This is a genomic window from Gemmiger sp. An50 (assembly GCF_002161595.1).
Lineage (GTDB): Bacteria > Bacillota > Clostridia > Oscillospirales > Ruminococcaceae > Allofournierella.
In genome coordinates this window covers 57,672-158,418 of record NZ_NFID01000007.1, presented here as the reverse complement: position 1 = coordinate 158,418, position 100,747 = coordinate 57,672, and the positions used below count along the sequence as shown (strand labels likewise).

Below are 100,747 nucleotides of genomic sequence, written 5' to 3'. Positions count from 1 at the left end.
ACCTCCTTTTGCTACAATAGAAGCGGGTAACGCCAACCGCACTAAAGCAAAAGGAGGTTCATCCATATGGACGAAAAAAGTTTATCACATACGAGTTGGAATTGCAAATATCACATAGTGCTGGTGCCAAAGTATCGCAGAAAGGTGATTTACGGGAAATTAAGAAAAGATATTGGAAAAATCCTGAGGATGCTTTGTGATTACAAGCATGTGGAAATCATTGAGGGACATGCAATGCCAGACCACATTCATATGCTCGTATCGATTCCGCCGAAATTGGCGGTGGCAGATTTTATGGGGTACTTGAAGGGCAAGAGTACGCTGATGATTTTTGAAAGGCATGCGAATCTAAAGTACAAATATGGAAGGAGAGTGTTTTGGGCAAAAGGGTACTATGTAAATACGGTTGGAGGAAATGAGGCAAAGATCCGCAAGTACATCCAAGAACAGGAAATGCAAGATCAGATGAGCGATCAGCTGAGTTTCAGAGAATACGAAGACCCGTTCAAAAATATAGCGGACCTTGATGATGATTCACCGGAGATCCCGACCGACAGCAGAAGGAAAAAGTAAAAAAGCAACGCCAAGTGCGGTTGGCGTTGCTCATTACGCACCTTTAGGTGCTGCTGGAATAATGGCCCTTATAGGGCCGTTCTGCAAACCCCACGTTTAACGTGGGGTTATGATTACAGGTGCAGCAGTGTGGAGGACTGACGAGCGCTTGTTGTTTGATTCAATTGGTTGGCTCCTCCACTTGAATGCGGAACACATTGATCACATCCACATCCGGGCAGCAGAACAGAATGGAGCCATCCGGCTGGGCGGGCAGAGTGCCGCCGTAACGAAGAATGTCAATGTAAGGAAAGGCCACATGCATGGCCATGGGGCACAGCTTGCCCCGTTCGGTGTCAAAATCAAAAGAGTCGCCGATCCGGTGGCCATGATGGCAGCCCCTGGTTCCTTTCTGATCCACCAGCGTCAGTGTGATTTTAGGCTTTTTCATGGTAATCCTCCTTGGAGTTTGAAACAGGATTCGGGTGCAGGCACAGCCCCAGCAGCTGTTTGCCGCAGGCTGTTTCAAAAAGGCTGCAGATCATTTTCTCCTGCTCCGCGTCCGGCCGGTTTTCATAGCAATTCACGATCAAATCTGCCTCGATTAGCAGCTGCAGCAGCTTGCTGCGTGGGCTGGTGTAATCGTGATGCCGCAGCACCAGCTCCAGCACAGGGGCGACACTTTCCGAACAATAGCCTGCCTGGTGCAAAAAGCTGCGTACCAGATGAGGTGCCTCCCGCTGCTGATTCTGCTGGCAGGCATCGCCGCTGAAATGCTCCTTGCAGTAGCGAATGGGGATGTCGTGCAAAATGGCAGCGGCCTGCAAAAGCTGGCGTTGTTCCTCATCAAGGCCTTCCGCTTCGCCCAGCAGCTTTGCCAGAGCGTATACCTTTAATATGTGTTGCGTTCGGCGCTCATGACCCTGCTCATAACACAGGGCGTGAAACAAAAGGGTGGATTCGTTGCCTTGCATAAAAGAAACACCTGCTTTCCCGAGAATTGATTGTATTCAGTATAGCAGAATCCAGCGGGAAAATTTGTTGCGATTCCCACAGATTCCTCGAAAAGAGTTGTATTTTGTAAAACTTTCCCCAAAAACACCAAGCCAAACCCACAAAAGAACCGCCATATTTTTGTGACTTCTCTCAAAAATATGCTCTGTCATGTGCAAACGCTTGCAAATACAGCGGTGATTTGCTATAAAGTGAATGGGCAATTCTGCGACGAGATACACCAAAAGACACAAAATATCGGAGGGGTCTTGCAAGTGTTTCAAATCACGGAATTTATGAAAAAATTGGATGAACTGTATCAGAAAAAGCAGTTCTCTGACATAGAATCCTATTTACGCAATGGGATTAATGACGCGTTGGGTCGGCACGATGAGGGCACGGCCCTGATTTTATTGAATGAATTAATGGGCTACTACCGTTCCGTCAGCCGTCATGCGGACTGTGCCAAAGCCGCCGAACAGGCGCTGGCACTGATCGCATCCATGGGGCTGGAGGGAACGGTAAACCATGGCACCACCCTGCTGAATGCGGCCACCGGTCTTCGGGCGGCAGGGGAAAACGAGCAGGCGGAGAAGGCATACCGGCAGGCACAGACCATTCTGGAAGCCCAGCTTCCGGCGGAGGATTACCGCCTGGCTACTCTTTATAATAATATGAGTTTGCTCTATGCGGCCACAGGCCGGCTGGAACAGGCGGCGGAGTACGCCCGGAAAGCCGTGGAGCGGATGGAACAAAATCCGGATGCACAGGTAGAGCTGGCAATTTCGCTTTCCAATCTGGGCGGAATGTACACCCGGCTGGGTCAGGCGGATCAGGCGCGGCGGTGTCTGGAACGGGCGGTACGCCTGTTTGAGCAGCTGCCCGGCGGGGACGATCCCCACTATCCGGCGGCACTTTGCGCGCTGGCGGAGCTGCACTTCCATCAGGGAGAGCCGGAAAAGGCGGCGGAGCTGTTTCGCCGTGCACTGAGCCTGATTGAGCGAACCTATGGCCGGAACGATGACTGGCAGACCACCCGGCGGAACCTGGCTGCGGCAGAGGACCTGATCGCCCGGCGAAAAGCGGTGAAAAACAAAACCGGAATGGAGCTGGCCCGGGAGTTTTACGAACAGGCGGGCAGGCCCATGCTGCGGCAGAAATACCCGGAATATGCCGACCGCATTGCGGCAGGGCTGGTGGGTGAAGGCTCGGAATGTATGGGCTTTGACGATGCCTTTTCGGTGGATCACGATTTTGGCCCGGGCTTCTGCCTGTGGCTGACCAGAGAGGATTATCAGGCCATCGGCAGCCGGTTGCAGGCGGATTATCAGGCGCTGGCGGCCCGGTGGCCGGGCGCTCCCGCCCGAAACGTCACCCCGGAGGGCACAAACCGGGTGGGCGTGATGGAGATCGACGAATTCTTCCGCCGGTTCACCGGGCATACCCATGCACCGAAATCGGATTCGTGGCAGGATATCATGACCTGGAACGCTATTCCCACCGAGCGGCTTGCATCAGTAATGAATGGCCAGGTGTTTGAAGACCCGCTGGGGGAGTTTACCCGGCGGCGGGCGGAATTTTTAAAATATCCTGAGCCGGTGCGGCTCTGTCGTCTGGGGCAGGCTCTGGGCCGAATGGCCCAGGCCGGGCAGTACAATTACTCCCGGGCGAAAAAACGGCAGGATACGGATATGATGTATGCCTGCCTGGCGGAGTTTGTGTGCGCCGCGCAGGAAACAGCCTATCTGCTGGACGAAGCATACATGCCGTTTTACAAGTGGCGCGCCCGCGGAATGGAGCGGCTGGAGCATGCGGACGGCCTGATTCCGCTGCTGCATTGGCTGATGGAGCGCCCCGCATCCGATGGGCAGGCAGAGGAGACCATCGAGGCGGTGTGTGCCTGTGTTGCCGCCGAGCTGAAGCGGCAGGGTCTTTTCGGTTCGGAAGATACATTTTTAGAACACCACAAACGAGAGGTATTACAGCGGATGCAGCAGCTGCTGCAAAGCGATAAAACAGCGAATGCCGAACCCCAGCAACCGGACAAAAAGGCTGCCCGAATCAAAGCCATTGTGGAGGAAGAATGGCGGCAGTTCCAGCAGGTGCAGAACGAAGGCGGACGGGCTTCCTGTCAGGATGACCGCAGCACCTTTGTGCTCATGCGCACCAGCCAGTTCACGCCCTGGAACGAGGAGGTGCTGGCCAGCTACCAGCAGGATCTGAACCAGGCAAGGGACCAGGGCTGGAACCTGCTCACCGAAAAATACGCCCGGATGATGGAGCACACCGTGCCGGAGCAGTATGCCCGGCTGGCGGACCGGCTGCCCAAACGCGGGGCAGAGCGCCTGCAGCTGCAGGCGCTGCTGGTGGCTATTATAATGCGCTGGACCCGTGAAGTAGAGCAGCGCTTTCCCCATCTGATGGGCCGGGGCCGGAATCTCTCCTCTGCGCAGGACGGCCCCTGGAACGTTTCCAGCGAGACTTATTTAAGGGGAGAACTGGGTACCTATTCCGATGAGACGCTGGGACTTTACGCCCAAATGGTGCTGGAACTTCTGGCGCAGGGGAAAAATCTGGTGGAACAGAATATGACCTGCATGGCCCGGGGCTACGGCTACCGGAGCCTGGAGGATGCCGAAAATGCCTGCGCCGCGCAGCGGCCCGCGGGTAAATCCTGAGCAGAACGCTCCCGTCCGAATGAGAAAGGAGACGGACATATGGCGAAAGAACAGTTGTACACCATCGGTGAAGTGAGCAAGCTTTGCAACGTTTCCGCAAAGGCCCTGCGTTTTTACGATAAAATCGGCATGATCGCGCCGGATAAAATCAGCGAAAGCGGCTACCGGTATTATAGTCTGGACACGATTCTGTCCATCCCCATTGTAAAATACTACAAACAGATGGGCTTCCGGCTGGAAGAGATGCAAGGGCTTGTGAACGGCGATAACTACTATGTTGTGGAAGGCAGCTTCCACAACAAGATCAACGAGCTGTGGGAACAGGAGCATGCCATCCACAACAGCTACATCGCGGTGAAGGAATGGTATGAGCTGATTCAGGAGGCCAAGGCGGTTCGCCTGAACAAGGCCCAGGAGGTGGGCATGCGCTATGTGGCGGCCGAGGACATGTGCTGCCTGGAGCAGGACTTTGGGTACCATTACATGGATTCCATCATCAACATTCCCTGGGTGAATTATCTGGACTCGGTGAAAAACGAGATTTCCGGCCCGGTGATTCTGGAGTTTGACTCCTGGAAGGACAAGATGGAGGGCCATGCCACCCAGGCACGAATCATGCAAAAACCCATCCACCGCTGCGCTTGCGGCACCAACGAGACGCGGTTCGGCGGCTTTATGGCGGCTACACTGTATCATGTAGGGCCGCTGGAGCGCATTGAGGAAAGCTATGCAAAGCTGGTGGAATGGGCCAAAGCCAAAGGCGTCAGACTGGGGCAGCGGGTTTTTGAGCGGTATGTGGTGGACTACTGGACCACCCGCAACCGGGAGGAATTCGTTACCGAGCTGATCATTCCTCTGGATGAGGGCTGATCCCAGGAGCATGTAACGGGCGAAAGAAAAGTATAACCTTTCCCTAAGGGGGAAAACCGAGCGGACCGAAAAACGGTCCGCTTTTTTTGTTGAAAAAAGCCAATTCCGCAGGATGCACGAAAGAGCCATGCGGCTTTGTGATAAATTGCACAAAGCTCTCTGACAAAGTGCCCAAAAATGAGTGGTTAAATATTTACTTAATTCCCCCTTGACCTTCCACCAATGGGCAAGCGGTATACTGAGTCCACAGAAAGGCAGCGGTCGGTTCCAAAAAACTATGCAGATTGCCCCGCGAACGGCCGCCGCTAAATTCCACGAAAGCAAAAGGAGATCCAAACATGAAGTACGACGCATTGGGCATGATCGAGACCAAAGGTCTCATCGCATCGATTGAAGCAGCCGACGCCATGGTAAAGGCGGCTAATGTTACCCTGATCGGCAAGGAGCGCGTAGGCGGCGGCCTGATCACCGTTCTGGTACGCGGCGATGTGGGCGCGGTAAAAGCCGCCACCGACGCGGGCGCCGCAGCTGCCCAGCGGGTAGGCGAGCTGGTATCCGTGCATGTGATTCCCCGCCCCCACGGTGAGGTCGAGACCATTCTGCCCACCTCGGGAAAGGCCAGCGAATGATCAAAGGAGAGAACCACTATGAACCATAGCGCCAACACGGCAAGAGCATCTCTGGCAGATGCGAAAATGAAACAGGTGAACAAAAAATTCCGGATCACCGGCCTGACCACCGGCGCCCTGTCCGGCCTGACCTACGGCATCTACACCACTCTGGTGCTGGTTGCCGGCTACTACGAGCCTCTGGTCAGCGCGGTGGGCATCCTGGCAGCACCTTATGTCTGCTCCGGTCTGAACGACCTCTTCGCCGGAATCTGGCTCACCATCTACAACGCCAAGAAGGGTCGTCTGGCTGAGATCGGCCGCACCATCAACACCTTCCCCGGCAAGATGATGGTTCTGGGCGCGCTGCTGGGCGGTCCCATTGCCAACGGTGCCTATCTGGTGGGTCTGGCGCTGGCCGGTGCCTACGCCATTCCCATCTCCGCCACCTGCGGCCTGTTCGGTGCCCTGTTCGCCTGGATCTTCCTCAAGCAGCGGCCCACCAAGCGGGTGGTCGCCGGTATGATCATCTGCGTGAGCGGCGCGATCATCATCAACTGGGTCAAGCCGGAAGGCAGCCCCAACTTCACTCTGGGCATCATCTGCGCGCTGATCGCGGCCATCTGCTGGGGCCTGGAAGGCATGCTCTCCAGCTACGGCGGCGCCATGATCGACACCGACGTTGCCACCAACATCCGCGAGCTGTTCTCCGGTCTGGTTGATCTGATCATCATTGTGCCTCTGGTTGGCGGCCTGGGTCTGCTGGGCGGCACCCTGAGCGCCGGCATGCCGGTTCTGTGGCTGGCCATCGCTGGCCTGAGCGCGGGCGCTTCCTTCCTGCTGTGGTACAAATCCAACGCCACCGTGGGCTGCGCCATCGGCATGAGCCTGAATGTGACTTATGCGTTCTGGGGCGTTCTGTTCTGCATCCTGTTCCTGAACCAGCCCGTCACTCTGACCATTGTTGTGGGTTCCATTGTGATCATCTTCGGTGCGATCCTGGTGACCATGAACCCGCTGGACTTTTTCAAGAAAGGGGAGGCGTAACATGCTGTTGCCTGCACGAATGGCGGTGCTCAACTACCTGAGCAGCGTGGAAAACGCGGACGTGAACGAGATCATGGAGGCCATGCGCCCCCTTTACGGCAAGGAGCGCCAGTTCACCAAGGATGCTTATCTGGACCATGTGATGTCGCTGGAAGCGAACGGGCTGTGCAGCCTGATCCGCTATGAGCTGGACGACAAGGACGAGCTTTCGCTCCGGTTCGCCATCAATGATGATGGCCGTTCCGCGGTGGAAAAATATGTTCCCGCAAAATACCGCAACAAGTAAAACAGGAGGAACCCTGCATGAGATATTACGGTGAAGAAGCATTGGGCCTGGTGGAGACCCTGGGCCTGGTTCCCGCACTGGAAGCTGCCGACAAGATGCTGAAGGCGGCGGATGTGGAGCTGATTTCTTACGAGAACGTGGGCTCCACCCTGGTGACCATCATGGTCAAGGGCGATGTGGCCGCGGTTCGTTCCGCGGTGGAGGCCGGTGCCGAGGCGGCTGCCGCCATCGGCAAGCTGACTGCCAAGAACGTAATGCCTCGGCCCATCAAAGCAGTGGGCGCGATCGTGTCGGTTCACGACATCGACGCCTGACCGACCATCAACGATTGCACGAGAGGAACAACTATGGAAAGATACGAAGCCATTGGATTGATCGAGACCTTCGGCCTGGTCTTTGCTCTGGAAGCAGCGGACGCCATGTGCAAGGCTGCGGATGTGGACCTGATCGGCTATGAGAATGTGGCCTCCGGCTACATCTCCGTGGTGGTACAGGGTGATGTGGGCGCCTGCCGCACGGCGGTGGATACCGGCGTAAAGGCGGTAAAGGCCATGGACGCCGACGTTTACAGCTCGGTGGTTATTCCCCGGCCCCACCCGGATCTGGGTAAGATCGTGGCCCGCTACAGTTTGCCCGATGACCTGCTGCCGCAGGAATAAGCCGAAAAAGTATAGAGGAGCAGTGAAATGAGATCCATCGACAAAGATCTGAAAGCGGTCCAGGAAGCCCGCGTCCTGATGGAGGAGGCGGCACAGGCGAAAAAAACACTGGCTCTTTTTGAACAACACCAGCTGGACCGGATCACAGAACAGATGCTGCGGGGCATCCGGCCCCGCCTGGAAGCCCTTGTAAGGCAGTCGGTGCAGGAGACGGGCCGCGGCTGTGAAGCCGACGAGCTGCGTTTGTGCCGGATGCTGGCAGAGGGAATGGAGAACAACCTTGCCGGTATGAAGTGCGTGGGCGTTCTGGAGCAGGACGAGGAAAACGGCCTGTTGGAGATCGGCGTGCCCATGGGTGTGATCGCGGCGGCGGTGCCGTCCATCAGCCCGGTGGCCGCGGTGCTTTGCGCGGCGGTGGCGGCGGTCAAGGCAGGGAATGCGGTGGTATTCGCCCCGCATCCCGCAGCGGCCGGTGTCACGGCCCAGACCGCAGCCGTTCTGGCCCAGAGCGCGGAGGAGGCTGGCCTGCCCAAAGGGGCGCTGGCCTATGCGGAAACTGCCGCCCGGGAGGGCGCGCTGGCCATGTTCCGCCATCCCCATGCGGCACTGATCCTGAACATGGGGCGGTGCAGCCTGCTGGAGGAGGCCGCAGCCACCGGCAAACCGGTGCTGTACGGCGGCATTGTCCCCGGCCCCGCCTTCATCGAGAAGACCGCCGATCTGGAAAAGGCGGCGGCGGACATCGTGGCCAGCCGAAGCTTCAACAACGGCATGGGCCCGGGCGGAGAACAGTATGTGGTGGCGGACCGGCAGATCGCCGAAGCGGCCACAGCCCAGCTGAAACGCCAGGGCGCCTACTTCATGACCGCGGAGGAGCAGAAGCAGCTCACGAATCTGCTGGGGCTGCATCCTCATTGCGCTGCCGGAGCCGACAAAGCCTACATCGGCAAATCGGCCTGCTGGCTGGCTGCAAAGGCGGGCTTTACGGTGCCGGAGGGCACCCGGGTGCTGGTTTCACAGCAGGCCTACATCACCGATTACAACCCCTACGCCAGCGGGCTGCTCTGCCCGGTGATGGCCTTCTACATTGAAGAGGACTGGACCCACGCCTGCGAAAAGTGCATCGAGCTTCTGGTGAATGGCAGCAAGGGCAACACCCTCACCATTCACTCCCGCGACCCGGAGGTGATCCGGCAGTTCGCACTGAAAAAGCCGGTGGGCCGGGTGCTCATCAACACCCCGGCCGTGATGGGCGCAGCGGGCGTTACCACCCGGCTGTTCCCCACGGTGATCCTGGGCAGCGTGAGCGCGGGCCAGGGCATTACGGCGGATAACATTTCCCCCATGAATCTGATTTATCGCAGAAAGGCAGCGTTCGGAATGCGCGGCTTTTCCTCGAACCAGTAACTCCACAAGAAAGAGAGGACACTGATTTTGGATATTCGAGAATTTTCCACGAAGCTTGCAGAAGCTGCAAAGAATATGACGCCGGAGGAAAAGGCGTCGCTGATGAAGATGTTTGAGTCCGTTTCCCAGGAAATCACCCGGGAAGAGGCTCCCGCCGAGAGCTGTGGCTGCGCGGCGGAATACCCCGCTGAGGGCACCGGCATTCCCGACGGCATGACCCGCCGCCTGAAGCTGCTGAAAGAGAACTACCTGAAGCAGAAGCCCTCCATCACCACCTACCGGGCCCGCGCCATCACCAAGATCACGGCCGAGAACCCCGGCATGCCCAAGATCGAGCTGCGCGCCAAGTGCTTCCGCTACTGCTGCGAGACCGCTCCTCTGGTCATTCAGGACAACGAGCTGATCGTTGGCGCTCCCTGCGGCGCACCCCGCGCCGGTGCCTTCTCCCCGGATATTGCCTGGCGCTGGATGGTGGATGAGATCGATACCATCGGCACCCGCCCCCAGGACCCCTTCTACATTTCCGAAGAGGACAAGCGCATCATGCGCGAAGAGCTGTTCCCCTTCTGGAAGGGCAAATCCGTGGACGAGTACTGTGAAGACCAGTACCGTGAGGCTGGTGTGTGGGAGATGTCTGGCGAGTCCTTCGTGTCCGACTGCTCCTACCACGCCCTGAACGGCGGCGGCGACTCCAACCCCGGCTACGACGTGATCCTGATGAAAAAGGGTATGCTGGACATCCAGAACGAGGCCAAGGAGCACCTGAGCCAGCTGCACTACGAGAATCCCGAGGACATCGAGAAGATCTACTTCTATAAGTCCATCATCGACACCACCGAGGGCGTCATGATCTACGCCCGCAGAATGTCTGAGTACGCCCGCGAGCTGGCCGAGAAGGAGACCGATCCCAAGCGCAAGGCAGAGCTGTACAAGATTTCTGAGGTGAACGCCCGCGTTCCCGCCCACAAGCCGGAGACCTTCTGGGAAGCCATCCAGGCCGTGTGGACCATCGAGTCCCTGCTGGTGGTGGAGGAGAACCAGACCGGTATGTCCATCGGCCGCGTGGACCAGTACATGTACCCCTTCTACAAGGCGGACATCGAGTCCGGCCGTATGAACGAGTTCGAGGCCTTCGAGCTGGCCGGCTGCATGCTCATCAAGATGTCCGAGATGATGTGGATCACCAGCGAGGGCGGCTCCAAGTTCTTCGCCGGTTACCAGCCCTTTGTGAACATGTGCGTGGGCGGTGTGACCCGTGAGGGCCGCGACGCCACCAACGACCTGACCTACCTGCTGATGGACGCCGTTCGCCATGTGAAGATCTATCAGCCTTCTCTGGCCTGCCGCATCCACAACAAGTCCCCCCGCAAGTACCTGAAAAAGATCGTGGACGTGGTCCGCTCCGGCATGGGCTTCCCCGCCTGCCACTTCGACGACACCCACATCAAGATGATGCTGGCCAAGGGCGTTTCCATCGAGGATGCCCGTGACTACTGCCTGATGGGCTGTGTGGAGCCCCAGAAGGCCGGCCGCCTGTACCAGTGGACCTCCACTGCCTACACCCAGTGGCCCATCTGCATCGAGCTGGTGCTCAACCACGGCGTGCCCCTGTGGTACGGCAAGCAGGTCTGCCCCGATATGGGCGATCTGAGCCGCTTCAAGACCTACGAGGAGTTCGAGGCCGCCGTCAAGGAAGAGATCAAGTACATCACCAAGTGGACCAGCGTGGCCACCGTCATTTCTCAGCGCGTACACCGCGAGCTGGCTCCCAAGCCCCTCATGTCCATCATGTACGAGGGCTGCATGGAGAAGGGCAAGGACGTATCCTCCGGCGGCGCCATGTACAATTTCGGCCCCGGTGTGGTATGGTCCGGTCTGGCCACCTACGCCGACTCCATGGCCGCCATCAAGAAGCTGGTCTTTGACGAGAAGAAGTACACGCTGGAGCAACTGAACGAGGCTCTGAAGGCGGACTTCCAGGGCTACGAGCAGATCCGCACCGACTGCCTGAACGCTCCCAAGTACGGCAACGACGACGACTACGCCGACGACATTGCCGCCGATCTGGTGAACTTCACCGAGCACGAGCACAGAAAGTACAAGACCCTGTACTCCATCCTGAGCCACGGCACCCTGTCCATCTCCAACAACACTCCCTTCGGTCAGATGACCGGCGCGTCCGCCAACGGCCGTCACGCCTGGATGCCTCTGTCCGACGGCATCAGCCCCAGCCAGGGCGCGGACTTCAAGGGCCCCACCGCCATCATCAAGTCGGTGTCCAAGATGTCCAACGACAGTATGAACATCGGTATGGTTCACAACTTCAAGATCATGGCCGGTCTGCTGGATACCCCGGAAGGCGAGGAGAGCCTGATCACCCTGCTGCGTACCGCCTGCATGTTCGGCAACGGCGAGATGCAGTTCAACTACCTGGACAACGAGACTCTGATCGAGGCCCAGAAGCATCCCGAACAGTACCGCGACCTGATCGTTCGCGTGGCCGGCTACAGCGCCTTCTTCGTGGAGCTGTGCAAGGACGTGCAGGACGAGATCATCAGCCGCACCATGCTGAACCATTTCTAATTCATTTAAAACAGGGCCGGGGCCCGGCGGGCCCCGGCTACTACAACGGATCAAACCGGACCGTGGTTAGGAGAACGAAGCCAAATGGAACGAAAAGCTCTGATCTTCAATGTGCAGAAATACAATATGTACGATGGCCCCGGCATCCGGACGATCGTCTTTTTCAAGGGCTGCCCGCTGCGCTGCAAGTGGTGTGCGAACCCCGAGGGCCTGGAGCGCAAGGTGCAGGTCATGTTCAAGAAAAAATCCTGCGTGGACTGCGGTCTCTGCGTACAGGCCTGCCCGGTGGGCATCCACACCATCTCGAAAGAGACGGGCAAGCACGAGGTCCGGCGGGACATCGACTGCACCGGCTGCCGCAAGTGCATCCAGGTCTGCCCCCAGGCGGCGCTGGAGATCACCGGCCAGGTGAAGACGGTTTCCGAGCTGCTGGAGATCGTGCAGGAGGACGCAGCGTTTTACAGCATGTCCGGCGGCGGCGTGACGCTGGGCGGCGGCGAATGCACCGCCCAGACCGAGGCCGCCCGGGATCTGCTGATGGAATGCAAGACCGAGGGCATCAACACCGCCATCGAGACCTGCGGTCACATCAAAACCGACAAGCTTCTGCAGATTGCCGAATATGTAGACCTGTTCCTGTTTGACATCAAGCACATGGATCCCAAACGGCACAACGAGCTCACCGGTATCGGCAACGAGCAGATTCTGCAGAACCTGAAGGAGCTGCTCAAGCGCCGCTACAACGTGAAGGTTCGCATGCCCATGCTGAAGGGCATCAACGACAGCAAGGAAGAGATCGATCAGGTGATCCAGTTCCTGCTGCTCTTCCGGGACGACCCCAACTTCAAGGGTGTGGACCTGCTGCCCTACCACAAAATGGGCGTGGGTAAATACGCCCAGCTGGACAAGCCCTATCCCATCGAGGGCGACCCCAGCCTGAGCAAGGAGGATCTGGACCGAATCGAGGGCTGGATGAAGGAATGGAACTTCCCGGTCACTGTGGTCCGGCACTGAGGAGGCGAAACCATGAACGAAACGCCCATCCCGGCCAGCCGGGTGATTGAAGAATCGGTTCCCGGCAAGCAGGTGACCATCGCCCATGTGATCGCATCCCCTGTGCCGGAAATCTACGAATGCCTGGGCATTGAGGGCAAGGGAGCCATCGGCATCCTGACCCTGTCGCCCTTCGAGACCGCCATGATCGCCGCCGACATCGCCGCGAAAGCGTCGGATGTGGAGATCGGTTTTCTGGACCGGTTCACCGGTTCGGTGGTGATCACCGGCGACGTGGAAAGCGTGGACACGGCGCTGGCCGCTGTGACCGACACGCTGGAGCGTGTGCTGGGCTTTGCCGCAGCGAAGGTGACCCGGACGTGAGAAGAAAACGGATCATGCTCATCGGGCCGCAGAAAAGCGGCAAGACCACACTGGCTGCCCTGCTGGAAGGCAGGGAGATGGCAATACGCCGGGTGCCCAACATGGTGTATCGGGAGAAAACGCTGGATACACCGGGCGCTTATCTGGAAAGCCCCTGGATGCACAAGCACCTCATCGCCGCCGCGCAGGATGCCTGCTGTGTGGTGATGGCGGCGGATGCAGCCGGAAAAAAGCGGGCCTACCCGCCCGCCTTTGCAAAGGCCTTCCGGGTGCCGGTGATCGGCGTGGTGACCCGCTGTGATCTGCCCGATGCAAACCCGGAAAGCGCACGGCGGCAGCTGCTGGAAGCGGGCGTTCCGGAGCCGGTGCTGCTCCTGAGCATCCGCGAGGCGGAAAGCGTGCAGGCGTTTTTAAGAACCCTCGCGCCGCACATGCCGCCAAGCTATGAAACCCAACGCCCCGAAGAATGAACCGGGGCAAACACAACAAGGAAAGGAGGGGAAAGAGGATGGCACATTTTCTCATGAGTACCCGCATCCACATGGGCCAGTCCTCGCTGGAGGAGATCAAGGGCCTTGGCATGAAGCGGGCCTACATCATCTGCGACCCCTTTATGAAAAAATGCGGCCGGGCAGAGGAGCTTGCCTCGATTCTGCACGAAGCGGGCGCCGAGACCGAGATCTTCTCGGATGTGGTGCCGGACCCGTCCATTGAGGTGGTCACCGCCGCCATTCAGGGCATGAAGAAGTTCGGGCCCGACGGCATCGTGGCACTGGGCGGCGGTTCGGCCATCGACACCGCCAAGGCTGCCGGTCAGCTGTACGGAGCCATGAACGGAGGCGCGCGGCCTATGCTAGCCGCAGTGCCCACCACCAGCGGCACCGGCAGCGAGGTGACCTCCTTCGCGGTCATCTCGGACACCCAGGCCCAGGTGAAATACGCGCTGCGGGATCAGGCCATGGTGCCGGACGCAGCCTTCCTGGACCCGGCGCTCACCGCATCGGTGCCCCCGGCCATCACCGCCGATACCGGCATGGACGTGCTTACCCACGCGCTGGAAGCCTATGTGTCCACCAAAGCGGATGACTTCACCGACGCCTGCGCCGAAAAGGCGATCCGGCTGGTGTGGCAGTATCTGGAACGGGCCGTGGCCGACGGATCGGACACGGAAGCCCGGGAACACATGCACAACGCCTCCTGCCTGGCAGGCATCGCCTTCAGCAACGCATCGCTGGGCATCTGCCACAGCATGGCCCACGCGCTGGGCGCGGCGTTCCACATTCCCCACGGCAGAAGCAACGCATTGCTGCTGCCCCATGTGGTCGCCTACAACGCAGCACTGGATTACAAAGACGAAAGCCGGGCGCTGCTGCGGTACGCCCAGATCGCCCAGATGCTGGGCATCGGCGGAGCAACCCCCAAAGCGGCGGTGCACAACCTGATCCGGCAGATCCGGAACCTGATGAAGCGCATCAATGAGCCCTTCTACGTGACCGATTGCCGGGTGGAAAAGGAAGCGTTTCTGGAGCAGGTGCCGGTCATGGCCCAGAAGGCCATGCAGGACGGCTGCACCGAGACCAATCCCCGGGTATCGGAACCCTGTGAACTGGAAGGCCTTTACAGGGAACTCTGTAAAGGGGGCCCGGTATGAAATTCATCACCGAGCAAGACCTGCGCAGCCGCTACCGTGCGGACCCCTTTACCAGCTACACACCGGAACCGGGCACCCGCCTTACCCCCGGAGCCCGGCAGTTTCTGACCGACCGGGGCATCCGGCTGGAGGTGGACGGCCCCAAAAAGCCGGCCGCTCCCACCATGGAACAGCCCACCGCCCAAAGCGCGGAAAACAGCGATGCGCCCAAAGCGGACTGGCAGCTGGACCTGAAAGAATTACAGGCGGAATTTTTGCAGGCCGGCCTGGACCTGATGGACCGGGACGTGCTTGCAGCGGGTCAGGTCTTTGATCTGGAACGCAGGCTGGCCCGGCTGGCCGGGGAAGAACCGGTCGAGCAGGCCGAGTGGCTGGCCCTCTGTCCCCGGTGCACCGGCATCGGCCCGGAAAACTGCGGCCAGTGGATGGAGGACTGCTTTGAGGTCACCGGCTTCCACGCCCAGACCCCCGGCGGCAAAACGCTGGTCAGGCTGCATCTGCTTCGCTGCGGCCTGCGCCGCCTGGAAGCCCACTTGCCGGAGGAAAAGAAGCTACCGGCCCATTGTATTATCAACCGATTGTCTCAGATGATCTGCCGTTCATTTGGAGGAACCGTATGCCAGAAGAAGTAACATTTGCAGAATGCGACCGCCTGGTCAAAGAATTTGAACAGGTGATCAAAAAGCCGGTGAAAACGCCCTCTTCCGTTTACTATACCGGCGTGGATCTGGGAACCGCCTGCGTGGTGCTGGCGGTTCTGGATGAAAACCGCCGGCCGGTGGCAGGCGCATACCGGTATGCAGATGTTGTTCGGGACGGCATGGTGGTGGACTACATCGGAGCCATCCGGCTGGTGCGGGAGATGAAGGAAGAGCTGGAGGAAAAGCTGGGCACCGAGCTCATCTACGCCGCAGCCGCCATCCCTCCCGGTACCGACAGTCTGGACGGAGGCGCCATTAAGAACGTGGTGCAGGGCGCAGGCTTTGAAATCACCGCCCTGCTGGACGAGCCCACCGCCGCAAACCAGGTGCTGAAGATCAAAAACGGCGCCGTGGTGGACATCGGCGGCGGTACCACCGGCATCTCCATCCTGAAGGATGGCAAGGTCATCCGGGTGGACGACGAGGCCACCGGCGGCACCCACTTTTCGCTGGTGCTGGCGGGTGCTTACAAGATGGAATTCGGCGATGCGGAAAAATACAAGCGCCAGCCGGAGCACCACAGCGAGATCCTGCCGGTACTGAAGCCGGTGATCGAGAAGGTGGCAGCCATCATCAGCCGTCAGGCGGAAGGCTACGACGTTCAGGGCCTGTATCTGGTGGGCGGCACCTGCTGCCTCACCGGCATCGAGTCCATCATCGAAAAGAAAACCGGCATTCCCACCTACAAGCCCCGCAACCCCATGTTCGTCACCCCGCTGGGAATCGCCATGAGCTGCACCGATCAGGAAATGGAGTGAGCACCATGGAGTGTCGAATCATCAAATCCCCCAGCCCGGGCACGCTGGAGATTCTCTCCCGCCGCAAGGGCTCGGGGCAGGGGAGCAAGCTGGAGCAGGTGGATGCCATCGGCCTGGTACAGGGGCGGCTGATCGAGATGGTCTGCGCCGCCGACGTGGCCGAAAAGGCGGTGGGCGTGACCGTGGAGGACATCCGCGGCAGCTGCCCGCAGAATATGATCTTACTTGCAATCTTCGGCGACACCGCTTCGGTGGAAGCGGCGCTGGAGGAAATCAAACGAAGAGAAAAGGAGGGGCAGATGGAATGGTAACCGCAAGACTCACCGGAAACATCTGGGCCACCCGCAAGGCGGACGGCCTGAACGGCTACAAGCTCCTCCTTGCTCAGGTAATCGGCGGTACACGGGCCGGGGAGCGGATGGTGGTCATTGACACCATTGGTGCCGGAATTGGCGACCGGGTGATCGTGGCCACCGGTTCCTCCGCCCGGCGGATGCTGGGCGACGACGAGATCCCCGCCGACGCGGCGGTGGTCGGAATTATCGACGAGGACTGCGACTTTGAGGAATGACCGAAAGCGCGGTCAAGAGAGGACGTGAAACTATGAAGCAGCTGATTTGCGCGGCGGATGTGGAAGCGCTGAAGCAGGCGGGCAAGACCGTTTGCGTGGTAACGCCGGGGGCCATCGTGACCCCCTCGGCCCGGGATGCCGCCGAGGCACTGGGCGTCACATTCGCAGACAAGGAACCGGAATGCGCCCCGGCTCCGGCCTGCTGCGGCCCCGAGCTTGACAGCGAGAAAATCTATCAGGTGCTGAAGGTGCTCATGGAAAAGGGCATGCTGGAAGGCCTTTTGAACACAAAGCCCTTCCAGGAGCAGCGCCATTCCAACGGCCTGAAGGTCGTTCGCGGCAACACCGTGAAGATGGATGTGTTTGACACCGGCAACCCCAATGCCACTGCTTATTTCCAGGAGCTGGTGAATAAGGACGAGTCCCACATCAGCGCGGGCTTTCTGGTGATCGAGAACTCCAGCTTTGACTGGGAGCTCACCTACGAGGAGATCGACTATGTGATCGAGGGCACCCTCACGGTGACCATCGACGGCACCACCTACACCGCCCATGCAGGCGACGTGCTGTTCGTTCCCTCCGGCTCCAAGGTAACCTGGGGCTCGCCGGACAAGGCCCGGGTGTTCTACGCCACCTACCCGGCAAACTGGGCCGACCTTCTGTAAGGAGGGGTGCGCATGCAGGCACTGGGAATGATCGAAACCAGAGGGCTGCTGGCCTCCATTGAAGCGGCGGACGCCATGCTCAAGGCGGCGGATGTGACCTTTCTGGATCGTACCAAGGTGGGCGGCGGACTGGTGACCATCTCGGTCACCGGCGACGTGGCGGCGGTCAAGGCCGCCGTGGACGCGGGCGCTGCCGCCGCCGAACGGCTGGGCGATGGGCTTCTGGTCACACAACATGTGATCGCCCGCCCCCAGCAGGACGTGGAGCTGCTCTTCCGTCCGCCGGAGGAAAAAGCGGCGAAACCAAAAGAGATTCCGGAAGAGCCGTCTGATGAGGGTTACGAAGAACCCCAGCCGCAGGAGCCTGAGCCGGCGCAGGAGCCGGAACAGGAACCGGAGCAGCCCGAACAGCCCGAGCAAAAACAGGCGGTGGGTCAGATCAGCCGGGAATGGTGCGACGCACTGTTCCGGGAGGAGGGAGCCGCCCGCCTGATGGAGCTGCTGGGCAGTTGCTCGGTGGTAAAGCTCCGCTATCTGGCGAGGAGCTATCCGGAATTTGAAATTGCGGGCAGAGCGATCTCCAAGGCAAACCGCTCCCGCCTGCTCAAGGAATTTGAACGCTGGTATGACCGGCAGGCCGCGGAACAAACGGCGCAATAAAACGACTGGGCAAAGAACCAGGGAAAGGATAAAACAATGGAACAGTTTGATCTGGATCTGCGCTCCATCCAGGAGGCCAGAGATCTGGCCCGCAAGGGTGCCGCCGCCGCAAAGCAGATGGCCGGCTACACCAGCGAGCAGATCGACCGGATTCTGAAGAGCATGGTGGAGGCCGCGCGTGAGCACGCCGCCTGCCTGGGTAAGATGGCAGTGGAGGAGACCGGCTTCGGCAAAGCGCTGGACAAGGCCTATAAAAACCACGCCGCCTCGGTGCTGCTGTACGAGGACATCAAGGACATGAAGACCGTGGGCATCATCTCCGAGGACCCGGAAAAGAAGATTCTGGAGGTAGCGGCTCCGGCCGGCCTGATCATGGGCATCGTGCCTTCCACCAACCCCACCTCCACCGTGATCTACAAGTCCATGATCGCCATCAAGGCGGGCAACGCCATCGTGTTCTCGCCCCATCCCTCGGCCGCAAAATGCACCTTAAAGGCTGCTGAGGTCATGCGGGAAGCCGCCATCAAGGCAGGCGCTCCGGAAGGCGTCATCGGCTGTGTGTCCATGCCCACCATGGCAGCCACCAATGAGCTGATGCACTGCAAGGAGGTGGCGCTCATCATCGCCACCGGCGGCCCCGGCATGGTAAAGGCCGCTTACAGCGCAGGCAAGCCCGCCATCGGCGTGGGCGCGGGCAACTCTCCCGCCTACATCGAACGCTCGGCGGATGTGAAGGCCGCTGTGGATGCCATCATGGCCAGCAAGACCTTCGACAACGGCACCATTTGTGCCTCCGAGCAGTCCATCATCTGCGAGACCTGCAACCGTCAGCAGGTGGTGGATGAGCTGAAGCGCCAGGGTGCATACTTCATGACCCGTGAGGAGACCGAAAAGGTTTGCCGTCTGCTGTTCAAGAACGGCCACGCCATGAACGCCAAGTTCGTGGGCCGCAGCCCGGACGTGATCGCACAGGCCGCGGGCATCTCCATTCCCATGGGCACCCGGGTGCTGATCGGTGAGCAGGACGGCGTGGGCGAGGGCTGCCCCCTCTCTTACGAGAAGCTGACCACCGTTCTGGCCTTCTACACCGTGGAGGATTGGAAGCAGGCCTGCGAGCTGAGCATGCAGCTGCTGCAGAACGGCATCGGCCATACCATGAGCCTGCACACCCAGAACGAGGACATCGTCCGCAAATTCGCGGTGAAGCCCGCTTCCCGCATCCTGGTGAACACCGGCGGCAGCATGGGCGGCACCGGCATCAGCACCGGCCTGAACGTGGCCTTCACTCTGGGCTGCGGCACCTGCGGCGGCAGCTCGGTATCCGAGAACGTGAGCCCCCTGAACCTGATCAACGTGAAGAAGGTGGCCTACGGTCTGAAGAACTGCGCCACCCTGCTGCAGGACGACAAGTCCTTCTGCCACCCCGATCTGGGCCGCACCGCAGCTCCCGCTGCGGAATGCTGCAGCCAGCGCCCGCTGGACTTCAGCCCCGCGGACATCGTGGCATCCTTCGAGCGGCGGCAGGGCTGCCCCAGCTGCGGCGCAGCGGTGCAGGAATCCAGCATCGACACCCCGGAGCAGCTGAAAAATGCTTCTCAGGGCTTCACCGATGACGCTCATCTGGCGGAGCTGGTCCGGAACCTGATCGCTTCCATGAACCACTGATCCGAGAAAGGAGCGGCGAACCAATGAGTCAATGCGATGAACTGCTGGCGCTGCTGATGGAAGCAGTGAAGCAGCAGGCGGCTCCCGGCGGAGAGGAGAAGCAGATTCCGGTGGGTGTTTCCAACCGGCACGTGCACCTTTCCCAAAGCGACCTGGACCGGCTGTTCGGCCCCGGTCACACGCTGGAGAAGATGAAGGATCTTTCCCAGCCCGGCCAGTATGCCTGCAAGGAGACGGTCACCGTCTGCGGTCCCAAGGGCGTGATCGAAAAGGTACGCATCCTTGGCCCGGTACGCAGTCAGACCCAGGTGGAAATCCTGGCGGCCGACTGCTTCAAGCTGGGCGTGAAGGCACCCATCCGCCTGTCCGGTGATCTGGACGGCACCCCGGGCGTCACGCTGGTGGGCCCGAAGGGCTCGGTGCAGACCGAAAAGGGCGTGATGATCGCCCAGCGCCACATCCACATGCACCCGAAGGACGCCGAGAAGTTCGGCGTGCACGACTGCCAGTGGGTGGATCTGCAGGTGGACGGCCTGCGGGGCGGCGTGCTGAAAAACACTGTGATTCGTGTGACCGGCGAATCCGCGCTGGAATGTCATGTGGATACCGAAGAGGCGAATGCCTTGGGCCTTGGCTCCGCGTCGTCTGTTCGGATCGTATAAACAACATTTGCTGAATCAAACATTATAAAATTTTCAGGAGGAAATTATTATGAAGTACGATGCTCTGGGTATGATCGAGACTAAGGGTCTGGTAGGTTCCATCGAAGCGGCTGACGCCATGGTAAAGGCTGCCAACGTCACCCTGATCGGCAAGGAATTCATCGGCGGCGGTCTGGTCACCGTGATGGTTCGCGGCGACGTGGGCGCTGTGAAGGCTGCCACCGACGCCGGTGCTGCCGCTGCTCAGCGCGTGGGCGAGCTGGTCTCCGTCCATGTAATCCCCCGTCCCCACGCCGAGGTGGAGACCATCCTGCCTTCCGTGAAGGAAAACTAAATTTATCTTCCCCCATTTCTCTTCTCACAGCACTGAATCCATAGAGCAGAACGGCCCCCGAAGGATTTTCCTTCGGGGGCTGTTCTGTATGAAATTGAGGAAAGCTTTAGAACTGTAGGTGTATCATTTTTACCATGGAGAATCGGTCAGAAAGCTTCATGTTGAGCCGTGTGGATAATTTCAGCCCGGTTCTGGGGATATGGCAATAGAAGGGTTCTTCTGTAAGGACCTGAAGTCGATAACCGGTTTTGATGGCCAACTCCTGGGCGGTATCCACCGCAAAAAACATCTGCACATTGGAGTGGCTGACCTGTTTCATGTATTTTTTCTGCATCATCAAAAGCCCGGTGCTGCTTACGGCATCGAAAACAAGATCAATATTTCCGTAAGCAGCCAGCATACGAAACAGACGCAGAATTTGAGTTTCTTCAAAGTAATGGAATAATCCGCCTGCGGTTACAAGCAAAGGTGTGTGCGGCAGCTCTGTGCGGATCCGATGAATCCATGTTTCAGAAAAAGCATCTCCGGCGATAAGGTGCTCCCGTTCCGGCTCTCCAAGCAGTTCTTTTCGGAAGTCAATCACATGGGGCAGATCCAACGCATACCAGAGGGTCCGCCCGTTGTCGCAGCGGAAATAGGCTGTTTCCAGTCCGCAGCCCAGTTGAACGATTGCACCGTCCGGTTTGCGTGTTAAAAAGTTTCGGACAAAACGGTCCATGTTGGCTGCTCGGCAGGCGGAGGCAAGCAGTGCATATTGGCTCTGATGGGGTTGTTCTGTGAGGGGAAGCTGCAGCTTCAGGCTCAGCGCACTCTTATCGTACAGGATATGCGGGTATCGTTCACTGGCGTATATTCTGCCCAACAGAGGAATAAATAGCGTGTCTTCTATGATTCCGAATTTTGACATGGCGGCTCCTCTTATCTGTTCAAATGACGGATTCTAAGCAGCTTGCGCCGCACGGATATCCGTGCGGCGCAAGCTGCTTTCAGGAGTTCAGCAGTTCCAGAAGCTGCGGAAGGTTCTTTTTACCAAAGAGAATTTGTTCGCCGTCGTTGACTACCAGGCAGGGAACGCTCATTACCTGGTATTTCTCTCGCAGATCGGGGAAATGGTTCAGGTCATATACCTGTGCCGTCACCTGAGGATGAGCTGCGGCCAGACGCTGAGAAGCGGTCACCAGCTCCGGGCACATGGTGCAGGATAGGGAGACCAGCACCTGAAGCTTCACAGGCTTTTGCAGCGCCTGAATGGCCGATTCGGTCTGTGGGTCCAGGCTCTGGCCGGGCCCGGCAGCATTGTACAGGCCCAGAACGAAGGAGGTGAACTCATGCCCGCCGGGTACGCCGTGGAAAGCAAGCCCGGTCCAGCTGCCGTCCTCGCGGCAGATCTGCACACAGGGCAGGTGTTCCGCTCCGGACGGAGCGACAATCTCCACTGTCAGCTTGTCGGTGTGGGCGGCCAACTCTTCCATATACCCGCGCAGCTCCCGGGATACGGCGGTCTGATCCAGGTAGAGGCGAAGAATCAGGGAAGAGGACATCCGCTCAAAAAGGGTGCGAAGCTGAGCAGCCATCTCCTCGCTGATAAGCTCACCGCCGCCGGAAACGGGTTCCGGGTCTGCGCCGCGTGCTGCCGGCTGCGTGGGATGAATCCCGGTTTTGGCCTGCATGGCGGCGCAGAGCAGCTCCAGCTGAGTGGCAGCCAGAGCGCCGTCTCCCACGGCAGTGACCACCTGGCGCAGCGGCTTGACGCACACATCTCCGGCGGCATACAGCCCGTCCGCCGAGGTTTTCTGGCTGCGATCCGTGAGGATGTAGCCCTGCTCGTCCAGTTTTGCCACACCCCGGGCGAGATCGGTGGAGGGGGAGTAACCAGCAAAGACGAATACGCCGAAGGTTTCTCCCTCCGCCGCCCGGTGCTCGGTTTCCTGTCCGGTTTTCGTGTTACGGATCCGGATGCGGCGGGGAGCGGTATCGCCGGAAAGCTCCACCACCACGGTGTTGGTCAGGATGCTGATTTTTTCGTGATTCCGGGCAGCATCCGCCACAGCCTGCGCACAGGTGAAGTCCTCCTCCCGGATCAGGATGGTCACATGGCGGGCATATTTGGTGAGAAATACGCTTTCCTCCGCAGCAGCAAAACCACCGCCCACCACAAAAACATCCTTGCCGGTAAAGAATTCACCGTCGCAGGTGGCGCAGTATGCCACACCCCGGCCCCGGAACTGTTCCTCTCCGGGAAAGCCGATCATGCGGGGATGCGCGCCGGTGGCCAGCAGTACGCCGAAGCACTGCAAGGGGCCCCGGCTGGTCTGCACGGTTTTGATCTCACCGGTCATGTCCAGCGCCGTAACCTCTGCCAGCAGAAATTCTGCGCCGAAATGCTCCGCCTGTTTGCGCATGGTTTCGGTAAGCTGGGTGCCGCTGGTGCGCTCCACGCCGGGATAGTTGACCACCTCGGAGGTGATGGTGATCTGCCCGCCGAAATGGTCCTTTTCCACCACAACCACCCGGTAACGGGCCCGTGCCAGATAAAGAGCGGCAGTAAGCCCGGCCGGGCCACCGCCGATAACGATTACATCGTAGAAATTGTTCATACTGAAACCCATTTGCCCATGGCCCGAAAAGGACCATGGGTCTTTGTCAGGAGTGTGATTGGCAACCGTTTTCTCGTTACAGCTGGCCCACCAGATCCAGGCTGGGCTTCAGAGTCTCTGCGCCGGGCTTCCACTTGGCGGGACATACCTCGTCACCGTGCTTTGCCACGAACTGACAGGCCTGAACCTTGCGCAGCAGCTCGTCAGCGTTGCGGCCCACGTTGCCGGCATTTACCTCATAGGCCACGATCTTGCCTTCCGGGTTTACGATGAAGCTGCCCCGTTCAGCCAGACCGTCAGCTTCGATGTACACCTCAAAATCCTTGGCCAGACAGTGAGTGGGGTCTGCCAGCATGGGGTACCGGATCTTCTGGATGCGCTCGGATGCATCGTGCCAGGCCTTGTGGACAAAGTGGGTGTCGCAGGAAACCGCATAGATCTCGCAATCCACCGCCTGGAACTTCTCGTAAAGATTCGCCAGATCCTCCAGTTCGGTGGGGCAGACGAAGGTAAAGTCAGCGGGATAGAAGAAGAAAACGCTCCACTTGCCCAGAACGTCCGCCTTGCTCACAGCGCGGAAGGCGTTGTCCTGGTAACACTGGACGGTAAAATCGGCAATTTCTTTCTGAATCAGGGACATAGAAGTGTACCTCCATTTCGATGTGATTTTGATGTTGGTCTGCAAATGCGAACCTTTACTGAAATTATACGCAAATGCAGTAGAACCGTCCAGTTGTGATTGGAAACAGTTTCTTTCTTTTCTTGCACACCCGAAAAAAACGGGTGCGGCGAATTTTACGATAAATTAACGAAAGCATGGCGGAAGCTCGGTACAAAACCCGTTAGCATAGGAAAAGGGTGTGGATGAATCCAAAATCCTAATTCTAGCTTGAATGAAAAAGGAGAGCGCTTTATGAGAGACACATGGAAGCGTAGACTGGCGGCGGGAATCATGGCTGCCACAATGGCTGCGGCAATGTTTCCCGGCGGGCTGACGGTTGCGGCTGAGGAAGGAACAACCGCCGGAGTCCCTTATAACCAGGATGGGGTGTATGATGTAACGGTCCCCCATGTGCTGGTCAATCAGGTGTTTGGCGGAAGCGATGACGGTTATGCCAGCCACAGCTTTATTGAACTGTACAATCCCTGTGATGCGGCGGTGGATCTGACTGGCTGGGAGCTGCAGTACCGCTCCAGTACGGATGGCGGAGACACTGCCTGGCACGAGCTTTCCCTGACTGGAACGATCCCGGCAAAGGGCTATTATCTGGTGCGCTGTGCGGCGGTTGCCAATCCTTCCGGCGACTATCAGGTTCCGGCCGGAGACCAGGAATGGGAGGTTGCTCTTCACAACAAGGGTGTGGCAGTGGCGTTGTTCAGCCAGGATGTGACCCTGGACGAGAACTTCTCCGGAGCCGTTACAGATACGAACCGGCCGCAGGGATATGTGGATCTTCTGGCTGTTCAGGGGAATGATACGGAAGAGGCGCAGGTACCCCCGGCGTATGAAGGTGCGTATTCCGATATACAGTCCAAGAAAAAGGCGATTCGCAGAAATGCGTTCACGGATACAGATAACAATCAGACTGACGGCGTCGAGCTCAGCTATGCGGATGCAGTGGAGGCCGAGCAGGGCCCGCATAACTCCAGCGGGGAAACCGGCAGCGTAACACCTTCCGAGCCGGAAGGCGAGACCCTGCGCACCAGCAGCTTTGAGGAAAACGCAGCCCTCACGCTGGAGCGTCTGAACAGCGTGGGCATCGGAACGGCAAATGCCGATGGCGGCGTTGCGGAGATCGTTTCCTATAATGCAGATACCGGCGAAGCCTACGTGGTCAATGGTCAGGATGGACTTTTGTATCGTCTGGCTGTTTCGGAAACCGGCCTGACCATCAAGGACAGCAAGGATATGCGGGGCCTGGTGGAAGACTTTTCCTATGGCGATATGACCAGTGTGGCCGTGGATACGGTCAACGACCACATTGCGGTGGCGCTTCAGGCGGCAGGCTATGCGGACAATGGCCGCATCGTTCTGCTGGACTATGATTTCAACATGATCGCGGCCTATGAAACCGGTGTTCAGCCGGATATGGTTACCTTCACCCACAATGGCCGCATGATCCTTTCCGCCAACGAAGGCGAACCCCGGGAGGGCTACGGGGAAGGTACAGTCGATCCTGCCGGTTCGATTTCCATTGTAGACCTGGTGGAGGATACGGTGACCACCGCCGGGTTCGATGCCTTCGATGCGGCGGAGCTGGCCGCAAACGGCGTGCTCATAGGCGTTGTAAACGGCCAGATGAACACCGCCGCAGCGGATCTGGAACCGGAATATATCGCGGTCTCTGCCGATGATGCCAAGGCATATGTTTCCCTGCAGGAGGCAAATGCCATTGCTATGGTGGATCTGAAAAGCAAAACCATCACCTCGGTCAAGAGCATGGGCTTCAAGGACCTGAGCCTGGAGCAAAATGCTATCGATCTGGTGGAGGACGGCAAGTACGAAGCCAAAACATATCCGGGCGCGGTGGGTGTTTACATGCCGGATGCCATCAGCGTTTTTGCGGCAAACGGCACCAGCTATCTGGTAACGGCCAACGAGGGCGACGCAGGGGAATGGGGCGGCTATGTCAACGAGGCAAAGGCTACCCTGACCGCCTCCGATGGCTCCCAGGCGGAAAAGGTGCGTGTGCTGGACAAAGGCTGCACCACCGTACCGGATACCGCCAAGGAATACCTTTACGGCGGCCGCTCCTTCGCCATTTATAATGCGGATACCATGGAGCTGGTCTACGAGAGCGGGAATGATTTTGAGGCAAAGACTGCCGTCTATCTTCCCAGCTGGTTCAACTGCTCCAACGACAATACGGATATTGACGATCGCAGCGCGAAGAAGGGCCCGGAATCGGAATCCGTTACCGTGGGTCAGATCGGCAGCTGCACCTATGCGTTTATTGCACTGGAGCGCATCGGCGGTGTTATGGTCTACGATGTGACCGACCCGGCCAATGCCAGCTATGTGAACTATATCAATACCCGTGATTTCAGCGAGGCAATCAAGGAGGATGTGTCCCCGGAGGGACTGTGCTTCCTCTCCCTGAACGGCAAGCCGATGCTGCTGGCAGCATGTGAGGTTTCCGGCACCGTTGCGGCCTACTCCTTTGGAGGCAGCGCGGCTGGTAATGTGCCGGAGGGCCCGGACTACGAGCCCATTCCGAACAATGCTGTGATTCTGTACACAAACGACGTCCACTGTGCCATGGAGGATTATTCCGCCCTGGCAGCCTACCGGCAGCAGATGCTGGACGAGGGCTATTCCACCATTACCATCGACGCGGGCGACGCGGTGCAGGGCGAGGTGATCGGAACTCTGACCGAAGGCTCGGCCATTGTGGAGCTGATGAATTCCGTGGGCTACGATTATGCGGTGCCCGGTAACCACGAGTTCGACTACGGCATGGATGTATTCAAGCAGCTTTCCGGGCAGACGGAAGCGGATGTGATGCCGGAATATGAATATCTGAGCGCCAATTTCGTGGATCTGAAGACCGACGATACGGTGTTTGATGCATATGATATGGTGTCTGTTGCGGGTCAGAAGGTGGCCTTCCTGGGAATTGCCACCCCGGAGACCTATACAAAATCCACGCCGGCCTATTTCCAGGATGAAAACGGCAATTACATTTACAGCTTCTGTGAGAATGCGTTCTATGAGACCATCCAGAATGCGGTGGATGCGGCCCGGGCGGAAGGCGCGGATCTGGTCATCGCGATTGGTCATCTGGGAACCGATGCCGGTTCGGAACCCTGGCGTTCTACCGATGTGATCGCCAATACCATAGGCATCAATGCATTCATCGATGCGCATTCGCACAGCACCATTGCGGACGAAGCGGTCAAGAACAAAAACGGGGAAGACGTTCTTCTGACTTCCACCGGTACCAAGTTTGAAAACTTCGGAAAAATGACCATCTACACGGATGGCAGCATGACCAGCCAGCTTCTCAAGCCGGAGGAGGTGGATGTGGATGCCACCGCTTCTTCTCTGGCAGCCTACGAGGAAACCCGGGCGGTCATTGACAAGTATGAGGAAATGCAGGAGTTTACCTACGAGGAGCTGGGCTCCACGGAAGCGGCTCTGACCACCGTGGACCCGACCACCAGCGAACGGATCATCCGCAACCGGGAAACCAACCTGGGCAACTTTGTGGCGGATGCCTATCAGGTGACCACCGGCGCGGACATTGCCTTTGCCAATGGTGGCGGAATTCGCGCAAATGTGGACAAGGGTGTTGTGACCCGGAAAAATCTGATGGATGTGAACGCATTCGGCAACACCATGTGCGTGTTGAAGGTTACCGGTCAGCAGATTCTGGATGCGCTGGAGTGGAGCGCCCATGCCCCGCTGAATGAGGAGGGCACCGGTCTGACGGAAAATGGCGGCTTTATGCACACCGCAGGTCTGACCTACGAGATCAATCTCCATGTGAAGGAAAGCCCGGTTCTGACCGACAGTCAGGGCGTATATACCGGCATCGATGCCTCCAAGCCCCGCCGGGTGCAGAATGTGAAGGTGAACGGCAAAGCCATTGATCCGGCGGCCTTCTATACGCTGGCAGGCAGCGCGTATACCCTGCAGAGCGGTGGTGATGGCTACACCATGTTCAAGGGTGCGGAAGTGGTACAGGAGGATTGCGGAAAGGATCAGGATCTGCTGATCCGCTACCTGCAGAATGATCTGAAGGGTGTGATTTCTGCGGCGCAGTACGGCAATCCCTACGGTCAGGGCCGCATCAAGCTGATCGACGCAGCCTCCGAGGAGGCACATCGCTTCGTGGAAACCGAGCGTGTGGAAGCGACCGGCGATCAGGACGGCTACATCAAGTATGTGTGCAGCATCTGCGGAGAAACAAAAACCGAGGTGCTGCCGAAGCTGGGCCCGACGGCAACTCCTTCCACCGACGACAGCAGTTCGTCTCAGGAATCCGTTTCCCAGAATGCTTCCGGCGCGAACAGCACCACTGCCGCACCCAAACCGGCAAATGGGCCTCAGACCGGCGACTCGGCCAATCTGGTGGTCTGGGTTGGCGTGCTGCTGCTGGCGTCTGCCGGAATGATCGGTACCGTGGTTTACAGCAAAAAGCAAAAGGAAAAGTACTGAGCATTCGCTGAGTAAAAGACAAAAGGAGCGATACCCGTTCTGAAAGCGGGTATCGCTCCTTTGCTTTTCTTCAGTGGATTACAGAAAAAACGGCTCGTCTTAGGTTGTTTTGAAGCAGACTTCTCTGTGCGAAATTATCAATATAGGCCAAAATCGCTGCGTCCGAGGGTATTGATTCCATAGAGCTGAAAGCTGTTGAGCAATGCCAGCGCAGTGCGGGGCTCTTCAAATGGGATTTGGAATAATTCAGTGATTTTTCCCAAGCGATACAGGAGAGTGTTTCGGTGAATGCAAAGAATCTGGGCGGTGGATTCTTTGTTATGTAATGTCAGGCTGTACACTTGCAAGGTGCGGAAGTATTCGGTTTGATTGGTAGCATCATAGGCCAGCAGCTGATCCAGAGCAGAATGAAGAAACATGTTCACGTTCACATGAGCGCACACGGCTTCGAAAATAGGGGCGGGGAAGACATCCTGAAAAAAGACACAGGGCTCATTGGTTGCAAGAGAGGCCATATGCGCTTGCTGAAAACGCCCGCTAAGCTCTGTTAGATCTGAAAACAGATGCGAAATGCCGCTGGAGACATGAGTCTGAGACAGAAATGTTGCGACCTGCTGGAAAACTTCTCGTTCCTGAGGTGAGAAGCCCTCTTTTCCCAACCGACCAAACAGAGTCACAATGCAGCCCTGATAAATTGTACTTACAGCGCAACGGTGCCGCATGGGGATTTTGGAAATTGCAAGAAATGCAAAAGATTGCTGAGATGCGGTGCTGCCAATGGGAGTGGCCATCACCGCATAGGAACCCGGAAGGCAGGAAGTAAGTGAACGAAGCGCCAGTGCTTTCGCTTCCGGAGAAGTACTTTCTTCCAGCAGATCCTTCAGATAAGAGGATCGGGATGCGCCTTCTCTGCCGTGGCGGGGAAGCATCAGCATCGTTAATGCGTCCAGAAAAATTTGTGTACATTCCAGATCCTGAGGAAGAAGCGGCGAGTCAAAGAAGAAAATCCCGATATATCCATAAATTCGGCTTTGGGAATGAATTTCTCCAAAAATACGGGGACAGTCTTCGGAAGGGCCTTCGTTTGAGTAGAACGGTTTATAGTATGGCTCGCTGTCCTTTAAATAAGCGTCATTGTAGATTTGGATCACATCGAGCGGTAAGGCAGTGTTTTCCAAAAGTGCATCCCAAATTGGTTGTCCCAGCTTTCTTGGGGGGTACTGACATATGGATTTGTAGTTTTCGTCAGTCAGAAGAATAGGCAGACCAAAAAATTCCCAAGCGGCCTTTACCATCGCATCAATATTATCCTCTTTTAATACTTCGAAGAAGATGTGATAGGCTTCTGGAACAGTTCCTTCGTTCTGTCGTTGAAAACGAACTGTCATTTTGCACAAATCCTCCTTTACGGTTTGTGGAGCGCCACATGGGCAAGGGAAAGCCACAGTGGTATAATTGCTGCAGAAAGTTTGTTACAGCTTTAACCATTTTATTATAACAGATTTTAGAACGGAGCGGCAATCCGTTGAAAGGGATGCGGAGTGTAATCTTTTGCAACGTAAGGTTACCCGTTTGCTGCTTTTTCAAAGCAAAAATAGCGTTCTGCTGCAGTTGGGAGGAATCGCATAAAAAGTGTAAAAAATTGGAAGGGCACAAACATCAGTTGACAAGGAGGATACATCAATGAACAGTTTATTTGACAAAACGCAATTGGGCTCCATGAAGCTGAAAAATCGAATTTTCATGTCTCCAATGGGAACCACTGGTGAGGCAGATGGCTCTTATTGCAATGAAGGCATCGACTATTTTATGGAACGAGCCAAGGGCGGCGCTGGTCTGATTATTACCGGTGCCAATGTGGTCTCTACAAAATATGAGGCGCGGCCCTGCACGGAGCTTTCCAATTTCCATCACGTAGAGCGTTTGAATATGCTTGTTGAGCGCTGCCACAATTACGGCGCCAAGGTATGTGTCCAGCTTTCTCCCGGTCTGGGTCGGCAGCAGTTCACTGATCCGTTTACTCCGCCGTATTCCGCGGGCTCTGTGGGTGCCTTCTGGTACAAGGATCTGATCTGTAAGCCGTTCTCCAAGGAGGACATTCATTATCTGGTGGAAAAGGTGGGCTATTCCGCAAGCCTGGCCATCAACGCAGGCGCGGATGCGGTGGAGCTTCATGCTTATGGCGGATATCTGCTGGATCAGTTCCAGTCCAAGCAGTGGAACAACCGTACCGACGAGTACGGCGGCAGTCTGGAGAACCGTATGCGCTTTACGCTGGAGTGCATCGAAGCGATCAAACAGAATGTGCCGAAGAATTTCCCCATTCTGGTAAAATTCACTCCTGATCAGCGCGTAGAAGGCTTCCGCACTCTGGACGAAGGCATCGAAATGGCAAAAATCTTTGAAAAAGCCGGTGTAACTGCTCTACATGTGGATACCGGATGCTATGAGGAGTGGTATCAGGCAATCACCACCATTTACTCCAAGCATGGCCACAAGCTGGATGTACAGAAGGCAATCAAGGAAGTTGTGAATATTCCGGTACTGGGCGATGGCAAGCTGTTTGATCCCAAGCTGGCCAACAAGGTGATTGAGGACGGAACGCTCGATTACCTGGGCCTGGGTCATGAAATGCTGGCCGATCCCTACTGGCCGACCAAGGTCAAGGAAGGACGCTACGAGGATATTCGCCCCTGTGTTGGCTGCAACGAATGCTTGCTGGCTGGATTCTCCGGCAAACATTACTATTGCGCTGTGAACCCCACCTGCTATGCGGAACGGGATTATGCTCTGCCCAAGCCGGATGGCTCCAAGAAATCGATTCTGGTCATCGGCGGCGGCCCCGGCGGTATGTCCGCTGCCATTACTGCCCGTCAGCGTAGCTGGGATGTGGAGCTGTGGGAGAAGACCGACCGTCTGGGTGGCACGCTTTGGGCAGCGGGTGGTCCGGATTTCAAGGCCGATATCATTAAGCTAATCAACTATATGAAGGTGCAGTGCGATAAGCTGGGCGTAAAGGTTCGCTATAACAAGGCAGCCACCGCAGAAAATGTACTGGGCGGCAATTGGGATAAGGTGATTTTGGCTGCTGGTGCCGATCCTGCAATTCCTCCGATTCCGGGCATTGAAAATGCAACACCTGTCTCCGAGTATCTGACCCATAACGCTGCTGCGGGCAAAAAGGTTGTTGTAATTGGCGGCGGTCTGGCCGGTACCGAAGCGGCCTGCGATATCGCGCCCAATGCAGACGAGGTCACCATTGTGGAGATGATGCCGGATATTCTGTTCAGTGCGGCACATTGCCTGAATAACGATCAGCATCTGCGCAATATGGTGAAGGATCGGGGAGTAAAGGTGGCCGCAGGAGCCAAGGTAACAAAGATCACTCCGGATTCTGTTACTTACGAGAAGGATGGCGAAACCATCGTTTTGACCTGCGATACCGTGTTCAATGCTGCCGGTTTCAAAGCGAATAATCAGTTGGAGGATCTGCTGGAGGCAAACTACGACAATATTACCGTGATCGGTGATGCCATTGCTCCCCGCAAGATTCTTACCGCGGTACATGAAGGTTACCATGCAATCCGTGTAATGGAATAAACGGATCATTGCTGTAAAACCGGAATTATATTTATAGGAGGAAGGGCCTTTTGCAAAAGCAAAAGGCCCTTCCTTTGTCTGGTACCAAAAGGGAACGGAAAAACAGAGCCGCGCAGCATTGCTTTCGCCCCTCGCGGTCAATATACTATAATTAAAAAACGCCATTCGGGGAGAGGTTATCATGAGTAAGGCCAGACTGATCCATGTGCTTTCGATCCTGCAGCAGGAAACCAATGGGCAACGGGCGCTGACGTTGCATGAAATTCATGACAGATTAATCCAGCAATATCCGGACGAACGCTGCTCGGAGCAGGGAATCCGCCGGGATCTTTCCGTGTTGATGGAATTAAGCGATCTGCGGGCGCTTTCGGTTCGGGTTGATTCACAGGTTCTGGCACATAACCAGTGCAGCTATAAAGCATACCATCCAAAGTTTGGCTTGAACGAAGCGCGGATGATTTTTGACTCTATTTCCATCAGTCGTTTTTTGAGTCCTGATCAGAAAAAAGCTCTTATCTCTCAATTGGAGGGATTCCTTTCGCAGCAGGAGGTCAGACAGCTTCGCCAGAGAGTACAGGTGCGTGACTGCCTGATGCAGAACAAAAAGTTACCGCAGACGCTGCAGCTTCTCTATCAGGCTTTGGATATGCGCAGATGCCTTGATTTCACCTACTGTAAATTTGATTTGGATGGGCAGCAGCGGCCCGTCAGACGGTATGAACGGATTTTGCCGCTGAAAGTGGTTTGGGAAAAAGAGCACTATTATCTGATTGCGCTGAACCCTGCGCACCCGGAAGAAAACCAGCAACGGAATTACCGGGTTGATCGAATGACCGAGCTGTCAATCTCGGTGCCTTATTGGAAAAAGGTATCTTCCAAACCCTTGAACTATGGGCAGTTTGGCATGTTCCCTGCACAAGAGTCCTGTTGGGCCACATTCCGGCTGCATCGGGATCTTTTGGATATGGCCTTTGAAATCTTGGGTACAGACATCCGTCCGGTGCCGGATGAGGAAAAGGAAAACTGGGTGCGCTTCAATGCAAAGGTGGAGCTTTCCACCGGCTTTGAGCGATGGGTTCTGGGACAGGCAGATAAAATGGAAGTGCTTGGCCCGCCTGCCGTGCGCGACAGAATCCGGAATCGATTAATGACAATATGCGACTATTACCGCCAATGAGCGGTAATTTTTTTGCTTTTTGAAGTCCAGTTTATCAATTATTGAAAAACTGAAACGATATACTCAGGTTATACTGCTTCGGATTTCATTTTGATAAACAAGGAGGCTTTATGCAACAGGAACTGGCTGAATATTTCCGTAACCCGCTGATCGAGCCGGGATTGCTTTTGGCAGAGGCGCTCACCGGCTACGGAAAAACATACCAAGCGGTACAGGCAATTTACTCCTATCTGAAACAGGAGGAGGACAGCGCGTCCTTTTTGCCACCACGCTTTTGAAGAATCTGCCGGTGGATGATCTGCGTCGTGCCTATGAGCAGGACGGACGCGGTGATGTGTTTGCAAAGGAAGTTCTGGTGCTGCGTTCCGCCACGGACACGGTGCTTGATGCGCTGGAACGGCAGGAGGCTCCGCAGGAGTTCCGGACTGATACTTTTCGTGCACTGGAAAACGCTTTTCAAAAATACAAGCGATACCGGGATCAGCCCGGCGATGCTGCCTCTGAACTGGCCCAGAAGCTGCTGGACTCCATTCGCACCGATCTGGAACCGGCATTTCGCCGTGAAGTGGAAGCAACCCTGCGCAAAACATTTCCCGGAGGCCCGGCGGCACGACGGGAGGCCATTCGCAGACAAAAGCGTTACAGCTGGGTCGCTGCATTTTATCCGGCGGTTTTCTGGTCGGAGTATAAGGTGCTGCTGCTTTCGGTGAAAAAGCTGATGGCGCGCAATGTGCCAATTGTGGAGCCCAGCTTTGAGTGCCTGTCCGACCGGATGCTGCAGGGGGCGATTCTTTGCATTGACGAATTTGACGCTTCCCGGCAGGTGATCCTTGATTGCTTGATTGAGAAATCTCTGAGTTTGCGGGCCGACTATCTGCAGCTGTTCAATCAGGTGTATCAGGGAATCCGGATGCACCAGGCCAGTCGGGAACTGACGGTGCTGAGGGCCCGATATGAGAACGGGCGAAATCGAACCTGGCAGGCGCTTCTGGATCAGGCAGAAGCAATTTATCAGGACGGCGCCCTGCAATACAGCATGAAAACGGTGGGGCCGACGCAAACGCAGGGCAGAAATTTTCTGTTCCACGACAGCTCCTATCTGACCGTGCTGGATGGCAATCGAACGCATATCCGGGCCGTGCGCAACGATGAGCAGGCACAGGTGCAGATTCATCTGGATACGCAGGAAAATTACAACGCCCACAGGGATGATCCCGCACGTCTTGTTCTGCAGAATCTTCTGCGGCGCATTCATGTGTTCCTGCTGCGATTCCAGCGATATGTTTACGGTTGGGCCGAGGAGTATGCCCGGCAGGTGAATACAGGCAGAGGTGCGGCGGAAGATCGCTATCCGGTAACGGCTGCAGCCGAGAGTATTTTCCGGGAATACGGCCTGAGTCCGGAACAGGTGCGGTTGATGACAGCCGGACTGGAAACAGGCGCCGGTACGGTGCACAGCGCAATTGCCCCGGATCTGTCGTTTTATGAAACCGGGTTCCGGCTGTTTGAATTCATTGATGACGACCGCCACCGTACACAGACCAGATTGCAGTATTTCCAGCTGCAGAATACCCCGGAAAAGGTGCTGTTGTACATCTGCCGTCGTGCAAAGGTGGTGGGGTTGTCCGCAACTGCCAGTCTGCCCACGGTTCTGGGAAACTATGATCTGCGGTACCTGAAAGAACGGTTGGGGAAGAATTTCCGCACGCTTTCGCCCGCCGCGCAGGATGCCATCCGTCAGGAGATGGAAAAGCTCTGGGAGCCTTATCGGAACGGAGCCGTGCAGGTACACCTGCAGGTGGTAGATCAGCAGGAGCTTCCCATAAGAGAACGGCTGAAAGAAGTGTTTGGCTCCGATTCCGTGGCGACCCGATATGAGAATCGCTTTTCTGCACGGGGCGTGCGGGACTACGACAAAAAGCGGTATTGCGCTCTGTTCACAGCCATGAAAGCCTTTTGGCAGCATGGAGAAATACAGGCATTTCTCTGTTTGAATCAGGCTTTGCCTGCTTCGGGCAAAGCCTCGCTGGATGAGGATATCCTGCGGGATGCACTGGAGGATCTGAAGCAGAAATTTGCCGATCCCGATGCAAGTGGGAATTTGATGGTGCTCCGCAGTGGGGATCGCTTTGAAAGCGACAAGGAAGAATTGCTGAAACGCTTGGGAAATGGCGAACGGTGGATGATCTTTTCCAGCTATCAGACGCTTGGCGCAGGGCAAAATCTGCAATACCCTATCCAAAACCACGAGGGACTGGTCGTTCTGGGAGACTCGGAAAATCCCGCGGACGGCCGGCTGACCCACAAGGATGTGGACGCAGTGTACCTTGGGGATGTGACCCATGTGAGCGTCAATCTTTGGGACGCGGATAACTGGAAAAGCGCCGACCTGATGGAATATTGCTTCCAGATGGAGTGCTTGTATCAAAATGACGAGATCTCCTGCAACACCATGCAAAATCTGATGAGAAATGGCATTGGCTGCTTTTCGGGGAAACGCAATGTGGACGCGCAGGCGCAGGCCCGCTTGCGTCAGTGCAGCAGTTTTTACGGCAAGGTCACGCGGGATGTTGTGCAGGCAGTGGGGCGAATGGGACGCACCTTCCTCAAACGGCCCAATGTCTATCTGTTCACCACAACAAAAGTGCTGCAGTGTCTGGACGCGGATTGTCTGGAAGGGAAATTACTGGCCCCCGAAATGCAGGCCATTGTCCGGGCAAAGCGGGCCATGCAGGCAGGATACACCCGAGCAGATCGGGTGCATCTGGAGGCGGAACGGGTGGCCACACGGGGCAATGCTTATCTGATGCGGATGCTCAATGTTCCATGGAACGCCGAGAGTATGGCCCTCTGGAAAGATCTGCGACAAATGGTACTGCGCAGTCCGCGGGCCAGCGAAACGCTGTATCGGGAGAGTGCGGCGATCCGAACCTTTTATCTGCCGCTTTCCCCGGAACAGCCCCGATATTTCTTTGCGCAGAAGGGCGATTTTTCCGAGGTGCAGCTTGCGCTTGAAAGCAACCGGTCGGCCTTTGCGGCCACATTGCCGCAAGGGGGGTTTCCCTCCGAGGTAAGTGCCGAGGAAGCCCGGCTGCCCATCCTGCTTCGCTATCCCGGACTGCGGGATTATTTTGAAGAACAGGGTTGGGCTACTGATTTTGAAAAGGAACCCTATATTCTCAGTCCTGTGCTGTTCCAGAACATCTATAAAGGCGCTCTGGGCGAAGTTGCCGGTTCGTTCATTTTGCAGAAAGAGCTGGGGCTTGCCCTGCAGGAAATCGACGACCCCGCATGCTTCGAGTTTTTTGACTTTGTCGGGCCGAACGGTATATGGGTCGATTTCAAACATTGGAAGAGCAGTACCCGTCAGCCGGAAGAAATCGTACGGCAGAAAACGCTGGCAAAACTGGATGCCGTGGGCGGGCAGTGTGCGTTTTTGTTAAATCTGATTGCTGAATCTGACTTTGCGCCGTCTGTTACAACGGATGGCAGACTGGTGGAAATCCCCGGCTTGCTGCTGCCGGACGGCACGATCAATCGGGAAACAATCGACTATATGGGGAGGTGGCTGCCTTGATTCCGACCAATCAATTTCAAATCCTGTTTGATCACGATGCCATTGCACAGCGATTCCTCATTCTGGAGGCCAAACGGGACAACGGCAATTACTACCAAAGTCTGGTGCCGGATCTGGCATTGCAGGTGGGACGTGCCCTCTCGGTGGCCTACGCCCGGGGAGCTTGCTGCTACATCCTCTATGAGCGGGAAAACGCCAATCTGAACCTTTTGAAAACAGAACTGGAACAGCAAGTGAGCGATGTGTGCCTGCGGGAGATTTCATCCGTCGAGATGGCGCAGAAGCAGTCGTATCTGTTGGCACAGCTGCTTTGCAATGCAATGCCGGCGCTGAGCGTTGGCGGGCAGATGTATCATAACCTGACCGGAAAGCTCTATCATCTGGATGCAACGTGGCGGAAAGGGCGGGGAGAAGTGCCCCGCAGCTTCTGGACAATTCGGATCGAATTTACCTGGGAGGGATGTATCAAACTTTCTGTGGTCACATTCAGCAAAGCAGAAAAAAGAAAGAAGAGCAGGGCGAAGCGCAGTATCTGTTTGATGGGCAAAGCTACACGCTCCGCCGGCTTGTGCAGCAGGATCCCGATCAGAATACTCCCCGCTTTGTTATGAAAAACCTGGATAAGAGCCAGAAAAATACCGTTTCATTTCTGGCATTTGGCTCTTTGGACGAGTTCCGCCGAAGCAAGGTGGGAGTGCTGCAAAACTTTCTGGGCAACGTTGCCCGGCTGCTTGCTCCTTACCTGACCTTGAACATGCAATATCTGCAGGAGGAGGCTCATCTGGGGTGCAGACCTGCACGTTCACAGATGGAAAAGATTCGCCGCAGGCTTCGGGAAGCACCGGCCTTTGTGGAGGATACGGTTCAGGATGAACGTTCGGCAGAACTGGTTCATCTGCTACGGTTGAAACTGAATGAATACAGCGGGATTTCTTTGTGTGAAGGGGTGCCCGCCGCAGGGGATACCCTGTTCCGCATCGTACACGATAAGGAGTTTTATGAGGATTGCCCGGAGCAGGATCCCTACCGAAAGGCTCCCGTCCACTGCACGGTGCAGCATCTGACGGTGGAGGATTTTAAGCTGCCTGGAGACGAGTGCGAAAAAAAGAAAAAAGAAGGTGCCGCTCTGCGCAAAGTGCTGCAGGAGCTTGCGGTCAAGCGGGATGTTCTGCAGAAAAAAATTACCTGCTATGACTGGGCGGCCGCAGGGTACACATCGCCGGTGAATTTTGTGATTATTCCCGAGGAAAGCAAAGGAAAGGATAAGCAGCCGCACTACCGCCGCTTGCGGGTATATTCCGATGGCATTCTGGAATACAGCCAGTGGGAGGAAGAGCTCTTCTGGCAGGATGATGAGCAGGAAAAAATTGCCCGGGCGTTTCAGGATGACCGCGGAAAAGTAGATCCTCATGTGGAGGGACTGGTCTATCAGGATCCCGATAATATCCATGTGATCCGAAAAACAGATCGGTACACATTGCCGGAAATCACTCTGCTGCAGGAACTGTTGGCTCGAACCCCCAATGGCGAACAGTTGAGCGTGGAGCCTCTGGCAGCGGTTGTGCAGAATATGTTTTCTGATGCCCCGGAAAAAGAGCGGCAGGCACTGGAGATCATTTACAGCGATCTGTTGGCGCTTGCTCCGCAAGCCACACGCAAACAACTGTCCAGTTGCCTGGGACTTCGCACGGTATTGGGGCGGCGGGTGAATGAGGAAATCTTCGCACGCACCGGTGTGCTGCTCGGCAGCGGAATGAAGCAGAACAAAACAAAGGAACAGCTTTTTGCGGGGACGTTGGATATCCGCCTGTTTACACAGGGCAATGCCCAATACTATTACAGCGGTCCTTGCGGTCAGTCATTGCAACAATCGCTGGCGCGTGCGTGCTGCATCCGCAAGGTCACAGCCACTGGCGGACAACCTCATTTTGCAGAATATCTGCCCCTGATGGAGGTGGATTTTGTGCGCGCCAGTGCGTGGACGGTGCTTCCGTTTCCCTTCAAATATCTGCGCGAATGGAAGCCGCAATAAGCGTGCAAATCAACACTTGTTGCCTTTCACCGAACATCAGTAAGCCCCCTGACGCAGGTTCCCTGTATCAGGGGGCTGTTGCTTTTCCTTGGGACGAAACCGTGAAATGTAAAACTCCCGGGAACATTGAATTGTTCCCGGGAGTTTTACAGGTGTGATGTGGAGAAATTATATAGAAAGAAGGATAGCAAAGTTCAAAATCTGAAATAAATTGTGCCTTGCACAATAGAGAGGGCTCATTCTTTGTGGATCGGTTATTTCTGCAGAATTTTCTGGAAGGTACGATAGTTGGAATCATCCCGGGGTGTGCAGTAGACTGCAAATTCCACTGTTTGGAAAGCGTGGGCGAAGTCGGGCAAAACATCACGAAAGGCACCTGCGACCACTTCGGGGGGATTGCAGAATGCACCGCAGCCAAAAGCGCCCAGAATCAAAACCTCGGCACCATGGATGGCGGCTACCGACAGGATTTTGCGGGCGCGCTGCAAGTGCAGTGTGCGAATCTGTTCACGGGTCAGATGAACCGGAGTGCCGCACCCTGGATTCATGTAGTTGCTGGGCTGTGGGCGCAGATTGGGCGCCGCACAGGTGATTACATCCACCGGGTAGATCTTGCCTTTGGGCAGTCGTTCGGGAGAATTTGTGTCGGTCTTAATTACCAGAACATCCGGCGTGTAGATGCATGCATCTGTATAAGTGACGTCGTCCCGATCGCGATGCATCTGGTAGTAGCTTTGCCAGAGCTCATTACTCAGCAGGCAAGGGTACAGAGTACTGCACCGGCACAGTGCTTCTTCCTGGGCGGAGCTGCCGTGAAGGACACCGCCGCCCGGGTTTGTGGCCGACGCAAAGTTCAGAACGGCAACCTTCTGGCCGGTATATTTCCCGGCCGCCTGAAGCGTCCGTTCCGACGATACAAGAATATGCATGTCTTCAGGGAAACGAGTAAGCATTTCCGGAGCAGGAGAAACCGCACCGTGAGCGTAAAATTTGGTGTGCTGTTTTGAATGGCAGATGGCATCCTTCAGCATCGCATCCTGCGAGTACCAGTTGCGTGTATCTTCAAAAACGGACACGTTCAGCTGGCGTTTGTCTGCATAAGGCATATTCTTTCCTCCTTTTGTCCGATTGCTCTGGCTTAAATTTCAGTATGGCGCATGAGACCGAAACGTCGTTCTGCTTGCGTTCTGTTTCTGAGTGGGTTATCTTGAAGGCTTGCTTTACCAGTAACTTACTACTATTATAGCGGCAGGTGTGTCCGATAAAAGGGATAATTGCAAACTTTTTCAAAAATGTTTCCGACAGCGCTGATGATGGCACGGTTTTGGGAGATACTAAGAATAAAACAATTCAAATTCATCTCGGCGTTTCCGCAAGGAATCCGATGATTATCGGTGAAAGAAAAGGAGCATGAGGATGGAGCCGTCATTTTGCGGGTGGTATTTTAAAGTGCAGTCAAATGAGTGCAGCCTTGCGCTGATTCCGGCAGTGCACGGGTCAGCAGAAGAAAGTGCCGCATCGCTACAGATTATGTGGGGAGAACAGAGCGGAGTTGTCCCAATACCGGCAGTCCGGGCTGCTGTGAACTGGGACGGCCCCAGAGCGATTCTGGGAGAAAATCTGTTCTGTCCGCATGGTGTTGTGCTTTCGGTCAGAAATGCCCGTTGGAACATTCAGGGGGTACTCCGGTTTGGACCGTTGAAGCCATTGCACATACCGATTATGGGGCCTTTTGAGCTGATGCCATTCATGGAGTGCAGTCACCGGATTGCCAGTATGAAGCATCGGGTGGATGGGACACTGCTTGTAAACGGAAAGTGCGTCCGGTTTGAGAATGCAGAAGGCTATATCGAAGGGGATAAGGGTTGTTCTTTTCCCAGGGAATATGCCTGGAGCCAGTGCCTTTTTCCGGAAGGCTCGTTGATGCTGGCTACTGCCCGGGTGCCAGTAGGACCGATTGCATTTTCCGGGGTAATTGCATTGCTGCAAGTTCGGGGCAGGGAATACCGTTTTGCAAGCTATCTGGGGGCAAGGTTGGTCAGTGTCCGGGCTGGCCGGGTGGAGATTCGTCAGGGATGCCTTGTCCTTATAGTGGAACGGCTGGGCCAGGCAGGCCAGCCGCTGAACGCACCGGTCTGCGGGGGAATGACGCGTACGATCCGCGAAAATCTTTGCTGCCGCGTTCGATACCAGCTGCGGAAAGATGGCTTTATTCTGTGGGAATTGGAAACCGGCCGGGCCTCCTTCGAGCTGGAATATCCCTGTTAATGTGTCGGAAAAATCTCTGAAAAAACATATGAAAAAATTTTTCGTTTATCTGTTGACATTTCAAAATGCAGCTGATATAATAATCAAGCAGTCGAGAGACGGCACACATAATCTGGGGGTATAGCTCAGCTGGGAGAGCGCTTGAATGGCATTCAAGAGGTCAGCGGTTCGATCCCGCTTATCTCCACCAGAAAGACCTGTGATCTTAGGATTACAGGTCTTTTTCCTGTGTGTGGATTCTATCCGAAGAAAGCAACAAGCAACGCCAGATGCGAATGGCGTTGCTTGTTGTGTATTACTGGATAATTTGCATGCAAGAACGGGCGGAAGGTGTTCTTCAATTCAGCGTGTCCAGTTAAGTAGTTACACCGGACCTATGGATTGACAGGAAAACACCCCATTCCAGTTACCGTGTCCCGCTGATCTCCTGCTTTCCGGTAGACCAGACGTGCTTTTCCTTCGACGCTGCCGCTGTGTTCTGCGCCATAACTCCAACCAGTGGGTGAGGCGTGTAAAGCTCCTCCAGATAGGTGCACTCTTCCGCCGTCAGGGTTAGGTCCACCGCCTTGGCTGCGCCCTCGATATGACTGATTTTGGTGGTACCCGCCACGGGGGCAGTGACGCGGGTCAGTAGCCAGGCCAGAGAGATTTCCGTCATGGAAACGCCCCGGCGGTCGGCCAGTTCCGCCACGCAAGCCAGAATGGGAGCGTCCTGATCCCGGGAAGCATCGTATTTCAGGCGGGCATAGCTGTCCTCACAAAAACGCCGGGAGCTTTCGCCGGGCTGCTTGGACAATCGTCCGCCCGCCAAAGGGCTGTAAGGCGTCATGGCGATGTTTTCTTCCCGGCAGTAAGGGGCCATCTCCCGTTCTTCTTCCCGGAAAATCAGGTTGTAATGGCCCTGCACGGAAATAAATTTGGCGAACCCTTCCCGCTCAGCCAAAGCATTTGCTTTGGCAAGCTGCCAGGCAAAGCAGTTGGAGATGCCAATGTACCGGGCCTTGCCTGCCTTTACTGCGTTGTTCAGGCCTTCCAGAATGTCGAAAAGCGGGGTCTGGTAATCCCACATGTGGTAGATGTAAAGATCCACATAGTCCATTTCCAGATTTTTCAGGCTTTGATCCAGCATTCGCCGGACATGCTCCTGCCCGCTGATTCCTGCCTCGATTTCCTCGTTGGTGCGGGGCAGAAATTTGGTGGCCACCACTACTTCATCCCGTCGGGCAAAATCACGCAACGAACGGCCCAGATACTGTTCACTGGTGCCGCTCTGGTAGGCAATGGCAGTGTCGAAAAAATTAACGCCGAGCTCCAGCCCGCGGCGAATGATTTCCCGGGAATGGGATTCGCCCATGGTCCAGGAATGCTGGCCGTTTTGGGCATCGCCAAATCCCATGCAGCCCATGCAGATGCGGGAAACCGTCAGGTCGGAATTGCCCAGTCTGGCATAGTTCATTGCTGGTCCCACCCCTCTGCCCATTCTTTCAGCTCGGCTTCATTCAATCGACCGTTCAGCATCCGGCCGTCCACAATTCTGGCTCCGGGTGCGCTCGGACGCAGCTCCACGGCCGACTTGCCCAGACCGCTGCCGCCGGAAGTGGCGAACAGGACGATGGTTTTGCCGGTGAAATCGTATGCCTCCAGAAAGGTGTTGAGAATGGTGGGGGCAACATACCACCAGACCGGGAAGCCCAGAAAAATCACATCGTAATCGGCGACTGGTGCGCTGGTATCTGCCAGAGCAGGGCGGGAATGCTTATCGCGCATTTCTACACTGCTGCGGGAAGTTTTGTCCCGCCAGTCAAGATCTGCACCGGTATAGGGAACAGCGGGCTTGATTTCATAAAGAGCAGCTCCGGTGGCCTGAGCCAGAGCCCTCGCTGCCGCTGCGGTAGTGCCGGTGGCGGAAAAATAAGCAATCAATGCGTTCATGGGTACAACCTCCTTTGGCTTCATTGTAAAACGGAAGTTGAGAAATGTAAAATACTCATTTTCTATCCGCAGTTATTCTTTATGAGCATTTTTCTGTTGCGGTATGAATATGCCCGTGATAAGATGAAGAAAAGGAGGGGGAAAACAATGGAACTGAGAGTTCTGCGTTATTTTCTGGCAGTAGCCCGGGAGGAGAACATTACAAAGGCGGCGGCGCTGCTCCATCTGACGCAGCCCACCCTCTCCCGGCAGCTGATGCAGCTGGAGGAGGAGCTGGGCGTAAAGCTGTTTCAGCGCAGCCGCTACCACATCGTGTTAACAGATGAAGGAATGCGGCTGCGTCGCAGAGCACAGGAGCTGGTGGATCTGGCGGACAAAATCACCCGGGAGTTTATCACCGGAGAAACGGAACTAATGGGAGAAATCGCTATTGGCGCGGGTGAGACACAGAGTATGTCCTTTTTGTCGCAGGCGATTGTCAGTTTTCGGGAGCGCTACCCGAAGGTGACGTTTCGGATTTTCAGTGCCAGCGCGGACGATGTGAAGGAACGGCTGGATATGGGATTGCTGGATATGGGACTGTTGACAGAGCCGGTGGATGTGGGCCGGTATGCCTTTTGCCGGATGAAAGAGAAGGATCGCTGGGGTGTATTGATGCGGGCAGATACTCCTTTGGCCCAGCGGGAGGTGATCACGCCCGGCGATCTGGAAAATGTTCCGCTGCTGTTCAGCGGACGGGAAACGGTTCAAAGGGAATTGGCCAGTTGGTTTGGCGAAAGCTGGGATCGTTTGCAGATTGCAGCCACCTTCAATCTGATCCTGAATGCAGCCAATATGGTGCGCTGCGGCGTTGGCGTGGCGCTCGGGTTTGACCTGAATCTGGATTTTGAGGGGCTGTGCTTCCGTCCGCTTTCCCCGAAAATGGAAACGGGAACCGTGCTGGTCTGGAAAAAGGATCAGGTTCTGACACCGGCGACAGAGGCATTTCATGAACATATTAAAAATGTCTGATGAGCATTTTTGAGCGAACAAAATAAGCATTAGACATGAGAGAAAAATCGTTTTACAATGTGGGTATCCGAAGAAGGGCACCCACATTTTTTTGACTGTGCAGCAAGAGCCGGGCAAAAAGTCTCATTCCAGCGTTCGGTAACAGCAGGGGCTTGAATGCAAGGTCTGGCGGTCGCGCACAAGAACGAGGAGGTATCACAAGATGAAACGAATTTTTGCTGTGTTGGTTGCATTGACCTGTATGCTGACAGCCTGTGGAGGAACGGGAGTACAGAGCACGTCGGAACAGACGCAGTCTGTGCAGGAAAGCGAGGCCTATGTTTCGATTCCGTCTGCATCGTCGGAAGCCTCTGAGCCGGTGGAGGATGCAGATACCGCTGAATCGGGCGCAAATATTCTGGTGGCATATTTTTCCGCTACCGGCAATACAGAAAACGTTGCCCGGCATCTTCAGACAGTGTTGAATGCAGAGCTTTATGAGATTGTAGCCGAGGAGCCGTACACCAGCGAGGATCTTGATTATAACAACGAGTCCTGCCGGGCCAATCAGGAACAGCAGAACCCCGACGCCCGACCTGCAATTGCGGGAACGCTGGAAAACCCGGAGGAATATGACGTGGTGTTTCTGGGCTACCCAATCTGGTGGGATGGGGCGCCAAAAATCCTGTATACCTTTCTGGAAAGCTATGATTTTGGGGATGCCACAATTGCTCCGTTCTGCACGTCCGGTTCCAGTGGGATCGGTTCCAGTGCTGATGACCTGCAGGCTTTCGCAGAAAATGCCACGTGGCTGGAGGGACAGCGGTTCAGCGCCGGGGCATCGGAAGAAGAGCTAGCTTCCTGGGTGGAAGGTCTGGATCTTCCGATGCTCTCTGTAAGTGCGGAAGAACCGACTGCGAGGTAAAACCCGTGCTTGATTGAAACGAAAAAATAGATGAAAAAGAAAAGAGCACCGGAACGGCTTATAATCGGCGGTTCCGGTGCTTTTTTGCTTTCAACGGGGCATAAAAGTCCTTTCGGTCAGATGATCCATAAAATCGAATTCACTTGAACGGGGAAAGCAGTTCTTGCTGCAGTTTCTTTGGCGGATATGGGGTCTGTTGTGATGATTTCTCTTCAGAATAAGCTTGCCTGCGGAAGAAGAACGAGCCCCACAGGAATCAGGATTCGCCGGAGCCTCCGCTGCAACGGGAATGGTGGAGTGCCCGGGCTGATCAGACTGGCGGCGGAATACATAGATCCTTCCGCTTCCAGAACGAACAGGATATAGTGCTTTAAGCAGGTGAACAGGCTGAATAACAGATACGAATCATCCGGTTAATTTTCCAGGTGATTGTTCTTTGCAGGCTGGCCGTTTTCCGCAACTGTCCAGGAAAAGTCCTCTTTAAAATCCTCGAAGCACCGCTTGCAGATCCAGTGACAGGAATCCAGGGTTCGGTATCCGGCGCTTTCGTCCTCCGGGAATTTGGTACAACAAAATTCACAGTGATCATGATCCCATGCATCACCTGCGGAATAGCGGTCCCATACAAGCGTGGCCCCATCCAAATATTGGTGTTGATTTGTAATTCGCCAATCTTCCATTGGATAACCAAACCTTTCTAAGCGGAGAAAAAATCCAGAGTGTTCATAAGCGATTTTGCACCGCCTTTCATAACGGGTATGGTACATCTATAGTCTACGCCTGTGCTCTTGCCGCTTTCAAGGGCCATACTGACCAAAGAGAAGAAGATATCCTTGGTTAAACTCTCAGGAAAGATCGATAGAGAGCATTTCACGCCTTTGAAAGAGCGGCTGCCACAGTAGAGCAGGAATTGAACAACAGCAGCCGGATTGTTCGACGAAAGAAAACATTCGGCCGAGGAAGGGACGAAAATCGCTCTTAAAAAAACAAAAAAAGAAAATATTGTTTAGAATACACAATTCCTGGTGTGAGAAAACAGCGAAACAGAGAAAATCCGCCTACATCTCAAAAAAAACTTATTTCGGAGATTGAAATAAGCTTCAGACGGTGTTATACTGCAAGCAGAAAGATATTTCGGAATCCGAAATAAGGCGCGCGCAAGAAAATAAGGAGTGAATTCACATCCTATGAAAAAGAGTGGACTGCAGGACATGAAAAAGCAGAACCGACGGGTTTTGCTGCAAACGGTGCTGGAGCATGAGTCGCTCTCCCGCATCGAAATCGCAAATCTGACCGAGCTTTCTCCCAGTACGGTTTCCGGTCTGGTGAGTGAGCTTTTGGAGGAGGGCCTTCTGGTGGAAAGCGGCGTGCGGGTCGCAACCGGCGGACGCAGCCGCACCGCGCTTACGGTCAACCGGGACCGGGGAGTGGTGGCCGTGGCGGAAATCGGCCGAAAAAGCAGTCGGCTGATCCTGTTTGACCTGGCACTTCAGGTGAAACAGAGCGTTGTTCTGGCAGAACAGTATCTGTCCAGCAACGAACTGCTCACCGAGATAACCCGGGTATTGTTCAATCTGCTGGGGCATGAGGCAATCCGGCAGGGGGCACTGATGGGAATAGGGCTGCTGTTCCAGAAGGATATGCGCCCCAGTGATTTCAACGTGGTGTATTCCACCGGCTTTTCCTCCGCAAGTATTTCACTGGTGGAAGCGCTGCGTACCCAGTTCCGGGTTCCGGTGCTGGAGGAATACAGCCAGAATTATACAGCAGCCCAGGCCATGCGGGGAATGAAGGAAGAAAAAGTGAACAGTGCCCACATTGCCGTTGGTGCTGCAGTGGTGGCCAGTGTGAACATCGACGGCCGCCCGATTCCGCTGAAAAACGGCGTGATCGCAGATATGACCCCTCTGATGACACCGGAGACTCAGCTTGAACTGAAGTCCGGCGAGAGCGGGGAAGAGGCAACCAGTCTGAACCGGGAGCAACCGGGGCTGCTGGCCCGCCAGATCGGGGCAATGACGGCGATTCTGTGCACTCTGTTCAATCTGGATGTGGTCTTTTTGTCCGGGACCGCGGCGCATACCCAGGGCTTTTTGAGCACGGTGGAGGGGTACGTGAAGACCGCGCTGCAGGAAGACGGCGCGCCCAGATTTGAGCTGTTGAGAAAAAATGACGGAGATACGATAAAGCTATTTGCAGATACGGTGCGGCAAAAAGCCTTGTGTGCCCGTTGACGCAAAGTGCTTTTCATATAATCAAATCTATGGAAAGAAGGCATTGTTATGCAATTCAAAGAGATGATTCGGCAGAACAAGTTCTCCCTGGTGGTGAGTCTGCCCTCCAATGATCTGGAACTGGCGAAGGCGGCGCTGGAAGGCGGCGCGCAGGCGGTAAAGGTCCACTGCAACGTGTGGCACCGGGCCAGCGGCCATACCTTTGGCAGCTATGCGGAAAACAAGGAGTTCCTGCGCAAGCTGATCGATCTGTGCGGAGATGTGCCGGTGGGTCTTGTACCCGGCGGCGCGGACGCTTTCATCACGCCGGAGGAGCGGCTGGAGCTGGAGCAGATGGGCCTGGGCTTTTTCAGCTCTTACTCTCAGCATCTGCCCTGCCACATGATGGAGAGCCAGGTGCTCAGCAAGATGGTTGCCATCGATTATACTTATACCCCCGCCACACTGGATGCGGTGCGCAGAAGCCCCATCGACGTGCTGGAATGCTCGGTACAGCCGGGTGAAAATTACGGTACCGACCTGAACTACGCGGACATCCTGCGGTATTCGGATCTGGTGGAGAAGAGCGGCAAGCCCTGCCTGATTCCCACCCAGCGCAAGATCAAACCCTGCGAAGTGAAGCATTTGTACCAGGCTGGCTGCAAGGCGGTGATGATCGGCGCCATTGTTATGGGTAAGGAGCCTGGGCCGGAGCAGCTCAAGCAGGCCACTGCCGCCTTCCGCGAAGCCGTGGAAGCGCTTTGATTCAGAACATGCGGGAGGCGCGTTTCCCGATGTGATAGAGCCGCTGCAGCAACGCGCTGCACAGCACATTCGAAAGTAAGGAGTGTAATCAGATGCTACAAGGTTCTTTGATTATTCTTGCATTTCTCATCATTGCGGCGTTGATGATGACGAAAAAAATCCCCACTTTGCTTGCTCTGCCGCTGATGGCGGTGGTGATTTGCGTAATCGCCGGCGTTCCTGCCATCGGCACCGACGCAGAAGGCAATGAGATCGGCTGGCTGCAGACCGTGCTGGAAAATGGTACGGTTCGCATGGGCAGCGCCATCATGGCCGTGATCTTCGGCGCCTGGCTGGGCCAGCTGATGAACAAGACCGGCGTAACGGAAAACATTATCAAAAAGAGTGCCGAGCTGGGCGGCGACCGCCCCCTGATCGTCACCCTGATCATGGTGATCGCCTGTGCCGTGCTGTTCACTACCCTGAACGGCCTGGGCTCCATCATCATGGTGGGCTCCATCGTACTGCCCATTCTGATCTCCGTTGGTGTTCCGGCCCTCAGCGCCGCCTGTATTTTCCTGATGGCGTTCACCACCGGTCTGACCTTCAACATTGCAAACTGGAAGAGCTTCTCCACCATCTTCGGGCTGGAGCTTGAGCAGATCAAAGGCTTCGAGATCTACATGCTCGTTGCCACCTTTATTGCCACTCTGGTGCTGGTGTTTGTGGAGTTTAAGCGCAACGGCGTGAAGTTTGCCTTCTCCGCTCCTGTTCAGGATACCCAGCCCACCAAGCAGCTCACCGGTGTGACCGGCGCGCTGGCCATGCTCACTCCGCTGATCCCCATCGTTCTGGTGGCGGTATTCAAGTTCCCGGTATGCCCTGCCTTCATGGTCGGCATCATCTGGATTCTGGTATTCACCTCCAAGAGCTTCTCCAAGGCCATGAACCTGCTGGTCAAGACCTGCTATGACGGCATTACCGACAGCGGCCCCGCCATCATCCTGATGATCGGCATCGGCATTCTGTATCTGGCCGTGACCCACACCATGGTCAAGGAAGTGCTGAATCCGTTCCTGGTAGCGGTGATTCCCACCAGCAAGCTGCCTTACATCCTGTTCTTCAGCATTCTGGCTCCGCTGTCCCTGTATCGTGGACCCATGAACCTGTTTGGCCTGGGCAGCGGTATCGCTGCTCTGATCATCGGTTTGGGTACTCTGCCTGCCATGGCGGTTATGGGTGCGTTCCTGGCTGCCGAGCGTATTCAGGGCTGCGGCGACCCCACCAACACCCAGAACGTATGGACCGCCAACTTCTGCGAGGTGGATGTGAACGCAGTCACCAAGCGGCTGCTGCCCTACCTGTGGATCATTGCGGTCATCGGCGTTGTGATCAGCGCCGTGCTGTACTTCTGATCGGAAGAATTTTCCTCCCCTTTTTGGCGGAGCGGAGGTCACGCGCGGCCTCCGCTCCTCTGGAGGTTTGAACCCACGGCAAGCGCCGCGGATTGAAACTTCCAGAGCCGTGCTGAAATGGCACATGAAAGACGTTATACAACAAAGATTTTTATTATAGGAGGGTCAAACTATGAAAGTGCGTATCGGCATCGACGTGGGCGGTACCTTTACCGACGCAGTCGCCATCAACAACGATACATACGAACTGATCGGCCAGGTCAAGGTTCCCACCACGCACAGCGCAAAGGAGGGCGTTGCCGCCGGCATCGTTCAGGTGCTGCACAAGGTTATGGAGCAGTGCAGCATTCGCCCGGAAGACGTTACCTTCATTGCACACGGAACCACGCAGGCCACCAATGCACTGCTGGAGGGCGATGTGGCCAAGGTGGGCGTGATCACCCTGGGCAGCGGCTTGCAGGGAGCCAAAAGCAAGTCCGATACCACCATGGGCAATATCGAGCTTGCAGCGGGCAAATTTCTGGTATCCTGCAACGAATATGTGGACACATCGGCTTCTGATCTGACAGGGGATATTGCCGGTGCACTGGATGCACTGCAGAAACAGCAGTGCACCAGTATCGTGGCGGCAGAAGCATTCAGCGTGGATGACCCCTCCAACGAGAACAAGGTGGTGGAAATGTGCGGCGAGCGGGATCTGCCCGCAACAGCCACCAATGACATTTCCAAGCTGTACGGCCTGAAGATCCGCACCCGTACTGCCGTGGTGAATGCCAGCATTATGCCCAAGATGCTGGAGGCGGCCACCATGACCGATCAGAGCATCAAGGGTGCGGGCATTCAAAGTCCGCTGATGGTCATGCGTTGTGACGGCGGCGTTATGACGGTGGATGAAGTGCGCAGCCGCCCGATTCTGACTATACTGAGCGGCCCGGCAGCTGGCGTTGCGGGCGCGCTGATGTATGAAAAGCTCACTGACGGCATCTTCTTCGAGGTGGGCGGTACCTCTACGGATATCTCCTGCGTGAAGGACGGCAAGGTTATGATCCAGTACGCCGAGGTAGGCGGACACAAGACCTACCTGAACAGCCTGGATGTGCGCACGGTGGGCATCGGCGGCGGTTCGATGGTTCAGATCAAAGACGGAAAGGCATGCGATACCGGTCCCCGCAGTGCCCACATTGCAGGGCTGGACTATGAGGTTTATACCGAGGCGGACCAGATCATGGAACCCAAGCTGGTCACTGTACGTCCCACTGAGACCGACCCGGACTACGCCTGCATCGAATGTGCGAACGGCCTGCGGGTGGCGCTGACCATGGCAGGTGCTGCAAACATCGCCGGCTATGTACGCCCGGAGGACTATGCCTATGGCAATGTGGAAGCAGCGCGAAAAGCCTGGCAACCGTTGGCAGATTCCATGGGATGTACCGTGGAGGAAGCGGCAAAGCAGGTTCTTGCCTTCGCTGCAGCAAAGAACAGCAAGGTGGCAGCCCAGCTGATGAAGGATTACAAAATGGACCCCCGTACCACGGTGTTTGTAGGCGGTGGCGGCGGTGCAGCCACAGTTGTACCTCATCTGGCCGAGACCATGCAGCATAAGTACCGCATTGCAAAGAACGCCCCGGTCATTTCCACCATTGGCGTGGCACTGGCAATGGTGCGGGATATGGTGGAACGAAGCGTAACCAATCCCACCGAGGAAGATATCATCAGTGTTCGTCGTGAAGCTGAGCTCAAGGCCATTCAGAACGGTGCCGCACCGGGCACCGTTGAGGTGAGCGTGGAGGTGGATACCCAGCGCAGCATTGTGCGGGCCATCGCCGTGGGTGCCACCGAGCTGCGCAGCAAGGACCGGATGAGCCGCCGGCTGACCGAGGAAGAGATCCTGAAGGTCGTGGCCGAAAACCTGGATGCGCCCAGCAATGAGCTGACAATCGCAGCCCGCAACGGTTCCATGTATGCGGTGCTGCACGAAAAGGTGGAGAAGAAGCTTTTCGGCATTCTGAAGAAGAGTGTGCGCCAGCTGCGTCTGGTGGACGAGGAAGGCGTAATCCGCCTGCAGAAGAACAATGCCCTGGTACGCCAGACCACCGTGGGCGGCTGGCAGACCGACCTGGATTGGATTCTGGAGGAACTGACCGTTTACAACGACGGCGGCGTAAATCTGCCCAATGTATATGTGGTACTGGGCAAGCGGGTGATTGACCTGTCCGGTATGCAGAGCCCGGAGCAGATCTCCAGCCTGGGCAATGTGGAGCTTGCCGGATGCAGCAAGGAGGAGCCGCTGATTCTGGCGGCAACCAAGAGAAGCGAAAGCTGAGGAGAAACGTATGCAGCAGGAGATTCAACTTCCTTTTCCGGACCGTACTTTGGCAGACCGGGAACTGGAGCGTGACCCGTGCTACGGCAGAATCCCCCCGCAGGACCGGGCAGGTATTGTGGAATCGGCCTGGAACAAGGGGGTGAACGCCGCCCGTGCGCTTTATCGGGAACAGGCAGGCAGCTACGACTTTTTCGCCATCGCCCGGGCCAGTGGTTTGAAGCTGGTGGAAAAGGACGTGGATTTTGTCAGTGGGAACCAGCGTTACTTCAGCGACTACATTGCAGGCCAGGGTGTTGTGAACCTGTATTTGAAATCCATTGGTCTGTGGGCACAGCAGAATGGGATGGAACTGAAGCAGGCGGAAAACCTGATCCTGAGCCATGAGTATTTTCATTTTCTTGAATGGACCTGTCTGGGCCTGACCAGCCGCGAATATCGGGTGCCCATGCTGTGCGTGGGCCCGCTGCGGCTGGGAAATACCGGGATTCGGGCGTTGTCGGAGATTGGCGCCCACGCATTTGCGCGGACTTATCATGAACTTTGCAAGGAGGCAGACCATGGGGCGGACATTGAACTATGATGTGGTTGTAATCGGCGGCGGCCCCGCCGGGTCGGTAGCGGCCATCGCAGCGGCACGGCATGGCGCCAGCGTATTGCTTGTGGAACAGAACGGATACCTGGGTGGTATGCTGACCATGGCCGGAACCGGCCCGCAGATGACCTTCCATGCGGGCGAGACCCAGGTGGTACGGGGCATTGCGGATGAAATCATTGAGCGTCTGAAGGAGAAAAAGCTTTCCCCCGGCCATATGGAGGACTTTGTGGGCTATGCCAGCAGTGTGACTCCCTTTGATGCAGAGGGTATGAAGCTGGTGTTGGAGCAGATGGCCTGCGAAGCGGGGGTACAGCTGCTGTATCATACCGTATACACCGGATGCGATGTGGAGAACGAAACCATCACCAGGGTACATCTGTATTCGAAAAACGGATTTTTCGACGTGACCGCCAAGGTCTTCCTGGACTGCAGCGCCGACGCGGACCTTGCCACCCATGCAGGGGTTACTTCCTGCTACGGGCGGGAAAGCGACCATCTGGCCCAGCCCATGAGCATGAATATCAAGGTGGATCATGTGGATCGGCAGAAGATGATGGAATATGTGAAGAGCCATCAGGACGACATGCTCTCCACCATTCCCTTTGGTCATCTGGAGCAGATTCCACGCACCGGTATGCAGGGGGCTTATTCAGTGATCCGGTTGGCAAAGGAGCGAGGAGAGCTCCATGTGGACCGGGATATGGTGCTCTGTTTTGAGACCAACACGCCCGGCGAGATGATTTTGAATATGTCCCGTATCATTAAGAAATCGGCAGTGGATGCCTTTGACCTGACCGATGCGGAGATCGAAGGCCGTCGCCAGGCCTGGGAAATCGTGGCGTTCATGCGCAAGTATATCCCTGGCTTCGAGAATTGCCGTCTGATCTCCACCGGGCCGCACATCGGCATTCGGGAAAGTCGCAAGATTGACGGCAGATATAAACTCACGGCCGATGACCTGCTGCAGAACCGTATGTTCCCGGATGCCATTGCAATGGGTGGTTATCCCATCGATGTGCACTCGCCGGACGGCGCGGCAATAAAACATCGATTCCTGCGCCCTGGCAGTTGGTACAGCATTCCTTACCGCTGTCTGATTACTGAAAATGTTCGAAATTTGATTGTGGCTGGCCGATGCATCAGTGCTACCCATGAGGCTTGCGCAGCTATCCGGGTCACGCCGATCGTAATGGCAGCGGCTCAGGCTGCAGGTGCTGCTGCTGCTCAGAGTGCAGCCCTGGGTCAGCCTGCCAATGCACTGGATACTGATGTGCTTCGGGCAACATTGAAGGCGGATGGAATGTTCCTGGAGCCCTATATGCCGGAGCAGATGCAGGGATAATCGATCAGATGGTGAATATTTGTTTGCGGTTATAAGTCGAAGAACTATTTTCAACGATTGAACGATTGTTAGAATGATTTTATCAAGCAACAGCTCACACGGTTAATGCTGTGTGAGCTGTTGCTTTATTGTTTTGGATACAAAAAGGATACTGGAATGAGTTGCAGGTGTGGGGGAACCCCTTTTTCGTTTTTCACTAAACATGCTGCTATAAGTTTTGGGTGCAGCTTAAAATACGTTCAAGGTCTTTGATTTAGATGACTTCGGTTTTCTCTGGAGTGGAGGTATAGGATAGGCAGCGGTTCAGATCGCTGCGTACGGGTGTGATTTTTGTATAGGCCATTTTAAAGTAAAAGTCGTACCAAGGGCACAGCGGCGGAAAGGGAGAAAAAGGTCGCACAAAGGGTGTCTTTTTCGTGGATAGAATATGGAAGCAAACATGGTATAAAGATTGTTGTTATTTGCTTGCAGATGGGGTATGCTATTTTTAGAAAGGGGGCCGTATCGATGTCAATTGATATCCGTCCGGCATCTGCACTACGCACAGAATACAACGAGCTTGCGTCTCGTTCTCGCATGACTGGTCAGCCAATCTGCATTACACGAAATGGGGAAGGCGACGCGGTTTTGATGGGTTTGAATGCATATACCCGCCGTGAGGAAGAATTAGATCGGAGGGAGGCAACGCTGGAACACCGGGCTTTGGTACTGGAAGCTGAATTGGGCCGATTAAATGGAAAAACGACCTATACAGCAGACCAGGTGCGAGATCGGATTTGCCAGAATCTGCGAAGCCGGCAGGAGAAAAACTAGGAAAAATAAGAAAGTGAAGTGGGCCGGGCGATATTAAGCATTCGGATGGCAGGCAGCATCTGCTGCTTGTTTGGACTGACCAATCATCAGTCCCGGATACTTTTATGTTCTTCCGCCGTGGCACTGGGGGCTGATTTTGGTATCTAGGGTGTAATCAACCTGCTGAAAGGCTATGGAATGATAACCCCGGAGCTGAAGATTGAGAGGAGCATACATTGGAACAATTGAATCTCTATGGCATTTCAGAACGCTTTCGGGCAGAAGCAACGCTGTATCCGGACTATAAGCTGGCAAGAGTGATTTCGCAGCATCGCGGAAAGTATAAAGTGGTCACCGAGCAGGGAGAACTTTGGGCGGAGGTTTCCGGTAAGCTTCGGTATGATACGGAAGAACTTGCGCAGTATCCCACAGTTGGTGACTGTGTTATGGTGGATGTGCAGCCTGAACTGGCGATCATTCATCAGATACTGACACGGAAGAGTCTGTTCCTTCGTAAAGCGGTAGGAACATCCAAGCAGGCACAGCCGGTGGCATCCAATGTGGATGTTGTGTTTTTGTGCATGTCGCTTAACCAGAACTATAGCTTGAACCGAATGGAACGGTATCTTTCCATTGCCTGGGACAGTGGTGCCACGCCGGTCATTGTACTGACCAAAGCGGACCTGTGTGAAGATCTGCCGAACGCGATTTCGCAGGTTGAAAAAATTTCGGGCTTTTCCGATGTGATCACGCTGTCCATGTTCGATACAGACATTCGTGAGAAATTCCTGCGGTATTTCCAGAAGAATCAAATGTGTGCATTTATCGGGTCCTCCGGTGTGGGGAAATCGACGCTGATCAACAAGCTCCTTGGAGCTGCTGTGATTGCAACACAGGAGATTGGAAAAGGGGATAAAGGCCGGCATACGACCACGGCACGCGAGATGTTTCCCTGTCCGCTTGGTGGTGTGATCATTGACACGCCCGGAATGCGGGAGATGGGAGTGGAAAGCACAGATCTCTACAAAACCTTTGTGGAGATCGAGGAATTGGCGCAGCACTGCCGTTTTCGGGATTGCACGCACACAAACGAGCCGGGATGTGCTGTTTTGGCGGCAATAGCGTCCGGGGAACTGGAGGAACGCCGGCTGACAAGCTATCGCAAGCTGGCCACAGAATCCGGTTATGATGGCTTGAGTAGTAAGGAAATTGAGCTCAAGAAATGTGAGCGGATGTTTAAGGACATCGGTGGCATGAAGAATGCCAGGCGGTTTATCAACGAGAAGCGGAAATAAAAGGTGGAATATGATGGATTCTGACTTTTTGCATGAAAATATGATGGGACCCAATGCGTGGCTGCTTGCAGAAGAATTGACCTTAACATTACCTTTGAAAAAGGGGATGCGGGTTCTGGATTTGGGATGCGGACGTGGGGTGACATCGATTTTTCTGGCAAAGAAATTTGGGGTTCAGGTATTTGCAGTAGATTTGGGAATTTCTGCGACAGAGAACTACAACCGATTTCAGCGGATGGGCGTTGCGGATTTGATTATTCCCATGCAATTGGATGCGACCTCACTTCCTTTTGCGAAAGGTTTTTTTGATGCAGTGATCAGTGTTGACTCCTACCACTATTTTGGCAATAGTGATGCTACTTCTCAGAAGTTCTGATGCCTGTATTGAAAAAGGAAGCGATTGTTACCCTTACGTTTCCCGGTATGAAGTATGAAGTGAAGAATAATGTTCCGGAAGAAATGCTGCCGTTATGGGACCCGGAGGCATTGGAGATGTGGCATTCAATTGATTGGTGGAAGCCGAAATTTATTCCATATCTGAAGGAGCTTCAAGTCACTGAGATGGACTGTTTCGACGAAGCCTGGAGGGACTGGCTTTCTTGTGATAACCCCTACGCGGTCGAGGACAGGCTGATGATGGAAACAGACAATGGGCGTTTTATGAACCTGATCAAGCTTACAGGAAGCGTGCGATAAAAAAGAAAAGAACGTCTGAGTAGAAGTTCGAGGTACATATTCGTAGGTTAAATGCAAAAGCACCAGCCGAGAAGGCTGGTGCTTTTGCGTTGTGTTTGCGAATTAAGGGACGCAGAGCCCGGCTATATCCTGAAACAAGAGATTGGTTATAAGGCTGAAGGGGTTTCGAAAGTCACATTTTCCAGACGAAGAAAAATCATGCCATATTCCTCCAGGGAGCGGTCTGCCTGCAGTTCTCCAACAACAGTTACCTCCGAACCGAAATCCGGATAATCCTGTGGATAGACCGCATTTTCCGGCATGATGATTTCAAACCCCTGCGCACAGCATGCTGTGGCATCCTGCACGAGCACAGCGCAGGAGATCTGCTCTGTTTCCGGGTCCTGATTGGTCGTAAAAATGCCGGCCATCCGGATGGTCTTACCGATATACTCCTCCGGTGATACCGACATGTTGAAGGCCTCGGAATATACCATGATACTGCTGAGTGTGGTTAGATCGATATCCGGTTCCCCATCGGAGGATTCAGCCGAAGCTGCGGATGTATCCCCGGCGGATTCTTCCGGGGTGGTGGCGGAGCTGCTGGAGCCATCCGGTTCGGAAGAAGGGATATTTTCTGCCTGAGAACCTTCATCTGTCCCGGCAGAAGAGGAGGACGCTGTGCCGGATTGAATGGAACTGCTGCTTTCACCGCAGGCTGTGCATGTCAGAAGAAGAGCGGCAGCCAATAAAAGAATTGCTTTTTTCATGGAATGTTACCTCCTGACGGCCCAGCCCAGAAGCGAGCACAGGCCAAAAAGAAGAATTTCTACGGCAACGATGGTAGAGCCTACGGGGGTTCCCGCCAGAATCGCAATGAGGATACCGGCTGCGGCGCAGAATACGGCAAGGAGTGCGGCGCAAAGCGTGACCGAGCGGAAGCTGCGGAACAGACGCATGGCAGACATGGCGGGGAAGGTGACCAGAGCAGAGATCAGCAGCGAACCCACCAGATTCATAGCCATCACGATCACCACTGCGGTCACAACAGCCAGAAGCAGATTGTAGCCCTTTGCTCGGATGCCGGTGGCGGCGGCAAAGCTCTCGTCAAAGGTGACGGAAAAGATTTTGTGGTAGAAAAAGAAATACAGGAACACGACCACTGCCGACAGAACCACGCACAGCCACACCTCGGTTTTGGTAAGGGTGAGGATGGAGGTGGAGCCGAAAAGGGTGCTGCAAACATCTCCGCTCAGATTGGAGGAGGTGGAAAACACGTTCATCAGCAGATAACCGATGGCCAGCGCGCCCACAGAGAGCATGGCGATGGCAGCATCTCCCTTGATTTTGGTGTTTTGACCGGCGCACAGCAGCAGAATGGCACACAGGACAGTGATGCTCAGAACAAGGGGCATGTCATTGCTGAGACTCAGAACAGATGCGATCGCCATGGCACCAAAGGCCACATGAGACAGTCCGTCGCCAATAAAGGAAAAACGCTTGAGCACAAGCGTAACGCCCAGCAGGGAGGCACACAGGGCCACCAGAACACCCACTACAAGGGCATATTGAACAAAGGGGTAAGCCCAGTACTGGGCCAGCTTTTCAATCATCATGTCCATGCAGGCTGCCTCCTTTCAGCTCCCGATCCCGGTAGCCGGGATTGGCTTGGATAAACTCCTCTCGTGTTCCGAAAAAGACCTGTTCGCCCAGATAGAGAATGTGACTGGCATAACGAAGCGCGGCGCTCGTATCGTGGGAGATCATAAGGATGGTCATGCCATCCTCCTTGTTCAGCCGGGCAATCACCTGATACAGCTCCCGGCTTGCTGTGGGGTCCAGACCGGTAACCGGCTCATCCAGCAAAAGCATCTTCCGGGCAGCGCACAGGGCTCGTGCCAGCAATACCCGCTGTTGCTGCCCGCCGGACAGTTCCCGGTAACAGCGTCCGGAAAGGTGTGCCATATCCATGCGTGTAAGAGATTGACGGGCCAGTTCCTTTTCCGCCCGGGTATAAAAAGGGCGCAGACCGCACCGTCCCTGGCACCCGGAGAGCGCAACCTCCCAGACTGTAGCGGGGAAGTCCCGCTGTGTCTGCGTCTGCTGAGGAAGGTATCCGATTTCATTGGCGCGCACTCCATCGCCAAAGGTTACAGAGCCCTCCAAAGGTGCCAGCAGTCCCAGAATGGTTTTCATCAGGGTGGATTTTCCGGCGCCGTTTTCTCCCAGAATGCAGAGATAGTCTCCGGCGTGGACAGTGAAGCTAAGATCCCGCATCAGAGCGGAATGATAGCCCAGAGCCAGGCCCTGGCAATTGATCTGAATCATAAACGCTCCTCTCAGGCCAGTGCAGTTTTTAAGGTCTCAAGATTCTGCTCCATGATGGACAGATAACTCGCGCCTGCGGCCACATCGTCGGCGGTAACAGACTGCATGGAGTTGAGAACAAGAATCTGCTGATTTTTGGCAGTGGTGTTGTCCACCACGGTGCGGGCGATGTTGTGGGTGGCGGTTTCGGTGGTCAGCACACAGGGAAGCGACAGCGCATCCACTTTTTCGGCCAGAAACGCAACAGTCTCAAAGCTGGCTTCCGTTTCCGCCGAGCAGCCGGAAAATGCCGCATAGTAAGAAAGGCCGTAATTATCCACCAGATAGCGGAAGGGGAAGCGGTCCGCAAAGAGCAGGGTATGGTTGGAAGCGGAATCCACAACTGCCTGATACTGCCCGTCCAGTTCAGTCAGCTTTTGGATATAGGCGCTGGCATTTTCCGCATAAGCATCGCGATGGTCAGGGTCGATTTGCCCCAGCGTGTCGGCGATGGCATTGCACAGAATAACAGCGTGCTTTAAAGACAGCCAGATGTGTTCGTCGTTATGCGCATGGGTACACTCTTCAGAATGCTCGTGCTCATCATGCTCATCTGTGTGCTCATCATGGGGTTCATCCTCGTGAGAATGAAGGTGCGCGGTTTCCTGCATCCCTTCCACGGTCTCCTCGGCTTTTACCTGATCGCCCAGCAGGTCCATCAGATTTACAGCCACCAGGTCGGGGTTTGTGGCGTGAGACAATGCATCCTCCACCCAGGCGTCCGATTCACCGCCGGTATAGATGAACAGGTCGCATCCGGAGATGGTGACCATATCGTCGGCCGTGGGCTGAAAGCTGTGAAGGTCAACACCATTATCCAAGAGCATGGTCAGCTCCACATGGTCGGCTTGATCGCCCAGGATCTGCCGTACCCAATCGTATTCCGGGAAAATGGTGGTGACGATTCGCAGCTTTTTGCCGTCATTTTCAGGTGCGGCGGCAGAGTGACAACCGGTCAGAAAACCGGCTGCTATGACAAGAGAAAGAAGGATGGAAATGATTCGATTCATGAAAAGAAAACCTCCGAATTCAAACAAAAAAACGAAAAAAGGGCGCAAAAATACAAGGGGTCCGGCAGTGCCGGGCGCACCTGCTTAAAATGGGCAGACGTATCCCCTTTGTGGTTCGTTTTTGTTTAATTCAGCAGTTTTACTTTTTGGGAAACCAGAGAAGATGCAACGGATACATACGGACGACGCAGGATCAGCAGCAGGGCAAAGAAGCACAGCACACCAAAGCCTGCGGGTTTTGCGCAGGCGCTGGAAAGCTGAGATAAAAGGGTCTGGCAGGTCTGGATCTGGTGGCAGATGGCACAATGCTCTCTGCTGCAATCGTGGTTTGTTTCCAGAGCGATGAAGAAGACGGAGAAGAGCAGGGCAGCTGCCACAAGCACAGTGGCGCAAACGGCGGCAAAGCGGTTTTTCTGGTGCATGTTCTTCTCTCTCCTTCGGGTATCGCGAGGCGATGTTTATTTTTGATGGCAGCTTTGGCAGGTGCCGTATAAAACAGTGTTGAGAATATCCAGATCAAATCCATCCAGTTCGGCCATGGCACGCGTCAGCCGCGCGGTATGTTCCGAATTCATGTGGAAGGTTTTTCCGCAGCAGGTGCAGGTCATGTGCAGATGAGAATGGCAATCCGGCGTGCCGATATACTGATAATAGGCTGCTCTGCCGCCGGATTTTATGCTCTTGCGGATAAGGCCTTTTGTCTCCAGCTGGGAAAGATTTCGATAAACGGCGCTAAGACTGATCTGCTGTTCGTGCAGCGCCTGGGCGATCTGCTGCACAGACAGCAGCTGATCCGGGTGCTGCTCCAAAAAGGCGACCAAAAGGTCCCGCTGGCGAGTGTCGTAGTTTTTCATTGACGCACCCTCTTTGAATTTGCGAATTATTTGCAAATTAGGATAGCATCCCCGCCGCTGTTTTGTCAAGAAGCAGTTCGCTTTTTGCAAGCATCGAACATTCGGGTGGACTTACCGGAGCAAAATGCGATGATGCGCAATGTGTGAATGACGGCAAAAAAGGAATGCCAGTTTGATTCTGGCGAAAGGAGTGAAAAATGGGCTGCGGAAAGCAACATAGTGAATATCGGCGTATCTGCTGTTGGCAGGTGTAGGAAGCTGAAGGAATCGGCATTTATAAAAGCAGATGGAACCCGTAAAGGTTAAAAAACTGGATATTTATATGCTTGTATGTTATATTTATATCATTGGAGCATTTGCTGTGCTACAGATAAAACGTGCACAATCCTGCAGAACAATCATGCGCGGCGTTGTGTGTGAAGGACGAGGCGTTTGAATAATGGAATTAGAGCAGTTTCAGGCACAGAGCGATCCGACCGGATGGATGGAGCAGATCAGCCAGAGCACAGGGGACTACTATTATTTCTATGATTTCTCCACGGGGCTGGTCCATTTCACCTGGAATGCTCTGAAAGCGACGCATATTTTTCAACTGGAAAAACCGGTGTGCACATTGGAGCAGTGGTGCGAACATGTGGATGACCGGGATGTTTCCCGCCTGAAACGGGTGGTGGAGGATCTTTTGAACGGAAGGCTCAAGAGCTATTCCTTTAATTACCGGGTCAAGAACTGTTGCGGAGAGAGTGTCTGGATTAACAGCCGGGGAAAGGCGTTCCAAAATGAAAAAGGCAAGATTGCCTATGCGCTGGGCCGCCTGTCCAGCGGTGCCGCCCGTGAAGAGGAAAGGTTCAACAGCCAGAAGCTGCGGGAAGAGCTGGAAGGCTATCTGACACAGGCTCATCCCGGTTTTCTCCTGTTAATTGGCGTGGATAATCTGCGCACTCTGAATCTGAAAAACGGGCGGGATTTTGGCGATGCCCTTTTGCGGGATGTGAAATTTATCCTGCAGGATGAGGTGCCCGAGGGCTGCGAGGTTTACCGGATCAGCGGCGACTGGTTTGCGGTCAATCTGCCCGATCTGACGGCGGTAAAGGTGAGCCGCATTTTCGCAAAGGCCCGGGAGCGGCTGCACGGTCAGTGCACCATTTCGGCGGGATGCGTTTCCTTCACAGACTATCATGTGGACGATAAGGACACACTGCTGCAATATGTGGAGTTTTCGCTGGAGGACGCCAAAAACCACGGCAAGGACCGGATGAGCTTTTTCTCGCCGGAAAATTACGAGGAGCAGCTGCGGAGCCTGGAGCTGAAAGAGGAGCTGCGCAGATGTATTGACGAGGGCTTTACCGGCTTTTCGCTGGAGTATCAGCCTCAGCTTGGTCTGGGCGATTGCACGGTATACGGGGCCGAAGCACTGCTTCGGTTTACCTCTCCGCGAAAGGGGCGGGTGTCGCCCGCAGAGTTCATTCCGCTGCTGGAACAGAACGGTCTGATCTGTGAAGTGGGGCTCTGGGTGCTGAAAGAGACGCTGCAGGCCTGCAAAAAATGGCGGGAGGTCATGCCGGGTCTGCATGTGAGCGTGAACATGTCTTATGTGCAGCTGACACAGGAATCCATTGAGGAAGATGTGCTGGAGGTGCTGCGTTCCAGCGGCCTGCCGGGCGATGCGCTCACCATCGAAGTGACCGAAAGCATGCAGCTGCAGGATTACCCTTACCTGAACAAGATATTCCACCGCTGGAAGGAAGCGGGGATCGAGATTTCGGTGGATGATTTCGGCACCGGCTATTCCAGCCTGGGGCGTTTGAAAAACATGGAGGTCGACGAGATCAAGGTCGACCGCAGTTTTGTGACCAATATCCAGAGAAGCGCCTACAATTACCGGCTGCTGAGCAATATCATTGAGCTGGCAAACGGTTCGCAGATCCGCGTCTGCTGCGAAGGCGTGGAAACGGTGGAGGAGCTGGAGGTTCTTCGGAAGCTCAAACCGGAACTGGTTCAGGGCTTTTTGCTGGCAAAGCCCTGCCCGGAGGACAAGTTTGCGGAAGCCTGCATCAGAATCCGGAATCTGGATTTGAAAAAGGAGCCTGAGCTGCCGGCCCGGCAGAGAACGGAAGCCGGGGCGGGCGAGGAGCTTGCCGGGGTGCAGGATGATGTGGCCGAGATCATTCTGAATGCGGAAAATGATGTGTTCTATCTGAGCGATCTGACCAGCTACGAGCTTTACTATCTGAATCCCGCAGGGCAGCGCCTGTTCGGCGTGCAGGATTACAAAGGCGAAAAATGCTATAAAATCCTGCATGGAAAAAACGCACCCTGCGATTTCTGCACCAACGATGTGATCAGCAAGGATTCCTTTTATATCTGGGAAAACCAGAACGAGTACTGCGGCCGCCATTTCCTTCTGAAGGATCGAATCGTTCAGTATCGGGGCATCCCAACCCGGATGGAAGTTGCGCTGGATGTGACAAAGCAGGAATATGTGAGCCAGAATGCGCGGGAACGTCTGTTCTTTGCCGAGAAAATTGCGGATTATCTGGATACACTGTCCCGCCATGCAGACTTTGAAAAGGCTGTGAATCAGGTGCTGGCGTCGGTGGGCGATTTTTATCAGGCGGATCGCGCTTATCTGTTTGAACCGGCGTCGGAGCACGACGGCCACTGGAACAACACCTTTGAATGGTGCGCGCAGGGCGTCGTTCCCCAAAGAGATGCCCTGCAGCGGGTGCCACCTCAGGCTGTGAGCCGCTGGATGGAGATCTTCAAGAAGGAGCAGTCGGTAATCATTCTGAATCTGGCCCCGCTCCAGCAGGCTTCGCCGCACGAATGGGCGGTGCTGGAACGCCAGAATATCCAGCGGCTGATTGTGGCCCCCCTGCGGGAAAACGGAACAACCATCGGCTTCATCGGTGTGGACAATCCCCGCACCTGCATCCACGATGATACCCATGTTCGGGTGCTTGCCAGCTTTTTGTTGGCCCGAATCCGGCAGGATCGGAACGAGCACCGCTATCAGGTGCTTTTGCAGCATAGCAACGAGGATCTGCTGCAAAGCCTTCAGGTGGGCTTCTGGAGCATCCGGCGGGATCAGGGAAAGGCTTCCCGGATGATTGTGAACGACACCATGGAAAAGGTGCTGGAATTCGAGCAGTCCGATACGCCGGTGCAGCGCTACAGCTACTGGTATGACCGGATCCCCGAGGAGGAAAGAAAAACGGTGGATCGGGCGCTGGAACAAATGCGAACCGCCGGCACGGTGGTGCAGGTGTGTTTCCCCTGGAATCATCCCCGGCTTGGCCGGGTCACCCTGCGCTTTTCCGGGCTGGTTCTTGAAGACGGTGAGCAATACTGCAAATGGAAAGGGTATTGCCGTCTGGTCGATTGATAAACAAAGGAGAGCATTATTTGAAGCAGATACTGATTGGATTACTGGTATACTGGGTGCTGATCAGCCTGATTTCCGTGGCCGTATGTGCCTGGGATAAACGTCAGGCGAAAAAGGGCGGGCGCAGAGTTCCGGAAAACACCCTGCTGCTGCTTTGTGTGCTGGGCGGAAGCGCCGCGTTCTGGGCGGCGATGTATCGTTTCCACCACAAGACCCGCAAGCCGAAATTTTATCTGGGCGTTCCAGCCATTTTACTTGCGCAGGTTGCAATTGCAATCTGGCTTCTGGTTCGCTGATGTGCAGAATACATATAATCATATAAAAGAAATCCGGAGCCGCATCGAATACGGTTCCGGATTTTTTATATGATTCAGTTTTTCAATTGCCTGGCTCCGCCGCCTGCTGCGGCTGGCAGACAATCAGACACGCAGGCTGGCGCCTTCGCCGGTGCCGGTGCTGTCGTCAAACTCATAGGTGTTGCCGGGCAGCACCGCGTTGAGCAGAATGCCAGCAATGGCGGCGATGGCCAGACCGGACAGGTTGATGGTCACATTGGCGACGGTGAAGCTCAGACCGCCCACCGAGTTGAAGCCCAGGGCGCAGACCAGAATGACCGCGGCGATGATCAGGTTGCGGGAGTTGGTGAAGTCCACCTGATTTTCCACCACGTTGCGCACGCCGATCGCGGAGATCATGCCATACAGCACAAAGCTGATGCCGCCGATGATGCCGGCGGGGATGGAATTGATGATGGCGTCGAACTTGGGGCTGAAGCTCAGGATCATGGCGAATACGGCCGCAATGCGGATCACCCGGGGATCGTAGATTTTGGTCAGAGCCAGAACGCCGGTGTTTTCGCCGTAGGTGGTGTTGGAGGGGCCGCCGAGCAGACCGGCCATGCTGGTGGCAAGGCCATCGCCCAGCAGAGTGCGGTTCAGACCGGGGTTACGGATGAAGTTTTTGCCCACAGTGGCGCTGATGGAGGCCACGTCGCCCACATGCTCCATCATGGTGGCCAGAGCAATGGGCACGATGGTCAGTACTGCGCTGATGAATTCGGGGCTTCCGTCAATGGCAAACAGGCCCATGGCCTTGGGGTTCAGGGGAATGCCGAACCAGTCGGCCTGCATTACGCCGGAGAAGTCCACCGCACCGGTGACCAGAGCCACCACATAAGAAACGAGAACGCCCAGCAGAATGGGGAGAATTTTGATCATGCCCTTGCCCCAGATGTTGCACGCAATCACGGTGCCCAGTGCCACAAAGGCCAGCAGCCAGTTGGTCTGGCAGTTGGTGATGGCGGAGGGAGCCAGAATCAGACCGATGGCGATGATGATGGGGCCGGTCACCACAGGGGGGAACAGCTTCATGATGCGACGGATGCCGAATACCGAAATCAGCAGGCTGAACACCACATACACCAGACCGCTCAGCGCCACACCTGCACAGGCGTAGGGCAGCATTTCGGTGTTGGGAACGGTCTGCTGGCCGCTTTCATTCATCAGCATGGGTGCGACAATGGAAAAACCGCCCAGATAGGCAAACGAGGAACCCAGAAAAGCAGGAACCTTGCCGCCGGTGATCAGATGGAACAGCAGCGTGCCCAGACCGGACACAGCAGCGTGGTGGAAACGCTCAGGCCGGTGATCAGTGGCACAAGCACGGTTGCGCCGAACATGGCGAACATGTGCTGCAGGCCAAGAATCAGAACACGGGGTTTGCCTAGGGCGGTTGCATCGTAGATGCCTTGAGAATAGTCGGCAGATGGCGATGCGTTTTTTGCTTCTTTGCTCATAGAATAAAAAGCCTCCTCATTTTCATACGGACGTTCCGAACCGTGCCGTATATAGTCAACTTATCCTATCAAAAACAGAGCCTTGATGCAAAGTTGCTTTTGGAAAAAGCCAGAGCGAAAAATTGGTGAATTAGCCAAAAAGATGGGCTTTGCCCCGAGCGGTCACGACCGCAGGCAAAGCCCATCTTTAAATCATTGATTGGAATAAGGTCAGTACTGTGCAAACCCGCTCAGCTCGTCCGGGCCGGTGATGCCGGTATCCATGGCCTTGCTGCGGGCGGCGGCATACAGCTCTGCGTAGGTGGCCTGTGCATAGGGATTTACAAAAATTCCGCCGATCACTACGATCGCACCCAGCAGATACCAACCGAGGAAGGACAGATCCAGCACAAAGATGTCCATTTTCTCGCCGTCAGTCATGGCGATGCTCAGTTCCTTGGCCCGCTCAAAACTCATGTACGGGTTTTCCGCCAGCAGATAGGGGATATAATAATATTGATATTCCTTATAAATGCCGGGAATTAAGCACAGCAGAGTCCACAAAAAGATGAACAGGTTCCGCAGGAACATTACCTTGACCACGTTCAAATAGGCATCCTTGTTGCTGAATACCGAGAACAGGCTGCTGAACGGGGGATTGCCGCAGCGGTTTTCCATCATGTAGCGGCACTGTGCCACCTTCATGGGGCCGCCCACGAAGATTCCCCAGGCCATGCCCAGCAGGCCGATCACAATGACCAAAATCCACATGACAGAGAAAATGAGTGACCAGTAGGAGTCATAACCAAAACTGTCCAGTTCCAAAAGCTGAGTCGGCAGGTTGAAATTCACCATACCACCGGAGCCTGCACCCAGCAGACTGCAAACCAAACAGGCCACAAATACCCGCCAATAGCTGCCGCGCAGCACATTGCGCGCGTTGCTTTTTAAAAGTTTTCGGGACCAATACATAAAATCGCCTCCTCAAAGGTTGCTGTTTGTTGTATCATTATAGCATAAGGTGTGTTTTCTGCCTAGGCGCTATGAAAAAGAAAGGGGGACGGAAAGCGGCCATAGCCCGGGCGGTTAAAATCGTTTCCCAAAAGCAGAAAGCGAGGTGTTGTATAGTTTGACAAAAACATTGTTATCGTTCTAACAATGTTTGGGAAACTGGTGCATTGTTATTCAATTAACAATATGATATCATGTTGTCAGTGGGGCGGAACAGGAAACTGCAGCCCCGGTTGTTTTGAATCAATCGTTTGAAAGGATGGCAGAACCAATGGCAGAACAGAAGAAAGCTAAGGTTGAAACCGTTGAAACTGTAGAGAACGGCAAGTCCGAAGTTCAGGTAATGATCGACGGCCTGGTCGAAAAGGCCCAGAAGGCTCTTCAGGAGTTTTTGAGCTATGATCAGGAGACCATCGACCACATCGTTCACGAGATGGCTCTGGCTGGCCTGGACAAGCACCAGGAACTGGCACGCATGGCTGTGGAAGAGACCGGCCGCGGCGTGTATGAAGATAAAGTTATCAAGAACATGTTTGCCACCGAGTACATCTGGCATAACATCAAGAAGGAAAAGACCGCTGGCATCCTGGAAGAGAACGACATGGAAGGCTATGTGGAAGTTGCTGAGCCCGTGGGCGTAATCTGCGGTGTTACTCCTACCACCAACCCCACCTCCACCACCCTGTTCAAATGTCTGATTGCGGTCAAGACCCGCAACCCCATCATCTTCGGCTTCCATCCCTCCGCTCAGAAGTGCAGCGCCGAGGCCGCCCGCATCGTTTACGAAGCCGCTGTTAAGGCTGGCGCTCCCGAGAACTGCATCCAGTGGATCGACAAGCCCAGCATCGACGCTACCGGCGCTCTGATGAATCACCCCGGCGTTGCCACCATCTTGGCCACCGGTGGCCCTGGCATGGTTAAGGCTGCTTACTCCTGCGGCAAGCCCGCTCTGGGCGTTGGCGCCGGCAACGTGCCCTGCTTCATCGAGAAGACTGCAGACCTGCATCGCGCCTGCACCGACCTGATGATGTCCAAGACCTTCGACAACGGCATGATCTGCGCTTCCGAGCAGGCTGTCATCGTTGCCAAGGAGCTGACCAAGGACTTCGAGGAGTACATGAAGAAGAACAACTGCTACTTCCTGAACCCCGAAGAAGTTGAGAAGCTGACTAAGTACATGTTCCCCGACCCCAACAAGGGCGTGTTCGCTCCCGTTGTTGGTAAGTCTGCCAACTGGATCGCCGAGCAGGCTGGCCTGAAGGTTCCCGAGAAGACCAAGATCCTGATCGCTCCTCTGCCTGAACCCTCCGAGCAGTACCCCCTGAGCAAGGAGAAGCTGAGCCCCGTTCTGGCCTACTTCGTAGCCAAGGACAACGAGCAGGGCTTCGCCTATGCCAACAAGATGCTGGAGCTGGGCGGCCTGGGCCACTCCGCCGTTATCCACACCGGCGACATGAAGGTTGCCGACGAGTACGGCATTGCAATGCGCGTTGGTCGTATCATCGTGAACAGCCCCTCTTCTCAGGGTGCTATCGGTGATATCTACAACACCAATACTCCTTCTCTGACCCTGGGCTGCGGCAGCTACGGTAAGAACTCCGTGAGCCAGAACGTTACCACCGTAAACCTGGTCAACAAAAAGCGCATCGCGAAACGGAGAGTTAATATGCAGTGGTTCAAGGTTCCCCCGAAGATCTATTTCGAGGAAGATTCCATCCAGTACCTGGAGAAGATGGAGGGCATCAGCCGCGCCTTCATCGTAACCGACCCCGTGATGGTTCAGCTGGGCAATGTGGACAAGATCCTGCATTACCTGCGTAAGCGTGAGCAGTACTGCCACAGCGAGATCTACTCCGACGTTGAGAGCGATCCCAGCGTAGAGTGCATCATGCGTGGTGTGGACGCCATGCGCGCCTTCAACCCCGACGTAATCATCGCCATCGGCGGCGGTAGCGCCATCGACGCTGCCAAGGGCATGTGGCTGTTCTACGAGCATCCCGAAACCAGCTTCGACGGTCTGCGTCAGCGCTTCCTGGATATCCGTAAGCGCGCCTTCAAGTTCCCCAAGCTGGGCGCCAAGACCAAGCTGGTCGCTATCCCCACCACTTCCGGTACCGGTTCTGAGGTTACCAGCTTCTCCGTTATCACCGACAAGAAGAACGGCAACATCAAGTATCCTCTGGCCGACTACGCTCTGACTCCCGACGTGGCCATCATCGATCCTCAGTTCACCCGCAGCATGCCCAAGAGCATCGTTGCCGACACTGGTCTGGACGTTCTGACCCACGCCATCGAGGCTTACGTTTCCGTTATGGCCAGCGATTACACCGATGGTCTGGCTCTGCAGGCTACCGAGATGGTATTCCACTATCTGCAGGCTTCCTACAACGGCGACAACCTGGCTCGCGAGAAGATGCACAACGCTTCCTGCATCGCCGGTATGGCTTTCACCAACGCCTTCCTGGGCCTGAACCACTCCATGGCTCATAAGCTGGGCGGTGAGTTCCACATCCCCCATGGTCGTGCCAACGCCATCCTGCTGCCCTACGTGATCGCTTACAATGCGACCCGTCCCAGCAAGTTTGCTGCGTTCCCCAAGTACAAGGAGTACATCGCCGACGAGCGTTACGCTAAGCTGGCTTGGCGCTGCGGCCTGTGCAACGTAGGCACCGAGACTCAGACCGCTGTGAACAGCCTGATCGAGGCCGTTCGCAACCTGATGAAGGCTACCGATCGTCCCATGACCATCCGCGATTGCGGCATCTCTGAGGAAGAGTTCCTGGCCAAGGTGGACGAGCTGTCCTACAAGGCCTTCGAGGACCAGTGCACCACCGCCAACCCGGTGTACCCCCTGGTCAGCGAGATCAAGGAGCTGTACCTGAAGGCTTACTACGGCAACTAATCGATCGCATAAACACAAAAAGGGGCAGCCGCAAGGCTGCCCTTTTTTGAATGTTCCGGCGAAACAGGTTTTGGATCAAAGCCCACAACAGGGGAAAAAGAGAAAAATCGAACGCGTTAAATTTTTTAAAAATTCTTTGAAAAAAGAGTTGACATCTGTCGAGGGATGCGCTATAATAAACAACGTCGCCGGTGAGAACACCGGGCCAGACATCCGGGTGTAGCGCAGTTTGGTAGCGCGCTTGAATGGGGTTCAAGAGGCCGTGAGTTCGACTCTCGCCACTCGGACCAAAAGATAGAAATCCGAACTTAATCTTCCAAGTTGGAGATGGGTTCGGGTTTCTTCTTTTTACAGAAAATCTGGATTTAATCCGATAAACGAAAAAAGGCGGGCTTTCCTCGTTGGTTTGAGGAAAGCCCGCCTTTTCGTGTGTAAACCTCTCATATAGTAAATATGGTTTGAAAGTCCCCTTTGGCATAAAGATGATTTGGTATTATGTATATCAAGTGCCCGAAGTGAGCACTTGATCGGAGATTGAATTGTTTTATCCAGCTTTAGCCATATGCTGTTCCAGCTGTTGTTCCTCCTTCCACTGGGCAAACTGACGCTGCCCTTCTTCGCTGGCGTAAAACTTTTCAATCTCTGGCAGCAGCACACGAACCAAAGCTTCCATCTCGTGCTGTGGAATTCCGGTGCCGTAGTCATTTACCTTTTTCTTTTTTGCCAAATGGTGTACCTCCATAATAGATTTGCATATACGTGCAAAGAAAAAGCCGCCACATATGGCGGTCACAAGTTTTGCTCAATAGGCCGCTCCTTTCTCCCGGAGCCACGGGTATACACATCCAGAACTTCCTTTGGGATACGATCAAGAACCGCCACAGCGTCAGCATAGTCCCGCCGCAGCTTGGCATCGGCCAGCTGCTTCAAAGTGCTTTCTTGGGTTGCTTTCTCTAGGGATTGCTCCAGCTGTGCATTCTCCTGTTTCAGCTTTTTGTTCTCCACGGTGGTTTCTGTAAATGCCACCTGATACTTTTTCATGGTGCTGTGCATCTGCTCCACAGCCGGAATATACTTGTCCAGCAGAGCTGCAATCTCGGCAGCTCTGCTTTTCGCGTTAAAGGCTCCAATGCCGGACAGCAGTTCCTCCAGCTTGGCTTTTTGCTTGGTCAGTCGGGTCATCTCTTTGAACACTCTGGGCGGGATGTGGTCACGTCCGGTCTGGCTGGCACTTTCACCACGCTCCAGGTCGGGATATTTTCGTACCATGTGTTCCCAGAACTTGTCCTGCCACTGGGTCAGCTTTTTCTTGTTTCCCACGATTTCCTTGGCGCTGAGCCTGCCATCCGCAGTCAGTGGGACAAAAGAAAGGTGCATATGGGGCGTTTTCTCGTCCATATGCACCACAGCGGATATGATTGTTTTGGGGTCTAGGTTTTGCTGGAGAAAGGACAGCGCCTCTTGAAAATAGGCTCTGATCTCAGATTTCTTCTTTCCCCGAAAGAACTCCGGTGTGGCAGTTACCAGGGCTTCCACAACTCGAACACTGTCTGACCGGGTACGGCAACCGGCTTCTTTGATCTGCCGCTCTGCCTCCGCACGATATTTTCGCTCCGGCTCGATCAGATGGAAATTGTACTTGCTCCTGCTGATGTCCACATCGGGGTTGCTGGCGTATTTCTCTTTGGTTCGCTCGTTGTGGGCTTCAATATTCCCGATCTCCGGCCCCTTGTACTTGGCAAAGCGGAGAATGGCATACTGCGGCTTGCTCATACTCTGTCCCTCCGTTTCTGCCAGATCAGGTCATAGCCCAGCACATCGGCCAGCTCTACGACCTCCTTGTAGCGGATGGATTCCCGCTGGAGCTTGGCGGACAGGTTGGAAACGCTGTTCGACCAGCCATATTCCTCATGGAGCCGGTCAACTACCTCCTGCATGGTGTATCCGGCCCGGACAATCTGTGCCTTGATCTCGTTGCGTACCGTCATCATCAAAAATCCTCCTAAATTTACTTGATAAAAAGCGAAGCCGGTACGCCCTCTGGCATAACCGCTTCGCTGTGTCGTGAAAAATTCTCTTGACAACAAATCCGTTCAGACTTGCCAGTGAGATGTCCTGTCCATCACCCGTACCTTCCGACTTTTCCGTTCCGTGTGACTTGGCCTGAAACCGTGTATTTTTCCATGATTCCATGCACTCGGTTCGCTGTTTCGAGAAGCACGGTTTCGCAAAATTATTTCTTCCAACCGTCAAATACTTTCCGATTCCCACTTGTCTTGATTTGCACCTCCGATTTTGCCAGTGATTTTTGATATACAACCGCTGAATTACTATAAAAGAGAGAACAAGGGTCAATCAAAGCGTACGTACGTACACGGTTCAGCGCCGCCATTCCTCTGGCACATCTTCCGGTACGTACGTACGCATCGAATCACCAGAAAACACTGATATATGATTTCTCACCAGTACCTCAATCCCCAGAAATCCACGCACCCGCCGTCCGGCTGCGTTGGTCACATTGTTGCAGTATTCCAGATTGTAGCGGCTCTGGCAGGCAATCAGGGCTTCGCTAAAGCTGCGGGGTTTCAGGGTAGGCAGATTGTTCTCGGTGCAGTAAATCTGGTACGCCTCATACAGCTCTTTGGAACTGGCAGATAGATCGGCTTTCAGGCGAACATACCCGTCAGAATCCAGAAAATCATAGACATTGTTGTTGTCCCGTTTGACTGCCTCCCGGTTTTCTCTGGTGCGGTCACTTTCGGTAAACTTGAAATTGTTAGCGGCCAGCTGCTGCAATCCCTCAAAAGCCCACAGCAGGATGCCCTCCACCTCGGCTTTCATCTTCTCGGCAAGGTCGGGATCATCCACACGGCCAGCAGGCTTTTCTTTTGTGGTCAACACCAGCTGGCGGCGGTAAAATCCGTCGCTCCGGTCAAACAGCGCCTGCAAATCTCCGTTAGAGAAAGCCAACAGCCTGGCGCACATCCATCCTTGATAGCTCTGCTTGCCCTTGCGCTCCAGATCCATCTTGCCCTGGGCGGTGACGATGGATTTCACATAGTTGGTCTGGCGCAGGGCCTCCATCCGCATATCGTCATCCACACACAGGAGGATATGCTCCAGATCTGCACGGGCAAATCGGTTCTCCGATACTTTTCCTATGCTGCCGTCCTTCATGTTTACACCGAATAAACGCCCCAGAACAGCGCCAATCTGGCTCTTGCCTTCACCACCGTTTCCCTTGAGAATCATCATCCGCTGTCCCTTATTGCTGGGGATCAGGCAGTAGCCGATATATTCCTGCAAGGTGGGAATATCCTCCGGGTAGAGCAGACCATCCAGAAATTGCAGCCAGAGAACAGGTTTTGGGGCGTTGGGCTTGTAGGACACGGGGAAACGGTTGCGGACGATTTTCGGCTTTCCCTCCGCAAAGGTTCCATCCAGAAAAAGCGTCCCGTTGGAAAGGTGAATCCGGTCCGGCTCCGGGGGAAAATCCTCCACCAGCGCCGCCAGCTTCATCAGCTCCACAATGTTGCTGATTTTGCGGGGAATATTGCTGACCGCACAGCATTTCAGCTCCTCAAAAATTTCTCCCCGCAGGGGCAGTTCATCGGTCACACGGCCTTCGGGCGTGAAAAAAGCCCCGTTTGTGAAGATGATCTTGTGCGTCTGCAAGAACTCCTCACAAAACAGGGCTTCGTTGATGCTTTTGCCATCGAACCAGACGGGCATCCCGTCAGGCTGCTTGTTCTTTTTCATCTCTCTGTTCCTCCTTTCCCAAACTCTCCAGCCGTTCCTCCAAACCTGTGATCAGACCATCCTTGTTCAGCATTTCTACGATTTTTACCCGTTGTTCCAGCTCGGCGGCAATGAGCAAATCTGCCAGATACTCCACATAGTCCAGCATCTGGCAGGCTTCCACAAACCGGTCATCCAGAACATCTTCCGGTGTCTTGGGTGTGTGCTGCACCTTCCAGCTTTCCAGAAGATGCAGATAATCGCACAATACCCGCAGGCAGCGCACTTCCTCCTGCCGGTATGCTTTCAGCAGAGGACGTTCCGGTTTAGGCAGGGCAGCTGCCGCAGGGGGCTTGTCCGGGTCAATCCCGAAATCCTGCGCCAGCTTCTGCGCTGCTTCGTAACTGCTCAGGTCAAACAGCCTTGCCACAAGGTCGATCACATCGCCGGTGGCCCCGCAGCCGAAGCAGTAAAAATACCGTTCATTCAGCTTCATGCTGGGGTGCCGGTCATCGTGGAAGGGACAACAGGCCATGCCGTTTCGGCTGACTTGCAGCCCATAATAGGCCGCAGCTTCCGGAACACGGACAACTTGTTTTATCAGTTCAAACCATGTCATTGCTGCTCACTCCCTTCTGAAAGAAAATCCTGGGTGCCGTTTTTACCATAGAACCTCTCTTTCTTGCGCTTCCCGCGCAGTCGCTGTATAATATTGTTGTAGTTCCGAAAAAAGTAATCTTATTTTAGATTACCCTTTCACTAATAGGAGAAATCCGGGGTGTAAAACGGAACCATTTTTTAAAAAATCACAAAATATTTTTTGAAAGAGGTGAGGTCATGGCGTATCTGTCTGATGACGAGCTTCTGGATACCGAGGGTGGCTTCACCGGATGGGACGATGGGACAGGCGCTGGAGCAGAGGAAACGCTGGAACAGGCGCTTACGGAAGAACGTCTGGCCGAGCTGGAAAGCGAGCTGGAGCAGGACGAGCATCCCATCGACTATGAAGCGGAGCTGGAGGACGAGGAAGAAGAAGCCGCCCCGGTCAGCGAAAAGCGGCTGAAACGGGAGATCCGGGCCGAAGCCGTGCGTCGGCTGGAGGAAGCGGCCCGCACCGAAAAGGACTTCCGGGTCATCGTAGGGGAATGGGACAAGCTGGATTGGAACCGGGAGCGCCGGGAACGGGACCATGAAAACCTTCGTGGGGATGTGCCGCTGGAATATCAGGCGGTGCCGGAACCAAAGCTCATTCCCCGATGGATGAACAACCCTGCATACCGGCAGCTGATGGCCGGAAACTTTCTGGACATCCTGTTTGACTGCCCCTATGAGATGCACAACCTGACCGCCGATGCCTTTGTTTCCCGCATGGTGGAGGAACTGAGCGAGGAACATAAGGAAGTTCTATATTTTCTCTCTTTGCGGCTGTACAGCACCACCCGGTTTGCCGCTGTGCGTGGGCAGTCTGACCGCAACATCCGCAAGCTGCGGAAAACCATCCACAAGAAATTGCAGCGCCAGATGTATGACCATCTGTGCGGCAAGCAGGAGCATGGCGGCAGCCTGACCTTGCGGGAACGCCAGTTTTTGGAGGAATACTCGAAAATCGCAAGGAAACAGGGCAAGGATGCCGTGATCCGGCGGGAGAACAAGACCAAGCGCAGAAAAAAGAAAAACCGCCCCTGATAACTGGGACGATTAAGGAGAAAGGGCGTGTATGATGAGAAATTTATTTGAACAATCCCGTTCCCATTGGGTGCGGTACGATCATTACGAGCTGAAAACAGCGGAAGATGGCAAGCGGTACATCACCCCCGGCAAAAACGCAAAGCCGGATGTCTACAATCCGCTGAAAGAAGTCCCCAACATTGTGCTGGATGCGCTGAATGTGGGGATGCTGATGATGGGACGCAAGCCGGAGGCAGAAGTAGAAAAGGCGATAATGGAGTTTGTCACCCGGTACGGGCTGCTGGGGTTGATGACCGCCCTGCCCACCACCCCGTCCTTTATGGACTATGAGGCGGTGTACCTGCCAAAAAATCACTTCATTAAGGAAGAATCCATGGTGACAGACAAATACCTGTCCCTGTTTTACCCCTTTGACCAGCTGGACTTGGTGAAGAAAGGCATTGAATCCACGTGGAATGTGTCGGGAGATCGGACGATGGTTGCCCTGACCATGACCTTCATGGACGAGCCGATGGCAAAGAACATGAGCTTCCAGCGGGAATATGCGGAACCCTACGATTGGGTTGCCCAGCAGTTCAAGGACTGGGCGTTTACTCTGTCTACGTCCATCCTGTACTACAATGACTTTGATTCCACCGACAAGGATGCAAGGGGACTATACCGCAAGGCCATAGCCGCATTTGGCGGGATCGCTCCCAGCTACCACATCGAGTTACTGGATAAGCCCACCATCTACTGGGATTTTCACTCCCTTCTGCTGGGTATCCAGATGATGTTCAGCTTCATGCTGGTGGACGATGACCAGCCCCTGCGCTTGTGCAAGCACTGCCAGAAAGTGTTTTTGGGCAGCCGATCCAATGCAGCCTTTTGCAGTCCACGGTGCAAGAATCAGTATAACGTCTACAAGAGCCGTGAGAAATCCAAGGGGGAAGCAGACTAATAAGGACGCTGTTGCTGCGGCGGGACGTGGGGCTTGATATACCTCTGCTTCCTTTTCCGGACAGGCGGATTTTGCCCTCTGTGCAAATCCCGATTTCGTCCGTGACCGTACAAAATCCGCCTGCCCTACTGCCGTCGAAAAGTGCCTGCCTGCTGCCCATCCGCCCAAGTCGCAGATGACGCAGTCAGCCCCTTCCCGGCGTCAGCCGGAAGCAAAGGTATAACACACTAGACTTTCCTACGGAAAATCGTGTGCCAAGGATGGCTCTGCCCTCCTTTGGAAACCTCCTGCCAGGGGGACCGCTGTTCCCCTCTGGACACCCCATGCCAAAAGGGTGCTGCTCGCCCCTATTGGATGTCCCAGCGCCAAAGGGGCTGCACCCCTCTGGACTCCCTGCCTGCTCGTGCAGTGGGTATCCATCCTGTTCCCACACGATGGATACCCCCCAGCCAGAACAGGGAAAACAGGCACAGAGATTTGCCCGGTTAGCGGGCAGATTTCTGTGCCTATTTTGTTCAGCGGTGGCTGGGCAACGCACACCCGGAAGCCATGCAGAATACTCGGTCTTGGTTGGAAATTTTCGTATTGAAGTGCGAAAATCGATTGTCCTAAATCCCAATACCTGGTATAATAAAACAGTCGAATTCTCTGACGGAGGTATCCATATGGCCATCTCTTACAATAAACTCTGGAAATTACTCATTGATCGGAAAATGAGCAAGGCAGACTTACGCCGAGCGGCGGGAATAGCCCCCAATACCATGACAAAACTGAACCGTGATGAAGAAGTAACCCTGGAAACATTGGGGAAAATCTGCACCGTGTTAAAGGTCAATGTTGGAGATATTGTAGACATTTTTCCGGAATGCTAAGTAAAAAGAAAAGCATGACCAGACAACAACTAAAGATGTTTTCTGTTATAACACAGGAATATTAAACACCCTTGTTTGGATTCGTTGTTTTGTTTGCGATAAGCCAAACAATTATTAGTTGTATTAAATATTTCAGAGATATTTGTGGAGGTGTTTGCCGTGGCTGATGAAATTGTCCAAGTAGGTAAATATACATTGGAGTCTTTGACCACTGGTATGTACTCAGATCCCAAAATTGTATATAGAGAATACATTCAAAATAGTGTAGATTCTTTGGAACACGCAGTTTCTCTTGGCTTGCTCGAACAACAGAGTATGCGTATTGATATAGTTGTCAATTCTGAAGAATCCTACATATCGATTAAAGATAATGGCACAGGAATACCCGCTTCCGAGGCTGCACAAACACTAATGAATGTTGGTAGCTCGAAAAAGAGAAACACGAATAATCGTGGCTTCCGTGGGATTGGTCGTTTAGGTGGAATGAGCTATTGTGATACGCTTATTTTTACTACTTCCGCAGAAAATGAGAAAGTAAAAACCATAGTTTCGTTCAATTGTAAAAAGCTGCGGCATTTACTTGTTCCGGGTGAATATGAAGATATGAGTCTGTCAGCCGTCTTGGAAGAAATAACGACCATAGAGACATTTCCCGAAAAGGAAGAAAAGCATTACCTCTGTGTCGAAATGGTTGATGTAAACGGCTTCTCTGATTTGCTTGATATAGACGCAGCTAAAAGCTATATTTCCCAAGTTGCTCCCTTGCCGTATCAATCCAGACACTTTATTTATACCTCTCAGCTAAAATCTTATTTGAATGATAATGGGTACATTGTAGAAGAGTTTCCCATATTTGTAGGAGAGAACGAATCGGATTTAGAGCCGGTATATAAACCCAATAAGAGTAGATTCAGGTCAGATCGTGGCAAGCGAACAGTTGATGAAATATCAAGTATGAAATACTTTGATGTTACCATTGATGGTGAATTATATGCCTTAGGCTGGTACGGTAATTGTGGCTGGTTTGGCTTTTTGTCTGAAAAAGAAATCTCTGGTTTCCGCGTGAGAAAAGGAAACATTCTTATAGGTGACAATCACACCATGAATGCTATCTTCAAGGAAGCACGCTTTAATGGATGGACGCAAGGCGAAATATTCATTGTTACCGACAAACTTATTCCTAACGCCAGACGAGATGATTTTGAGCAGAACGATGCTTACTATAAATTTATGGAAGCTTTGAGCAACAGTGTCGGAATGGAAATTGCTCGTACAATCAGAGAGGCGTCGTTAACTCGTAACAATCCGAACGCGAAGGCGTTGCGAGAAATTGAACGAAAAATTGGTGAGGCTTCCACCGCTGTCGCAGAAGGATTTAACTCTACTGTCGATAAAGAAAAGATGGTCACTGCGTTGACTGAAAGTGCGGCTTCGCTTGCGGGATTGCGCGTGAGTGAAGATTTAACTTCTAAGAAGAAGGAACTTCAAGAAAAGATAGAAGCAGCTATCGAAGAGGTTTCCGAGAGCAAAAACTTTAAGATAAACCAAATCAATTCCGGAATTGATAAGAAGAGCAAACAAGTCCTCAAAGTAGTAAGTGATATTTTATCAAGAAAGCTTGCCAAAGTCCTTGTCGATGAAATAATCGAGGACATTGTAAAAGAGCTGAATAGAAAGTAGGACTATTATGGAAATTCTCCCTTCTGAATATCAAAACATCGAACTTTCGAGATATGAAAAAATGTTTGTGCGCCATGCTATTTCCAATGATGGTTATGGCTTTCTTTTGCTGAAAGTAAATCCAACAATGATCGAAAATGAAAGTATGAATGTTTTGATATCTTCCAGAGGGGTAGTGTTTTTCAAGTTCTTTGAAGATTTCTCTGACGCATCTCTTTTTGGAGCGACTATGCAGCCGTATACGCAGTTTGTTTACCCCACTGCGAAAAAGATAATTTCCGAAAAGCTTCTTGGAAACAAATCTCTTTCTAAGAACGCAAAAGCCCTTAAATTCCCAATAAACATTGTTCATGTCTTTCCTAATCTTAAACGAGCTGACATTTCAAAAATGGATATCAGTGCTATTTTAGATTTCGTTCAAAAGCAATGTTTGTTTTCTGAGGACTTTTCTGAACTTCGTCAAGGGTTTGGAGCAATTATAGATCGCGTGTTGGATAACCCTATAGTCCCTGTTTCTGATACACCATTGCTTATATCAGACTTGAATGTAAACTCTGTGATGCAAAGGATTTCCCCAGAGTATGTTACTGTTCGTGTGGCTTGCGTTGACACAGCAGATTCTACTCCCGGTGTTGATAGCGAACTACTGGTTGTTGATGAAAAGGATGTAGTGGTAAGAGCCTTCCGTTTGGACAAGGAGCAAATCAACATCGTCAATCGTATAAGCAAAGATGACCCTAATCAGCTCATTTTAGCGTGCGCTGGATCTGGCAAAAGTGTTTTGCTCATATCGAAATGCTTTAAGGCAGCGCAAATGAATCCAAACAAGAAGTTCCTTATCACTTGCAGAAATGAGAATCTACATTCTCTTTACACATGGTTTATTGATCGTGCCGGACTACGAGAGAAAAATGTAGAATGCATGACCTTTCATACTCTGTGTAAAAAACTCCTTGAGAAGAATGGATTTACTGCAAAATATGGTGATTTTGATGGATGGGTATCATCTGTAATCGACAAGCTCAACCGAGGACAAATCCAAGATCGGTATTACGGTATTTTTATCGATGAGGTACAAGCATTTGAATCAGAATGGTATAAATTCTGTTATAACCTATTGGAGAACAAGAATACCAAAGATCATATTTTCGTTATCTGCGGCGATAAAACACAGCGATTGGAGAAACTAAAAAAACGCGGACAAGCCCCTTGGCAAGTTGGAGATGGATATCCCAATTATCGGGGGGGAAATAAAAATATCAGGATTGAAAAGAACTATAGAAACTGCATAGAAATTAACGAGTACATCAACAGGTTTGTTTCCAATGCAAAGCAATATTTGTATCAAATACAGGAAGATTACGAAATTGACCCGGATATGTTTCTGAGGGGGCAAGCAGTGTTTCACGGTGATGGAGTAAAGTACATCCAGCTTCCAATAAAAAAAGCAAGCTGTGAAATAGACACTATTGTTCAAGCAATAAACAAGATCCATGATGAAAACGAAATACCCTATGATGAAATAGCAGTTATCATGTATCAGGGTCAATATCGGAAAAAAATAGCAGGCTGGTTGGATAAGCAATACTATCTGCAACAAACACTGGAAACGAGACTGCGACTCGAAGATATTCCTTGCTGCCGCCTCTACTCTACAGATGCAGGATGGCAAGATCATTTCGGAGAGACCGGTGGCGTTAGATTGATTAAGTTTCAATCAACTCTCGGCTTGGATTTCCGAGCCGCAATCATTTGCGGTTTAGTCCCTCTGGGAGAATACGACGGGATAAAGAATCCCAACTGGGAGCATCTGAAAACAAAGGAAGAGACCTATTCAAACGCTATTGCAGCAACCCAAAGCTGCATTCAAAACTTGTATGTTGCTTGTACGCGAGCTAAAGAGGTCCTTTATATAATTGCTCCGGAGACTGAAAACGAATCCGTTTTCATGAAAATGTTAAAGGATTCAATCTAACGAAAGGTAGGCATTTATGAAACTCATAGAGAATGAAACAAAATTTACCCATAAAAGTATGCCTTCCTGGGGTGTGGGTATTTTCCGAGAGTCAGACGGCACTTACATAACTATTGATTTTGAGAATGCGGGTATCAAAAAATTCGGTATGAAGAGTATTGGTACCACACTTATGGTTGTGGAAGAAAAGGCTGAAAAAGTTGTGGCTGAATCCAAACCTATTTCACAGACTACTTATGTTCCCGTAAACGCTCAGAACGGTGCGCTCATTCAATATGATGGAGAGAGTGGAAGCATCGCCGGTAAAAATATAATTGAAGCCTTTGAAGGGAATGACTCTGTTATCTTCAACGAGTCATATATCATTATTGGTGAATACACAGAAGCCCTCAAAATTCACGCAATGTATGATTTGACAATAATGGGCGATGTAACTGCGCAAGAGTGCGTTGTAAACGGTTCATTGACGGTTATAGGCAATGCTCGTATCAAAAACATAACTTGCCAGAATGGATTTATTTGCAAGGGAGATCTGTACTCTGAAAAAGTATATGTCGGTGGGAATTTGATTGCAGACTCTGTTGTCTGTGATGAATTGATTTGCGATGGAAACGCTGCCATTCAGACTACTGCCAATATCAATCAGGTAGCACAGATTGCCAAGACAATCGTTGCTTGTGAAGGTATTATGGGTGCAGGAAAGTTTACAGCGCAGAACGCCATTGCAAACGAATATTTTGAATTTGACGGGGATTATGAAGGTAAAATACTTGAGTTAGAGACAGATGAGACAATATGCGATACTGTTCCTCAAAATTCGGATTCCTACGATACCGTTGAAGATGTTATTGCCTTGGCTAATAAAAAGCTGACCGAAGAATATGGCAAGTGTAGTTCGCTTGATGAGGAACAGCTGATTGACCACTTGCGCTTCTTGAGCGGCATTGAGAACAAAGAGTTGAAGGTTTTGCCTATTGTCGAGCCTTTGTTTTCTAAGCTGGCAGATTTGTCTTATAAAAGCAGAATTGAAACAATCGAGGAATATTTGACCGTCCTCGTTGCTAAGGAATTACTACCTGATGAAGTCTTCTCCTACGAGTCTATTGAGCATATAGGGAAATTGTATCTATCGAAGGCTCATGATGAAATAAGCAATCTCATTTTCGAACCTACGACTATAGAACAATTTGCGCGAGTGCTTTCAATGGCAGTAAAGTTTGAAGAAGAGCTGTCAGACGACTGGGAAATCATGATGGATATGATATTTGAGTCTGTAGGACTTAAATACTCTACCGTCAGCTCCATGATTCGCAGAAATAAACCAAAAGAAACTGAAACCACTGTTCCCTCAGGACCTCAGCCAGTGTCAAGTGATGCTACAATGGATGATGCTCCTAAAACGGATGCACCTCACATGAAGAAGTCTGATTTTCTTGCTAAAAAGCTTAGTCATGCCGGAAAGAAATTCGGGCTTACCGATGTTGAACTTGAGCGTATGGCAACAATCAAAATCAGAACTTTTGATGACTTGGTAAATGCGTCCGACGAAACCCTTACCAAAGTCTTCGGCAAAAAAGTATTCTTGGCAGATCACTTGATTCAAACAAGAGATAAGATAATTGAGAAATTAGTAGACATGGAATAAACTCCGCAAGCGAGGTGAGATAAATGGCAAATGTAAAAAGTGTTGCTCATGAATTGCTGGCACAAGAAATATTGAAGAACTTCAAGGGCAAGATCACTGGTGATAATGCAGACTATATCGTTGGTGAAAACCCCGAAAACCGCTATTTTGTAGGTAAGCTTTTGCCTGTGAACGATTCACAGACATCGTCTTGGGGGTCAGATGTCTTTATCGAATCGATAGGAGCTGACTTCTACATTACGCCGGATGAGATCTCTTCGGCGCAGCTAACCATCTATCCACGAGGAGATTTTTATTACAGGGCATATCCAACTCTTGAGCAACAGCGTACTACTATGTTGCAGAAAGCCAATGAACTATTTGAGCCTCGCTTTACAGATTTTGAGGAATTGGTCTCTAAATATCAGGAAGACCCTTCTGCTTTTTCCAAGGTGAAGGAAAAGCTTGTTCCCGTATATAAGAAAGTACAGATCCATAAAAACCATTTCTCACTTGTGCTTTTGCTGCATGAGCTTCTGAAAGGCAATCCTCAATATGGCTATGCAGATGCAAATCACGCTCAAAATAAGCAATTCGAGCAGTATCTCAATGACCTTCAATCAGCAATTATGGAGGATGAATATTGCTATACTCACGAGTTGTATGAAAAAACGACCTTGAAAGATTTACTTTCTGAGGAAGACTATAAAAAGTTTATAAAGAAGAATGCAAAACAAGGCACTCCCATTCGTCAAAATTGGAATGTCTATATTGACATAACCATCAAGCTTATTAAGGACAAGTATTTGATTTCTGTCGCGTTGGTCAACGGATCACAAGTTCAGTCCAACGGTATCACACATAAGTCTAACAAAAAATCAAATGACAAGCCGACCATTGAGACATTGTTTAATTCTGGTATGAAGATCCACCTTGATGGGGCAGCGTTTTCACCTATAGAGTTAGACTTTTTCGCTGATGACTATAAGTACAATAGCAGCCAGCAAGCAGTAGGAAATAATTGCTCCGTAATCTACGATGAAGAAAGTAACTCAATCATCACAAACCATTTGCCCATCTTCGTACAGAAAAGGCTTCTGACGAATGATGAACTCGCAGTATCATTCCAATCACTAATCGATCAGCCTGTCTCCACTTTGAAAGATATACACAGGAAGATGCTTGCAGAACACAAAAAATGGCAGCGAAAACTTGAGGAAAGGAAGCCGTCCCTATCCGAAATCGGAATAAAGAATATGCAGGAGGAAATCGACGAATTTGCACGAGAAATCCGTCGTTTTGAGTTCGGCATAGAAGTTATCAATGATTATCCGATAATCATGAAGAGCTTCGTGAACATGAATCGGACATTTTTGAAAACCTCAAAGAAGTATAGCACTTGGAGATTGTTCCAGATTGTTTTTATTGTCTCTCTCGTGCCGGACATTGCTGCTTGCGATGAGAATGTTCTGCTTGATTCACAAAAAGATCAAACAACGCTGAATGAGGTCTCTCTTTTGTATTTTCCTACCGGTGGTGGTAAAACAGAAGCTTTCCTTGGTGTCTTAATTTTTAACCTGTTTTTTGATAGATACAGAGGAAAGGAATGCGGAGTAACATCTATTTTAAGATATCCTCTTAGACTTCTTTCAGTCCAGCAAGTGCAGCGTCTTGCCAATGTATTGGCACAGGCAGAATTGATTAGACGAAGCGATGCAACAATATCTGGAACAGAAGAGTTCTCTCTCGGCTATTTTGTTGGTGATGCAAACACTCCTAACAAAATTGAGAAAAAGAATGTTCTTAAATATCGAACAAGTTCCCAAGCTGCTATGGACGAAGAACGCATTATTGACATATGTCCGTTCTGCGGAAAGCAAACCGTCCATTTGAAATTTGATGAGGATAGCTATCGCTTAGTTCACTATTGCGAAGATGCAAAATGCCCTTCTAACGGGGTTTTGCCTATATACATGGTTGACTATGAGATATACAGATATCTTCCTTCTGCCATTATTAGTACAGTCGATAAGCTTGCAATTTTAGGCAACAATCCGAGCTTTAGAAATATTCTCTCCGGGGCTTCACGCAGATGCCCCAAGCATGGCTTTACCAGTACAACAAAGTGCATGGTTGACAGAGAGTTTTGTAATATTGAGGCATCTGACCTTGAAGAAGTGGAAATGTATGACCCTGCACCTACCCTCTTTATTCAGGATGAGCTTCACTTAATCCGTGAAAGCTTGGGTACATATGCTTCTCACTATGAGTCGTTTATAGACTATTTTGTCAAAAATGTTTCTCCGTCTCGACGCCCAATTAAGATAATAGGAGCTACTGCTACAATTTCTTCCTATGCAACGCAAATAGCTCAGTTGTATAGCAAGGATCCTATTCGGTTTCCGTGCGCATCGCCTGACCTCAAGCGAAACTTTTATTCCTATATTGAAGAAGATGACACACAGCGATTAATCATGGGGTATGCACCTTATGGAAAGGCAATTATCAATTCTGTAGTGTATTCTTTGAAGTATATGCGTGAAGTGGTTTACGACTATAAGGAACATCCGGAAAAAATATTAGAAATACCGGGCATAGAGATAATAACCATCGATGACGCACTTGAAATTCTAAGGGATTATTGGATTTTCCTTGAGTACAACAATGTAAAAAGAGATGGAAACAATGTGGAGGGTGCGTTTGAAACACCCATCAATGTTGAGCTGAGAAAAGCTGGCATTACTCCATTCAGCACCCGCAAGATGACAGGCGACGAAACATTCCAAGATGTTAGAGAAGTGTTGTCTCAGGTCGAAACCAATGAGGATGTTTTCAATGGTGTGAACTTAATTGTTGCTACGTCTATGATCTCACATGGTGTAGACGCTGACCGGTTTAACATCATGTTCTTCTATGGTATGCCCGGTAACACAGCGGAGTACATCCAAGCATATAGTAGAACCGGCAGACGCCATTCCAGTATTGTGATCGATATCATACGCCCTTCCAGAGAGACTGACCAAAGCTATCTGAAAAACTTTGTAAATTTCCACGAGTTTAAGGATATTATGGTTGAGTCAGTACCTATAAATCGCTGGGCAACAAAAGCTATTGACTGCACATTGCCAGGAATTTTCACCGGTTTGCTGCTTACTAAATATGATCCGGAACTGCAATTTGCTCATGGCTCGCTGTTCTTCATGAATAACATCAAGAAAGCGATTGTTGCTGGCAGCTTGGATCCCGACACTGTGCGAAACGAACTTAAAATGTCATATGGCTGCACCGTCGCTGGTGAGGTATATGAACTTGGTAATCAGTACAGGGCTAAAATTGATAGTTTCATAGATGATGTTTTTGAGAAAATAGCGGATAAAAACTGGGAAAAAGAAAACATATTCTCTGGATTTGAGCTGATGGGCTACCATATCATGAATAGCTTGCGCGATACAGACCCTCAGTTGATTATTGAGCTTGAATAAGGGGGTGAACAGGATGAGTTCCAAACAGCAAATGAAGCGAGGAAAGAATCAATCGCTCTACAAGTACCTTCCTGAAACATGGATTGACTTTTCGGTTCGAGGAAAAGAGCGTAGGCAGTACATTGCAAAGGTATTAAGATGGAACAGCGAGAAGCTGGACGGCATTAACGTCAAGCGACTCATACGAACTGTCAACGAGTCTGTTCGCTCTTTTGAAAGCCAAGCATCAGGTCACGGACCGGTTGCTCCCACAGTTGGATTTAGCGCAGAACTGACAAAAGATAACTGTGATGTCCTCACTCCAAAGGCTTCCGATGAAGAGCGTGGTATTGTTGCTCAAATAAGCCCACTAACTTTTTACTGTAAACTCTGCAATAAGGTTTATCAATTTAACAGCGAGGAAGAATACCAGAAACACCGCTATTGTACTAATCCGGAATGTCACCACTCCGAATTGGCGCAGTTCCGCCAGATTTATTTCTGCAAGTGTGGATATGCAACTGACAGGCACAATCCTCGTTGCACTGAACACGGATATCAGTATGTGAAATGGTATGGCAACTACGATTTCGTGTGTACCAAGTGTAAGCGTCTGATTCCCATGCAAGTAAAATGTCCAATATGCGGGGAGATGCTTAGACCCAAGGCAGCTCTTGACCCAGCTCAATTCTTTGTCTTTAGTCTAAGTCTTATTGACTTGATAGACGAAAAGTTAGAAAACTTTATCTCAGAAACCGAATACGGTCCGTACATTACCTTTGCCTATTGGCTTGGATTGATAAGCAAAGAAGAGCTTGACGAGATCATAAAAAATGGTATTGTTTCCGACCCGGATGCCTATCAAAAGGTTTACGACCAGATGTACAAGCTCATGTTCGATGCCTTTAAGAATGAGGTTACTGCTGCAACCGCAGCAAAAACAGCAGCCGACCAGCAATGTGGGAATCGTTTTAATGATATCATCAACAACTTGAAGACTCGTATTTTTGCCACCGGAACTGATCTGTCCAGCATTGCAGAGCGTATTTTGGAGTATGACTTGGTAACTCGCTTGGATGATGTGTCTGATTTGGAGTCTGCGGTAAAGGTCGCTCGTTTACTGAACACTAACGCCAATCCTGAGCAATATGCCCAGATTGCTGACCGTTTTGGCATCAAGAGCGCAAGGGTTTGTGATCGGATCCCGTTTGTTTCCTGCTCCTATGGATATACGAGAGTAGAATCCGAGTGGAAAGACGGCGTACAGCTCCATGCATTCAAGGAAGAAAAGCCCGGCCGAAAAAACATATACGCGACAAACTTGAATACGGAAGGTGTTCTTTTTGAGTTCGACCGCAAAAAAATTATTCAGTGGTTGCTCGCTAACGAGGTTATCAATGAAGGTGAAGCCCCGGATCTCGGCTCAGAAGAAGATATCAAGATCTGGTTTCTTAACAACATTAAACCCAGCCTTATCCATCCATTTTCAACGATAGATGAGATGGCAAGCAAGGAAACCTATTATGTTTATCGGCTAATCCATTCATTGTCCCATCTCTTAATCAGAGCTGCTGCTGATATTGGTGGTTTGGGCAAGGACTCTTTGTCGGAATACATTTTCCCCGGCATTCCTGCTGTCCTGATTTACTGTCAGAACTCGCAAGGTTTTAATCTAGGTTCTTTGTTCAATACATTTGAGGCGTATTTCGATAAGTGGATGAACAAGGCATACTCAAACGCACAGAAGTGTATATTTGACCCTATTTGTATTGAACGACAAAAAGCCTGTACGGGATGTTTGTTTGTCAATGAAGTCTCATGCCAACACTTTAATAAGGATTTAGATAGAGCCTTAGTCGTTGGTCATGTAAACCGAGAGACGCAGCGTAAGACAACAGGCTTTTGGGAGGAATAAATTATGGCAGTGATGCACCCGGTTGATATCGAAAACTACGATTATACGCCAACAGAAAAAGACTTGTATTATGCTTTGAAGGAGCAGCTTCCAGACAAGTATCAGGTTTTTTATTCTGTTCGCTGGTTTGAAACCGTCGAAAATAAGAGAATCGACAGCGAAAGTGATTTTCTAGTTTTCGATCCGTCTTTTGGGTTTATTACTATAGAAGTGAAGGGCGGGACCGGGATCACTGTCAATGATGGTAAATGGACGCTTATAGAGGATTATAGTCCAAGCAATTCCAGTAGCCGTGAATTGAAATGCAGCCCTTACGAGCAAGCAGAAAAAAGCATGAGGCACTTTAGAAACTATTTTGTCTCTGAATTTAATCAAAATTATAATGGCGTATATGGTTTTGCTGTTGCTTTCCCAAGATACGCTATCGGTTCTCAGTTAGCGCAAGATGCGCCACCGGAAACTACAATCGACCTGAACGATATGTCTTCTTTGAGGGAGAAAATCAATCAGATTTTCCACTATTGGAAGAACAAGCGGAACATTACCATTCCATTCTCCGCAGAGCAGCGCACTCGATTTTTAACTGCAATAAATAAGCAGATATCCATGTCCGCTGCCGCAGGTGCGCTTATTCCGATCAAGGAGAAAGAGTTCTCCAAAATTGACTTTGTGCAAGACTCCATTTTGGACTGTCTGCATAACTATAGGCAAGTACAAATTGTTGGCGGTGCTGGAACAGGAAAAACCTTTATTGGAATCAAAAAAGCTGTTCAAGATGCACTCAATGAAAAAAGAGTGTTATTTACCTGTTGTAACGAGGAATTGGCTGCCTTTGTCAAATCAAAAGTAGCACATTATTCAAAGATTGATGTTTACACATATGCAGAACTAATGCAAAGCCTTTTAGGTGAGCAATATGAGACTTTGCCAGTAAACTCAAACGGGAATAAGTGCTGTTTCGAGTACATGGATGATGTCCCTAATGACGCAAAATACGATTCAATAGTCGTAGATGAAGCTCAAGACTTTGACATTGATATGGGTTTGGCTATTCGTAGCTTGCTGATAAATGATAGCGACTCATCGCTCTATGTGTTTTACGACAAAAATCAGAATGTCTTTGAGATGGACTTCGAGAATGCTTTCGCTATCGATGCTCCGCCCTATGTTCTCAGATACAATATCCGCAATACCGGCAGTATATATCAATGCGCAGTTGAACGCACCAACTTGGGACATGATACAGTAGCTAATAGTATCGTGGGCGTTCATCCTGAGATACATAACTATAGCAAGCCCTCACAAGCAGTAAAGGCACTTAGTTTGATTGTCAATCGTCTTGTTCAGAAGGAGTACGTTTCGGAAGAATCGATTGTAATCGTCTCAGATGTGCCCTATGCAAATTCTATCCTCGCAGGAGAACAGCGTATTGGCGCATATAACCTTGTGTTTAAGCATTACAAGGATGTTGCAGAAAACGAAATATGCTTTAAGACGGCAGAAGAATTCAAAGGTCTGGAATCCGATGTAGTAATCTATTTGACCCATGAGTTTACTGATATTCCGTCCTCGACCATTGATAAAAGAAAGGAATATGTTGCTATCACTCGTGCAAGGTATTATTTATATATTCTAAACACGAAATGCAAGGCAATTTTAGGTGAAAAACATGGCAAATATTTTACTTATTGAACCTGATTACAAATGCAAACAACCGCCGCTTGGATTGATGAAGATATCCTTCTTCCACAAGAATATCCTTCATGACTATGTGAGATTTACAAAGGGCAAGCTTCCAGAAGCACTCTCCGGAACAAAATGGGATCGTGTATATGTCACATCCCTATTTACATTTGAGTGGAAGGTAACGATTGAAGCAATCGAATACGCTAAGACCCTCGTTGATTCAACGGACAAGATTGTAGTTGGCGGTATAGCTGCCACCATGCTCCCGGATCAAATATACGAAGAAACCGGGATCCAGCCTGTATGCGGACTTCTGAATGAGCCAGGAAAATTAGGCCTTCCAGGGGATGAGTGTATAGACCAGATCACTCCGGACTATTCAATGCTTGAAGACATAGATTATGTTTATCCTTTTAATAATGCTTATTTTTTGAGCGCAACAAAAGGCTGTGGGAACAAGTGCGGTTTCTGTGCCGTACAGACATTAGAGCCGAAATTCATCCCGTATATTGATATCAAGGATCGTATCAAGGCTATCGACGAGAGATTCGGCCCGAAAAAAGATCTTATTTTAATGGACAACAATGTGCTTCGCTCTCCCCGTTTCAATGATATTATTGATGACATCATTGCCGCAGGTTTTGGAAAAGGAGCGACATACAAGAATCCTCGGACGGGAAAGATTGTTCAGCGATATGTTGATTTCAACCAAGGACTTGATGCATTGTTCCTTACAGAGGAAAAAGCAAAACGGCTTGGTGAGATTGCTTTAAGACCGGCGAGAGTCGCATTTGACCATATTGAAGATAGAGACATTTATGAAAGGGCTCTCCGCCTTTGCGCAAAGAATGGCATAACAGAGCTTTCAAACTATGTTCTATACAACAGCGAGGATTTCGGAGGAAAAGGTAAAAAATATCACGCAGACACACCGGCTGATCTTTACGACAGAATGAAGATCACGCTAGATTTGCTGGATGAGCTTAATGCAGAGTACGGAAAGGCGGAGCGCATAGCAGCCTTTTCATTTCCTATGAGATACATCCCGCTTTCTGCGCATGAGCGAGGATATGTTGGCTCCCAATGGAATGCAAAATTTCTGAGAGCAGTTCAAAGAATGCTTGTTCCGACACAAGGTAAAGGTGTTTGTAGCAGGAGCTTCTTTGAGGCTGACTTTGGAAAAAGTGCTGATGATTTTGTGAGATTCCTTAGTATGCCTGAAAAGTTGATTGCAGCCAGAGGTAAAATCAGCACAAAATCCAGGGGAAAAGCTTCTGAAACAGAGGAACAGTTTGCTATTCGCAAGGCAGGCTGGGAGCGAGATCAAAAGAAAATCCAGATGTGGAACTCGTTGTACACTCAGCTCGGTGATGAACATGAAGATTTCATAAATCTAATTGGTGACAATGAGTATTTGCCAGAAAAAGTGCTGGGAATAACCTCCACCATCCAGCGGAAACTTTATATCCTATATCTCACCACACCGAGATTGGTTGCTCTTCTCGGTATGATAGACAAGAATTCCCCGACATACTCTATAGTCAAAGCATTTATTATCGAAGAGTGTCCGGATTTATACAAGGATATACTCGATATCGTTGCTGAAAGCGAGGTGCAGCAAAACTATATTTTCAAGAACTTCGCAGAATTCTTTGGTAGGGATGGAGTTTCTGATCTGCTAAAGCGCCTCGTTATATCCGATTTCGCCGTAGATAAGCAGTTAAGCAAATGGGATATGATTTCAAAAAAAGAAGGTATCGGCTACATTGACTTTGAGTTGATTCGTGTGTATAGACGTTTTGTTGACTTAGATGTACTATCGAAAGATGAGCATGACATAGCTCAAAAGTATATTCTTGAAATGGATATGACAGAAATGGCTTCTATTCTTGCTACCCATATCGAGAAGTTTGAATCATTACTTCTTTCTGCGGTTGATACAGAGAAAGGTCAAGCCGTCCTGAAAAAAGTCACAAAGACAATCACAAAGAACATCCAGATCAAGCTGGAGAACTTTTTAGGAGAGAAATAATGAGGAGCATAGTAATAGGAAAACACACATTAGAGTCTCTCACGTCGGGGATGTATTCAGATCCTTATGTTGTGTTCAGAGAATACATACAGAATAGTGTAGATTCCGTAGATGAAGCAATTCGTGCTGGTGTAATGACTTTAGGTTCAGAACAAATCGTAGTAAAATTAGTACCGACAGAGAATCAGATCGTTATTTCTGACAACGGTCTTGGTATTCCGGCATCAGAAGTTGAAAAGACACTGATTAGTATAGGCAATTCTAAAAAGTCATCAGAAAGCTCTCGTGGTTTCCGTGGGATTGGTCGATTATCAGCTTTGAGTTATTGCAAACGATTGACCTTCACCACTTCATATAAGGGCGAAGCCATTGCCACGCAGATAATCATTGATGCTTCTAAACTGGCCGAGGTGTTGGCAGACGATTCCCGTGCTGATGTAACAGTTGTTGATGTGCTTGAAAGCGTGTATACGACGTTAACTAAACCTGAAAAAGACGAAGAACATTATTTTTCTGTGCAGTTAGATGGCGTTGACACAAATTCGCGCTTGCTTTCTTATGCCGAGGTTGAGGATTATTTAACGCAAAATGCACCGGTGCCATATAGCCCGGATTTTGTCTGGGGAAAAGAAATCGTAAAACGCCTTCAAAATGAAGGCTTGACTATTAGCTCCTACAATATTTCCTTAGAGTATGGCACTCGTGTAGCTCCCCTATATAAACCATACCGCGATCAGTTCATAGTAGATAAAGGCAAAAGTATAACTGATACAGTTCAGGATATCCAAATTGTCAAGATCCCAAATGACCGAGAAACATTAACTGCTATTGGGTGGTTAGGTAAGACAGGCTACAAAGGGAGTATCTACGAGAAAGCTGTTAAGGGTATACGACTGCGTAAAGGAAATATTCTTATTGGAGATCACCAAACATTGAATGTTGTTTTCAAAGATGCGCGGTTTAATGGATGGTCTATTGGTGAAATCTTTGCCATAGACAAGCTGCTTATCCCTAATGCCCGGAGAGACAATTTTGAAAAAAACCCTGCTTATTTCGCTCTTTTTGAACAGTTGATGACCCTTGCAGCAGAAATTACGCGGGATATTAGAGCTACTTCATTAAAGAGAAATTCGCTTCTATCGAATGCTATAAGTCAGCTTAATGAAACAGCACAACAAGCAGCCTCGGCAATAGATCAAGGCGTCTCAGGAGTTCAAAAAGGACTGATAACCAAAAAGCTGAAAGAAGCTCATGCGGCAGTCTCTAATTCAATGATCAACGGCGATTCTGAGCAGTATTGTCAGGATATTGCTTTTGCTGAATTGGATATGCTGATTGGCAAACTCAAAGGCACCACAAAATATAAAGCTCTCAATACTATTGATTCTCTGACAAACACTGAGAAGAAAATATTAGAACGCGTGATTTATATTATTGAGAGCCTTGAATTAAATAATGCGGACATCATTATCGATGCTATTTTGGATAACTTCTCCACAAGGCCTCTACCATCTGACAAAGCGCAAGGCTGAGTTATCTCTGCCAAATAAAACTCAATAATTGCTTTAAAATCGATTCATAAAATGCTATAATGTCTGTGAGAGGATGTGGTCGATATGAAGCAACTCGGTAAAAGGTTGCGTGCCTTGCGGGAAAGCCTATCCCTTTCTCAAGCAAAGTTGGCAGAGCTTTTAAGCATCACTCAGTCCAGCCTTAACCGCTATGAAAATGGACAATCAACTCCATCGGTTGATCTACTGCGCAAATATGCGGACTTCTTTGATGTTTCCATGGACTACATCTTTGGACGCTGCGACGAGCCCCAGGGAAAGCTGTATCAATATGAGCCGAAGGTATGGAAGAGCGCCGCTGAGATGGAGCAGTTCGTGGAAATGTGCTTTGACCCGAAATCACCCTACTACAACCGCTTGAAAGAATCTGTCCTGCGGATGTTTTCAGAAGAATCCAACGAGTAAGGGGGTGTCAGCGTGAACGCTGTGATTTATGCCCGCTATTCCAGCGAAGGTCAGCGTGAGGAGAGCATTGACGGCCAGATCCGGGAGTGCATGGAGTATTGCGCCAAGAACGGCATGACCGTGGTGAAGGAGTACATTGACCGGGCGCTCTCTGCCAAGACAGACAACCGCCCCGACTTCCAGCGGATGATCAAGGACAGCGCCAAGGGGTTGTTTGATGTGGTGGTTGTCTGGAAGCTGGACCGATTTGCCCGCAACCGCTATGACAGTGCCCACTACAAAGCCGCCCTGAAAAAGAACGGTGTGCGGGTGGTCTCCGCCAAAGAAAATATTGCTGACGGCCCGGAGGGCATCATTCTGGAATCCATGCTGGAGGGCATGGCTGAGTATTATTCTGCTGAGCTTTCCGTAAAGGTCATCCGTGGCCACACAGAAAATGCCCTCAAGTGCAAGTACAACGGCGGCACTCCTACCTTTGGCTTTGTTATTGACGCCGACAAGCACTACCAGCCTGATCCGGTTACCGCCCCAGTGGTGCTGGACATCTTCAAGATGTATGACACCGGCTCCACCATGAAGCAGATTGTGGATCACCTGAATGACTTGGGTGTTACAACGGTACGTGGCAAACCGGCAGACTTGAATTTTATCTCCGGGGTTCTACATAACCGAAAGTACATCGGAGAATATCAGTACCGGGACATTGTGGTGCCTAATGGCATCCCTGCATTGGTACCGACTGACCTGTTTGAGCATGTGCAGGAGCAGATGAAGAAAAATAAAAAGGCCCCAGCCCGGCATAAGGCTGAGGACGACTACCTGCTGACAACCAAGCTATTCTGCGGCACCTGTAAGGCCATGATGGTGGGCGAAAGCGGGACAAGCGGCACCCAAGGGAGAAAATACCACTATTACCGCTGCGTCAACAGCAAAAAGAGAAAAATCTGCACCGCTAAGCACAAAAGTGTTCGGAAAGAGCCGCTGGAGCAGGCTGTGGTCAGTTCCGTCATGCGGAATATCATGGATGATGCCTTTGTGGAATATTTCGTCGATCAGGCATTGGCATTACAGGGGCAGGAAAGCAACGAGCTGCCCTCCCTGCGTCGTCAGCTGGCAGATACGGAGAAAGCAATCGACAATATGCTCAACGCAATCCAGGCGGGTATTTTCAACGCATCCACTAAGCGCCGTTTGGACGAGCTGGAAGCCACCAAAGAAAAACTGGAACTGAGCATCATCAAGGAAGAGATGAAAAAGCCTCAGTTCACCAGAGAGCAGATTCAGTTCTACATTCTCCAGTTCCGCAAAGTGGACACTAATACCTTGGAAGGGCGCAGACGGCTGATTGATGGCTTTGTCAATAGTGTGGTCGTATACGATGACTACATTCTCGTGACCTTCAACTACAAGGAAGGTGCAGAACGGATCACCTTTGAGCAGATCGAGCGTTCGGATTTATCATCCCTCGGGGGACCAAAGCCATCAGCCGAAAGGCTGGTGGCTTTTTTGTTGCTGTAATGCGGTTTTGCGGGCGGCTCCGAACCTCGGAACCGCCCGCAAAACCTTTCTTTTCCTGGTCGTTTTGTCCCTGTTTGGGGGGGCATAATGAATCAATAATGAATGGATTCATTGCGTCGTGCGGCCTGTGCCGGTTTTGTTATCAAAAGGCCATAAAATGCGCCGCATCGCCTGTTTTTTGCAAATGGAGATTGAATATCTCGGCACTCCCGAGCAAGGGGAAAGCCACAGGTGTTCTCCTCTGTATTTATTGCAGAGATGGTCGGTATCGAATTGTCACAGGATGATATCCTCAACTAAAACCACAGTAAAACGGCCAGAGGATGATGTGTTGCCAAAGAAAAGGCTGACTGAACTTGAATAGACGAAATAATTATCTCAGTTGCCAATGGGCACTCTCGTTTTGAAGTTCCACCATACGACGGTAGAGTCCTCCGTGCTTTAGCAGTTCTGCAGGTGTGCCTTGCTCAGCTACGTGGCCATTTTCCAGAACTACAATGTGATCGGCTCCTGCCACAGTTCGCATTCGGTGAGCAATAACCAAAACGGTTTTGCCTGCCAAAAGGCGGGAGAGTGCACTCTGCACCTTTGTCTCGTTTTCTACATCCAGGCTGGCGGTAGCCTCATCCAGCAGGACGATGGGGGCATTCTTCAAAAGAGCTCGGGCAATGGAGATGCGCTGCCGCTCTCCGCCAGAGAGTTTTGTACCATTTTCCCCGATGGGAGTATCATACCCCTGGGGCAGGCGACAGATGAATTCTTCACAGTTTGCTGCTGCGGCTGCGGCTCGTACTTCTTCATCGGAGGCACCTCGCTTGCCCAAACGAATGTTTTCCATCACTGTGTCGTCAAAGAGCACTACGTCCTGGAACACCATAGAGTAATCGGTCAGCAATGCTTCTGGATCCACCGTAGAAATGTCCACGCCGCCTACCTTGATGGTTCCCTCTGTTGTATCCCACAGCCGGGCAGCCAGTCGCGCACAGGTACTTTTGCCGGATCCGGAGGGACCTACCAAGGCAGTCACTTCGCCTTCTCGAGCGGTAAAGCTCACCCCATCCAGCACTTTTTTCTTGTCATAGGCAAAGCCCACGTGGTCGAACTCAATATCGTGGCCCTTGGGCTGAAATACCTCTGTACCATCAGCTGTTGGGATGTCGTGGATCTCGTTCATGCGGTCGGCGGATATTTGAGATACAAACATCTCAGCGATCAGAGCCAGGCTCTGGTCAAAAGGTGCATACACGCGGGTGATAGTCAGAAGAAACAAGAACAGTAGCATAAAGTCAATCTGCCCGGAGAGAATCAAATCAGCTCCCACCAGGATTGTGGTGGCTACCCCCAGACGCATGATAACGCTGGCCGCATTGACAAAGATGCCGGTACCCAGCTCACCCTGGATGGTGACCTTCTCATGGGCGTCAATCTTCGTATTGAGTCCATCAAGGTAGCGCTCCTCCTGATTGGTGGCACGGATCTCGCGGACATTTTCCAGAGCTTCCTGAATTCCGTCGGAGACACGAATCGCAGCTTTTTTCGTTCGTTCGGAGTTCCGGGCGGAAATCCTCCGAGTACCGAACAACAGGCCGAAAGCCACCGGTACACCCCATAGGCAGGCGATGGCCAGCCGCCAGTCATACACCAGCAGGCACGCCGCGATAATCGCAGTGGAGATATAGGCACCGTACAGATAGCCCAGCACATGAGACCAGACATGCTCCATGCGGTTTACATCGCCCATAATGGTTTCGGTCAGATCTGCGAGATCACGCTTGCCGAAGTAACCTAAAGGCAGTTTGCGCAGTCTTTCTGCCAGACTGAGACGGGTGGATTTTACCTCGTTGTAGACCAGTCCATAGGTGGCATAATATTGCTGCAGATGGGTGACAAAAGATAGAACGATAAATGCAATAACCAGCCCAATCAGAAGGGCTGTGTTGGTCAGCGGGCGGCCGCCTACGAAGGTTTCCATCAGGCCGTACATCAACAGGTATAAAATGCCCACACCGCCCATAACGACAAGGTTGACAACTACCGTGCAGAAAGTTCCTTTTCGAGTGTTTTTTATACCCTGGTTAGTGAGGGCGTATTTTCGCTGAAAGTTTTTAGTGAACATATTCTTTACCCCTCTTTCACTGTTCGCTGGTGATCTTCCATTGGACTGCCTGATTGTAATCTGCCCACATCCTGGAATAGAGACCGCCGGCGGCAGTCAGTTCCTGATGGGTGCCTTGCTCCACGATGTGTCCTTTATCCAGCACCAGGATTTTATCTGCGCCCACCACGGTTGACAGACGGTGGGCAATCATGATCACTGTGCGTCCCCGGGTTAACTCAGTAAAGGCCTTTTGGATCAACACCTCGTTTTCGGGGTCAGCAAAGGCGGTAGCTTCGTCGAGAACCACGATAGGTGCGTCCTTCAGAATAGCCCGAGCCAGTGCGATACGCTGCTGCTCACCGCCGGAGAGATAAGTTCCCTCGGAACCTATCAGAGTGTCCATGCCCTGCGGCAGTTTGTTCAGAATATCTCCGCACTGAGCGGCCATCAACGCCGAGAGTACCTGATCTCTGGTGGCATTGGGGCGGGAGACTCGAACATTTTCGAAAATGGAGGCTTTGAACAGGCGGTTGTTCTGAAATACAAAGGCAATCTGATCCATGAGCACATGGGGGTCGATCAGCCGCACATCCACGTCGCCCACCTTCACCACGCCGGAGGTGGCATCCCAGAAGCGGGGAATCAGGCTGGCGGCGGTGGTTTTGCCGCCGCCAGAGGGGCCTACCAGGGCTATGGTCTGCCCCGGCTCCGCAGTGAAGGACACATGGGAAAGGGCAGGGGTTTGCGATCCATCATAAATAAAGTTCACATCTTCGAATTCCACACGGCTGTTTTGAGGGGCTTGGGGGTGTTCGGGTGCTTTCAGTTCAGGGGCACACATGACCTGGTCAATACGCTCCAGTGCAGTACTGGCCAGCATCATACCGGATGCGGCAAACATGATCTTGGCAAGCGCGGTGGAAATGATGGCGGAGAACACAGCGTAAAAGGCGAAGTTTGTAATAAACCCTGCAAAGTCACCGTCAGCCAGAGCTCCGGGAGCCAAGAAAAGAGCCGCAGGTACCAGGAACACAAAAGCACCCTCAGTAAAGGTTAGATTAATGGACTGCGGCACGCGGCACACATCGCCTTGATAGTATTCTGCTTTAGCGCTGTAATCCTCGATGGCCTCCTGGAAGGCCTTGAAGGAATAAACGGTCTGCTGGAAAATCTTGACCACCGGGATGCCTCGGACATACTCGGTGCCAGCCTTAGTCATGCGATCCTGGGCTGCCTGATACTCTGCCATCAGTTTGGTGTTTTTGCCGCCCATCATAGAGAACATGGAGATAGTGGAAATCACAGCCGCCAGAAGGCAGGCTGCGCCCATCCGCCAGTCAAAGACAAACATCATCACCAGCATGGACACAAACAGGGTAATGGTTCCTACGATGTCTGCCAGATTATGGGCAAGCAGGGTCTCCGTATCAGCCGCCGCTGCGTCCAGCCGACCACGGATGAGACCGGAGGCGTTGGAGTCGAAAAAGCCCAGTGGGGCTTTCAGTACATGTGCAACACCCTGCTTACGAATATTGGTTGCTGTGCGGAAGGCTGCCAGATGAGTACACATCAATCCTGCAAAGTACAAAACGATGCCGGCCACCGCAAAGGCAAATGCCAGCCAGCCATATTGGGTGACATCCTGCGCTCGCATCCAGTACGGTGCCACTGCGATCAGATCCCGGGCAACAAGCCAAATACAAATGTAAGGTGCCATGCTTAGCAGCATGGACACTGCCGACAGAGCTAGTCCGAGAAACGTTAGTACCTTATAGTTTCCCGCGTAGTCTAGCAGGACCGTAATATCATTCTTTTTCTTCTGTGTCATAACAAAAACCTCCCTTGAAGTTAGCTATAGCTAACTAATGTTTAAAAAAGATAGGGGTTATCCCCCCATCAATTTCATCCATCCGCCAGTGTAGAAAGCCCGGAACTGTTCTACATCCCGCAGAGCCTGTTCTTTCGGCATATCATGAACGACGATCTCAAAAAGTCCATTGAACATTCCGCTGGCGATGATATGGCAGAGAGACTGACTCAGTTCCGGAAGAGTTTGCCCCAAACGTCGGAGAACATCCATGTAGCGGAGCGTATACTCCACCTCCACTTCTACCATGTTGTGGACAAAGTGTTCATAACTGGTTCCCTCCGATCTGCAGAGCAGCAGTTTAACCGGTTCCCGATGCTGACAGATATAATCCACCATCCACCTTACACAGGCTCCAGACGCATTCCCCATGCAAGTAGCCTGTTCTTCTTCAGGTAACTCGGCAAAAGAGGACTGGGCTTCCATAAACTTTCCCATAAGAGCAACGGCGTGGGGCTCTACAAGGGCGTTGAAAAGAGCTTCTTTGCTGGAGAAATATCCATAGAAAGCACCAGTGGTTACACCGGCGTTTTTCACAATCTGGCGCAGGGAGGCACCTTGAAAGCCTTTTTCTAGAAATTCTTGCATAGCAGCCTCCTGGATACTCTCAAGAGTGCCAGTTACTTTTTCTTCCATAATATTCTCCCTATAACACTGTTATGTAACACTGCTATAATACATCTCTTTTAATATGCTGTCAAGACGGCCGAAAACATTCTGCAAGTGCTATGGAAATATTTCTTTTAGATTCAGGTGAACAGTCAGTCATCAAGGGGAGGAGCAGGAACATTACCATTTTGCGCAAGGATGGCGGATATATCGGTGAAGTACCAAAAAGGGGTCCGCTTTTCAAGGAAGTCGATTTTGATACAATTATATGGCATGGTACTTAGCACTATCAACATAAGCGTGATGGAATGATTCAGTGGTAGCGTTAATTGAACTGTGTTAAAAAAACAGACAAAACTTTTTAATAATTTAACTAATTTAAAAGAATTCCTTGACAGTTGATAAAGACGAATGATAGAATTTGTGCCAGCAAGTTAGCGAATGCTAACCTGCTGGGGATATGATTATATTTATGGAGGATTTATAAATGAAAAAGAAAGTACTATCCATTGTACTTGGTGTTGCAACCTTAGCAGGGATCCTTTCCGGATGTGCAAATTCCACATCTACCATCACACAGGCAGACAGCAGCCAGCAAGCGTCAAGCATCACCGAAAACTCCACCCCGGATGCCGAAGGCGCATATCCAATCACAATTTCTCACGCCTACGGAGAAACCGTGATTGAAAGCAAACCAGAGAACATCGTAACTTTGGGATGGGGCAATCAGGATACTGTTTTGGCGCTTGGAGTCGTGCCAGTCGGTGTTTCGGCAGCTAATTACGGCTATATAACAGAGCATCACCTTCATGAGTGGACCGACCAGGCATTTGCTAAACTGGGCGAAAACTCCCCCAATGTCTTTGATGACACTGACGGATTTGACTACGAAGCAATCAGCGATGCTGCACCCGATGTGATTCTTGCAGCATATTCCGGCATGACCGAAGAGGAATACGAAACGCTTTCTGCTATTGCACCAGTTGTTCCTTTCAAAGAAGTAGCATGGAAAACCAACTGGAGAGAACAGACCCTGCAGAACGCAGAGGGTATGGGCATGAAGGCGGAAGGCGAGGCATTGGTTGCCGATGTTGAAGAATTGATTGCAAAAAAAATCAGCGAACACCCCGAATTTTCGGGAATCAACGCCGGATTCTTCTGGATTGATGCAAACGACTTCAGCACCTTTTACGCTTATCTTCCCGCAGACCCCAGAGCCTCATATCTGCAGGATCTTGGGTTTCAACTGCCCAACAGCATCAAGGAGTTAGCAAACGGCAGTTCGGAGTTTTCGATTGTACTCAGCCGAGAAAATGTAGAAACTCTCTCGGATATTGACTTGATGGTTATGTACGGTGACGAGGCTTTATTGCAGGCGTTG

General features: G+C 52.5%; 84 protein-coding genes, 2 tRNA genes and 1 pseudogene (1 of these 87 running past the window's edge). 61 read left to right on the top strand and 26 right to left on the bottom strand.

Going from position 1 to position 100,747, the window contains the following annotated elements; genetic code table 11:
• Window positions 1-66 precede the first annotated feature (66 nt).
• On the top strand, window positions 67-573 hold the full coding sequence (gene tnpA / locus B5G03_RS08415) for an IS200/IS605 family transposase (RefSeq protein ID WP_087181272.1): 507 nt from the start codon (window positions 67-69) through the stop codon (window positions 571-573).
• Between the two features lie 160 nt (window positions 574-733).
• Here the strand turns inward: tnpA and B5G03_RS08410 are convergent, their stop codons facing one another.
• Both B5G03_RS08410 and B5G03_RS08405 read right to left on the bottom strand, forming a co-directional pair.
• Complete coding sequence (locus B5G03_RS08410; RefSeq protein WP_087181271.1) at window positions 734-1,003, bottom strand: TIGR04076 family protein; 270 nt, start codon at window positions 1,001-1,003, stop codon at window positions 734-736.
• Entirely contained in the window at window positions 990-1,526 is a 537-nt protein-coding gene (locus tag B5G03_RS08405) for an HD domain-containing protein (protein WP_087181270.1), read from the bottom strand. The genes B5G03_RS08410 and B5G03_RS08405 overlap by 14 nt, the downstream gene beginning before the upstream one ends.
• Before the next feature lie 396 nt (window positions 1,527-1,922).
• Between B5G03_RS08405 and B5G03_RS08400 the strand changes: the two genes are divergently transcribed.
• From B5G03_RS08400 to eutM (B5G03_RS08295), 22 genes are all read left to right on the top strand, one after another.
• Window positions 1,923-4,223 (top strand): DUF4125 family protein, encoded by a 2,301-nt coding sequence (locus tag B5G03_RS08400; RefSeq protein WP_162613371.1) that lies wholly within the window; start codon window positions 1,923-1,925, stop codon window positions 4,221-4,223.
• Window positions 4,224-4,262: 39 nt separating this feature from the next.
• Window positions 4,263-5,093: a MerR family transcriptional regulator gene (locus B5G03_RS08395; RefSeq protein ID WP_087181268.1), complete on the top strand. Its 831-nt coding sequence runs from the start codon at window positions 4,263-4,265 to the stop codon at window positions 5,091-5,093.
• Window positions 5,094-5,431: 338 nt separating this feature from the next.
• Window positions 5,432-5,722 (top strand): ethanolamine utilization microcompartment protein EutM, encoded by a 291-nt coding sequence (gene eutM / locus B5G03_RS08390; protein WP_058965109.1) that lies wholly within the window; start codon window positions 5,432-5,434, stop codon window positions 5,720-5,722.
• Window positions 5,723-5,740: 18 nt separating this feature from the next.
• On the top strand, window positions 5,741-6,748 hold the full coding sequence (locus B5G03_RS08385; protein ID WP_087181267.1) for a DMT family transporter: 1,008 nt from the start codon (window positions 5,741-5,743) through the stop codon (window positions 6,746-6,748).
• A 1-nt stretch (window position 6,749) separates the two neighbouring features.
• Window positions 6,750-7,034, top strand: a complete 285-nt coding sequence (locus B5G03_RS08380; protein WP_087181266.1) for a hypothetical protein — start codon at window positions 6,750-6,752, stop codon at window positions 7,032-7,034.
• Between the two features lie 17 nt (window positions 7,035-7,051).
• A complete protein-coding gene (locus B5G03_RS08375) occupies window positions 7,052-7,348 on the top strand; it encodes a BMC domain-containing protein (protein WP_087181265.1) in 297 nt (98 codons plus the stop codon).
• 33 nt (window positions 7,349-7,381) lie between these two features.
• A complete protein-coding gene (locus tag B5G03_RS08370; RefSeq protein ID WP_087181264.1) occupies window positions 7,382-7,693 on the top strand; it encodes a BMC domain-containing protein in 312 nt (103 codons plus the stop codon).
• A gap of 27 nt (window positions 7,694-7,720) precedes the next feature.
• The gene (locus tag B5G03_RS08365; RefSeq protein ID WP_087181263.1) at window positions 7,721-9,100 is read left to right on the top strand and encodes an aldehyde dehydrogenase family protein; all 1,380 of its coding nucleotides are present in this window, start codon (window positions 7,721-7,723) and stop codon (window positions 9,098-9,100) included.
• Window positions 9,101-9,127: 27 nt separating this feature from the next.
• Window positions 9,128-11,683 carry a choline trimethylamine-lyase gene (gene cutC, locus B5G03_RS08360; protein ID WP_087181262.1) on the top strand — a complete coding sequence of 852 codons (2,556 nt, stop codon included), beginning with the start codon at window positions 9,128-9,130 and terminating at the stop codon, window positions 11,681-11,683.
• An 84-nt stretch (window positions 11,684-11,767) separates the two neighbouring features.
• Entirely contained in the window at window positions 11,768-12,697 is a 930-nt protein-coding gene (gene cutD, locus B5G03_RS08355) for a choline TMA-lyase-activating enzyme (RefSeq protein WP_087181261.1), read from the top strand.
• 12 nt (window positions 12,698-12,709) lie between these two features.
• Window positions 12,710-13,060: a BMC domain-containing protein gene (locus B5G03_RS08350; protein WP_058965101.1), complete on the top strand. Its 351-nt coding sequence runs from the start codon at window positions 12,710-12,712 to the stop codon at window positions 13,058-13,060.
• Window positions 13,057-13,530 carry a EutP/PduV family microcompartment system protein gene (locus B5G03_RS08345; protein WP_087181260.1) on the top strand — a complete coding sequence of 158 codons (474 nt, stop codon included), beginning with the start codon at window positions 13,057-13,059 and terminating at the stop codon, window positions 13,528-13,530. The genes B5G03_RS08350 and B5G03_RS08345 overlap by 4 nt, the downstream gene beginning before the upstream one ends.
• A gap of 38 nt (window positions 13,531-13,568) precedes the next feature.
• Window positions 13,569-14,711: an iron-containing alcohol dehydrogenase gene (locus B5G03_RS08340; RefSeq protein WP_087181259.1), complete on the top strand. Its 1,143-nt coding sequence runs from the start codon at window positions 13,569-13,571 to the stop codon at window positions 14,709-14,711.
• Complete coding sequence (locus B5G03_RS08335) at window positions 14,708-15,343, top strand: hypothetical protein (RefSeq protein ID WP_087181258.1); 636 nt, start codon at window positions 14,708-14,710, stop codon at window positions 15,341-15,343. Before B5G03_RS08340 ends, B5G03_RS08335 begins: the two co-directional genes overlap by 4 nt.
• Window positions 15,328-16,170 carry an ethanolamine utilization protein EutJ gene (gene eutJ / locus B5G03_RS08330; RefSeq protein ID WP_087181257.1) on the top strand — a complete coding sequence of 281 codons (843 nt, stop codon included), beginning with the start codon at window positions 15,328-15,330 and terminating at the stop codon, window positions 16,168-16,170. The genes B5G03_RS08335 and eutJ overlap by 16 nt, the downstream gene beginning before the upstream one ends.
• A 5-nt stretch (window positions 16,171-16,175) precedes the next feature.
• Window positions 16,176-16,481: a BMC domain-containing protein gene (locus B5G03_RS08325; protein ID WP_087181256.1), complete on the top strand. Its 306-nt coding sequence runs from the start codon at window positions 16,176-16,178 to the stop codon at window positions 16,479-16,481.
• On the top strand, window positions 16,475-16,741 hold the full coding sequence (locus B5G03_RS08320; RefSeq protein WP_058965095.1) for a EutN/CcmL family microcompartment protein: 267 nt from the start codon (window positions 16,475-16,477) through the stop codon (window positions 16,739-16,741). Before B5G03_RS08325 ends, B5G03_RS08320 begins: the two co-directional genes overlap by 7 nt.
• A gap of 32 nt (window positions 16,742-16,773) precedes the next feature.
• A complete protein-coding gene (locus B5G03_RS08315; RefSeq protein WP_058965094.1) occupies window positions 16,774-17,406 on the top strand; it encodes a cupin domain-containing protein in 633 nt (210 codons plus the stop codon).
• A 12-nt stretch (window positions 17,407-17,418) separates the two neighbouring features.
• The gene (locus tag B5G03_RS18010; protein WP_087181255.1) at window positions 17,419-18,066 is read left to right on the top strand and encodes a BMC domain-containing protein; all 648 of its coding nucleotides are present in this window, start codon (window positions 17,419-17,421) and stop codon (window positions 18,064-18,066) included.
• 36 nt (window positions 18,067-18,102) lie between these two features.
• Window positions 18,103-19,731 carry an acetaldehyde dehydrogenase (acetylating) gene (locus B5G03_RS08305; protein ID WP_087181254.1) on the top strand — a complete coding sequence of 543 codons (1,629 nt, stop codon included), beginning with the start codon at window positions 18,103-18,105 and terminating at the stop codon, window positions 19,729-19,731.
• Window positions 19,732-19,754: 23 nt separating this feature from the next.
• Window positions 19,755-20,393: a phosphate propanoyltransferase gene (locus tag B5G03_RS08300; protein WP_087181253.1), complete on the top strand. Its 639-nt coding sequence runs from the start codon at window positions 19,755-19,757 to the stop codon at window positions 20,391-20,393.
• Between the two features lie 49 nt (window positions 20,394-20,442).
• Window positions 20,443-20,727, top strand: coding sequence for an ethanolamine utilization microcompartment protein EutM (gene eutM / locus B5G03_RS08295; RefSeq protein WP_058965090.1), 285 nt, complete (start codon window positions 20,443-20,445; stop codon window positions 20,725-20,727).
• Between the two features lie 106 nt (window positions 20,728-20,833).
• On the opposite strand, the gene B5G03_RS08290 is transcribed toward eutM (B5G03_RS08295), so the two are convergent.
• The 3 genes from B5G03_RS08290 to ahpC form a co-directional block, all read right to left on the bottom strand.
• Window positions 20,834-21,634 (bottom strand): class I SAM-dependent methyltransferase, encoded by an 801-nt coding sequence (locus B5G03_RS08290; protein WP_087181252.1) that lies wholly within the window; start codon window positions 21,632-21,634, stop codon window positions 20,834-20,836.
• A 79-nt stretch (window positions 21,635-21,713) separates the two neighbouring features.
• Window positions 21,714-23,324 (bottom strand): FAD-dependent oxidoreductase, encoded by a 1,611-nt coding sequence (locus tag B5G03_RS08285; RefSeq protein WP_242962360.1) that lies wholly within the window; start codon window positions 23,322-23,324, stop codon window positions 21,714-21,716.
• 76 nt (window positions 23,325-23,400) lie between these two features.
• The gene (gene ahpC, locus B5G03_RS08280; protein ID WP_087181250.1) at window positions 23,401-23,964 is read right to left on the bottom strand and encodes an alkyl hydroperoxide reductase subunit C; all 564 of its coding nucleotides are present in this window, start codon (window positions 23,962-23,964) and stop codon (window positions 23,401-23,403) included.
• A gap of 273 nt (window positions 23,965-24,237) precedes the next feature.
• Here ahpC and B5G03_RS08275 point away from each other — a divergent pair, with 273 nt between their 5' ends.
• On the top strand, window positions 24,238-28,485 hold the full coding sequence (locus B5G03_RS08275) for a choice-of-anchor I family protein (RefSeq protein WP_087181249.1): 4,248 nt from the start codon (window positions 24,238-24,240) through the stop codon (window positions 28,483-28,485).
• 137 nt (window positions 28,486-28,622) lie between these two features.
• On the opposite strand, the gene B5G03_RS08270 is transcribed toward B5G03_RS08275, so the two are convergent.
• Window positions 28,623-29,873: a PucR family transcriptional regulator gene (locus B5G03_RS08270; protein ID WP_087181248.1), complete on the bottom strand. Its 1,251-nt coding sequence runs from the start codon at window positions 29,871-29,873 to the stop codon at window positions 28,623-28,625.
• Window positions 29,874-30,168: 295 nt separating this feature from the next.
• Here B5G03_RS08270 and B5G03_RS08265 point away from each other — a divergent pair, with 295 nt between their 5' ends.
• The 5 genes from B5G03_RS08265 to B5G03_RS08245 all read left to right on the top strand — a co-directional run bounded on the left by B5G03_RS08265 (window position 30,169) and on the right by B5G03_RS08245 (window position 38,871).
• Window positions 30,169-32,085 carry an NAD(P)/FAD-dependent oxidoreductase gene (locus tag B5G03_RS08265; protein ID WP_087181247.1) on the top strand — a complete coding sequence of 639 codons (1,917 nt, stop codon included), beginning with the start codon at window positions 30,169-30,171 and terminating at the stop codon, window positions 32,083-32,085.
• Between the two features lie 181 nt (window positions 32,086-32,266).
• Entirely contained in the window at window positions 32,267-33,262 is a 996-nt protein-coding gene (locus B5G03_RS08260; protein WP_087181246.1) for a helix-turn-helix transcriptional regulator, read from the top strand.
• A gap of 110 nt (window positions 33,263-33,372) precedes the next feature.
• On the top strand, window positions 33,373-33,540 hold the full coding sequence (locus B5G03_RS17410) for a hypothetical protein (RefSeq protein WP_162613370.1): 168 nt from the start codon (window positions 33,373-33,375) through the stop codon (window positions 33,538-33,540).
• Window positions 33,541-33,551: 11 nt separating this feature from the next.
• Window positions 33,552-36,839 carry a hypothetical protein gene (locus B5G03_RS08255; RefSeq protein WP_140401659.1) on the top strand — a complete coding sequence of 1,096 codons (3,288 nt, stop codon included), beginning with the start codon at window positions 33,552-33,554 and terminating at the stop codon, window positions 36,837-36,839.
• 460 nt (window positions 36,840-37,299) lie between these two features.
• A complete protein-coding gene (locus B5G03_RS08245; protein ID WP_162613369.1) occupies window positions 37,300-38,871 on the top strand; it encodes a hypothetical protein in 1,572 nt (523 codons plus the stop codon).
• Window positions 38,872-39,125: 254 nt separating this feature from the next.
• Here the strand turns inward: B5G03_RS08245 and B5G03_RS08240 are convergent, their stop codons facing one another.
• Window positions 39,126-39,977, bottom strand: coding sequence for a TIGR02452 family protein (locus tag B5G03_RS08240; RefSeq protein ID WP_087181242.1), 852 nt, complete (start codon window positions 39,975-39,977; stop codon window positions 39,126-39,128).
• 310 nt (window positions 39,978-40,287) lie between these two features.
• Between B5G03_RS08240 and B5G03_RS08235 the strand changes: the two genes are divergently transcribed.
• Together B5G03_RS08235 and B5G03_RS08230 are read left to right on the top strand one after the other, a co-directional pair.
• Window positions 40,288-41,139, top strand: a complete 852-nt coding sequence (locus tag B5G03_RS08235; protein WP_162613368.1) for a tocopherol cyclase family protein — start codon at window positions 40,288-40,290, stop codon at window positions 41,137-41,139.
• Window positions 41,140-41,253: 114 nt separating this feature from the next.
• A tRNA-Ala gene (locus B5G03_RS08230) sits at window positions 41,254-41,329 on the top strand.
• 216 nt (window positions 41,330-41,545) lie between these two features.
• Here the strand turns inward: B5G03_RS08230 and B5G03_RS08225 are convergent.
• The gene (locus B5G03_RS08225; protein ID WP_087181240.1) at window positions 41,546-42,595 is read right to left on the bottom strand and encodes an aldo/keto reductase; all 1,050 of its coding nucleotides are present in this window, start codon (window positions 42,593-42,595) and stop codon (window positions 41,546-41,548) included.
• Window positions 42,592-43,071: a flavodoxin gene (locus tag B5G03_RS08220; protein ID WP_087181239.1), complete on the bottom strand. Its 480-nt coding sequence runs from the start codon at window positions 43,069-43,071 to the stop codon at window positions 42,592-42,594. Before B5G03_RS08220 ends, B5G03_RS08225 begins: the two co-directional genes overlap by 4 nt.
• A 147-nt stretch (window positions 43,072-43,218) precedes the next feature.
• Between B5G03_RS08220 and B5G03_RS08215 the strand changes: the two genes are divergently transcribed.
• Both B5G03_RS08215 and B5G03_RS08210 read left to right on the top strand, forming a co-directional pair.
• A complete protein-coding gene (locus B5G03_RS08215) occupies window positions 43,219-44,082 on the top strand; it encodes a LysR family transcriptional regulator (RefSeq protein WP_087181238.1) in 864 nt (287 codons plus the stop codon).
• A 202-nt stretch (window positions 44,083-44,284) separates the two neighbouring features.
• Complete coding sequence (locus B5G03_RS08210; RefSeq protein ID WP_087181237.1) at window positions 44,285-44,986, top strand: flavodoxin; 702 nt, start codon at window positions 44,285-44,287, stop codon at window positions 44,984-44,986.
• A gap of 413 nt (window positions 44,987-45,399) precedes the next feature.
• Here the strand turns inward: B5G03_RS08210 and B5G03_RS08205 are convergent, their stop codons facing one another.
• Entirely contained in the window at window positions 45,400-45,753 is a 354-nt protein-coding gene (locus B5G03_RS08205) for a hypothetical protein (protein ID WP_140401658.1), read from the bottom strand.
• 420 nt (window positions 45,754-46,173) lie between these two features.
• On the opposite strand from B5G03_RS08205, the gene B5G03_RS08200 reads away from it, so the two are divergent.
• The 10 genes from B5G03_RS08200 to B5G03_RS17850 all read left to right on the top strand — a co-directional run bounded on the left by B5G03_RS08200 (window position 46,174) and on the right by B5G03_RS17850 (window position 56,404).
• Window positions 46,174-47,220 carry a winged helix-turn-helix transcriptional regulator gene (locus B5G03_RS08200; protein WP_087181235.1) on the top strand — a complete coding sequence of 349 codons (1,047 nt, stop codon included), beginning with the start codon at window positions 46,174-46,176 and terminating at the stop codon, window positions 47,218-47,220.
• 48 nt (window positions 47,221-47,268) lie between these two features.
• Window positions 47,269-47,964 (top strand): hypothetical protein, encoded by a 696-nt coding sequence (locus tag B5G03_RS08195; RefSeq protein WP_087181234.1) that lies wholly within the window; start codon window positions 47,269-47,271, stop codon window positions 47,962-47,964.
• A gap of 92 nt (window positions 47,965-48,056) precedes the next feature.
• A complete protein-coding gene (locus B5G03_RS08190; RefSeq protein WP_087181233.1) occupies window positions 48,057-49,358 on the top strand; it encodes a Na+/H+ antiporter NhaC family protein in 1,302 nt (433 codons plus the stop codon).
• A gap of 172 nt (window positions 49,359-49,530) precedes the next feature.
• Window positions 49,531-51,681 carry a hydantoinase/oxoprolinase family protein gene (locus B5G03_RS08185; protein WP_087181232.1) on the top strand — a complete coding sequence of 717 codons (2,151 nt, stop codon included), beginning with the start codon at window positions 49,531-49,533 and terminating at the stop codon, window positions 51,679-51,681.
• A gap of 10 nt (window positions 51,682-51,691) precedes the next feature.
• Window positions 51,692-52,264, top strand: a complete 573-nt coding sequence (locus B5G03_RS08180) for a hypothetical protein (protein ID WP_087181231.1) — start codon at window positions 51,692-51,694, stop codon at window positions 52,262-52,264.
• Window positions 52,242-53,621 (top strand): FAD-dependent oxidoreductase, encoded by a 1,380-nt coding sequence (locus B5G03_RS08175; protein ID WP_087181230.1) that lies wholly within the window; start codon window positions 52,242-52,244, stop codon window positions 53,619-53,621. The genes B5G03_RS08180 and B5G03_RS08175 overlap by 23 nt, the downstream gene beginning before the upstream one ends.
• 507 nt (window positions 53,622-54,128) lie before the next feature.
• Entirely contained in the window at window positions 54,129-54,434 is a 306-nt protein-coding gene (locus B5G03_RS08170; RefSeq protein WP_087181229.1) for a type II toxin-antitoxin system prevent-host-death family antitoxin, read from the top strand.
• A 215-nt stretch (window positions 54,435-54,649) separates the two neighbouring features.
• Window positions 54,650-55,708, top strand: coding sequence for a ribosome small subunit-dependent GTPase A (gene rsgA, locus B5G03_RS08165; RefSeq protein ID WP_087181228.1), 1,059 nt, complete (start codon window positions 54,650-54,652; stop codon window positions 55,706-55,708).
• Between the two features lie 10 nt (window positions 55,709-55,718).
• Entirely contained in the window at window positions 55,719-56,084 is a 366-nt protein-coding gene (locus B5G03_RS17855) for an SAM-dependent methyltransferase (protein WP_242962359.1), read from the top strand.
• Window positions 56,084-56,404, top strand: a complete 321-nt coding sequence (locus B5G03_RS17850; RefSeq protein ID WP_242962357.1) for a hypothetical protein — start codon at window positions 56,084-56,086, stop codon at window positions 56,402-56,404. The genes B5G03_RS17855 and B5G03_RS17850 overlap by 1 nt, the downstream gene beginning before the upstream one ends.
• A gap of 146 nt (window positions 56,405-56,550) precedes the next feature.
• Here the strand turns inward: B5G03_RS17850 and B5G03_RS08155 are convergent, their stop codons facing one another.
• The 6 genes from B5G03_RS08155 to B5G03_RS08130 form a co-directional block, all read right to left on the bottom strand.
• Window positions 56,551-57,153, bottom strand: a complete 603-nt coding sequence (locus B5G03_RS08155) for a hypothetical protein (RefSeq protein ID WP_087181227.1) — start codon at window positions 57,151-57,153, stop codon at window positions 56,551-56,553.
• Between the two features lie 6 nt (window positions 57,154-57,159).
• Window positions 57,160-58,005, bottom strand: coding sequence for a metal ABC transporter permease (locus tag B5G03_RS08150; protein WP_164496672.1), 846 nt, complete (start codon window positions 58,003-58,005; stop codon window positions 57,160-57,162).
• Window positions 57,989-58,711 (bottom strand): metal ABC transporter ATP-binding protein, encoded by a 723-nt coding sequence (locus tag B5G03_RS08145; protein ID WP_087181226.1) that lies wholly within the window; start codon window positions 58,709-58,711, stop codon window positions 57,989-57,991. Before B5G03_RS08145 ends, B5G03_RS08150 begins: the two co-directional genes overlap by 17 nt.
• An 11-nt stretch (window positions 58,712-58,722) precedes the next feature.
• Window positions 58,723-59,760, bottom strand: a complete 1,038-nt coding sequence (locus tag B5G03_RS08140) for a metal ABC transporter substrate-binding protein (RefSeq protein ID WP_087181274.1) — start codon at window positions 59,758-59,760, stop codon at window positions 58,723-58,725.
• A 125-nt stretch (window positions 59,761-59,885) separates the two neighbouring features.
• Window positions 59,886-60,182, bottom strand: coding sequence for a hypothetical protein (locus B5G03_RS08135; protein ID WP_087181225.1), 297 nt, complete (start codon window positions 60,180-60,182; stop codon window positions 59,886-59,888).
• Between the two features lie 36 nt (window positions 60,183-60,218).
• Window positions 60,219-60,614, bottom strand: coding sequence for a Fur family transcriptional regulator (locus tag B5G03_RS08130; protein WP_087181224.1), 396 nt, complete (start codon window positions 60,612-60,614; stop codon window positions 60,219-60,221).
• Between the two features lie 439 nt (window positions 60,615-61,053).
• Between B5G03_RS08130 and B5G03_RS08125 the strand changes: the two genes are divergently transcribed.
• Together B5G03_RS08125 and B5G03_RS08120 are read left to right on the top strand one after the other, a co-directional pair.
• Window positions 61,054-63,999 (top strand): EAL domain-containing protein, encoded by a 2,946-nt coding sequence (locus B5G03_RS08125; RefSeq protein WP_087181223.1) that lies wholly within the window; start codon window positions 61,054-61,056, stop codon window positions 63,997-63,999.
• Between the two features lie 20 nt (window positions 64,000-64,019).
• The gene (locus B5G03_RS08120; protein WP_242962355.1) at window positions 64,020-64,295 is read left to right on the top strand and encodes a DUF1294 domain-containing protein; all 276 of its coding nucleotides are present in this window, start codon (window positions 64,020-64,022) and stop codon (window positions 64,293-64,295) included.
• A 123-nt stretch (window positions 64,296-64,418) separates the two neighbouring features.
• Here the strand turns inward: B5G03_RS08120 and B5G03_RS08115 are convergent.
• Both B5G03_RS08115 and B5G03_RS08110 read right to left on the bottom strand, forming a co-directional pair.
• A pseudogene (locus B5G03_RS08115) lies at window positions 64,419-65,794 on the bottom strand (uracil-xanthine permease family protein).
• A gap of 210 nt (window positions 65,795-66,004) precedes the next feature.
• Window positions 66,005-66,745: a DUF975 family protein gene (locus tag B5G03_RS08110; protein ID WP_087181222.1), complete on the bottom strand. Its 741-nt coding sequence runs from the start codon at window positions 66,743-66,745 to the stop codon at window positions 66,005-66,007.
• 310 nt (window positions 66,746-67,055) lie between these two features.
• On the opposite strand from B5G03_RS08110, the gene adhE reads away from it, so the two are divergent.
• Together adhE and B5G03_RS08100 are read left to right on the top strand one after the other, a co-directional pair.
• Complete coding sequence (adhE, locus tag B5G03_RS08105; RefSeq protein WP_206423614.1) at window positions 67,056-69,686, top strand: bifunctional acetaldehyde-CoA/alcohol dehydrogenase; 2,631 nt, start codon at window positions 67,056-67,058, stop codon at window positions 69,684-69,686.
• 213 nt (window positions 69,687-69,899) lie between these two features.
• Window positions 69,900-69,976: transfer RNA gene (locus tag B5G03_RS08100), tRNA-Pro, on the top strand.
• A 254-nt stretch (window positions 69,977-70,230) separates the two neighbouring features.
• Here B5G03_RS08100 and B5G03_RS08095 read toward each other — a convergent pair.
• The 5 genes from B5G03_RS08095 to B5G03_RS08070 all read right to left on the bottom strand — a co-directional run bounded on the left by B5G03_RS08095 (window position 70,231) and on the right by B5G03_RS08070 (window position 74,043).
• Window positions 70,231-70,413 carry a hypothetical protein gene (locus B5G03_RS08095; RefSeq protein WP_242962353.1) on the bottom strand — a complete coding sequence of 61 codons (183 nt, stop codon included), beginning with the start codon at window positions 70,411-70,413 and terminating at the stop codon, window positions 70,231-70,233.
• Window positions 70,414-70,475: 62 nt separating this feature from the next.
• Window positions 70,476-71,459 carry a MobV family relaxase gene (mobV, locus tag B5G03_RS08090; RefSeq protein WP_087181220.1) on the bottom strand — a complete coding sequence of 328 codons (984 nt, stop codon included), beginning with the start codon at window positions 71,457-71,459 and terminating at the stop codon, window positions 70,476-70,478.
• Complete coding sequence (locus tag B5G03_RS08085) at window positions 71,456-71,674, bottom strand: LLM class flavin-dependent oxidoreductase (RefSeq protein ID WP_481808410.1); 219 nt, start codon at window positions 71,672-71,674, stop codon at window positions 71,456-71,458. Before B5G03_RS08085 ends, mobV begins: the two co-directional genes overlap by 4 nt.
• Before the next feature lie 391 nt (window positions 71,675-72,065).
• Window positions 72,066-73,445, bottom strand: coding sequence for a DNA primase family protein (locus B5G03_RS08075; RefSeq protein WP_087181217.1), 1,380 nt, complete (start codon window positions 73,443-73,445; stop codon window positions 72,066-72,068).
• Window positions 73,423-74,043 (bottom strand): CHC2 zinc finger domain-containing protein, encoded by a 621-nt coding sequence (locus B5G03_RS08070; protein WP_087181216.1) that lies wholly within the window; start codon window positions 74,041-74,043, stop codon window positions 73,423-73,425. Before B5G03_RS08070 ends, B5G03_RS08075 begins: the two co-directional genes overlap by 23 nt.
• 218 nt (window positions 74,044-74,261) lie before the next feature.
• Here B5G03_RS08070 and B5G03_RS08065 point away from each other — a divergent pair, with 218 nt between their 5' ends.
• The 13 genes from B5G03_RS08065 to B5G03_RS08005 all read left to right on the top strand — a co-directional run bounded on the left by B5G03_RS08065 (window position 74,262) and on the right by B5G03_RS08005 (window position 94,792).
• Window positions 74,262-75,110, top strand: coding sequence for a hypothetical protein (locus B5G03_RS08065; RefSeq protein ID WP_087181215.1), 849 nt, complete (start codon window positions 74,262-74,264; stop codon window positions 75,108-75,110).
• Between the two features lie 31 nt (window positions 75,111-75,141).
• Window positions 75,142-76,053 carry a recombination protein NinG gene (locus B5G03_RS08060; RefSeq protein WP_087181214.1) on the top strand — a complete coding sequence of 304 codons (912 nt, stop codon included), beginning with the start codon at window positions 75,142-75,144 and terminating at the stop codon, window positions 76,051-76,053.
• Between the two features lie 665 nt (window positions 76,054-76,718).
• Entirely contained in the window at window positions 76,719-76,925 is a 207-nt protein-coding gene (locus B5G03_RS08055; RefSeq protein WP_087181213.1) for a helix-turn-helix domain-containing protein, read from the top strand.
• A gap of 159 nt (window positions 76,926-77,084) precedes the next feature.
• On the top strand, window positions 77,085-78,605 hold the full coding sequence (locus tag B5G03_RS08050) for an ATP-binding protein (protein ID WP_087181212.1): 1,521 nt from the start codon (window positions 77,085-77,087) through the stop codon (window positions 78,603-78,605).
• Window positions 78,606-78,612: 7 nt separating this feature from the next.
• On the top strand, window positions 78,613-80,580 hold the full coding sequence (locus B5G03_RS08045) for a DEAD/DEAH box helicase (RefSeq protein WP_087181211.1): 1,968 nt from the start codon (window positions 78,613-78,615) through the stop codon (window positions 80,578-80,580).
• Between the two features lie 16 nt (window positions 80,581-80,596).
• On the top strand, window positions 80,597-82,225 hold the full coding sequence (locus B5G03_RS08040) for a hypothetical protein (RefSeq protein ID WP_087181210.1): 1,629 nt from the start codon (window positions 80,597-80,599) through the stop codon (window positions 82,223-82,225).
• Between the two features lie 23 nt (window positions 82,226-82,248).
• Window positions 82,249-85,686, top strand: coding sequence for a helicase-related protein (locus B5G03_RS08035; RefSeq protein WP_087181209.1), 3,438 nt, complete (start codon window positions 82,249-82,251; stop codon window positions 85,684-85,686).
• Between the two features lie 13 nt (window positions 85,687-85,699).
• Window positions 85,700-87,580: a DUF1998 domain-containing protein gene (locus tag B5G03_RS08030; protein ID WP_087181208.1), complete on the top strand. Its 1,881-nt coding sequence runs from the start codon at window positions 85,700-85,702 to the stop codon at window positions 87,578-87,580.
• 3 nt (window positions 87,581-87,583) lie between these two features.
• Window positions 87,584-89,272, top strand: coding sequence for a nuclease-related domain-containing DEAD/DEAH box helicase (locus B5G03_RS08025; RefSeq protein WP_087181207.1), 1,689 nt, complete (start codon window positions 87,584-87,586; stop codon window positions 89,270-89,272).
• Window positions 89,250-91,298, top strand: a complete 2,049-nt coding sequence (locus tag B5G03_RS17845) for a radical SAM protein (protein WP_242962351.1) — start codon at window positions 89,250-89,252, stop codon at window positions 91,296-91,298. Before B5G03_RS08025 ends, B5G03_RS17845 begins: the two co-directional genes overlap by 23 nt.
• Window positions 91,298-92,830 carry an ATP-binding protein gene (locus B5G03_RS08015; protein WP_087181205.1) on the top strand — a complete coding sequence of 511 codons (1,533 nt, stop codon included), beginning with the start codon at window positions 91,298-91,300 and terminating at the stop codon, window positions 92,828-92,830. The genes B5G03_RS17845 and B5G03_RS08015 overlap by 1 nt, the downstream gene beginning before the upstream one ends.
• Before the next feature lie 84 nt (window positions 92,831-92,914).
• On the top strand, window positions 92,915-93,274 hold the full coding sequence (locus tag B5G03_RS08010; RefSeq protein WP_087181204.1) for a helix-turn-helix domain-containing protein: 360 nt from the start codon (window positions 92,915-92,917) through the stop codon (window positions 93,272-93,274).
• 12 nt (window positions 93,275-93,286) lie between these two features.
• A complete protein-coding gene (locus tag B5G03_RS08005; protein WP_087181203.1) occupies window positions 93,287-94,792 on the top strand; it encodes a recombinase family protein in 1,506 nt (501 codons plus the stop codon).
• A 373-nt stretch (window positions 94,793-95,165) separates the two neighbouring features.
• Here the strand turns inward: B5G03_RS08005 and B5G03_RS08000 are convergent, their stop codons facing one another.
• The 3 genes from B5G03_RS08000 to B5G03_RS07990 are packed head-to-tail and all read right to left on the bottom strand — an operon-like array spanning window position 95,166 to window position 99,393.
• Window positions 95,166-96,908 carry an ABC transporter ATP-binding protein gene (locus B5G03_RS08000; RefSeq protein WP_087181202.1) on the bottom strand — a complete coding sequence of 581 codons (1,743 nt, stop codon included), beginning with the start codon at window positions 96,906-96,908 and terminating at the stop codon, window positions 95,166-95,168.
• Window positions 96,909-96,924: 16 nt separating this feature from the next.
• Window positions 96,925-98,718 (bottom strand): ABC transporter ATP-binding protein, encoded by a 1,794-nt coding sequence (locus B5G03_RS07995; protein ID WP_087181201.1) that lies wholly within the window; start codon window positions 98,716-98,718, stop codon window positions 96,925-96,927.
• Window positions 98,719-98,775: 57 nt separating this feature from the next.
• Window positions 98,776-99,393 carry a TetR/AcrR family transcriptional regulator gene (locus B5G03_RS07990; protein ID WP_087181200.1) on the bottom strand — a complete coding sequence of 206 codons (618 nt, stop codon included), beginning with the start codon at window positions 99,391-99,393 and terminating at the stop codon, window positions 98,776-98,778.
• A 460-nt stretch (window positions 99,394-99,853) separates the two neighbouring features.
• On the opposite strand from B5G03_RS07990, the gene B5G03_RS07985 reads away from it, so the two are divergent.
• Window positions 99,854-100,747 carry the 5' portion of an iron-siderophore ABC transporter substrate-binding protein gene (locus tag B5G03_RS07985; RefSeq protein WP_087181199.1) on the top strand. Its footprint extends 171 nt past the window's final position, so only the first 894 of its 1,065 coding nucleotides appear in the window; it begins with the start codon at window positions 99,854-99,856; its stop codon lies off the right edge, out of view.

What these genes read in the sequence shown, in the direction of transcription:
- tnpA (WP_087181272.1), top strand. Translation starts at nt 67, where the DNA reads ATGGACGAAAAAAGTTTATCACATACGAGTTGGAATTGCAAATATCAC.
- B5G03_RS08410 (WP_087181271.1), bottom strand. Translation starts at nt 1,003, where the DNA reads ATGAAAAAGCCTAAAATCACACTGACGCTGGTGGATCAGAAAGGAACC.
- B5G03_RS08405 (WP_087181270.1), bottom strand. Translation starts at nt 1,526, where the DNA reads ATGCAAGGCAACGAATCCACCCTTTTGTTTCACGCCCTGTGTTATGAG.
- B5G03_RS08395 (WP_087181268.1), top strand. Translation starts at nt 4,263, where the DNA reads ATGGCGAAAGAACAGTTGTACACCATCGGTGAAGTGAGCAAGCTTTGC.
- eutM (WP_058965109.1), top strand. Translation starts at nt 5,432, where the DNA reads ATGAAGTACGACGCATTGGGCATGATCGAGACCAAAGGTCTCATCGCA.
- B5G03_RS08385 (WP_087181267.1), top strand. Translation starts at nt 5,741, where the DNA reads ATGAACCATAGCGCCAACACGGCAAGAGCATCTCTGGCAGATGCGAAA.
- B5G03_RS08380 (WP_087181266.1), top strand. Translation starts at nt 6,750, where the DNA reads ATGCTGTTGCCTGCACGAATGGCGGTGCTCAACTACCTGAGCAGCGTG.
- B5G03_RS08375 (WP_087181265.1), top strand. Translation starts at nt 7,052, where the DNA reads ATGAGATATTACGGTGAAGAAGCATTGGGCCTGGTGGAGACCCTGGGC.
- B5G03_RS08370 (WP_087181264.1), top strand. Translation starts at nt 7,382, where the DNA reads ATGGAAAGATACGAAGCCATTGGATTGATCGAGACCTTCGGCCTGGTC.
- B5G03_RS08365 (WP_087181263.1), top strand. Translation starts at nt 7,721, where the DNA reads ATGAGATCCATCGACAAAGATCTGAAAGCGGTCCAGGAAGCCCGCGTC.
- cutD (WP_087181261.1), top strand. Translation starts at nt 11,768, where the DNA reads ATGGAACGAAAAGCTCTGATCTTCAATGTGCAGAAATACAATATGTAC.
- B5G03_RS08350 (WP_058965101.1), top strand. Translation starts at nt 12,710, where the DNA reads ATGAACGAAACGCCCATCCCGGCCAGCCGGGTGATTGAAGAATCGGTT.
- B5G03_RS08340 (WP_087181259.1), top strand. Translation starts at nt 13,569, where the DNA reads ATGGCACATTTTCTCATGAGTACCCGCATCCACATGGGCCAGTCCTCG.
- B5G03_RS08335 (WP_087181258.1), top strand. Translation starts at nt 14,708, where the DNA reads ATGAAATTCATCACCGAGCAAGACCTGCGCAGCCGCTACCGTGCGGAC.
- eutJ (WP_087181257.1), top strand. Translation starts at nt 15,328, where the DNA reads ATGCCAGAAGAAGTAACATTTGCAGAATGCGACCGCCTGGTCAAAGAA.
- B5G03_RS08325 (WP_087181256.1), top strand. Translation starts at nt 16,176, where the DNA reads ATGGAGTGTCGAATCATCAAATCCCCCAGCCCGGGCACGCTGGAGATT.
- B5G03_RS08320 (WP_058965095.1), top strand. Translation starts at nt 16,475, where the DNA reads ATGGTAACCGCAAGACTCACCGGAAACATCTGGGCCACCCGCAAGGCG.
- B5G03_RS08315 (WP_058965094.1), top strand. Translation starts at nt 16,774, where the DNA reads ATGAAGCAGCTGATTTGCGCGGCGGATGTGGAAGCGCTGAAGCAGGCG.
- B5G03_RS18010 (WP_087181255.1), top strand. Translation starts at nt 17,419, where the DNA reads ATGCAGGCACTGGGAATGATCGAAACCAGAGGGCTGCTGGCCTCCATT.
- B5G03_RS08305 (WP_087181254.1), top strand. Translation starts at nt 18,103, where the DNA reads ATGGAACAGTTTGATCTGGATCTGCGCTCCATCCAGGAGGCCAGAGAT.
- B5G03_RS08300 (WP_087181253.1), top strand. Translation starts at nt 19,755, where the DNA reads ATGAGTCAATGCGATGAACTGCTGGCGCTGCTGATGGAAGCAGTGAAG.
- eutM (WP_058965090.1), top strand. Translation starts at nt 20,443, where the DNA reads ATGAAGTACGATGCTCTGGGTATGATCGAGACTAAGGGTCTGGTAGGT.
- B5G03_RS08290 (WP_087181252.1), bottom strand. Translation starts at nt 21,634, where the DNA reads ATGTCAAAATTCGGAATCATAGAAGACACGCTATTTATTCCTCTGTTG.
- B5G03_RS08285 (WP_242962360.1), bottom strand. Translation starts at nt 23,324, where the DNA reads ATGAACAATTTCTACGATGTAATCGTTATCGGCGGTGGCCCGGCCGGG.
- ahpC (WP_087181250.1), bottom strand. Translation starts at nt 23,964, where the DNA reads ATGTCCCTGATTCAGAAAGAAATTGCCGATTTTACCGTCCAGTGTTAC.
- B5G03_RS08275 (WP_087181249.1), top strand. Translation starts at nt 24,238, where the DNA reads ATGAGAGACACATGGAAGCGTAGACTGGCGGCGGGAATCATGGCTGCC.
- B5G03_RS08270 (WP_087181248.1), bottom strand. Translation starts at nt 29,873, where the DNA reads ATGACAGTTCGTTTTCAACGACAGAACGAAGGAACTGTTCCAGAAGCC.
- B5G03_RS08265 (WP_087181247.1), top strand. Translation starts at nt 30,169, where the DNA reads ATGAACAGTTTATTTGACAAAACGCAATTGGGCTCCATGAAGCTGAAA.
- B5G03_RS08260 (WP_087181246.1), top strand. Translation starts at nt 32,267, where the DNA reads ATGAGTAAGGCCAGACTGATCCATGTGCTTTCGATCCTGCAGCAGGAA.
- B5G03_RS17410 (WP_162613370.1), top strand. Translation starts at nt 33,373, where the DNA reads ATGCAACAGGAACTGGCTGAATATTTCCGTAACCCGCTGATCGAGCCG.
- B5G03_RS08245 (WP_162613369.1), top strand. Translation starts at nt 37,300, where the DNA reads ATGTATCAAACTTTCTGTGGTCACATTCAGCAAAGCAGAAAAAAGAAA.
- B5G03_RS08240 (WP_087181242.1), bottom strand. Translation starts at nt 39,977, where the DNA reads ATGCCTTATGCAGACAAACGCCAGCTGAACGTGTCCGTTTTTGAAGAT.
- B5G03_RS08235 (WP_162613368.1), top strand. Translation starts at nt 40,288, where the DNA reads ATGGAGCCGTCATTTTGCGGGTGGTATTTTAAAGTGCAGTCAAATGAG.
- B5G03_RS08225 (WP_087181240.1), bottom strand. Translation starts at nt 42,595, where the DNA reads ATGAACTATGCCAGACTGGGCAATTCCGACCTGACGGTTTCCCGCATC.
- B5G03_RS08220 (WP_087181239.1), bottom strand. Translation starts at nt 43,071, where the DNA reads ATGAACGCATTGATTGCTTATTTTTCCGCCACCGGCACTACCGCAGCG.
- B5G03_RS08215 (WP_087181238.1), top strand. Translation starts at nt 43,219, where the DNA reads ATGGAACTGAGAGTTCTGCGTTATTTTCTGGCAGTAGCCCGGGAGGAG.
- B5G03_RS08210 (WP_087181237.1), top strand. Translation starts at nt 44,285, where the DNA reads ATGAAACGAATTTTTGCTGTGTTGGTTGCATTGACCTGTATGCTGACA.
- B5G03_RS08205 (WP_140401658.1), bottom strand. Translation starts at nt 45,753, where the DNA reads ATGTACCATACCCGTTATGAAAGGCGGTGCAAAATCGCTTATGAACAC.
- B5G03_RS08200 (WP_087181235.1), top strand. Translation starts at nt 46,174, where the DNA reads ATGAAAAAGAGTGGACTGCAGGACATGAAAAAGCAGAACCGACGGGTT.
- B5G03_RS08195 (WP_087181234.1), top strand. Translation starts at nt 47,269, where the DNA reads ATGCAATTCAAAGAGATGATTCGGCAGAACAAGTTCTCCCTGGTGGTG.
- B5G03_RS08190 (WP_087181233.1), top strand. Translation starts at nt 48,057, where the DNA reads ATGCTACAAGGTTCTTTGATTATTCTTGCATTTCTCATCATTGCGGCG.
- B5G03_RS08185 (WP_087181232.1), top strand. Translation starts at nt 49,531, where the DNA reads ATGAAAGTGCGTATCGGCATCGACGTGGGCGGTACCTTTACCGACGCA.
- B5G03_RS08180 (WP_087181231.1), top strand. Translation starts at nt 51,692, where the DNA reads ATGCAGCAGGAGATTCAACTTCCTTTTCCGGACCGTACTTTGGCAGAC.
- B5G03_RS08175 (WP_087181230.1), top strand. Translation starts at nt 52,242, where the DNA reads ATGGGGCGGACATTGAACTATGATGTGGTTGTAATCGGCGGCGGCCCC.
- B5G03_RS08170 (WP_087181229.1), top strand. Translation starts at nt 54,129, where the DNA reads ATGTCAATTGATATCCGTCCGGCATCTGCACTACGCACAGAATACAAC.
- B5G03_RS17855 (WP_242962359.1), top strand. Translation starts at nt 55,719, where the DNA reads ATGATGGATTCTGACTTTTTGCATGAAAATATGATGGGACCCAATGCG.
- B5G03_RS17850 (WP_242962357.1), top strand. Translation starts at nt 56,084, where the DNA reads ATGCCTGTATTGAAAAAGGAAGCGATTGTTACCCTTACGTTTCCCGGT.
- B5G03_RS08155 (WP_087181227.1), bottom strand. Translation starts at nt 57,153, where the DNA reads ATGAAAAAAGCAATTCTTTTATTGGCTGCCGCTCTTCTTCTGACATGC.
- B5G03_RS08150 (WP_164496672.1), bottom strand. Translation starts at nt 58,005, where the DNA reads ATGGACATGATGATTGAAAAGCTGGCCCAGTACTGGGCTTACCCCTTT.
- B5G03_RS08145 (WP_087181226.1), bottom strand. Translation starts at nt 58,711, where the DNA reads ATGATTCAGATCAATTGCCAGGGCCTGGCTCTGGGCTATCATTCCGCT.
- B5G03_RS08140 (WP_087181274.1), bottom strand. Translation starts at nt 59,760, where the DNA reads ATGAATCGAATCATTTCCATCCTTCTTTCTCTTGTCATAGCAGCCGGT.
- B5G03_RS08135 (WP_087181225.1), bottom strand. Translation starts at nt 60,182, where the DNA reads ATGCACCAGAAAAACCGCTTTGCCGCCGTTTGCGCCACTGTGCTTGTG.
- B5G03_RS08130 (WP_087181224.1), bottom strand. Translation starts at nt 60,614, where the DNA reads ATGAAAAACTACGACACTCGCCAGCGGGACCTTTTGGTCGCCTTTTTG.
- B5G03_RS08125 (WP_087181223.1), top strand. Translation starts at nt 61,054, where the DNA reads ATGGAATTAGAGCAGTTTCAGGCACAGAGCGATCCGACCGGATGGATG.
- B5G03_RS08110 (WP_087181222.1), bottom strand. Translation starts at nt 66,745, where the DNA reads ATGTATTGGTCCCGAAAACTTTTAAAAAGCAACGCGCGCAATGTGCTG.
- adhE (WP_206423614.1), top strand. Translation starts at nt 67,056, where the DNA reads ATGGCAGAACAGAAGAAAGCTAAGGTTGAAACCGTTGAAACTGTAGAG.
- mobV (WP_087181220.1), bottom strand. Translation starts at nt 71,459, where the DNA reads ATGAGCAAGCCGCAGTATGCCATTCTCCGCTTTGCCAAGTACAAGGGG.
- B5G03_RS08085 (WP_481808410.1), bottom strand. Translation starts at nt 71,674, where the DNA reads ATGACGGTACGCAACGAGATCAAGGCACAGATTGTCCGGGCCGGATAC.
- B5G03_RS08075 (WP_087181217.1), bottom strand. Translation starts at nt 73,445, where the DNA reads ATGAAAAAGAACAAGCAGCCTGACGGGATGCCCGTCTGGTTCGATGGC.
- B5G03_RS08070 (WP_087181216.1), bottom strand. Translation starts at nt 74,043, where the DNA reads ATGACATGGTTTGAACTGATAAAACAAGTTGTCCGTGTTCCGGAAGCT.
- B5G03_RS08065 (WP_087181215.1), top strand. Translation starts at nt 74,262, where the DNA reads ATGGCGTATCTGTCTGATGACGAGCTTCTGGATACCGAGGGTGGCTTC.
- B5G03_RS08060 (WP_087181214.1), top strand. Translation starts at nt 75,142, where the DNA reads ATGATGAGAAATTTATTTGAACAATCCCGTTCCCATTGGGTGCGGTAC.
- B5G03_RS08055 (WP_087181213.1), top strand. Translation starts at nt 76,719, where the DNA reads ATGGCCATCTCTTACAATAAACTCTGGAAATTACTCATTGATCGGAAA.
- B5G03_RS08045 (WP_087181211.1), top strand. Translation starts at nt 78,613, where the DNA reads ATGGAAATTCTCCCTTCTGAATATCAAAACATCGAACTTTCGAGATAT.
- B5G03_RS08040 (WP_087181210.1), top strand. Translation starts at nt 80,597, where the DNA reads ATGAAACTCATAGAGAATGAAACAAAATTTACCCATAAAAGTATGCCT.
- B5G03_RS08035 (WP_087181209.1), top strand. Translation starts at nt 82,249, where the DNA reads ATGGCAAATGTAAAAAGTGTTGCTCATGAATTGCTGGCACAAGAAATA.
- B5G03_RS08030 (WP_087181208.1), top strand. Translation starts at nt 85,700, where the DNA reads ATGAGTTCCAAACAGCAAATGAAGCGAGGAAAGAATCAATCGCTCTAC.
- B5G03_RS08025 (WP_087181207.1), top strand. Translation starts at nt 87,584, where the DNA reads ATGGCAGTGATGCACCCGGTTGATATCGAAAACTACGATTATACGCCA.
- B5G03_RS17845 (WP_242962351.1), top strand. Translation starts at nt 89,250, where the DNA reads ATGGCAAATATTTTACTTATTGAACCTGATTACAAATGCAAACAACCG.
- B5G03_RS08015 (WP_087181205.1), top strand. Translation starts at nt 91,298, where the DNA reads ATGAGGAGCATAGTAATAGGAAAACACACATTAGAGTCTCTCACGTCG.
- B5G03_RS08010 (WP_087181204.1), top strand. Translation starts at nt 92,915, where the DNA reads ATGAAGCAACTCGGTAAAAGGTTGCGTGCCTTGCGGGAAAGCCTATCC.
- B5G03_RS08000 (WP_087181202.1), bottom strand. Translation starts at nt 96,908, where the DNA reads ATGTTCACTAAAAACTTTCAGCGAAAATACGCCCTCACTAACCAGGGT.
- B5G03_RS07995 (WP_087181201.1), bottom strand. Translation starts at nt 98,718, where the DNA reads ATGACACAGAAGAAAAAGAATGATATTACGGTCCTGCTAGACTACGCG.
- B5G03_RS07990 (WP_087181200.1), bottom strand. Translation starts at nt 99,393, where the DNA reads ATGGAAGAAAAAGTAACTGGCACTCTTGAGAGTATCCAGGAGGCTGCT.